Origin of the sequence: Hymenobacter sp. BRD67 (assembly GCF_013256425.1) — a bacterium.
Classification (GTDB): domain Bacteria; phylum Bacteroidota; class Bacteroidia; order Cytophagales; family Hymenobacteraceae; genus Hymenobacter.
In genome coordinates this window covers 2,098,546-2,210,148 of record NZ_CP053904.1, presented here as the reverse complement: position 1 = coordinate 2,210,148, position 111,603 = coordinate 2,098,546, and the positions used below count along the sequence as shown (strand labels likewise).

The 111,603-nt window shown below is 58.6% G+C and carries 112 protein-coding genes, 3 tRNA genes and 4 pseudogenes (2 of these 119 cut by a window edge); 61 read left to right on the top strand and 58 right to left on the bottom strand.

Annotated elements, in window-relative coordinates:
* On the top strand, window positions 1-661 hold the 3' portion of the coding sequence (locus tag GKZ67_RS10355) for an NYN domain-containing protein (RefSeq protein ID WP_173242213.1). The gene continues 437 nt to the left of window position 1, outside the view; 661 of the gene's 1,098 nt are visible here — the last part of the coding sequence; its start codon lies beyond the left edge, outside the window; the stop codon is at window positions 659-661.
* 96 nt (window positions 662-757) lie between these two features.
* Here the strand turns inward: GKZ67_RS10355 and GKZ67_RS10350 are convergent, their stop codons facing one another.
* Together GKZ67_RS10350 and GKZ67_RS10345 are read right to left on the bottom strand one after the other, a co-directional pair.
* Window positions 758-925: a hypothetical protein gene (locus GKZ67_RS10350; RefSeq protein WP_173242212.1), complete on the bottom strand. Its 168-nt coding sequence runs from the start codon at window positions 923-925 to the stop codon at window positions 758-760.
* Window positions 926-1,041: 116 nt separating this feature from the next.
* The gene (locus tag GKZ67_RS10345; protein ID WP_173242211.1) at window positions 1,042-1,641 is read right to left on the bottom strand and encodes a hypothetical protein; all 600 of its coding nucleotides are present in this window, start codon (window positions 1,639-1,641) and stop codon (window positions 1,042-1,044) included.
* Between the two features lie 166 nt (window positions 1,642-1,807).
* Between GKZ67_RS10345 and thiL the strand changes: the two are divergent.
* A pseudogene (gene thiL / locus GKZ67_RS10340) lies at window positions 1,808-2,834 on the top strand (thiamine-phosphate kinase).
* 136 nt (window positions 2,835-2,970) lie between these two features.
* Here the strand turns inward: thiL and GKZ67_RS10335 are convergent.
* The 6 genes from GKZ67_RS10335 to GKZ67_RS10310 all read right to left on the bottom strand — a co-directional run bounded on the left by GKZ67_RS10335 (window position 2,971) and on the right by GKZ67_RS10310 (window position 13,382).
* Window positions 2,971-3,345, bottom strand: a complete 375-nt coding sequence (locus GKZ67_RS10335; protein WP_173242210.1) for a hypothetical protein — start codon at window positions 3,343-3,345, stop codon at window positions 2,971-2,973.
* A 14-nt stretch (window positions 3,346-3,359) separates the two neighbouring features.
* Window positions 3,360-3,833 carry a hypothetical protein gene (locus GKZ67_RS10330; RefSeq protein ID WP_173242209.1) on the bottom strand — a complete coding sequence of 158 codons (474 nt, stop codon included), beginning with the start codon at window positions 3,831-3,833 and terminating at the stop codon, window positions 3,360-3,362.
* 14 nt (window positions 3,834-3,847) lie between these two features.
* Window positions 3,848-5,275: a 23S rRNA (uracil(1939)-C(5))-methyltransferase RlmD gene (gene rlmD / locus GKZ67_RS10325; RefSeq protein ID WP_173242208.1), complete on the bottom strand. Its 1,428-nt coding sequence runs from the start codon at window positions 5,273-5,275 to the stop codon at window positions 3,848-3,850.
* A gap of 234 nt (window positions 5,276-5,509) precedes the next feature.
* The gene (locus GKZ67_RS10320; protein WP_173242207.1) at window positions 5,510-7,282 is read right to left on the bottom strand and encodes a gliding motility-associated C-terminal domain-containing protein; all 1,773 of its coding nucleotides are present in this window, start codon (window positions 7,280-7,282) and stop codon (window positions 5,510-5,512) included.
* Window positions 7,225-9,837, bottom strand: coding sequence for a PKD-like domain-containing protein (locus GKZ67_RS25125; protein WP_173242206.1), 2,613 nt, complete (start codon window positions 9,835-9,837; stop codon window positions 7,225-7,227). Before GKZ67_RS25125 ends, GKZ67_RS10320 begins: the two co-directional genes overlap by 58 nt.
* Window positions 9,838-11,111: 1,274 nt before the next feature.
* A complete protein-coding gene (locus GKZ67_RS10310; protein ID WP_173242205.1) occupies window positions 11,112-13,382 on the bottom strand; it encodes a GEVED domain-containing protein in 2,271 nt (756 codons plus the stop codon).
* 242 nt (window positions 13,383-13,624) lie between these two features.
* Here GKZ67_RS10310 and GKZ67_RS10305 point away from each other — a divergent pair, with 242 nt between their 5' ends.
* Together GKZ67_RS10305 and GKZ67_RS10300 are read left to right on the top strand one after the other, a co-directional pair.
* Window positions 13,625-14,425 (top strand): SDR family oxidoreductase, encoded by an 801-nt coding sequence (locus GKZ67_RS10305; protein ID WP_173242204.1) that lies wholly within the window; start codon window positions 13,625-13,627, stop codon window positions 14,423-14,425.
* A gap of 348 nt (window positions 14,426-14,773) precedes the next feature.
* Entirely contained in the window at window positions 14,774-15,367 is a 594-nt protein-coding gene (locus GKZ67_RS10300; RefSeq protein WP_173242203.1) for a hypothetical protein, read from the top strand.
* 41 nt (window positions 15,368-15,408) lie between these two features.
* Here GKZ67_RS10300 and GKZ67_RS10295 read toward each other — a convergent pair whose 3' ends face one another.
* Window positions 15,409-16,026 carry a hypothetical protein gene (locus tag GKZ67_RS10295; protein ID WP_173242202.1) on the bottom strand — a complete coding sequence of 206 codons (618 nt, stop codon included), beginning with the start codon at window positions 16,024-16,026 and terminating at the stop codon, window positions 15,409-15,411.
* Between the two features lie 235 nt (window positions 16,027-16,261).
* Between GKZ67_RS10295 and GKZ67_RS10290 the strand changes: the two genes are divergently transcribed.
* From GKZ67_RS10290 to GKZ67_RS10260, 7 genes and pseudogenes are all read left to right on the top strand, one after another.
* Window positions 16,262-16,334: transfer RNA gene (locus tag GKZ67_RS10290), tRNA-Lys, on the top strand.
* 64 nt (window positions 16,335-16,398) lie between these two features.
* Window positions 16,399-16,471: transfer RNA gene (locus tag GKZ67_RS10285), tRNA-Lys, on the top strand.
* 639 nt (window positions 16,472-17,110) lie between these two features.
* Window positions 17,111-17,629 carry a hypothetical protein gene (locus GKZ67_RS10280; protein WP_173242201.1) on the top strand — a complete coding sequence of 173 codons (519 nt, stop codon included), beginning with the start codon at window positions 17,111-17,113 and terminating at the stop codon, window positions 17,627-17,629.
* Window positions 17,630-17,668: 39 nt separating this feature from the next.
* Entirely contained in the window at window positions 17,669-17,863 is a 195-nt protein-coding gene (locus tag GKZ67_RS10275; RefSeq protein WP_151088976.1) for a YqaE/Pmp3 family membrane protein, read from the top strand.
* 62 nt (window positions 17,864-17,925) lie between these two features.
* Entirely contained in the window at window positions 17,926-18,957 is a 1,032-nt protein-coding gene (gene hemE, locus GKZ67_RS10270; protein WP_173242200.1) for a uroporphyrinogen decarboxylase, read from the top strand.
* Window positions 18,958-18,961: 4 nt separating this feature from the next.
* Window positions 18,962-19,612 carry a DUF4279 domain-containing protein gene (locus GKZ67_RS10265; protein ID WP_173242199.1) on the top strand — a complete coding sequence of 217 codons (651 nt, stop codon included), beginning with the start codon at window positions 18,962-18,964 and terminating at the stop codon, window positions 19,610-19,612.
* An 84-nt stretch (window positions 19,613-19,696) separates the two neighbouring features.
* Window positions 19,697-19,951, top strand: a pseudogene (locus tag GKZ67_RS10260) (PhnA domain-containing protein); the annotation flags it as partial.
* Here GKZ67_RS10260 and GKZ67_RS10255 read toward each other — a convergent pair.
* The 4 genes from GKZ67_RS10255 to GKZ67_RS10245 form a co-directional block, all read right to left on the bottom strand.
* Window positions 19,857-20,855, bottom strand: a complete 999-nt coding sequence (locus tag GKZ67_RS10255; protein WP_173242198.1) for a bifunctional heptose 7-phosphate kinase/heptose 1-phosphate adenyltransferase — start codon at window positions 20,853-20,855, stop codon at window positions 19,857-19,859. The pseudogene GKZ67_RS10260 and the gene GKZ67_RS10255 overlap by 95 nt on opposite strands.
* Before the next feature lie 117 nt (window positions 20,856-20,972).
* The gene (locus GKZ67_RS24560; RefSeq protein ID WP_317172289.1) at window positions 20,973-21,686 is read right to left on the bottom strand and encodes an ABC transporter permease; all 714 of its coding nucleotides are present in this window, start codon (window positions 21,684-21,686) and stop codon (window positions 20,973-20,975) included.
* Window positions 21,629-23,485: an ABC transporter permease gene (locus GKZ67_RS10250; RefSeq protein WP_317172288.1), complete on the bottom strand. Its 1,857-nt coding sequence runs from the start codon at window positions 23,483-23,485 to the stop codon at window positions 21,629-21,631. The genes GKZ67_RS24560 and GKZ67_RS10250 overlap by 58 nt, the downstream gene beginning before the upstream one ends.
* 89 nt (window positions 23,486-23,574) lie before the next feature.
* Window positions 23,575-24,261: an ABC transporter ATP-binding protein gene (locus GKZ67_RS10245; protein ID WP_173242197.1), complete on the bottom strand. Its 687-nt coding sequence runs from the start codon at window positions 24,259-24,261 to the stop codon at window positions 23,575-23,577.
* A 199-nt stretch (window positions 24,262-24,460) separates the two neighbouring features.
* Here GKZ67_RS10245 and GKZ67_RS10240 point away from each other — a divergent pair, with 199 nt between their 5' ends.
* Both GKZ67_RS10240 and GKZ67_RS10235 read left to right on the top strand, forming a co-directional pair.
* The gene (locus GKZ67_RS10240) at window positions 24,461-25,138 is read left to right on the top strand and encodes an arylesterase (RefSeq protein WP_173242196.1); all 678 of its coding nucleotides are present in this window, start codon (window positions 24,461-24,463) and stop codon (window positions 25,136-25,138) included.
* Window positions 25,139-25,666: a GNAT family N-acetyltransferase gene (locus GKZ67_RS10235; RefSeq protein ID WP_173242195.1), complete on the top strand. Its 528-nt coding sequence runs from the start codon at window positions 25,139-25,141 to the stop codon at window positions 25,664-25,666.
* Window positions 25,667-25,679: 13 nt separating this feature from the next.
* Here the strand turns inward: GKZ67_RS10235 and GKZ67_RS10230 are convergent, their stop codons facing one another.
* A complete protein-coding gene (locus GKZ67_RS10230; protein WP_173242194.1) occupies window positions 25,680-25,913 on the bottom strand; it encodes a hypothetical protein in 234 nt (77 codons plus the stop codon).
* Between the two features lie 121 nt (window positions 25,914-26,034).
* On the opposite strand from GKZ67_RS10230, the gene murI reads away from it, so the two are divergent.
* A complete protein-coding gene (gene murI, locus GKZ67_RS10225; RefSeq protein ID WP_173242193.1) occupies window positions 26,035-26,862 on the top strand; it encodes a glutamate racemase in 828 nt (275 codons plus the stop codon).
* A 7-nt stretch (window positions 26,863-26,869) separates the two neighbouring features.
* On the opposite strand, the gene GKZ67_RS10220 is transcribed toward murI, so the two are convergent.
* From GKZ67_RS10220 to GKZ67_RS10205, 4 genes are all read right to left on the bottom strand, one after another.
* Entirely contained in the window at window positions 26,870-29,848 is a 2,979-nt protein-coding gene (locus GKZ67_RS10220; protein WP_173242192.1) for a PAS domain-containing protein, read from the bottom strand.
* A gap of 218 nt (window positions 29,849-30,066) precedes the next feature.
* Complete coding sequence (locus GKZ67_RS10215; protein ID WP_068335803.1) at window positions 30,067-30,393, bottom strand: HesB/IscA family protein; 327 nt, start codon at window positions 30,391-30,393, stop codon at window positions 30,067-30,069.
* A gap of 158 nt (window positions 30,394-30,551) precedes the next feature.
* Window positions 30,552-30,968 (bottom strand): Fe-S cluster assembly scaffold IscU, encoded by a 417-nt coding sequence (gene iscU, locus GKZ67_RS10210; protein WP_151088968.1) that lies wholly within the window; start codon window positions 30,966-30,968, stop codon window positions 30,552-30,554.
* Window positions 30,969-31,065: 97 nt separating this feature from the next.
* A complete protein-coding gene (locus GKZ67_RS10205; RefSeq protein WP_173242191.1) occupies window positions 31,066-32,280 on the bottom strand; it encodes an IscS subfamily cysteine desulfurase in 1,215 nt (404 codons plus the stop codon).
* Between the two features lie 191 nt (window positions 32,281-32,471).
* Between GKZ67_RS10205 and mce the strand changes: the two genes are divergently transcribed.
* Window positions 32,472-32,879, top strand: a complete 408-nt coding sequence (gene mce / locus GKZ67_RS10200; protein ID WP_173242190.1) for a methylmalonyl-CoA epimerase — start codon at window positions 32,472-32,474, stop codon at window positions 32,877-32,879.
* A gap of 17 nt (window positions 32,880-32,896) precedes the next feature.
* Entirely contained in the window at window positions 32,897-33,475 is a 579-nt protein-coding gene (locus GKZ67_RS10195; protein WP_173242189.1) for an L-threonylcarbamoyladenylate synthase, read from the top strand.
* Window positions 33,476-33,528: 53 nt separating this feature from the next.
* On the opposite strand, the gene GKZ67_RS10190 is transcribed toward GKZ67_RS10195, so the two are convergent.
* A complete protein-coding gene (locus tag GKZ67_RS10190; protein WP_173242188.1) occupies window positions 33,529-34,800 on the bottom strand; it encodes a glycoside hydrolase family 28 protein in 1,272 nt (423 codons plus the stop codon).
* 233 nt (window positions 34,801-35,033) lie between these two features.
* Here GKZ67_RS10190 and GKZ67_RS10185 point away from each other — a divergent pair, with 233 nt between their 5' ends.
* From GKZ67_RS10185 to GKZ67_RS10165, 5 genes are all read left to right on the top strand, one after another.
* The gene (locus GKZ67_RS10185; protein WP_173242187.1) at window positions 35,034-36,455 is read left to right on the top strand and encodes a CCA tRNA nucleotidyltransferase; all 1,422 of its coding nucleotides are present in this window, start codon (window positions 35,034-35,036) and stop codon (window positions 36,453-36,455) included.
* Between the two features lie 85 nt (window positions 36,456-36,540).
* Complete coding sequence (locus tag GKZ67_RS10180) at window positions 36,541-37,062, top strand: HPP family protein (RefSeq protein WP_173242186.1); 522 nt, start codon at window positions 36,541-36,543, stop codon at window positions 37,060-37,062.
* Between the two features lie 20 nt (window positions 37,063-37,082).
* The gene (locus tag GKZ67_RS10175; RefSeq protein WP_173242185.1) at window positions 37,083-37,496 is read left to right on the top strand and encodes a DUF1622 domain-containing protein; all 414 of its coding nucleotides are present in this window, start codon (window positions 37,083-37,085) and stop codon (window positions 37,494-37,496) included.
* 105 nt (window positions 37,497-37,601) lie between these two features.
* Window positions 37,602-38,144 (top strand): carboxypeptidase regulatory-like domain-containing protein, encoded by a 543-nt coding sequence (locus GKZ67_RS10170; protein ID WP_173242184.1) that lies wholly within the window; start codon window positions 37,602-37,604, stop codon window positions 38,142-38,144.
* On the top strand, window positions 38,042-38,299 hold the full coding sequence (locus tag GKZ67_RS10165) for an energy transducer TonB (RefSeq protein ID WP_173242183.1): 258 nt from the start codon (window positions 38,042-38,044) through the stop codon (window positions 38,297-38,299). The genes GKZ67_RS10170 and GKZ67_RS10165 overlap by 103 nt, the downstream gene beginning before the upstream one ends.
* A gap of 18 nt (window positions 38,300-38,317) precedes the next feature.
* Here GKZ67_RS10165 and kdsB read toward each other — a convergent pair whose 3' ends face one another.
* A complete protein-coding gene (kdsB, locus tag GKZ67_RS10160) occupies window positions 38,318-39,073 on the bottom strand; it encodes a 3-deoxy-manno-octulosonate cytidylyltransferase (RefSeq protein ID WP_173242182.1) in 756 nt (251 codons plus the stop codon).
* A 195-nt stretch (window positions 39,074-39,268) separates the two neighbouring features.
* On the opposite strand from kdsB, the gene GKZ67_RS10155 reads away from it, so the two are divergent.
* The 7 genes from GKZ67_RS10155 to GKZ67_RS10125 all read left to right on the top strand — a co-directional run bounded on the left by GKZ67_RS10155 (window position 39,269) and on the right by GKZ67_RS10125 (window position 45,056).
* Window positions 39,269-39,859, top strand: a complete 591-nt coding sequence (locus GKZ67_RS10155) for a LysM peptidoglycan-binding domain-containing protein (protein WP_173242181.1) — start codon at window positions 39,269-39,271, stop codon at window positions 39,857-39,859.
* The gene (locus GKZ67_RS10150) at window positions 39,856-40,200 is read left to right on the top strand and encodes a hypothetical protein (protein WP_173242180.1); all 345 of its coding nucleotides are present in this window, start codon (window positions 39,856-39,858) and stop codon (window positions 40,198-40,200) included. The genes GKZ67_RS10155 and GKZ67_RS10150 overlap by 4 nt, the downstream gene beginning before the upstream one ends.
* A gap of 84 nt (window positions 40,201-40,284) precedes the next feature.
* Entirely contained in the window at window positions 40,285-41,043 is a 759-nt protein-coding gene (locus tag GKZ67_RS10145; RefSeq protein ID WP_173242179.1) for a TIGR02757 family protein, read from the top strand.
* A gap of 148 nt (window positions 41,044-41,191) precedes the next feature.
* Window positions 41,192-41,395, top strand: a complete 204-nt coding sequence (locus tag GKZ67_RS10140; protein WP_173242178.1) for a hypothetical protein — start codon at window positions 41,192-41,194, stop codon at window positions 41,393-41,395.
* Window positions 41,396-41,440: 45 nt separating this feature from the next.
* Window positions 41,441-41,764: a hypothetical protein gene (locus GKZ67_RS10135; RefSeq protein ID WP_173242177.1), complete on the top strand. Its 324-nt coding sequence runs from the start codon at window positions 41,441-41,443 to the stop codon at window positions 41,762-41,764.
* Between the two features lie 190 nt (window positions 41,765-41,954).
* Window positions 41,955-44,393, top strand: a complete 2,439-nt coding sequence (locus GKZ67_RS10130; protein ID WP_173242176.1) for an endonuclease MutS2 — start codon at window positions 41,955-41,957, stop codon at window positions 44,391-44,393.
* Window positions 44,394-44,636: 243 nt separating this feature from the next.
* Complete coding sequence (locus GKZ67_RS10125) at window positions 44,637-45,056, top strand: hypothetical protein (protein ID WP_173242175.1); 420 nt, start codon at window positions 44,637-44,639, stop codon at window positions 45,054-45,056.
* A 104-nt stretch (window positions 45,057-45,160) separates the two neighbouring features.
* On the opposite strand, the gene GKZ67_RS10120 is transcribed toward GKZ67_RS10125, so the two are convergent.
* The 9 genes from GKZ67_RS10120 to GKZ67_RS10080 all read right to left on the bottom strand — a co-directional run bounded on the left by GKZ67_RS10120 (window position 45,161) and on the right by GKZ67_RS10080 (window position 53,868).
* Window positions 45,161-46,303, bottom strand: a complete 1,143-nt coding sequence (locus GKZ67_RS10120; protein ID WP_173242174.1) for a putative sensor domain DACNV-containing protein — start codon at window positions 46,301-46,303, stop codon at window positions 45,161-45,163.
* 36 nt (window positions 46,304-46,339) lie between these two features.
* Complete coding sequence (locus GKZ67_RS10115) at window positions 46,340-47,452, bottom strand: hybrid sensor histidine kinase/response regulator (protein ID WP_254245237.1); 1,113 nt, start codon at window positions 47,450-47,452, stop codon at window positions 46,340-46,342.
* 104 nt (window positions 47,453-47,556) lie between these two features.
* On the bottom strand, window positions 47,557-48,003 hold the full coding sequence (locus GKZ67_RS10110; protein WP_173242172.1) for a response regulator: 447 nt from the start codon (window positions 48,001-48,003) through the stop codon (window positions 47,557-47,559).
* A 12-nt stretch (window positions 48,004-48,015) separates the two neighbouring features.
* Window positions 48,016-48,396 (bottom strand): sensor histidine kinase, encoded by a 381-nt coding sequence (locus tag GKZ67_RS10105; protein ID WP_173242171.1) that lies wholly within the window; start codon window positions 48,394-48,396, stop codon window positions 48,016-48,018.
* Window positions 48,396-50,318, bottom strand: a complete 1,923-nt coding sequence (locus tag GKZ67_RS10100; protein ID WP_173242170.1) for a GAF domain-containing protein — start codon at window positions 50,316-50,318, stop codon at window positions 48,396-48,398. Before GKZ67_RS10100 ends, GKZ67_RS10105 begins: the two co-directional genes overlap by 1 nt.
* Window positions 50,315-50,887 (bottom strand): biliverdin-producing heme oxygenase, encoded by a 573-nt coding sequence (locus GKZ67_RS10095; RefSeq protein WP_173242169.1) that lies wholly within the window; start codon window positions 50,885-50,887, stop codon window positions 50,315-50,317. Before GKZ67_RS10095 ends, GKZ67_RS10100 begins: the two co-directional genes overlap by 4 nt.
* 151 nt (window positions 50,888-51,038) lie before the next feature.
* A complete protein-coding gene (locus tag GKZ67_RS10090) occupies window positions 51,039-52,073 on the bottom strand; it encodes a hypothetical protein (RefSeq protein WP_173242168.1) in 1,035 nt (344 codons plus the stop codon).
* Between the two features lie 122 nt (window positions 52,074-52,195).
* Window positions 52,196-53,239 (bottom strand): UDP-N-acetylmuramate dehydrogenase, encoded by a 1,044-nt coding sequence (gene murB, locus GKZ67_RS10085; protein ID WP_173242167.1) that lies wholly within the window; start codon window positions 53,237-53,239, stop codon window positions 52,196-52,198.
* A gap of 122 nt (window positions 53,240-53,361) precedes the next feature.
* Window positions 53,362-53,868, bottom strand: coding sequence for a hypothetical protein (locus GKZ67_RS10080; protein WP_173242166.1), 507 nt, complete (start codon window positions 53,866-53,868; stop codon window positions 53,362-53,364).
* Window positions 53,869-54,080: 212 nt separating this feature from the next.
* Between GKZ67_RS10080 and treF the strand changes: the two genes are divergently transcribed.
* Window positions 54,081-55,634 (top strand): alpha,alpha-trehalase TreF, encoded by a 1,554-nt coding sequence (gene treF, locus GKZ67_RS10075; RefSeq protein ID WP_173242165.1) that lies wholly within the window; start codon window positions 54,081-54,083, stop codon window positions 55,632-55,634.
* Window positions 55,635-55,798: 164 nt separating this feature from the next.
* Here treF and GKZ67_RS10070 read toward each other — a convergent pair whose 3' ends face one another.
* The 4 genes from GKZ67_RS10070 to GKZ67_RS10055 all read right to left on the bottom strand — a co-directional run bounded on the left by GKZ67_RS10070 (window position 55,799) and on the right by GKZ67_RS10055 (window position 58,923).
* Window positions 55,799-57,196 (bottom strand): sugar MFS transporter, encoded by a 1,398-nt coding sequence (locus tag GKZ67_RS10070; RefSeq protein WP_173242164.1) that lies wholly within the window; start codon window positions 57,194-57,196, stop codon window positions 55,799-55,801.
* A 340-nt stretch (window positions 57,197-57,536) separates the two neighbouring features.
* Window positions 57,537-58,178 (bottom strand): DUF4272 domain-containing protein, encoded by a 642-nt coding sequence (locus GKZ67_RS10065; protein WP_173242163.1) that lies wholly within the window; start codon window positions 58,176-58,178, stop codon window positions 57,537-57,539.
* 32 nt (window positions 58,179-58,210) lie between these two features.
* A complete protein-coding gene (locus GKZ67_RS10060) occupies window positions 58,211-58,351 on the bottom strand; it encodes a hypothetical protein (protein WP_173240512.1) in 141 nt (46 codons plus the stop codon).
* 176 nt (window positions 58,352-58,527) lie between these two features.
* Window positions 58,528-58,923, bottom strand: a complete 396-nt coding sequence (locus GKZ67_RS10055) for an AAA family ATPase (RefSeq protein WP_254245194.1) — start codon at window positions 58,921-58,923, stop codon at window positions 58,528-58,530.
* Between the two features lie 63 nt (window positions 58,924-58,986).
* On the opposite strand from GKZ67_RS10055, the gene GKZ67_RS10050 reads away from it, so the two are divergent.
* The 6 genes from GKZ67_RS10050 (at window position 58,987) to GKZ67_RS10025 (ending at window position 65,582) form a co-directional block, all read left to right on the top strand.
* Complete coding sequence (locus tag GKZ67_RS10050) at window positions 58,987-60,168, top strand: class I SAM-dependent RNA methyltransferase (protein WP_173242162.1); 1,182 nt, start codon at window positions 58,987-58,989, stop codon at window positions 60,166-60,168.
* A 50-nt stretch (window positions 60,169-60,218) separates the two neighbouring features.
* On the top strand, window positions 60,219-62,483 hold the full coding sequence (recQ, locus tag GKZ67_RS10045) for a DNA helicase RecQ (RefSeq protein WP_254245193.1): 2,265 nt from the start codon (window positions 60,219-60,221) through the stop codon (window positions 62,481-62,483).
* A gap of 45 nt (window positions 62,484-62,528) precedes the next feature.
* Complete coding sequence (locus GKZ67_RS10040; protein WP_173242161.1) at window positions 62,529-62,888, top strand: hypothetical protein; 360 nt, start codon at window positions 62,529-62,531, stop codon at window positions 62,886-62,888.
* 151 nt (window positions 62,889-63,039) lie between these two features.
* Window positions 63,040-63,714 (top strand): DUF2306 domain-containing protein, encoded by a 675-nt coding sequence (locus GKZ67_RS10035; protein ID WP_254245192.1) that lies wholly within the window; start codon window positions 63,040-63,042, stop codon window positions 63,712-63,714.
* Window positions 63,711-64,565, top strand: coding sequence for a hypothetical protein (locus GKZ67_RS10030; protein WP_173242160.1), 855 nt, complete (start codon window positions 63,711-63,713; stop codon window positions 64,563-64,565). The genes GKZ67_RS10035 and GKZ67_RS10030 overlap by 4 nt, the downstream gene beginning before the upstream one ends.
* 210 nt (window positions 64,566-64,775) lie before the next feature.
* Entirely contained in the window at window positions 64,776-65,582 is an 807-nt protein-coding gene (locus GKZ67_RS10025) for an XRE family transcriptional regulator (protein ID WP_173242159.1), read from the top strand.
* 73 nt (window positions 65,583-65,655) lie between these two features.
* Here the strand turns inward: GKZ67_RS10025 and GKZ67_RS10020 are convergent, their stop codons facing one another.
* The 3 genes from GKZ67_RS10020 to GKZ67_RS10010 all read right to left on the bottom strand — a co-directional run bounded on the left by GKZ67_RS10020 (window position 65,656) and on the right by GKZ67_RS10010 (window position 68,522).
* Window positions 65,656-67,392 (bottom strand): phospho-sugar mutase, encoded by a 1,737-nt coding sequence (locus tag GKZ67_RS10020; protein WP_173242158.1) that lies wholly within the window; start codon window positions 67,390-67,392, stop codon window positions 65,656-65,658.
* A gap of 106 nt (window positions 67,393-67,498) precedes the next feature.
* Entirely contained in the window at window positions 67,499-67,990 is a 492-nt protein-coding gene (locus GKZ67_RS10015; RefSeq protein WP_173242157.1) for a hypothetical protein, read from the bottom strand.
* Window positions 67,991-68,090: 100 nt separating this feature from the next.
* Window positions 68,091-68,522: an OsmC family protein gene (locus GKZ67_RS10010; protein ID WP_151088937.1), complete on the bottom strand. Its 432-nt coding sequence runs from the start codon at window positions 68,520-68,522 to the stop codon at window positions 68,091-68,093.
* 231 nt (window positions 68,523-68,753) lie between these two features.
* On the opposite strand from GKZ67_RS10010, the pseudogene GKZ67_RS10005 reads away from it, so the two are divergent.
* The 5 genes and pseudogenes from GKZ67_RS10005 to GKZ67_RS09990 all read left to right on the top strand — a co-directional run bounded on the left by GKZ67_RS10005 (window position 68,754) and on the right by GKZ67_RS09990 (window position 73,374).
* A pseudogene (locus GKZ67_RS10005) lies at window positions 68,754-70,246 on the top strand (GH3 auxin-responsive promoter family protein).
* 249 nt (window positions 70,247-70,495) lie between these two features.
* On the top strand, window positions 70,496-70,696 hold the full coding sequence (locus tag GKZ67_RS10000) for a hypothetical protein (protein ID WP_173242156.1): 201 nt from the start codon (window positions 70,496-70,498) through the stop codon (window positions 70,694-70,696).
* A gap of 179 nt (window positions 70,697-70,875) precedes the next feature.
* Complete coding sequence (locus GKZ67_RS23405) at window positions 70,876-71,397, top strand: cytosine permease (protein WP_254245191.1); 522 nt, start codon at window positions 70,876-70,878, stop codon at window positions 71,395-71,397.
* 2 nt (window positions 71,398-71,399) lie between these two features.
* Entirely contained in the window at window positions 71,400-72,368 is a 969-nt protein-coding gene (locus GKZ67_RS23400; RefSeq protein WP_254245190.1) for a cytosine permease, read from the top strand.
* Window positions 72,369-72,891: 523 nt separating this feature from the next.
* Complete coding sequence (locus tag GKZ67_RS09990) at window positions 72,892-73,374, top strand: Uma2 family endonuclease (protein WP_173242155.1); 483 nt, start codon at window positions 72,892-72,894, stop codon at window positions 73,372-73,374.
* A 144-nt stretch (window positions 73,375-73,518) separates the two neighbouring features.
* On the opposite strand, the gene GKZ67_RS09985 is transcribed toward GKZ67_RS09990, so the two are convergent.
* The 5 genes from GKZ67_RS09985 to GKZ67_RS23395 all read right to left on the bottom strand — a co-directional run bounded on the left by GKZ67_RS09985 (window position 73,519) and on the right by GKZ67_RS23395 (window position 78,651).
* A complete protein-coding gene (locus GKZ67_RS09985) occupies window positions 73,519-75,363 on the bottom strand; it encodes an ABC transporter ATP-binding protein (protein WP_254245189.1) in 1,845 nt (614 codons plus the stop codon).
* A 159-nt stretch (window positions 75,364-75,522) separates the two neighbouring features.
* Window positions 75,523-76,032 carry an energy transducer TonB gene (locus GKZ67_RS09980; protein ID WP_173242154.1) on the bottom strand — a complete coding sequence of 170 codons (510 nt, stop codon included), beginning with the start codon at window positions 76,030-76,032 and terminating at the stop codon, window positions 75,523-75,525.
* A gap of 64 nt (window positions 76,033-76,096) precedes the next feature.
* Window positions 76,097-77,599, bottom strand: coding sequence for a sodium:solute symporter (locus GKZ67_RS09975; protein ID WP_173242153.1), 1,503 nt, complete (start codon window positions 77,597-77,599; stop codon window positions 76,097-76,099).
* 39 nt (window positions 77,600-77,638) lie between these two features.
* Complete coding sequence (locus GKZ67_RS09970; protein WP_254245188.1) at window positions 77,639-78,367, bottom strand: MBL fold metallo-hydrolase; 729 nt, start codon at window positions 78,365-78,367, stop codon at window positions 77,639-77,641.
* On the bottom strand, window positions 78,364-78,651 hold the full coding sequence (locus tag GKZ67_RS23395; protein WP_254245187.1) for a hypothetical protein: 288 nt from the start codon (window positions 78,649-78,651) through the stop codon (window positions 78,364-78,366). The genes GKZ67_RS09970 and GKZ67_RS23395 overlap by 4 nt, the downstream gene beginning before the upstream one ends.
* Window positions 78,652-78,771: 120 nt before the next feature.
* Here GKZ67_RS23395 and GKZ67_RS09965 point away from each other — a divergent pair, with 120 nt between their 5' ends.
* Entirely contained in the window at window positions 78,772-79,506 is a 735-nt protein-coding gene (locus GKZ67_RS09965; protein ID WP_173242152.1) for a Bax inhibitor-1/YccA family protein, read from the top strand.
* Window positions 79,507-79,589: 83 nt separating this feature from the next.
* On the opposite strand, the gene GKZ67_RS09960 is transcribed toward GKZ67_RS09965, so the two are convergent.
* The 4 genes from GKZ67_RS09960 to GKZ67_RS09945 form a co-directional block, all read right to left on the bottom strand.
* Entirely contained in the window at window positions 79,590-81,473 is a 1,884-nt protein-coding gene (locus GKZ67_RS09960; protein ID WP_173242151.1) for a M61 family metallopeptidase, read from the bottom strand.
* Window positions 81,474-81,581: 108 nt separating this feature from the next.
* Window positions 81,582-81,728 (bottom strand): hypothetical protein, encoded by a 147-nt coding sequence (locus GKZ67_RS09955; RefSeq protein ID WP_173242150.1) that lies wholly within the window; start codon window positions 81,726-81,728, stop codon window positions 81,582-81,584.
* Complete coding sequence (locus tag GKZ67_RS09950) at window positions 81,725-81,979, bottom strand: hypothetical protein (RefSeq protein WP_173242149.1); 255 nt, start codon at window positions 81,977-81,979, stop codon at window positions 81,725-81,727. The genes GKZ67_RS09955 and GKZ67_RS09950 overlap by 4 nt, the downstream gene beginning before the upstream one ends.
* A complete protein-coding gene (locus GKZ67_RS09945) occupies window positions 81,952-82,299 on the bottom strand; it encodes a class I SAM-dependent methyltransferase (protein ID WP_173242148.1) in 348 nt (115 codons plus the stop codon). The genes GKZ67_RS09950 and GKZ67_RS09945 overlap by 28 nt, the downstream gene beginning before the upstream one ends.
* Before the next feature lie 214 nt (window positions 82,300-82,513).
* Between GKZ67_RS09945 and GKZ67_RS09940 the strand changes: the two genes are divergently transcribed.
* From GKZ67_RS09940 to GKZ67_RS09930, 3 genes are all read left to right on the top strand, one after another.
* A tRNA-Leu gene (locus GKZ67_RS09940) sits at window positions 82,514-82,595 on the top strand.
* Between the two features lie 231 nt (window positions 82,596-82,826).
* The gene (locus tag GKZ67_RS09935; protein ID WP_173242147.1) at window positions 82,827-83,114 is read left to right on the top strand and encodes a hypothetical protein; all 288 of its coding nucleotides are present in this window, start codon (window positions 82,827-82,829) and stop codon (window positions 83,112-83,114) included.
* The gene (locus tag GKZ67_RS09930) at window positions 83,108-83,461 is read left to right on the top strand and encodes a phosphatase PAP2 family protein (RefSeq protein ID WP_173242146.1); all 354 of its coding nucleotides are present in this window, start codon (window positions 83,108-83,110) and stop codon (window positions 83,459-83,461) included. The genes GKZ67_RS09935 and GKZ67_RS09930 overlap by 7 nt, the downstream gene beginning before the upstream one ends.
* A gap of 1,071 nt (window positions 83,462-84,532) precedes the next feature.
* Here GKZ67_RS09930 and GKZ67_RS09925 read toward each other — a convergent pair.
* From GKZ67_RS09925 to GKZ67_RS09915, 3 genes are all read right to left on the bottom strand, one after another.
* On the bottom strand, window positions 84,533-86,704 hold the full coding sequence (locus GKZ67_RS09925) for a heparinase II/III family protein (RefSeq protein ID WP_173242145.1): 2,172 nt from the start codon (window positions 86,702-86,704) through the stop codon (window positions 84,533-84,535).
* 706 nt (window positions 86,705-87,410) lie between these two features.
* The gene (locus GKZ67_RS09920) at window positions 87,411-87,869 is read right to left on the bottom strand and encodes a transposase (RefSeq protein ID WP_254245236.1); all 459 of its coding nucleotides are present in this window, start codon (window positions 87,867-87,869) and stop codon (window positions 87,411-87,413) included.
* A complete protein-coding gene (locus tag GKZ67_RS09915; protein ID WP_173242144.1) occupies window positions 87,866-88,168 on the bottom strand; it encodes a hypothetical protein in 303 nt (100 codons plus the stop codon). The genes GKZ67_RS09920 and GKZ67_RS09915 overlap by 4 nt, the downstream gene beginning before the upstream one ends.
* A 224-nt stretch (window positions 88,169-88,392) precedes the next feature.
* Between GKZ67_RS09915 and GKZ67_RS25120 the strand changes: the two genes are divergently transcribed.
* From GKZ67_RS25120 to GKZ67_RS09900, 4 genes are read left to right on the top strand one after another with little or no spacing between them, the layout of a single operon-like run.
* Window positions 88,393-88,857, top strand: coding sequence for a hypothetical protein (locus GKZ67_RS25120; protein WP_410505067.1), 465 nt, complete (start codon window positions 88,393-88,395; stop codon window positions 88,855-88,857).
* Window positions 88,773-89,423 carry a hypothetical protein gene (locus GKZ67_RS09910; protein ID WP_173242143.1) on the top strand — a complete coding sequence of 217 codons (651 nt, stop codon included), beginning with the start codon at window positions 88,773-88,775 and terminating at the stop codon, window positions 89,421-89,423. The genes GKZ67_RS25120 and GKZ67_RS09910 overlap by 85 nt, the downstream gene beginning before the upstream one ends.
* A 59-nt stretch (window positions 89,424-89,482) precedes the next feature.
* Window positions 89,483-89,941, top strand: a complete 459-nt coding sequence (locus tag GKZ67_RS09905) for a hypothetical protein (protein ID WP_173242142.1) — start codon at window positions 89,483-89,485, stop codon at window positions 89,939-89,941.
* Window positions 89,938-90,324, top strand: a complete 387-nt coding sequence (locus GKZ67_RS09900) for a hypothetical protein (RefSeq protein ID WP_173242141.1) — start codon at window positions 89,938-89,940, stop codon at window positions 90,322-90,324. Before GKZ67_RS09905 ends, GKZ67_RS09900 begins: the two co-directional genes overlap by 4 nt.
* Window positions 90,325-90,568: 244 nt before the next feature.
* Here GKZ67_RS09900 and GKZ67_RS09895 read toward each other — a convergent pair whose 3' ends face one another.
* Entirely contained in the window at window positions 90,569-90,952 is a 384-nt protein-coding gene (locus tag GKZ67_RS09895; RefSeq protein ID WP_173242140.1) for a hypothetical protein, read from the bottom strand.
* 85 nt (window positions 90,953-91,037) lie between these two features.
* Here GKZ67_RS09895 and GKZ67_RS09890 point away from each other — a divergent pair, with 85 nt between their 5' ends.
* From GKZ67_RS09890 to GKZ67_RS09860, 7 genes are all read left to right on the top strand, one after another.
* Window positions 91,038-91,400 carry a hypothetical protein gene (locus tag GKZ67_RS09890; protein WP_173242139.1) on the top strand — a complete coding sequence of 121 codons (363 nt, stop codon included), beginning with the start codon at window positions 91,038-91,040 and terminating at the stop codon, window positions 91,398-91,400.
* Window positions 91,397-91,885 (top strand): RHS repeat-associated core domain-containing protein, encoded by a 489-nt coding sequence (locus tag GKZ67_RS09885; protein WP_173242138.1) that lies wholly within the window; start codon window positions 91,397-91,399, stop codon window positions 91,883-91,885. Before GKZ67_RS09890 ends, GKZ67_RS09885 begins: the two co-directional genes overlap by 4 nt.
* Window positions 91,828-92,466 carry a hypothetical protein gene (locus GKZ67_RS09880; RefSeq protein ID WP_173242137.1) on the top strand — a complete coding sequence of 213 codons (639 nt, stop codon included), beginning with the start codon at window positions 91,828-91,830 and terminating at the stop codon, window positions 92,464-92,466. Before GKZ67_RS09885 ends, GKZ67_RS09880 begins: the two co-directional genes overlap by 58 nt.
* A gap of 2 nt (window positions 92,467-92,468) precedes the next feature.
* Window positions 92,469-92,891 (top strand): hypothetical protein, encoded by a 423-nt coding sequence (locus tag GKZ67_RS09875; protein WP_173242135.1) that lies wholly within the window; start codon window positions 92,469-92,471, stop codon window positions 92,889-92,891.
* 947 nt (window positions 92,892-93,838) lie between these two features.
* On the top strand, window positions 93,839-94,942 hold the full coding sequence (locus GKZ67_RS09870; RefSeq protein WP_173242136.1) for an RHS repeat-associated core domain-containing protein: 1,104 nt from the start codon (window positions 93,839-93,841) through the stop codon (window positions 94,940-94,942).
* Between the two features lie 2 nt (window positions 94,943-94,944).
* Entirely contained in the window at window positions 94,945-95,367 is a 423-nt protein-coding gene (locus GKZ67_RS09865) for a hypothetical protein (protein ID WP_173242135.1), read from the top strand.
* A gap of 947 nt (window positions 95,368-96,314) precedes the next feature.
* Window positions 96,315-97,331, top strand: coding sequence for an RHS repeat-associated core domain-containing protein (locus tag GKZ67_RS09860; RefSeq protein WP_173242134.1), 1,017 nt, complete (start codon window positions 96,315-96,317; stop codon window positions 97,329-97,331).
* A 519-nt stretch (window positions 97,332-97,850) separates the two neighbouring features.
* Here GKZ67_RS09860 and GKZ67_RS25115 read toward each other — a convergent pair.
* Window positions 97,851-98,195, bottom strand: coding sequence for a transposase family protein (locus GKZ67_RS25115; protein ID WP_410505066.1), 345 nt, complete (start codon window positions 98,193-98,195; stop codon window positions 97,851-97,853).
* A 321-nt stretch (window positions 98,196-98,516) separates the two neighbouring features.
* Here GKZ67_RS25115 and GKZ67_RS09850 point away from each other — a divergent pair, with 321 nt between their 5' ends.
* Window positions 98,517-99,089, top strand: a complete 573-nt coding sequence (locus tag GKZ67_RS09850; protein ID WP_173242133.1) for an FG-GAP repeat domain-containing protein — start codon at window positions 98,517-98,519, stop codon at window positions 99,087-99,089.
* Window positions 99,089-99,973 (top strand): T9SS type A sorting domain-containing protein, encoded by an 885-nt coding sequence (locus tag GKZ67_RS09845; protein ID WP_173242132.1) that lies wholly within the window; start codon window positions 99,089-99,091, stop codon window positions 99,971-99,973. Before GKZ67_RS09850 ends, GKZ67_RS09845 begins: the two co-directional genes overlap by 1 nt.
* A 122-nt stretch (window positions 99,974-100,095) precedes the next feature.
* Here GKZ67_RS09845 and GKZ67_RS09840 read toward each other — a convergent pair whose 3' ends face one another.
* From GKZ67_RS09840 to GKZ67_RS09825, 4 genes and pseudogenes are all read right to left on the bottom strand, one after another.
* Window positions 100,096-102,414, bottom strand: a complete 2,319-nt coding sequence (locus GKZ67_RS09840; RefSeq protein ID WP_173242131.1) for a GAF domain-containing protein — start codon at window positions 102,412-102,414, stop codon at window positions 100,096-100,098.
* Window positions 102,415-102,557: 143 nt separating this feature from the next.
* Entirely contained in the window at window positions 102,558-103,157 is a 600-nt protein-coding gene (locus tag GKZ67_RS09835) for a hypothetical protein (protein WP_173242130.1), read from the bottom strand.
* 95 nt (window positions 103,158-103,252) lie between these two features.
* On the bottom strand, window positions 103,253-103,906 hold the full coding sequence (locus GKZ67_RS09830; protein WP_173242129.1) for a hypothetical protein: 654 nt from the start codon (window positions 103,904-103,906) through the stop codon (window positions 103,253-103,255).
* Window positions 103,907-104,117: 211 nt separating this feature from the next.
* A pseudogene (locus tag GKZ67_RS09825) lies at window positions 104,118-105,361 on the bottom strand (dicarboxylate/amino acid:cation symporter).
* Between the two features lie 316 nt (window positions 105,362-105,677).
* Here GKZ67_RS09825 and GKZ67_RS09820 point away from each other — a divergent pair.
* Window positions 105,678-106,685, top strand: coding sequence for an enolase C-terminal domain-like protein (locus tag GKZ67_RS09820; RefSeq protein WP_173242128.1), 1,008 nt, complete (start codon window positions 105,678-105,680; stop codon window positions 106,683-106,685).
* Between the two features lie 118 nt (window positions 106,686-106,803).
* Here the strand turns inward: GKZ67_RS09820 and GKZ67_RS24125 are convergent, their stop codons facing one another.
* Both GKZ67_RS24125 and GKZ67_RS09815 read right to left on the bottom strand, forming a co-directional pair.
* Window positions 106,804-106,932, bottom strand: a complete 129-nt coding sequence (locus GKZ67_RS24125; protein ID WP_262889646.1) for a hypothetical protein — start codon at window positions 106,930-106,932, stop codon at window positions 106,804-106,806.
* Entirely contained in the window at window positions 106,932-107,252 is a 321-nt protein-coding gene (locus GKZ67_RS09815) for a DUF6799 domain-containing protein (RefSeq protein WP_173242127.1), read from the bottom strand. Before GKZ67_RS09815 ends, GKZ67_RS24125 begins: the two co-directional genes overlap by 1 nt.
* Before the next feature lie 268 nt (window positions 107,253-107,520).
* Here GKZ67_RS09815 and GKZ67_RS09810 point away from each other — a divergent pair, with 268 nt between their 5' ends.
* On the top strand, window positions 107,521-107,967 hold the full coding sequence (locus GKZ67_RS09810; RefSeq protein WP_173242126.1) for a MarR family winged helix-turn-helix transcriptional regulator: 447 nt from the start codon (window positions 107,521-107,523) through the stop codon (window positions 107,965-107,967).
* Window positions 107,968-108,051: 84 nt separating this feature from the next.
* Window positions 108,052-108,696, top strand: a complete 645-nt coding sequence (locus GKZ67_RS09805) for a YceI family protein (RefSeq protein ID WP_173242125.1) — start codon at window positions 108,052-108,054, stop codon at window positions 108,694-108,696.
* Between the two features lie 87 nt (window positions 108,697-108,783).
* Here GKZ67_RS09805 and GKZ67_RS09800 read toward each other — a convergent pair whose 3' ends face one another.
* Both GKZ67_RS09800 and lpdA read right to left on the bottom strand, forming a co-directional pair.
* Window positions 108,784-109,479: a hypothetical protein gene (locus GKZ67_RS09800; protein WP_173242124.1), complete on the bottom strand. Its 696-nt coding sequence runs from the start codon at window positions 109,477-109,479 to the stop codon at window positions 108,784-108,786.
* A gap of 83 nt (window positions 109,480-109,562) precedes the next feature.
* Window positions 109,563-110,957, bottom strand: coding sequence for a dihydrolipoyl dehydrogenase (lpdA, locus tag GKZ67_RS09795; protein ID WP_173242123.1), 1,395 nt, complete (start codon window positions 110,955-110,957; stop codon window positions 109,563-109,565).
* Between the two features lie 202 nt (window positions 110,958-111,159).
* Here lpdA and GKZ67_RS09790 point away from each other — a divergent pair, with 202 nt between their 5' ends.
* Window positions 111,160-111,603 carry the 5' portion of a tetratricopeptide repeat protein gene (locus GKZ67_RS09790; protein WP_173242122.1) on the top strand. 411 nt of this gene lie beyond the right edge of the window, so 444 of the gene's 855 nt are visible here — the first part of the coding sequence; it begins with the start codon at window positions 111,160-111,162; the stop codon falls past the right edge of the window.

Genomic DNA, 111,603 nt, shown 5'->3' with positions numbered 1-111,603 from the left:
GCGGCAGGTGAAAGTGGTAGGCTTCCGCGAAAGCGTATCGGGCGACCTGCTGCTGATGCTGGGCCAGGAACATTTTCTGGATGCCCGCGAGTTGCTGCCCGCCGGCCGCCTGCAAGCGCTGGAAGACCACCGGGCCGCCCGCCAGCAGCAGGCCGAAGAAACCCGCCGCCTGCGTGAGCAGGGCACCGTAGGCGTGCAATCGGCGGCGGCCCGGCAGGCCGCCCGGGATGCGGCCAATACGGCGGTTGAGGCTTCGGCCGGGCAGGCTGTGTCGCCGCCGCCCGTGCGCCTTACCACCGCCGCCCGCCCGCTCAACATGATGGAGCAGCTGCTGCAAGAGCCCGCGCCCGCGTTTATGCCCATTCGCCGCGTCACGCGGCCCGACGAGCGTCGCTGCCTGGAGTTTCTACTGGAGCAGGTTCAGAAATTTGGTAATCAGCAGGCTACGCCCGAAATATGGGTCAGCCCCTTCCTGCGCCGCCTCACCGACGTGCTCCCCGAACTGCCCGACTGGGAGCGTCGCCAGCTGCTCACCCAGCTCCGCGAGGCCGGGGCGGTGCGCATTGAAAAGCGCGAGGGCGAGCCGCACCCGTTCTCGGTTATCATCGTCAATTACCAGCACCCCGACGTGTGGGAATTAAACCCAGGTGAGAAAGAGTAGTTAATATAGTGAATTAACTATGTTAAAAAGAGGGTCTTGCCGGTAGGGAACTGTGTTTCCTACCGGCAAGACCCTCTTTTTAGTAGTAAACCGCGCTTAATTGGCCCCGCCGCTGGTGGGCGGAGCGGGGGTGGTTTTGCCGGTGCAGCAGCCGTGAGGCTTGGGGTCGCACTTTTTATCGTGGTCGTCGAAGCAAGAGGTGAGGGCGAAGCTCGTGAGCAGGGCCAGCAGCGGAAGTTTCAGGTGCGTAAAAAAACGGGGCATAAAACTTGGGTTGGGGTGAAAAAAAGAAAAGCTATTCGGAAGAGCCGGCCGCTGCGGGCCGGGTTGCAAAGCTCCGAAAAGATACTGCTTTTTTATCAACATCCAAGAGAGTCAGGTTATTGACCCAGCTCGAAAAGCGGTAGCGGCTTCAGGTCGGCGTATTTGCCGCCCAGCTTATTGAGCTCGTCGTGGTGTACCAGCAGGTAGTTGTTGTAGGCCTTGGCAGCGGCATCATAATGGGCGCGGTAGCTCACTACATTATTGTCGGCCAGCTGAATAGCCTCCACGTAGTCGCGCACGCGGGCCGAAGGCGCATTGCCTTCCGGCGCTGCGATAGGATATACCAGCTTCAGGATAGAGTCCTGCACGGCATCGTAGCGGTCGATGCGCGGCGAGGAAGCCATGGTCTGGCGGTCGTAGCGCTGCGGCTTGAGGCTAGCGGCCGCCTGGCGCAGGCTGGCCAGCTCGGCCTGGTTGGCGCCGGGGGCTTTGCTGAGGTCTTGCAGCAGCTCGCGCAGGTCGGTCAGCTTTTTGTCGTCGCTGGCCATCATGCGGTGCCAGTTCACGTCGGCCGAGTCGCGCAGAATGTCGAACTGTGCCCGCACGGCGGCGGGCGAGGCCGGACTGGCGGCCGTAGTAGTGTTTTTGGTGGCGTCGGGCTTGCACATCGGCAACACGGCCAGCACCAGCAGGCTGGCGAAAAGAACAGCTTTCATGAAAAGAAAAGAAAATTCAGCGGTAAATCTATTCCGCAAGCTCTCAAAATTAAGCTATTTAACGCCAGCCTGCTGTCCGGCGTACTTTTGCGCTTCTGAATTTTTGTAAAGGCCGGCCGCTACTGCCGGCGACAGCTCCTTTTCCCGATACGCTACTTTATTTCTCATGGCTGATTTAACGCCCCTTTCCCAGCTCGGCGAGTTTGGCCTCATCCGCCGCTTGCAGCGCGCTATTATTCATACCCAGGCGTCTACCATTCTTGGTATCGGCGACGATGCAGCTATTCTGGCCCGCCGGCCGGGCAGGAGGTAGTCGTAACCACCGACTTACTGGTCGAAGGTGTGCATTTCGACCTCTCATTTTCGCCTCTCAAGCACCTAGGCTACAAGGCAGTAGCTGTTAATGTTTCCGACGTGGCCGCCATGCTGGCTACGCCCACCCAGCTCGTAGTGGGCCTGAGCCTGCCCAGCCGCTTCACCGTGGAGGCCGTGGAGGAGCTGTACGCCGGCATGCGCCTGGCCTGCGAGGCTTACGGGGTCGATTTGGTGGGCGGCGACACTACCAGCAGCCGAGGCGGACTGGTTATCAGTATCACCGCCTTGGGGCAGGTAGCGGCCGGGCAGGCCGTGCGTCGCTCGGGGGCAAGCCCACCGATATTCTGTGCGTATCGGGCGACCTCGGCGGCGCTTACCTGGGCCTGCAAGTGCTGGAGCGCGAGAAGCAAGCTTTCCTGGCCGACCCCGAGACGCAGCCCGAGCTGGAAAATTACGAATATATAGTAAATAGACAATTAAAACCCGAGGCGCGGCTCGACATCGTGCACGAGCTGCGCGAGCTGGGTGTGCACCCCACCGCCATGCTCGACATTTCGGACGGCCTGGCCTCCGAGGTGCTGCACTTGTGCGCAGCCAGCGGCACCGGGGCGCGGGTGTTCAGCGAGTACTTACCCCTGGCCAACCCTACGCTCGAAGCCGCCGCCGAATTCAACCTCGACCCCATTATGTGCGCGCTCAACGGGGGCGAAGATTATGAGCTGCTGTTTACCATCCCGGTTGCCGACCACGCCAAGATTAAAAACCACCCCGACATTACCGTCATTGGTCACCTTACCGAGAAAAACGACGCGGTGAATCTGATTACTAAATCGGGCCAGGCCGTGCCGTTGCAAGCGCAGGGCTGGGAGCATTTTTAACCGCAGATTTAACGGATTAAACGGATTGCGCAGATACGCCCGCTAAAGCGGGCTGACTGTACTGATTGCCAACTGAACGCATCAAGTAGCCAGCCCGCTTTAGCGGGCGTATCTGCGCAATCCGTTTAATCTGCGGTCAGTCTTCCGGGTAGGGAATGTACACGAAATTCGTGAACTCCTCATCGACCACGAAGAGGCAGCAAAACTCATCCGGGTTTTTCCAGGTGCCAATAAAATCTTCGATTTTCTCGGGGTCCACGATGCCTTGCTGGGCCAGTATTTCGAGGTAGCTGGCGAAGACGTGCCACTGCAAGTCCTGCTCGTCGGCATTGATGAGCAGGCTGCCGAGCTGCACCGCCTGCCGGGCAAAGATGAATACCGGATACTGCGAAATCTCGCGCTTGCGGATTTGGTAGGAGGCTTCCTTTATGGTGTCGGAAGCAGTGGCAAAATCCTTGGTAATCGTGCCCAGGTATTTGCCGTTTAGCTCGGGGTCGTTGAAGTAGTCCATATGCTAATATGCAGCTAGTTATAATTTATAGTTTCCATGGCGATAAAGTATGCTTTATGATTTTTTATTCTAAAAAGATAGGCCTCAGTGTTAGTGAACACTCTGCCGGTTTTCGGATACACCTCACAAAACAAAAAATTATCTAGTGTATTTTTTGAAAACACTACTTCATGATTACATTGACTATAAGACTTATTAAATGCAGTAAAAAACTTTTCATCAGCAGATGCCCGTTCTACTGAATCAAGGTAGGATATGCTGTATTTCTTATCAAAAGAAATTAACTCTTTTTGAAAAGTAATAAATCTTCCATTCGTCTTAAATGAGGAGATACACAAGTCAGCCGGGGTGTGTTTACGGATATAAGCGAGTGCGCTTTTTTCTTCCAGAGAAATAGGAAATGCCTCTTTTTCGACTGTCTCGGATTTGGGAATAAATGATAGCAGGCAGAAGGTGTAGTTGATAATGCCTATCGTTATCATAGTCATAGGATTGAGGTTTGTTATTTCAACTCCAGCAGCACCACATTCTCCACGTGGTGGGTGTGCGGAAACATATCCACCGGCTGCACGCGGGTCACTTTATACACCTCGTCCAGCAGCTCCAGGTCCCGCGCCTGGGTGGCGGGGTTGCAGCTGATGTACACGACGCGGGGCGTGCGCAGCTCCACGAGGCGCTTTACCACGTCTTCGTGCATGCCGGCGCGGGGCGGGTCGGTGATGATGACGTCGGGGTGGCCGTGGTGGCTGGTGAAGGCCTCGGTGAGCATGTCCTTCATGTCGCCGGCGAAAAACTCGGTGTTGGTCACGCCGTTGATGGCAGAGTTGACGCGGGCGTCGAGCACGGCCTGCTCCACGTACTCGACGCCGACCACGCGCCGGGCCTGGCGGGCCACGAAATTGGCAATGGTGCCGGCGCCGGTGTAGAGGTCGTACACGATGTCGGTGGGCTTGATTTCGGCGAAGTCGCGGGCCACTTTGTAGAGGTTGTAGGCGCCGGCCGAGTTGGTCTGGTAAAACGACTTGGGGCCGATGCGGAAGCGCAGGCCTTCCATGTCTTCCTCGATGTACGGCTTGCCTTTATAGCACACCACGTCGAGGTCGTGGAAGGTCTCGTTGCCCTTGTTGTTGAGCACGTAGTTGAGCGAGGTTATCTGCGGAAACCTGGCGTATATCGCGTCGAGCAGGGGCAGCAGCGCCTCATCATCGTGGTAGCACTGCAAAATCACCATCGTTTCGCCGGTACTCTCGGCGGTGCGGATAATGAGGTTGCGCAGCAGGCCGGTCTGCTTCACCATGTCGCCGAAGGGCAGGCGGTGCTGGCGGGCGTAGTCGCGCACAAACAGCCGGATTTCGTTGCTCGGCTCGGCCTGGAGCCAGCAGTGCTCCACGTCCAGAATCTTGTCGAAGCGGCCGGGCGTGTGAAAGCCCAGCACGCGGCGGTCGTAGTGCGCGTTCTCATCCTTAATCTGGGTTTCGGTGAGCCAGCCGTTGCCGCTGAAGGTGTATTCGAGCTTGTTGCGGTAGTAGAGACGCTCGGGCGAGGGCAGTATCCGGCGCACCTCGGGCAGCGCCACCTTGCCGATGCGGGTGAGCTGGTCTTCGACCTGCTGCTGCTTGTATTGCAGCTGGGCATCGTAGCTGAGGTGCTGCCACTTGCAGCCGCCGCAGGTGCCGAAATGCTGGCAAAAGGGCGTAGCGCGCAGCTCGGAATATTGATGAAAATGAACCGGCGCGGCTTCCATAAACCGCTTGTGGGCTTTGGTAATACGCAGGTCTACCACGTCGCCGGGGGCCACCTGGCCCACGAATATTACCAGGTTTTCGATGCGCACCAGGCATTTGCCTTCGGCTACCATGTCCTGGATTTTGACGTTGCGGAGGGCTTCGGGCGGGATGGAGTTGGCGAGCTTGGTGGCTTTGCTGGGCATGGCTTTTAGTCGGACAGAGCACAAAGGTCGGGCCCCGGCCGGGTTGTCTGAACCGCCGTTTCAGCGCATTTTTCAGATTACTCAGATTTGGAGGGCGATTCGCTCTGCCTTTTCTGGGTCGATAAGCAAAAAAGCCGCTCAGTGGAGCGGCTTTTTTATAAGTGTTCATCCGTAAAGTTTCGGTTACAAAATCAGAAGTAATCCGAAAAATCTACTGAATCCGCAGTTCAGACATCACTTTACGACCTCTACCCAGCCTTTGGTAGCGGTGCCATCGGGCAGCTTGAAGAGGTAGTAATATACCCCGGGGCTAATACTTGGGTCGGCGCCCCAGGCATTGCTGGTGTTGTTGTAGTTGGTAGTCGAGAAAACCTCGCGGCCCCAGCGGTTAAAGATGGTCATGGTGTTGCCGGGGTACAGCTGCACGTTGTCAATTTGGAGCACGTCGTTCTTATTGTCCCCATTGGGAGTGATGATATTGTAGAACGCCGTTTTATTGGCAAAATCAACGCAGGCCGTATTTGAGTTCGACTCGCGCGGGGTAGCCTCGCCCGAGAAGGCCACTACCCGGAAGCACTGGTTGAAGCCCTGCCCGGTATTGGGGGCGCTGTATTGCAGCGTGGCCGCCGGCAGGGTCGCAACCAGGTTATAGCCCTTGCCATCATCCTGGCGGTAGAGGCGGTAGCCCGCAACTACGAAGCCCTGGTAGGCCGACCAGCTAAGGTCGGCGGTGCCCTGGCTGCGGCCGGTGCCGGGGCTGGCAGTCGCTTTCAGCAGCACCGTAGTAGCTGAGGCAGGCGCAGGCAGCTCATCGCCGCAGCCGTTGGTGAGCGCCAGGCTGTACTCGTAGGCCGTTTGGGCGGCGTTGCCAGAGGCATCAACAAAGGTGGAAGCCGTGGCGGCGACGGTTCCGACCTGCGTAAAGGCCCCGGTGCTGCCGGCATCGCGGCGTAGCACGCGCACGGTGTTGGGCGTAGTAGCGGGGTTAGCTACCGAGAAAGTGAGCGTTACCCTGGTATTGTCGGTCGACACTACCGAGGCCAGCGTGAGCTGCGGAGCCTGGGCATTGTCGGGCACTATGGTAATAGCCACCGGCGCGCCAGCGCAGCCAAACTGCGAGCTTTCGGTTACGCTCAGCGTCTTGTTGGTAGTGCTGCCGGCCGGGAAGCTCACAGCAATAGTAGCCGTGCCCTGGCCCGATGTGATAGTGCCCCCAGTGGCCGTCCACTGGAACGTAGAGCCGGGGCTGGCATTCGGGACAGTATACGTGAGCGTACTGGCTGCCGGGCATACAAAGCGCGGCCCGTTGATGACGAGCGCGCCGGGAAGCGGGTCAATTATGATGGTTTTGCTATATAATGGCCCGGCGCAGCTGCCGGCGCTGGTTTCGCGGGCCGTGAGGGTGTACGTGCCCACGGCCGTGCCAGCCGGGATGGTCACGGTGCCAGTCGTGTTGGGCAGGATAGTGCCATTAAGCTGAAATACGTAGCTCGACCCGGCCATGCCCGGTAGCGAATAGGTAACGGCCCCGCTGCTCACGCAGAAGCGGCCCGGCCCCTGAATAGCCAACGCAGCCGACGGCGAGGGCTTCACGGTGATGTAGAGCGTATCGCTCACTCCCCGGCAGATGCCGCCGGCGGGATTGCTGGTCTGTGTCACAACGAGCTTGGCGATGCCCGGCTGGCTAAAGCTGATGCTGGTTGTGTTGCCCGTATTGACCAGTGAGCCCTTGGCGCTGCCAAACAGCTGCCAGGCATACGACGAGCCATTGATGGACGGCGTGGCGTAGGCAAAGGGGCCGTCGGCCTGGCACACGCTGCCGGGCCCGCTGGGCTTCACCGTCTGGAGCTGCTGGTTGATAATAACGGGCAGCGTAAACGCATCCGAGGTGCAGCCCAGGGCGCTGGTCGAGGTCACCTTCACCGAGCCGGTCCCCGCCGCGCCCCAGTCTACCGTAATGGAAGTGCCGCCGTTGGGGCTGGTGATTCTACCCCCGTTACTACCCACTGATACGTGGTGCTATGCGGGTTAGCGATGGCATACGTGATACCCGTAATGGTAGGGCACACTGATTTCGGGCCCACAATAGTATCGGCTACCGGGCGGGGGTTGATGGTAATCAACACCGAATCTTTGCTGGAGCAGCCCAGAGCCGTAGTTGCCAGCACCACGTATTTCTGCACAAGGGGCGCATTGGTCGTATTTACGCCCGTAAGTACGGGCTGGGCCACGCTGGCACTGCTGAGGTTGGCGGCCGGCGTCCAGCGGTAGGTATAGCCGGGCAGGGCGGCCGTGCCCAGGGTGATGGTTGATTTGTCGCACACGGCCTGCGCCGGACCAGCCGCCGCCGTAGCGGCCGGGTTGACTGTCACAGCTACTGTGCCGGTATTTACGCAGCCGGTGGCCGTGTTGGTGACGGTGAGGGTGTAGGTCTGGGTAACGGGCGCGCCGGTGGTGTTGGTCAGCGTGACGGTCGGGTTGGCCGCCGTGGGATTACTCAAGCCAGTAGCCGGGCTCCAGTTGTAGGTAAAACCTGTTACAGCCGAGGCTCCGAGCTGGGCCGAGTTGCCCGAGCAGATGGTAGCCGCCGCTCCGGCTGCTACTATGGGCAGCGGGTTGACCGTCACGGCTACGGTAGCAGAGCCCACGCAGCCGGTAGCGGTGTTGGTAACGGTGAGGGTATAAGTAGTGACAATGGGCGCGCCGGTAGTGTTGGTCAGCGTCACGGTCGGGTTGGCGGCGGTGGGACTGCTCAGGCCCGTAGTAGGACTCCAGCTGTAAGTGAAGCCGGCCACGGCCGGGGTGCCGAGCTGGGCCGAGCTGCCCGAGCAGAACGTTACGCCCGCCCCCGGCACTGCTACTACCGCCGGGTTTACCGTAACTACAACTGAGGCCACGCTGACGCAGCTGGTAGCGGCGTTGGTGACGGTGAGGGTGTAGGTCTGGGTAACGGGCGCGCCGGTAGTATTGGTCAGCGTGACGGTCGGGTTGGCGGCGGTAGGGCTGCTCAGTCCGATAGCCGGGCTCCAGGTATACGTTAAGCCAGCTACCGGAGCCCCGCCGATGGTTACCGGCACGCCCGAGCACGTTATAACGCTAGCCCCCGGTACGGCCGTCGGCAGCGGGTTGACCGTCACGGCTACGGTAGCAGAGCCCACGCAGCCGGTAGCGGTGTTGGTAACGGTGAGGGTATAAGTAGTGACAATGGGCGCGCCGGTAGTGTTGGTCAGCGTCACGGTCGGGTTGGCAGCGGTAGGGCTGCTCAGACCGGTAGTAGGACTCCAGCTGTAGGTAAAGCCGGCCACGGCCGGGGCGCCGAGCTGGGCCGAGCTGCCCGAGCAGATGGTAGCCGCCGCTCCGGCTGCTACTATGGGCAGCGGGTTGACCGTCACGGCTACGGTAGCAGAGCCCACGCAGCCGGTAGCGGTGTTGGTAACGGTGAGGGTATAAGTAGTGACAATGGGCGCGCTGGTAGTGTTGGTCAGCGTCACGGTCGGGTTGGCGGCGGTGGGACTGCTCAGACCGGTAGTAGGGCTCCAGCTGTAAGTGAAGCCGGCCACGGCCGGGGCGCCGAGCTGGGCCGAGCTGCCCGAGCAGAACGTTACGCCCGCCCCCGGCACTGCTACTACCGCCGGGTTGACCGTTATGGTTACCGTATTGGTTGCGGTGCAGCCACCGGTAGCGCTGGTTTCTGTCAGCGAGTAGGTAGCGACAATGGGCGAGCCCGTAGTGTTGGTGAGGGTCAGGGTGGGGTTTGCTACGGTGGAGCTGCTTAGGCCAGTCGCCGGGCTCCAGCTGTAGGTGTTACCCGCTACGGGGGTGCTTCCCAGTGCAATAGCTGACCCCGAGCAGGTACTGCGCGCCGCTGCGCCCACATTGGCGGCCGGTAGTGGCACTACCGCTACGGTTACCTGAGCCGTACCCGCGCAGCCGTTGGTAGTAGCAGTACCGGTAATAGTATAAGTAGTCGTCTGGGAAGGAGTTACGGTAAATGGACCGCTGCCGCTCTGGGTTATGCCGCCGCCCGAAAGGGTATAGGGCGCGGTGCCGCCCGTTATGGTAAGCGTAGTGCTGGTACCCTGGCAGATACTAAGCCCCCCGCCCACGCTAAGTGTGCCGGCCGGCGCCACGGCTACGGTCTGAGACAGCGAGTCGGTAGGGCAGCCGTAAGATGAAATTCCTTTCGCCACGACTGTGCCGGAGCCAACCGTGGTCCACTTTACCTGCACCGTGCGGCCGGTATTATTGCCCACAATGGTGCCACCTAGTGCCCGCCAGCGTACCGAAGGCGCAGTGCCGCCGGTAGCCGTATAGGTACTCACGGTATTCAGGCTGCAGACCAGCGCATCGCCGCTGATGGAAGTTGGCCCCGATGGCCGCGTAACGGTGATGCGGATAACATCGACCGCCGTCTTGCCGGCGCAGCCGATGTCTTTGACGCTCAAGGCAATATCGTAGGGCGTAGCGCGGGCCTCGCCACAGGCCGAGTTATACACGAAAGTGCCTGAGGCAGAGCCCGTGCCCGTAGCCGTGGCCGTGCCCGTGGCGGCACCCGACGCCACGCTGCCCGTGCTGCCGTTAAACGTGGTATTGAAGCCCCGGCCCCGTCGAGCAAGACACTGTTGAGCGTAAGCACCAGCGGGTGGTTGTTGGCCTGCGTCACGGTAAGCGGAATGCTGAGGACCTGCCCTTCTTCGATGCTATAGCTGCGGGGCGTGCTGGCCAGGGAAGGCAATAGCGGGGCCACTGTGGGCGGGCAGTTGGCTACTACCAGCTGCAAATCGCGCCGGGTGGTGCCCACAAGTACTTCCCGGCCATTAATAGTGCGGTATTCGTTTACATCAACCGCTACTACATACTTGCCCCCAACGTTTGTCGACCCGTATTTGGCAATACCCGTGCTGGCATTGAGGGTGGCAAAATTGCCGGTGCCGGTGCCGAAGGGAGTGCCTGCGGTATAGCCGGCCTTGTAGGGTACTGGTGGCGGAGGCGGCGTAAAGCTGGTGGTGGGCAGCTCCCCGTTTACGGCCGCTACGTTGCCATAGGGCTGGCCAAAGGAATAAACCAGCCGGTCGCCATCGGCATCCACGGCGTTGTTGAGCAGCATGGTCGTATCGTTGGCGCAGATAATGGCCACCGCCGTATCCGAAAAAACCGGCGACCGGTTGGGCAGCAGCGGCGGCGACAGCGTCGCATAAAGCGTCAGGGCCTGGCTGCCCGGATTGGTCAGGTTGGTAACGTCGTCGTTGCGGGCGCTGCGCGTAAAAACGGCGTAGTAGCCCTTAATCGAGGCTGGCAGGCTCACCACCGCAATAAACTTTTGCAGCTTGAACGGCTGCGACACACCCGTAATCTGGCAGCCCGATGGCGTGTGGGGAGCCAGGCAGCCCGACAGGGAAGTCGAGGGGATTTTCAGCATTCCCGTCTGCCCGGCATCCGTAGGGGAGGAGTTGGTAGCGGCAAACGCCGAGTTGAGAGCCGTTAGCACTACCCGCGTCCCGGTGGCTTGGTCGTAGATGCCCACATTAGCAAACGCATTGGGCGCGGCCGGGGTCTGGCCGTTGGCGGTAGTGCCGCAGTTGTTGTATATCGTAACGGTTATCTCATAGCGCACGGGCGCCGTGGCGGGCCCATTGTTATCGAGGTAGCGATAAGTCATTTCGCCCCCCAGCAGGTGAGTGGCCTGGACCGGGCCGGCCGCCAGCGCTAGCAGGGCCAGTACCAGGGCTGGTAGCAGCCGCAAGCGGCGAAGTAAAAGTGAGCGCATAGAAGCAGCGGTGAGAAGGCAGAAAAAAGATAGAGCCCGGTAAAGGCAGTAGTAAGGGCACGGGCGGCCTTATTGGCGTACCACGCGGCGCAGCGCGGTCTGGCCCTGGGCGTTGGTAAGGCGCAGCAGGTAGAGGCCGGCCGGCAGGGCGCCGAGGTCGAGGCTGGCGGGCGCGGCCGGGCTCAGGCGTAGCGCCTGGGCCAGCAGCCGGGTCCCCAGCACATTGGTTACCTCCAGGTCGTAGCTGCCGGTAGCGCCCGCGTCGCTCACCTGCACCAGCAGGCGGCCATCGGGGCTTGGGTTGGGGCTCACGCTGAGCGCTGGCAGTGCCTGGGCCTCCTGGGTTGCCAGCACTGCCACATTTACCGGATAATCTTCTACTTCCGCATCGCCCATACTCACCGCGCATGGGTTGGCCGTATTAGCATTGCCTACTACTTCGACCCGCATCCGCGTAGTGCCAATAGTGCTCGGCACCACTACCGATACCGTGGCGAGGGCCTGGTTTACCAGGTTATTATACACCATCTCGCCCGTAGCGCCGGTGGTATTCGAAAATATACCATCGTGATTATAGTCAATCCAGATGGTAGTGCGGTGCGCATAGCTCTGGTTGGCAGTCACCAGAATAGTCTGGGTAGCGCCGGCCTGCAGCGGAACGCTCTGGTTGCTGAAGAAGGTGTAGCCCGTAGCCGAGTTGGCCGTGGTGTTGCTAAACGCCGTGCCGCCCGTTGCTGCCGGGCTCACGCTCACGTTGGTAATCCAGAGCGCGCTTGCGGCCGGGGCCCCGCTGTACCCGCCGCTGGAAGCGCAGTAATTCAGGCAAGGTACCTGAATAAGCAGGCTGCTGGGGGCCGAAGTGCTGCTGCCGTTGCTATTGGTAGCCATCAGCGTAACGGCGTAGTAGCCCGTGGCGCTAAACGCTATCTGAGGGTTGGGCGAGGTAGCGCTGGTGCCGTTCACAAACGAGGCCCCGGCGGCCGGGCTCACCGTCCAGCGCCACGCGGTAGGCGTGCCGGTGCTTTGGTCCGTAAACGTATAGGTATTGGCCGCGACGCAGGTGCCGGCCACGTAGTTGGAGGTAAAAGCAGCCACCGGCGGAGCCGTGTTGGGTACTACCGTGATGGTATAATCTTCTACCTGGCCCAGGCTCGGGGCCACGCAGGGCTGCGGGTTGGTGCCCACGCCATCGGCCACAATCCGCAGGCGCAGCGGCTGGTTGAGCGTTGCCGTGCCGGGTACCGTAAACGTCACGCGGGGGCTGGCCGTGTTCAGCGCTTCCAGCACCTTTTCGGAGGCGCTGAACGTGCCGTCGTTATTGAGGTCCAGCCACGCGCGGGTATCGTGCGCGTTGGTGCCGCCGGTCGTGATGCTGATGGTGTAGCGCGTACCCAGCATCAGGGTCGTGCGCTGCGGGCAGGTAAAGTCCTGGTAGCCGGCGCTGCCGTCGGCCGAGGTATTGTCAAGGGTATTAAGCTGCACCCGCGTAATGCCGTAGTTGCAGCAGTTGAGTGTGGCGTTCTGGCCGGCGCAGGTGCTGGCTATTGGCAGCGGCACGCTCGTGTTGTAGGTGATGGCGGTAGTGGCGCTCGTGCTGCTGCCGGCTACGTTGGTGGCCGTTAGCTTTACCTGGTAGGTGCCGGCCGCGGCGTACGTATGCCGGGGGTTCTGCGCGGTGCTGCTGGTGGCGTCGCCAAAATCCCAGGCCCAGCTGGTGGGGCCGTTGGCCGATAAATCGGTAAACTGCACCGTGCCCGAGCAGGTAGTAGTCGCGTCCTGCGTAAAGGCCGCCGTGGGCTTACTCGTGTTGGCCACCAGCGTCACGGTGTAGTCTTCATCCTGCGAAAACTGAGGCGTCGAGCAAGGAGTAGGTATGGTAGTATCTGAATAGTCGGATGCTACCCGCATGCGTAGCCCGGTATTGAGCTTAGCGGTGGCGGGCGGCGTAATAGTGCCGGTATGCAGCATCTTGTTATCAGAGCTGAATGCCAGCTCACCGGTACCAAATGAGCCATCGTTATTGTAGTCAATCCACACCCGCACGTTCTCGCTCACCAGCGTACCGTTGCGGACGCTGATGGCTGTAGGCGTACTCACCGTCAGGGTAGTACCCAGCCCACAGCTGTAATCTTTATAGCCATCGGCATAGCCGCCGGTCGTATTATTGAGGCTACCCAGCGTCACGTTATAAATACCCATGCCGTAGGCCGAAGCCAGCGAGCTGCTGGCCTTGCCGGGGAGGCACGTAGCGGCAGTAGGGCACTGCGCCAGGCTCAGCGCGGGCAGCAGCAGGCCCAGACTTGCGAGAGAGTGAGCCCACAAACGTAGAGGTTGAAACATGCAGTAGTAGAGATAACAGGCAGGGAAAAAGCGTAAAAGCAAGCCAAGCAGCCACTTCCGGATTATAGCGCCTAAAGGTAAAGACAAAGCCGGTGGTTTAAGGGGCTAAAGTGGGAAAAATCGGGCAATAAGCCGCTACCTCTGAAATTTATCCGGCGGCCGCTGCCCGCCCCGCCCGGTGCCGTAGGTTTGTGGCCCGCGAACGCAAATTTGATAGTTATTAAATAAATTATTTACTATATATGAAAAATACTGTTGTTCTCATCACTGGCGGCACCTCGGGCATTGGCCGGGCCTGCGCCCTGGAGTTTGGCCGGGCCGGCAGCAGCGTGGTCATCACGGGCCGCGACGCGGCGCGGTTGGCCGCTACCGCGGCCGAGCTGACGGCGGCCGGCATTGCGCACCGGACCGTGCAGGCCGATGTGGGCGACCTGGCGGCCGCCACCCACGCCGTGGCCGAAACAGTCGCCGCCTTTGGTCGGCTCGACGTGCTCATCAACAACGCTGGCCTCAGCATGCGCGCCAAGTTTGCGGATGTGGAGGTAAAAGTGCTGGAGCAGCTCATGCAAACCAACTTTTTTGGCACCGTTTATACCACCAAGGCTGCGCTGCCGCACTTGCTGGCCAGTAAGGGTACCATCGTGGGTATCAGCAGTATTGCCGGTTTTCGGGGGCTACCGGGCCGCACCGGGTACTCGGCTTCCAAGTTTGCCATGAACGGCTTTCTCGAGGCCCTGCGCACCGAGCTGCTGCCCCAGGGCGTCAACGTGCTCACGGCCGCGCCCGGCTTCACGGCGTCTAATATTCGCCACACGGCCCTGCTTGCCAATGGCCAAACCCAGAACGACACCCCGCGCGACGAAGGCAAGATGATGACCAGCGAGGAAGTGGCCCGCCACCTGCGCCTGGCTGTAGCGCAGCGCCGCCGCACCCTGGTGCTCACTGGCCAGGGCAAGCTCACGGTGTTCTTAAATAAATGGCTCCCCGGCCTTACCGACAAGCTTGTGCTGGCCAATTTTCGTAAAGAGGAGGGTGATTTTTAATCAGGCCGATAAGGTCTCTCCTTCAACTTTTACGGCCCCGGTTGGTTTACTGCCGACTTTTTGTGCCTGAGAGGGTGCAGGAAGTCGGGTTTTTTATTCCTGCCCTTTTCCCTTACTACGCATGAAGCGATTTCTAGCACCAGTCTTTTTTGGCACGGTACTAGCCCTTCCTGGGTTGGCTTTAGCCCAGGCTACTACTATGCAGCAGTCCGCCCAAACGCATGCCAACCAGGCAGTTAACCAGCCGCAGCCCCCGGCGGCGCCCAATTTTTACCTGAAAGATGGCAGCTGCCGCTCAATGCCGACGCCAGTCACTATTTTAAGATAACGCTGCTCAACCAGGTGTGGATGCGCTACAACCAGGGCAACCCCGGTACCCAGGTGGGCGGCTACGACAAGCCCAGCACCTACGACATCGGCATCCGGCGCTTCCGCATTCAGATGTACGGCCAGCTGACTGATCGCGTCTTTATCTATTCGCAGATTGGGATAAATAACTTCACCTACGACTCGGACCGCAAAAGCGGCGGCACACCGGGGCCAAACCACAGCGGCACCGGCGGCTTTTTTCTGCACGATGCCGTGGCCGAATACGCCCTCGTGAAAAACAGGCTCTCGTTTGGCGCCGGCCTCGGGGCCTGGAACGGCCTGACGCGCTTCGCGTCCTCGTCGGCGGGTGCCATCATGGGCCTCGACCTGCCGGGCGTTGAAGAAACTACCAACGATGTAAACGACCAGTTTGGCCGCAAGCTGAGTATGTACCTCAAGGGTAAGCTCGGCAAGCTCGACTACCGCGTGGCCCTGACTGACCCCATGACTTATCAGAAGGCCGTCGGCTACGTGACTACTCCCGGCCCCAACGCCTCGTTTGCGCTTACGCCGCCCAAGCCGCAGTATCAGGTCTACTTCTCTTACCAGCTCAAAGACCAGGTTAGCAGGTAATGGGTAATACTGCTCTAAGCCAGAGCAGTATTACCCATTACCTATTCTATCACCAGCACGTCGGCCGCCCGCAGGTAGGCCACGCGTTCCTGCCAGCGCACGCGCAGCCAGATGTCTTCGTGGCCCAGCACGGGCAGGCGGTCGCCGGGGGCTGCGGTGCTTAGCCAGGCCGTTCCCGCGCTGGGGCCGGCCATCAGGGCCGAGGCCGCATGCGTAACCACCCCCACGGGCTCGGGCCGCAGGAGCACCAGGTAGGCGCCCGTACCGAGCAGATAGGCGCCATAGCTCAGCCAGGCCCCGCGCCGCGTGCGCTGCCCTCGCACTAGCAGGATGATAGCCGCTAGTACTGCCCCGCTCAGCAGTCCTTGCAGGCCAGGGTAGTAGTAGCGCTGGGCCTGCACCCGCAGCTCCTGCTGCCAGGTACCAGGGTAGCCCACCAGGCGTAGCCGCTGCGCTAACGCCACCAGCTGCCGCCAGGTGCCGATACGGGGCTGCCGGGCCTGGGCCAGGTTTAGGTACAGCATCTCCGCTGCGTAGTGACCCGCCTGATGCTGGGCGTAGGCCATTCGCAGCAACAAGCGGGGCGATACCTGCTGCTGCTGCCATATCTGGGCCCGGTAGTGCGGCAAAGCCGCCGTGTACTGGCCGGCTGCAAACAAAGAATCTGCTTTGCGAAGCGCGGGAGAAGGGTTAGTTCCCAGGCCGGCCGAAAAATTTATTTGCCCATGTGCCGCTGCCAATGTCCAGAAAGGCAACTGACTAAGCAGGAGCAGCCGCCTTAGCCAAGGCGCGGAAGTAGTTTCTTTTTGCGCTGGGGTTGTCAGATTCAAAATGTCGCCGTACTTTTGCACCCACAAAAACGGTAATGCACCGCCATTGTAACGCAAAGATATTGGTTCTGTAGCTCAGCTGGTAGAGCAGTACACTTTTAATGTACGGGTCCTGGGTTCGAATCCCAGCGGAGCCACTAGGTCCCTCTCGGTAGTGCTGAGAGGGATTTTTTATCACAAAAGCACTACGTAAAAATAATTGGTTCTGTAGCTCAGCTGGTAGAGCAGTACACTTTTAATGTACGGGTCCTGGGTTCGAATCCCAGCGGAGCCACAATGTGCAGCAGCCCCTTAGCCTCACGCTAAGGGGCTTTTCTTTTGCGAGTCACTGGCGGCAGCTGCCTGTCCGGGGCCGGGCCGGCAAAATGCCGCCCCACGACTAGCCGCCGGGCAGGGTTGATAAGCAAAGAGCCCCACGGTGGTGGGGCTCTTAAGCAAGCTGGTTTGGAAAAGGAACCGGTTGGATGCTCATAGCCGGTTAGAGGTAAGTGTGCGGCAGCAAAGAAAAGGAGGCTGGCGCATTTGTGCAAATGTTGTGACCAGGAAAAATATAAAATGCAAACCTTGTCCGGGAGCTTTTGCTTGTAAAAATTCAATTTGCAACCCATTTTTTCATTATCGAAGCTGTTTAAACGATGATTGAAAGCCTCTTTATTATAAAAATCAGCATAGCAAATAAGTAAGCCGCCAAGAACATAAACTATCGCTCTGCTGCCGCACCTTGTCTGAAATAGCTACTCAGGCACTAATCGACTGGCCGTAGCTACAGCCAGATAAGGCTGCCGGAGCGTATCAAAACCTGCCAGCATAGCGCACGTCACTTGCGCTATGCTGGCAGAGTAGTGACGGATACATACCCCGAAAACTTATTTACTTTAGTTTCAGTACACTTACTCTGCTGCCCGCTGATTTAATGCTGCATAAGCCCCGTACTATGCTGCCCTACGTGTTACTACTATCCTGGCCTTCGCTCATCATCGGCTACGATACGGAAAGGAACTGGCTATATACCGATTGGCGCGGCCCGCAAAACCAGGATACAGTGCAGCAGGGCTGCGAGCAGATGGTCATTTTTTTGCGCGCCGTGGGGAGCTGCAAAATTCTAAATGACAATACCAACGTGACGGTACCCTGGATAGAGCAGGGCAGCGTGTGGGTGATGGACTACCTGCTTCCCCGGCTGCAAGCGGCGGGCCTGCACTATTTGGCCTGGGTATACGGACCCACTCATGAGAGCTGGCGCTCAGTGAATATGACCCTGGCACTGGCCAAGACAGATATGGAGCTGGAGGCCTTTCCTGATGTGGCGTCGGCTTGCACCTGGCTGCTCACCAAGCATTGCCCGCGCGTGACTCCTACGCACGGCCAAAGGCTACCCAGCCGCCCCTTACGTAGCCCGTGGGCGCCAAATCGGCTGAAAATAAGCTTTTGATTGGTAGCTTGGCCTCCTTATCACCTGCTTTGCCGGCTTATGCTGCTCGCCATCCTCTTTCCCAGCCTCTCGATGTTGCTTAATGGGCATATTGTCAAGGCAATAGTTTGCTTTTTGCTGCATTTAACAGTTATCGGCTGGATTCCGGCGGCCATCTGGGGCGTGGCTTCGCTAAACGAGGACCGCGCCCGCCGCCGGCAGCAGGAATTACTGCGGGCCGTGCAGGGCCGCTAGCGCTGTTACCTTTGTGGCCCTGTAAAGCTTCCGGCTGCGTACCGGGGCTTTTTTAGTGCCCTATGCTCCAAAACGACCTCCTCCTGCGCGCCGCCAAGGGCGAAACCACCGAACGCACTCCCGTCTGGCTTATGCGCCAGGCTGGCCGTATTCTGCCCGAGTATCGCGCGCTGCGCGGCCGGCTCTCCGGCTTCAAGGAGCTGGTCGAGACGCCCGCGCTGGCAGCCGAGGTTACCATTCAGCCCGTCGAGGCGCTCGGCGTCGACGCGGCTATTATCTTTTCCGATATCCTGGTAGTGCCCGAGGCGATGGGCCTCACCTACGAAATGATTGAGGCCCGCGGCCCGCTCTTTCCCGAAGTAGTAAAAAGTGCGGCCGACGTGGCCAGGCTGCGTGTGGCCGACCCCGAAGAGCATCTGGGCTACGTGCTCGAAGCCATGCGCATCACCAAGCGCGAGCTGGCCGGCCGGGTGCCGCTCATCGGCTTTGCCGGCGCGCCCTGGACCATTCTGGCCTATATGGTAGAAGGCCACGGCTCCAAAACCTTCAGCAAGGCCCGCCGCCTGCTGTATCAGGAGCCCGCGCTGGCCCACCAGCTGCTGGAAAAAATCACGGTCACGACCATCGCCTACCTGCAGGCGCAGGTGGCGGCCGGGGCCGATATTGTGCAGGTATTCGACTCCTGGGCCGGTATTTTGCCGCCTGCGCACTACGCCGAGTTTTCGACGGCCTACATCAACCGCATCAGCGCGGCGCTCTCACCGCTGGTGCCCGTTACGGTGTTTGCCAAGGGTGCGTGGTGGGCCGTGGAAGACTTCGCCAAGTCGCCCTGCCGCACCATCGGGCTCGACTGGAACCAGTCGCCGGCCCAGGCGCGCCAGCAGGCGCCCGGCAAAACCCTGCAAGGCAACCTCGACCCCTGCGCCCTCTACGGCACGCCCGCCCAGGTGAAAGCCGCTACCGAAGCCATGCTCCGCGAGTTTGCCGGCGGCCCGCATATCGCCAACCTCGGCCACGGTGTGTACCCGGATACTAATCCGGATAACGTGAAGGTTTTCGTGGAAACGGTGAAGGGTTGGCAGGGAGCGAATTAAGCAGGTGGAAAACACTCAAATAATTTCGGCTGCCATTGCCGAAATCAATAGCCCAACTTTCGGCGTAACGAAGCAATTTCTGGAAATCCACTCTGTAGCTTTGGAAGAGGGAAGGCCTAAAATTGCAGGCTTCACAAACTCTTCCAACAACTTAACTGCCATATTCTTCGCCATTGAAGGCGAGAGGTTTTATCTGGTGGTTTCCATTTCGACAGCTTCATCTACCTTAAGCGTAGCTAACGTCTATGTTCAGGAATGGAATCGAATTTCCTTCCATGTCACCTCTGAAACCTTAAACGCTCAGCAGCTTGCGGCCCTAACGACGCTGAAGCCAACGGAAACATATAACAAAGGTGACCGACGAAAATTTGGAACCTTTAACTACAGCTACGTCGAATTTGAGCCTTGTCCCGAACCTGGAGGTTTCAAAGTTCGGCTTAAGTACCTGCTCTCTTTTCTGGAGCAAGAATTCTCAGGGGTACGTGCCCTTGTCGACCAAGCGGAAGGATACCTGCGTGTTATTTCCGTTTTTCACAACGGCAACACCATGCTTGGTGGTTTGAATCTGGATAAAGAATGTATCCAGCGCATGGCCGCGTTGAATCTTGAAATTGATTTTGACCTCTATGCTGAGGGCAATGTTTACAAATCCTAAACCCCTTATTTCTAATAGACGTAAAAAAACAGCAACGGTACCCTACTCACCGAAGGCGAAGCAGTCACCTTCAGCAAAGAACTTAAAGTAAAAGGCTCGTCGCAAACAATCAAGCGCGGTACGCTGGTCAAAAATATCCGTCTTACCAACTCACTCACCGAGATTGAGGGCCGCGCCGGTGGTAACGCTAAAAACCGCTTTTTAAAAAGACGTAGGTTTGTAGCGCGGGCTCGCAGAGTCCGCGCTACAGTCCAGCCGCTTCGGCTTCGGCTAGTAGCAGCCGTTTCTCAATCGGCACCACGCCCACCTGCTCGCAAACCAGCCCACCGCCGAGGTTAGCCAGCGCGGCCGTGAAGGCAGCCGGCTGGCGCAAGGCCACGCAGCAGGCCGCAATGCTAATGACTGTATCGCCCGCGCCCGACACGTCGGAAATAGTGCGTAGATGGGCTGGCAGGTACGTCTTTTTGTCGTTTTGCTGGGTAAAGATGCCGTATTCGGAAAGCGTAACCAGCACGATTTCGGGTTCTAAAACTTCGCGCAGCCGGGCAACGGCGGCTTCGAAGCCAGTGCGGTCGGTATCGGGCGAGCCAAATTCGAGCTTGAGGCCCTCGCGCAATTCTTTCAGGTTTGGCTTGAAGAGGGTGCAGTGGCGATAGGCCAGGAAATTTTTCTTTTTAGGGTCGACTACGGTCGGAATATTGCGCTGACGGGCGCGGGTAATACACTGATTGATAATGTTTTCACTGAGTACGCCCTTGTCGTAGTCCTCAAAAATCACCACGTCGGCCCGGGGCAGCAGGTCGTCGTAGGCGGCCAGTAGTTGCGCTGCTTCCTCGGCATTGAGGTCGGTTTCAACTTCCGAGTCGATGCGCACGAGCTGCTGACCGTGGGCCAGAATGCGCTGCTTAAAAGTGGTAGGCCGGTGCGCGCTGCGGATAATGCCATCGGCGGGCAGGTGGTGAGTGTGCAGCAGCTGGAGCAGCTGGTCGCCACCCTGGTCGTCGCCCACCACGGCGCAGAGCAGCGGCGTGGCCCCGAGCGCCTGCACGTTGAGGGCCACGTTGGCAGCCCCGCCGAGGCGGTTTTCGGTGCGGTCTACATTTACGACGGGCACCGGAGCTTCGGGCGAAAGCCGGCTGGCGCGGCCCCACACGTAGGCATCGACCATCACATCGCCGACGATGAGAACGTGGAGGTTAGTAAAATCAGTAAAAAGCTGGGTGAGGGTGGTAGGGGCAGACATTGCGGCAAAAGTAGTCTGGAAGTACAGTGAACAATGAGCAGTGAGCAGTGAGTAGTGAGCAGTAAAGCAGCGAACAGCTTTACTGCTCACTACTCACTGCTCACTGTCAATTGCTTACTACCCCTCGGCGCGCAGCACGGCCAGCGGGGGCTGGCTCAGCACCGAGCGACTATTGAGCCCGCCGATGAGCGCCGTGAGGCCGGCCACCAAGCCCACCAGCGCAGGCAGCCACAAGAGGCTGCTGCTTACAAAGGGCGTTTCGAACACCCAAACGGCCAGCGCCCAGGCCGCCAGCGTAGCCAGCAGCACGCCGGCCAGCGCCCCCAGCAGCCCCAGCAGCGCATACTCGACCACCGTGATGCGCAGAATCTGACTGCGGCTGGCGCCCAGCGTGCGCAGCAGCACGCTTTCGCGGGTGCGCTGGTAGCGGCTGATAAGCACCGAGCTGGCCAGTACCAGTAGTCCGGTAAGGATGCTGAAGCCCGCCATGAAGCGAATCACGAAGGAAATCTTGCTCAGAATCTCGTCTACGGTTTGCAGAATCAAACCCAGGTCGATGGCCGACACGTTGGGAAACTCGCGCACCAGTGCGCGCTGGGCCAAGGCCAGCTGCTGGTTGTTGTTGACGTGGGTAAGGATGACGTGAAACTGCGGCGCCTGTTCGAGCACGCCGGTGGGGAACACAACCAGAAAATTGGTTTGTACCCGCGCCCAATCGACCTCGCGGGTGCCGCCGACTACCACCGCCAGCGGCGCGCCCTGCACGTTAAAGGTCAGCGTATCACCCAGCTTGAGCTTGACGCGCTGGAAGTAGTTGGCATCGACCGACACGCGGGGCAGGCCGCCGGGGTGGCCGCCGGCCGGGGCGGGGTACCGGCTACCAGCTTCTCGCTGGCGCTCAGCGTGTCGCGGTACGTGACGCGGTACTCGCGGGTGAGGGCGAAGAGCGGCACGCCGCTGGCCGTGTCTTTGCGCAGCTGCCCCACCGTGCGGCGGTTGATGGCCGCCAGCCGCATCGTGACGATGGGCACCCGCTGCATCACCGGAATAGCTTGTTTAGCTAATAATTGCTCGACGCCTTTCTCCTGCTCGGTCTGAATATCAAACAGCACCAGATTAGGCTGCCGGCCGCTGGCTGAAAGCTGCACCCGGCCTAGCAGCAGCCCCTGCGTCAGGAAAAGCGTGGCTAGCAGGAACGTGCCCAGCCCCAACGAGATAATGAGCGTAACTGTCTGGTTCTGGGGCCGGAATAAATTGGCCAGGCCCTGCCGCGCCACGTAGCTCCAGCCCACCGGGAAGTAGCGCCGTAGCTGGTAGCGCAGCCCCAGGCCCAGGCCGGCCAGCGCGCCCAGCGCCAGCAGCAGCCCGGCCCCGAAGCCCAGCGCCTGCTTCCACTCGCGCGTCTGGGCGTAGGCAAAGCCCACGATGAACAGCCCCACCACGGCCAGTACCAGCCCGCGCAGCGGGTCGGGCGTGGCGGTGTCTTCCTCAAAAGATGCGCGCAGCACCCGCAGCGGCGACACCCGCCGGATAGCCAGTAGCGGCAGCAGCGCAAATAGCACGGCCATCGCCAAACCCGTGAGCAGCCCCAGCCCAACGGCCGCCGGCGATACTGCCACGCTCACCGTAACCGGCAAAAAGCTGCCCAGCACCTGCGGCAGCACCAGTTGCACCACCGCCCCCAGCGCCGCCCCGATGATGGCGCCCAGCAGGCCCAGCCCCGAGGTCTGGATTAAATATATCAAAAGTGCTTGCCGCCCGCTGGCCCCCAGGCAGCGTAGCACGGCCACCGAGGCCAGCTTCTCCTGCACATAGAGGTTTACGGCGCTGGCTACGCCCACGCAGCCCAGCAGCAGCGCCACGAAGGCTACCAGGCTCAGAAAACGCGTCAAATCCTGGAAGGCGCGGCCAGTTTGCTGCTGGCGGCTGGCCACGGTATCGGAGTCGATGTTGCTGGCTTCAAGCTTGCTTTCCAACGGCTTAATAGTAGCGGCCACGTCGGTGCCGGGCGCAAACCGGTAGTAGGTGCGGTACTGCACCCGGCTGCCGGGCCGAATGAGGCCGGTTGCGGCCAGTAGGTTTTTTGGAATGAAGACCTTCGGCGCAACGGCGGCGCTGAAGCCGGTTTGCCCCGGTGTTTTCAGCACGCGCCCCACAATGGGCACGGTCAGGCTGCCCACCTTCACCGAGTCGCCCACTCGGGCATCGAACTGCGCCAGCAGCACGTCATCGACCAGCGCGCCCACACTTTGGCCGGCTTTAAACTGCGCGCCGGCGGCGGCTGGCTGGGTTTCCCAGTCCCCGTAATACGGAAAGCCCGGGCCCAACGCCCGCACCTGCGCCAGCCGCACGCCCTGCGTGCGAGGAAATGATACCAGCGAGGCGAAAGATGCTTCGTCGCTGCGGGTTTGTCCCAGCTTTTGCAGGGCAGGCAGCAGCTTGGGGTCGAACGGCTGGGTCGACGACAGCACCAGGTCTGCCCCCAGCAGCTCGCGGGCCTGCTCGCGGATGCTGCGCGCCAGGTTATCGCCAAACGAATTGATGCCCACCAGCGCCGCGATGCCCAGCACAATGCTCGACATAAACAGCGCCAGGCGCGAGCGGCTGCGACGCGAATCGCGCCACGCCATAGTAACTAACCAACTGAAATTCATAGAAAAAGTAGCGCGAACGTTGCAGCCCGCGTATCGAACAACATAAAAACGGCGCCGGCCGCGGACTACCGCGTCCGCGCTGCCTCGGCCTCTACCACCTTGCCGCCGCGCATGCGCATGATGCGCTGGGTTTTGGCCGCCAGCTCCAGGTCGTGGGTCACCAGCACCAGCGTGGTGCCGGCTTCTTTGTTCAAATCGAATAGCAGGTCTACCACGTTGGCGCTCGTGTCGGGGTCGAGGTTGCCGGTAGGCTCGTCGGCAAACAAAATCTGCGGGCGGTTGGCAAAGGCCCGCGCCAGGCTCACGCGCTGCTGCTCGCCGCCCGAGAGCTGGGTAGGATAGTGGTGGCCGCGCTCGCCCAGGCCCACCCGCTCGAGCAGCGCCTGGGCCTGGCGGGCCACGTTGCGCTCGCCGCGCAGCTCCAGCGGCACCTGCACGTTTTCGAGGGCCGTGAGCGTGGGCAGCAGCTGGAAGTTCTGAAAAATAAACCCGACGTGCTGGTTGCGCACCGCCGCCCGCTGGTCTTCGCTCAGCTTATCGAGCTGAATGCCTTGCAGCCACACGCTGCCGCTGGTGGCGCGGTCGAGGCCCGCGCACAAACCCAGCAGCGTCGTTTTGCCGCTGCCCGACGGCCCCACGATGGCAAAGGTGTCGGCCGGCTGAAGGCTGAAGCTGACTTCGTGCAGCACCGTGAGCTGACGGCCGCCGCTGGTGTAGGTTTTGGTGAGGTTTTCGACTTGAAGACTGGTCATGCAGAATAATTTTTGCGAAGGGCGACTACTGCCGGTTATTTATATAGTAAATACAATATGTTTCGGCGGCAGCGCATTCTTTTAGGAGCACTAACAAAGCAGAACGCATTTTGGGAAGAAAAACGTCGCCCGATTGGTTATGGCTACGTACGACGCAGGCCGACGGCTTATACTTTTACCTGTTTTTGATTTTATCCTTATGAAGTACCTGCCTGGAAGCGCACTGCTGCTGGCCCTGCTGGCCGCCGGCTGCCATTCCGACACCACTGCTAGCACAGCGGCGGCCCCCGCAGCGGCAACGGCCGCCAAGCCGGCCGCTAAAGCGCAACAAACTATTTTATTTTTTGGCGACAGCATCACGGCCGGTCTGGGCGTAGACCCCGAAGAAGCGTATCCGGCCCTGATTGAAAACAAGGTCGATTCGCTGCACCTGCCCTACGCCGTGGTAAATGCCGGCCTCAGCGGCGAAACGACCGCGGGCGGGCGCTCGCGCATCAACTGGGTGCTGAGCCGACAGCCGGTGAGCGTGTTTGTGCTGGAGCTGGGCGGCAACGACGGCCTGCGCGGCCTGCCCCTCACTGATACCCGCCGCAACCTACAGGCCATTATCGATACCGTGCGCCAGCAGGCGCCACAGGCTAAAATCGTGCTGGCCGGCATGCAGATTCCGCCCAACATGGGCCCCGCCTACGCCGCCGACTTTAAAAAGCTCTACGCCGAAACGGCCGCCAAAAACCACCTTATCCTGATACCTTTCCTGCTCGAAGGTGTGGGCGGCATCGCCCGCCTCAACCAGCGCGATGGCATTCATCCCACGCCCGAAGGCCACCGCTTGGTAGCCCGTACCGTGTGGCGCACCGTGCAGCCGCTTTTATAAATGACTACTCCCCTTATTCAAACCGAGCGGCTGCTCCTGCGGGGGCATTACGCCACCGACCTGGACCCTTTTCTGGCCATGTGGCAGCAGCCGGCATTTTACCAGTACCTGGGCGGTCAGCCACTTTCTAAAGAGGAAGTATGGTTTCGGATGCTGCGCCACGGCGGCCTCTGGCCGCTGGTAGGCTACGGCTACTGGGCCGTGGAGGAGCGAGCCACCGGGCATTTCATCGGCGCAGTTGGCTTCGGAGAATGGCAGCGCGTCATCACGCCTTCGCTCAAAGGCTATCCGGAAATAGGCTGGGTGCTGGCCCCGCATACCCACGGCCAGGGCTACGCCACCGAGGCCGCACGGGCCGCCCTGGCCTGGGCCGATGCGCACCTGCCGCAGTCGCGCACCGTGTGCCTTATCGCCATCGATAATCTGCCCTCGCTGCAGCTGGCGGCCAAATGCGGCTACCAAGAGTTCAGCCGCGCGCCCTACAAAGGCCAGGCGGCCGTGCTGCTGGAGCGGTTTGCGGCTAAATAGGCGTTGCAATAGATTATATTACCCGTAGCGCATCCACATTCACCTCATCGCGCAGCAGGTCGAGGTTGCGGTAGGAGAGGGGCCGGCCGGCGACAGTACTCAGGCCAGCGGGGGCGCCGAGCTGCGCTACGTCGAGAATGAGCTGGGTAAACTTGCGCTCGCCCAGGTACACGGCCACCGGGCGGACGTGGTGCCGGGCCTGGTAGCCGGCTAGCGCCTGGTCTATTTCGAGTAGTACATGGCTCATAAGATAGTGCGTACGAGGGATTAGCGAGGGCGAAAAATAGGAACAAACCCAGACATGTGCAAACTGACCCGGTGCCAGCAGCGCGCTTAATTGCCGTCCGTCCCGACCTTTACCGCTCCTTATGACCACTCCCCCCGCCCTGGCCGCCCGGCCCATTGGTATTTTCGATTCTGGTATCGGTGGGCTCACCGTGGCCCGTGCCGTGGCCCTGCGCCTGCCCCACGAGCGTCTTATCTACTTTGGCGATACGGCCCATTTGCCCTACGGCGAAAAAAGCACCGCTGCTATTCAGGCCTACGCCGTCAAAATCTGCGATGTGCTGCTGCGCCAGCAGTGCAAGCTCATTCTTATCGCCTGCAACTCGGCCTCGGCAGCCGCCTACGAGCTGGTGCGCGAGTACGTGGGCTCCAAAGCGCTGGTAGTGGGGATGATAGACCCCGTGGTGCAGTACGTGGGCCAGCACTATGCCGGCCGGCCGGTGGGCCTTATCGGCACCAAGCAAACGGTGGGCTCCAATATCTACCGCAAGAAAATCGACCAGCTCGACCTGGCCGTAGACCTGCACGCGCTGGCCACGCCGCTGCTCGTGCCTATGATTGAGGAGGGGTTTTTCAACGGCCGGGTCTCGGAAGAAATCATCAGCGCCTACCTCGACCATCCTACGCTACTGGGCATTGATGCGCTGCTGCTGGCCTGTACGCATTTTCCCCTCATCAAGCCCCAGATGGAAGCCCACTACCAGGGCCGCGTAGCCGTGCTCGACCCGTCCGACGTAGTAGCGGCCACTGTAGCTGAGGCGCTGGCATCCAGGGGCTTGCTCGCTGCGCCGGTTGAGGCGGCGCCAGCGCATCATTTCTACGTGTCCGACTTCACGCGCTCGTTTGAGGAAAGCACCCGGCTGTTTTTCGGGCAGCAGGTGCAGCTGGAGCATTATCCGCTGTGGGAGTAGCCGGGTTTCAGCCAGGCAGCGACACCGTGAAGGTAGAGCCTACGCCAAGCTGACTCCGAACGGCAATGCTGCCGCCGGCGTTTTCAACTATCTTCTTTACCATATATAGCCCAACGCCCGAGCCATCGACGTGGCTGTGCAGCCGCTGAAACATGGTAAAGAGCTGGGTCTGTTGCCCCTCACTCAGGCCCAGGCCGTTATCCTGCACTTCCACGATATTCAGGCCGTTTTCGCAATAAGCCCGCAGCCCGATAACCGGCGGCCGCTCGGGCGCCCGGTATTTGAGCGCATTGCTGAGCAGATTATACACGATGCTGCGCAGATTTTTAGGGGCAAACGAGATGGTGGGGCAGGCCTGGACATCTACGTGCAGCCAGGCGCGGGCTGCGTTCAGCTCGGGGGCCAGGTCCAGGCGCACGTCTTCAACCAGCGACGCCAGGTCGATAGCTTCGGCTGCCTGATTATTAACTTGTTGAAGCCTGGATATGTCGGTGAGGTGGCCAATGGTTTTTTGAAAGCGCTCAATGGCTCCCTCCATCATGGTAAGCAGTGCCTGTACGTCACCGGCCGGGTCTGCTCCGTTGGGCAGCTGTTCCCGCAAGGCTGCCAGCAGGCCCTCGATATTGGTAATGGGGGCCTTCAGGTCGTGCGAGGCCGTGTAGATAAAGTTGTCCAAATCGACATTGGTGCGCGTCAGCTGCTGGTTGGTAGCATCCAATTCGGCATTGGCCTGGCGCAGCTGCTCATTGGCTTGCGCTACCTGCTGGCGGCCAGCTACCTGCTCACTTACCTCCGTTGCCACGGCTGCTACGCTCGTAATATGCCCAAACTCATCGCGCAGCGGCTGATACACAAAGTTTAAATATACTTGTTCTAGTTGGCCGCGTCGTTCGAGCATTGCAGTAACTTCCTGGGCCACAAAGGCTTCTCCTTTCTGCACTACATTATCCAGAATCTCTTTGAAGCCTTGTCCGCGCACCTCGGGCAGCGCCTCAAGCAAGGGTCGACCAATGACCTCGTCGGCCGAGCGGCCCCAGAGGGTGCAGACCAAAGGGTTAGCGACGTCGACAACATAATCGGGCCCTTGCAGGATGGCAATGGCTACCGGAGCCTGCTCGAACATGGCTTGCAGGCGCGCCTGGGTCTGGGCCCGCTGCTGCCGTGCCAGCACCTGCTCGGTTACATCGTAGGCAAACACGGAGACGCCCACAATCTGGCCGTTTTCCCGATAAGCCTGGTAGGTAAAGTTGAAAAAGATTTCCCTGGCCGGCTGGCCATCGGCCTGCGCTATGAAAATAGGTAGCTCATTCCCAAAGAAGGTCTGCCCCGTTCGGTATACTTCATCCAATAGTGCTACAAAGCCCTGGTCTACAGCTTCCGGCTGGGCCTGCGCCACCGTCAGGCCCCGCATCTGGCGGCCGGGAAACAGCTGCTGGTATGCCTGGTTGTGGTAGCTGATGCGATGCTCCGGGCCTTGCAGAATAGATACAACGGCCGGCGTTTGCTCAAACACCTGGAAAAACGACTCGCGCTCTGCGGCCCGCTGCTGGGCCACGGCCAGCATATCGGCCTGAAGCTGAGCGGTCTGGCGCTGCGCGATTACCTGGTTGGTCATATCCAGCGCAAATACCAGCACACCATCTATCTGCCCCTGCTCATTATATCTTGCTTGTTGAATATAATGAAAGTAAAAGTCATGTGGCTGCTCCTGCTCGTGCCGGGCCACCGGAATATGAATCCCGGTCTCCTCGTGGGTTTCGCCCGTTTCGTACACGCGGCGCAGCGTGTGCCACACGGGCTGCCCAGCCAGCTCGGGCAGGGCTTGCAGCAGCGGCCGGCCCAGCAGCCGGCGGCCCGGAAACAGTGCCTGGTACGCCTCATTTACCAGCTCAAATACCATATCGGGGCCATCCAGGATGCAAATGGCCGCCGGGGCCTGACTGAAAAAGCCCTCCAGACGCTGCTGCTGGCGCACGGCCTCACCCTGGGCCAGCAGCAGCTCGTGCGTACGCTCTTCTACCCGCCCTTCCAGCTCCTGATTGAGCTGCTGCAACTGCTGTTGAGCTAGCGCCAGCTCCTCATTTTTAGTTGTAAACTCCTCATTGGCAGCCTGCAGCTCCTTGTTGGCGGCCGCCAGCTCCTCATTGAGTGTTTGTACTTTTTGACGGGCCTCTACCAGTTGCGTTACCTCCGTGGCAATGATAATGACCCCGTTGAGCTGGTTATGAGCATCCCACAGTGGTTGGTAAGCAAAATTGAAATAGGGTGTTTCCAATTTGCCGTATCGCTCAAGCCTAACCGGGCTCTCGTGCGCGACTACCGGGGTTCCGGTTTGCAGCACCTGTTCAAACAGCGCTTCGAAGCCCTGGCCCCTGGCCTCCGGCAGGGCATCGAACAGGGGATGGTGCATCGTCTGCTCCGGGGTCTTCCCCCATAGCTTCATAATAAGGGGGTTAGCTACTTCAATGATAAGCTCCGGGCCCCGCACGATACCAATGGCAACCGGGGCCTGCTCAAATACCCGCTGCAGGGTGCTGCGCTGGGCTTCCGCCTCGGCACGGGCGGCCTGCTCGCGGGCCTGACTTTCACGCAGGGCTACCTCGACCACGCTCCGGTCCTGGTCGGCCGTATCAGTAAAGCTCACTACCAGCAGCTCACCGTTGCGCCGGGCCGAAAGCCGGAAGTAGTTATCCAGGCCATCGGCCTGGTAGTTAAGGTCAAACCGGCCGGGCGCCCCGGTTTCAAATACCTTGCGGTAAAAGGCAAAGACTCCCGAAGTTTCCACCGTCGGGAACTGCGTGTGCATACTCTGCTCCGGCCGCTCGGGCAGCCCCAGCATAAGCTGGCCGGCCGGGTTGAGGTAGACTATGGCAAAATCGCTAATCTCACCGGCTGGGTTGTAGAGTGGCCGCAGCAGATGGAAGCCGGTTAGCGATGCTTCCAGTACGCTTTGCAGCAGGCCGTCGATGAGAAAAGCGTCGGGCACAAAAAAGCTATAAAAAGAAAGTGCCCCGCGATGAAGCAAAGCCAGATGAAACAGCAACAGCCTTCGTGCCGCCAGGTTGTGGCACATAGCTCGTAAGCTGCACGCGAAGATGATAATCTTTACGCTAGTTACAGAGCCTGGGCGGGACTAAAACTAAAAAAGCCTCTGCCCATAGTGGGCAAAGGCTTTAGAAAACTGAAAAAACACGTGTTGTTTTCTTAAACCGAGAAGCTTTCGCCGCAGCCACACGAGCGCGAGGCATTGGGGTTATGAAACTGAAAGCCCTTGCCGTTCAGACCATCCGAAAAGTCCAGCTCGGTGCCCGCCAGGTAGAGAAAGCTCTTCATATCAACTACCACGCGCACGCCCTTGTCTTCAAACTCCTGGTCCATTGGCCGGGTTTCGTTGTCAAAATCAAGCTTATAGCTCAGGCCCGAGCAGCCCCCGCCGGCCACCGAGGCCCGCAGGCGGTAAGTAGCATCGAGCTGCGAGTCGCGCATCAGATGCTCTACTTTTTCCTTGGCTTTATCCGAAACGGTTATCATGGCGGTTCTGATTACTTGGTGCTGGTTCTTTAACAAAGATACTACCCGGAAAGATTCTAAATAACAAGTAAAAGCACGAAAAAAGGAGGCAGCAGGACAGGGAAGCTCTTACGCTTTCAGCCGTCTTGCTGCCTCTGTTTTTAGGGCTTTAACCCAGCTTAGTGGTGGGCTTTTTCCAGCTCCAGGGCCGGCATACCGTTTTTCACGCGGTAGTCGTTGATGGCCATCTTGATGGCATCTTCGGCCAGTACCGAGCAGTGAATTTTAACGGGCGGCAGCGCCAGCTCTTCCACAATCTCCATGTTGTCGATGGCGAGGGCCTCGTCAACCGTCTTGCCTTTCAGCCACTCCGTAGCCAGGCTCGACGAGGCGATGGCCGAGCCGCAGCCGAAGGTCTTGAACTTGGCATCGGTGATGGTGTTGGTGGCTTCGTCTACCTCAATTTGCAGGCGCATTACGTCGCCGCACTCGGGCGCCCCAACCAGACCGGTACCTACCGATTTCTTGCTTTTGTCCAGCGTGCCCACGTTGCGCGGGTTGCTGTAGTGGTCGATTACCTTATCAGAGTAAGCCATGGTTTTTCAGTTAATAGTTATCAGTGAATAGTGAGCAGTTGGTCGGTGAGCTAGCAGAAGAAAACGGTTCATTGCTCACTGTTAACTGTTCACTGAATTAATGTTCTGCCCACTCAATGGTACTGAGGTCAACGCCTTCCTTGTGCATTTCCCAGAGCGGCGACATGTCGCGGAGCTTGGTTACGGCCTCTTTAACGTGGTTGATGGCGTAGTCGATTTGCTCCTGGGTGGTAAAGCGGCTCAGGCCGAAGCGCAGGCTGCTGTGGGCCAGGTCGTCGCTCAGGCCCAGGGCCTTCAGCACGTAGCTGGGCTCCAAGGAGGCGCTGGTGCAGGCCGAGCCCGACGATACCGCCAGGTCTTTTACGCCCATCATCAGGCCTTCGCCTTCCACGTACTTGAAGCTGATGTTGGTGACGTGCGGCAGGCGATGCTCGCGGCTGCCATTTACGTAGCTTTCTTCCAGGGTCAGTAGCTCCTTTTCGAGCTGGTCGCGCAGCTTGCTCAGGCGCTCGGCGTCGGCCGCCATTTCGAGGCGGGCCAGCTCACAGGCTTTGCCAAAGCCCACAATGCCGGGCACGTTGAGCGTGCCCGAGCGCATGCCGCGCTCGTGGCCGCCGCCGTCCATCTGGGCAGTCACTTTCACGCGCGGGTTTTTGCGGCGCACGTACAGCGCGCCCACGCCTTTGGGACCGTACATCTTGTGGGCCGTGAAAGCCATCAGGTCGATGCCGTCGGCCAGCACATCGACCGGAATTTTGCCCACGGCCTGGGTGCCGTCGCTCATAAAGAGCGCGCCGTGCTTGTGGGCGATAGCGGCAATCTCGCGGATGGGCTGCACCGTGCCCGTCTCATTGTTGCCGTACATGATAGTCACCAGGATAGTCTGGGGCGTCATGGCAGCTTCCAACTCTTCGAGGCTAATTAATCCCTGCTCGTTTACGGGCAAGTAAGTAACCTTGCCGCCGAGCTTTTCGATGTGCTTGCAGGTATCGAGCACGGCCTTGTGCTCGGTCGTTGTCGTGATGATGTGATTGCCCCGCTGGGCATACATCTCAAATACGCCCTTAATGCCCAGGTTGTCGCTCTCCGTAGCGCCGCTGGTGAAGATAATCTCCTTGGGGTCGCAGTTGATGAGCTGGCTGATTTGCTCGCGGGCGTAATCCACGCCTTCCTCCGCCGCCCAGCCAAAGGGATGGTTGCGCGAAGCCGCATTGCCGAATACGTCGGTCAGGTAGGGCATCATGGCCTCCAGCACGCGCGGGTCGAGCGGCGTAGTGGCGTTGTTGTCCAGATAGATAGGTAGCTTAAGCATGGCGCTGGGCTGGATGTTGCTAGTAAAGGCTAAAGTTAGGCGTTGACTGCGTTTGAAACAGAATTTTGGCCTAAACAGTTTTTTGAATCCACAAAAATAGCTGGAATCAGTCTAAAAACCGCAGAACTGCTCCGCCTGGCCGCGCCGACCGGGTAGCTTTGTGCGCCGGGCCAGCTGCCCGCCTACCCGTTATGCTTACCAACCTCGAACACCTGGGCCTGGCCGTGCGCGACCTGGCCGCCGCCACCGACCTCTACACCCGCCTGCTGGGCCAGCCGCCTTACAAAACCGAGCACGTTGCCAGCGAGGCCGTAGACACGGTTTTCTTCCAAATCGGCGGCTCCAAGATTGAGCTGCTGGCCGGTACCAGCCCCGACAGCGCCATCACGAAATTCCTGGAAAAGAAGCCTGAAGGCATTCACCACGTGGCCTTCGAGGTCGATGACATTGAGACCGAGATGGCCCGGCTGCGGGCCGAAGGGTTCGTATTATTAAATGAATTGCCTAAGAAGGGAGCCGATAACAAGCTGGTGTGCTTCGTACACCCCAAAAGCGCGGGCGGCGTGCTGGTAGAGCTGTGCCAGGAAAGTAGAAAATAAATATTATTTTTTATATAATGAATACCAATTTCTTTCGCCAGGAAGTAGACACTGCCGTTGATGTACTCCTCACGCAGCAGGTTATCCTGTATCCGACCGATACGGTCTGGGGCCTGGGCTGCGACGCTGAGGTGCCGCGCGCGGTCGAAAAGCTCTACAAGCTCAAAGGCCGCGAAGCCGGCAAGCCCAGCATCGTGCTCGTGGCCGACCTGGCCATGCTGCGCCGCTACGTGAAGGAGGTGCCCGCCGGACTTGAAGCGGCATTGGCCGACCAGACCCGCCCTACTACGTACATCCTGCCCGCCAGCCGCGCCCTGGCTCCGGGGCTGGTAGCGCCCGACGGCACCGTGGGCCTGCGCGTAGTGCAGGACGAGTTTTGCCACAAGGTGGTGCGCCGCCTGGGCCACGGGCTGGTATCGACCTCGGCCAATAAAGCGGGCGAGCCGACACCGGCGGTTTACAGCGAGGTAGACCCGGCCATCGTGCGCGGGGTCGACCACGTGGTGAGCTGGCGGCAAGATGACCAGACCCGGGTAGCGCCCTCGCGGGTGGTGCGCCTGGGCGCCGACGGGCAGCTGGAAGTGGTGCGCGGGTAGTTCGCTGAAAAGCCAAGCCCTTCGAGGCAAAGCGCTTCCGCGTTAGCGGCTACCTAAAAGCCCGTGCCCTGCACGTTCTGCGTGATGATAGACTTGCCACTCGTCACGTTGATAACCCAATTACTCATCACCACCCCGGTAGCATTCTGCATGACCAGGCCGGTCTGGGCCGAAATAGTGAGATTGGATAGCGTCAGGTTCAGAATAGGAAGGGTAGTGAGGCCGACCAGGCTGCCGGCATTTTTGGCGCCGGTTACGGTCAGGTGGTCGATGGTCATGCCGTTTACGCTCGGGATATCAGCAGGGTAGCTGTTGTTCGGGTTTAGCGCGTAAGCCATATTAATCACGAGCGGATTCGTAACGCCCGTCATGGTAATATTGCTATAGTTTACGTTTTGTATCAGGCCGCCCAGGCCGGGCTCCGACTTGATGCGGATGCCGTTGGTGGTGCCCGTAAACGTGCAGTTGGTAACGGTTAGGTTTTTAACCCCCGACGAGGTTTCGCTGCCAATCGAGAGGCCGTGGCCGTGCAGGAAAGTGCAGCCCGTAACCGTCAGGTTCTGACAGGCATCTACCAGTGCCCCGTTTACGCGGCCGCTCTTGATGGCGATGCAGTCGTCGCCGGTGTCGATGGTACAGTTGGTAATACTGACCTGGTTGCAGTTGGCCGGGTCAATACCGTCGGTATTGGGCGAATTCGACGGGGCAATAATTTTCAGCTTGCTGATAACCACGTTCTGGCACTGGCTGGGCACTAGGTGAAAGGAGGGCGAGTTGGTCAGCGTCAGGCCGGAAACGGTCAGGTTCTGGCAGGAAGTAATGTAGATGAGCCGCGGCCGCACCAGCGCGCTGTTGGCCTGAAAAGCCGCCCACCAGGGGGCGCCGTTGCCATCGATAGTGCCGGCGCCGGTAAGCGTCACGTCGTGAATCGCCCCTCCCGGCCCATTGATGAGGTTTACTACCTTGCCATTGACCGTAAAGTCGGGCATGTTGGGGCTGGCCAGCAGGGTAGCCAGCGTATCGAGCCGCAGCGTGACCGAGCTTTTCATGTAAATCGGTCCAATCATATAGGTACCCTTACGCAGTACCAGCGTGCCGCCGCCGGCCGCCGAGCACGAGTCGATGGCCTTTTGCAAAGGCAACGCCTGATTGGTTGTGCCATCGGCCAGCAGCTTGAGATACGTAAGGTGCGGGTCAACCGGCGGCGTTACCGTAGTGACTGGCGGCACCGAAGGCGAAGGCGTCGCGTCCTTTTTGGCGCAGCCCGCCAAGGCAAGCACGAAAACCAGCAGCAGGTAAAGGAAACGGGGAGAATAGGAATGCATAGCTGAAATTAAGTGACACTAAAAGGCTTTTGCATGAAGCTGCCACGGGACGGGCCGCTCCCAAACAGCTTTATTGAGGACGTGGGGTGAAGCACCTGGCTTTTCTGGCGAAAAGCTCGCGCCTGATTCTGAGTATTTTCGGCATCAGCGGGCTGCTGCCAATGGGCGGGTTGCCCCGGCACTAAGCAGCGGCGCCGGGGCACTAACCGCTGCCGCGGCCGAACTTTGCGCCCATGACCACGCCCACGCTGCCCGACCTGCCCATCTTCCGCACCATTGCCGACGCGGCCCACGAGCTGGGCCAGCCCGCCTACGTTATTGGCGGCTACGTGCGCGATTTGGCTTTGCGGCGCACCAGCAAGGATATTGACGTGGTAACGGTGGGCGACGGCATCCGGCTGGCGCAGGCCGTGGGGCGCCGGCTACCGGGCCGGGGGCGCGTCACGGTGTTTAAGAACTTCGGCACGGCCATGCTGCCCACCGAGGAAGCCGGCGAAATCGAGTTTGTGGGTGCCCGCAGGGAAAGCTACCGCGCCGAAAGCCGCAAGCCCGAAGTGGAAGCCGGTACGCTGGAAGACGACCTAGCCCGCCGCGACTTTACCATTAATGCGCTGGGCCTGAGCCTGAACGCCGAGGACTTTGGCGCGCTCGTGGACCGCTACGACGGCCTGAAAGACCTGGCGGCCAAAACCATCCGTACGCCGCTGGGGCCGGATATTACGTTCAGCGACGACCCGCTGCGGATGCTGCGGGCCATTCGCTTCGCCTCGCAGCTCAACTTCGATATTGAGCCCGATACCTACGACGCCATCGGCCGCAATAAGGAGCGCATTAAAATCGTGTCCCAGGAGCGCATCACCATTGAGCTGAATAAAATAGTGGAGTCGCCGGTGCCGAGCTACGGCTTTAAGCTGCTGTTTCAAACCGGGCTTTTGCAGCTCATCTTCCCGAAGATGGCCCTGCTGCACGGCGTGGATAAAGTGGGCCAGCACGCGCACAAGGATAATTTTTACCACACCCTGCAAGTGCTCGACAACGTGGCCGCCGCGGGCGGCGACCTGTGGCTGCGCTGGGCGGCCATTCTGCACGATATCGCCAAGCCCGCCACCAAGCGCTACGACCCTAAGGTTGGCTGGACCTTTCACGGCCATGAGGACAAGGGCGCGCGCTGGGTACCGCAGATTTTTACCGACCTCAAGCTGCCGCTGGGCGAGGAGATGCGCCAGGTGCAGAAGCTGGTGCGCCTGCACCTGCGGCCCATTGTGCTAAGCAAGGCTATCGTAACCGATTCGGCCGTAAGGCGCTTGCTGTTTGAGGCCGGCGACGATATCGACCGCCTCATGCTACTGTGCCGGGCCGATATTACCAGCAAAGACCACCAGCGCAAAGCCCGCTACCTCCAGAACTTCGATACGGTAGAGGAAAAGCTGCGCGAAATAGAGGCCAAAGACCACCTGCGCAATTTCAAGCCCGTCATCACCGGCGAGGTTATCATGGAAACCTTCGGCCTGAAGCCCTCGCGCCAGGTGGGCGAGCTGAAAGAAGCCGTGCTCGAAGCCATTCTGGAAGGCGAGGTGCCCAACGAGTGGGAACCCGCCTACCAGTTGCTGCTGAAGCGCGGCGCGGCGCTGGGTCTGGCTCCGACGCAAGCGTAGGCAGTCGGCCAATAGTTTTAAAAAAGCCTGGGCCCCGGCCACCATCTGCCGTGCCAGGCCGTATGCAGGGTATCGTCTCATGCCTATGCCAGCCGTTGCTACGTCAGTTTCGTCTATCCCCGGTGCGCCGCTGGGCCGCCCGCGCCTGCGCTGGCGGCGCGAAATAGTGCTGGCGCTGCTACCGACCCTCACGGTGCTGGGGCTGCTCTGGCTGGTGAAAGCGCTGAGCAACCAACAGCTATTGTTTGCCTCGCTGGCTTCGAGCTGCTTCCTGATTTACCTCGACCCCAGCCATCCGGCGAACAGCACCCGAACGCTGGTTATCAGCCAGCTGGCGGCGGCGATACTCGGCTACGGGTTTCATGCCTGGCTCGGCGCGGGTTATGTAGGCGCGGCGCTGGCCCTGGTCAGCAGCATCGGGGTAATGCTGGCCACCGATACTATGCACCCGCCGGCTGTATCCACGGCCCTCAGCTTCGCGTTTCGGGCCGGGGCGGGGGAGGGTAGTCTGGCGTTGTTTGGGCTGGCGGTGGGGCTGGTAGTAATACTGCTGGCCGTGCAGCGGGGCTCAGCATACTTGATACGGCGGTTTACAATCGCAACTTAGCTTTCTCTACTTTCACTTCTATGCTGCTCGCTGTCGAAAACCCGGCCACCCTATTTTCCCATACCGAAGAAGGAGTAGTAGCGGGTGTGCAGTGGCTCAAGCTGGGCGTAGAAGTAGTAGGAGCGCTGATAATTGCGCTCGGCATTATCACCTCGGGTAGGTTGCTGGTACGGGCCCTGCTGGCGCGCCGAACGGCCGATTTTACGGCCATTCGCCTGACGCTGGCGCGCTACCTGGCGCTGGCGCTGGAATTTCAGCTCGGAGCCGATATTCTGAGCACGGCCATTGCCCCGAGCTGGGAGCAGATTGGCAAGCTCGGCGCTATTGCCATTATCCGTACGGCGCTCAACTTCTTTCTGTCCAAGGAAATGGAGGACGAGCGTAAGCAAAGCGGCAATGAGCAGGCCGTAGTTGCCAGCTCCACCCAGCCCTAAATCCCGGGCAAGGGAAAATTAAGCCGGAATGTGGGCTAAGTGCTTGGTGAAACGCCTGGTAGGTACTTATACTTGTGCCCGTTTCCCACCACTGCTCTTCTGGTTATGATACAATTTTTACGGTATTCGATAGTGTGGCTTTGGGCCGCGCCGCTGGCGCTGGCTACGCTCCCGGCGCTGTCAGCGCTGCCGGCGACGGTTACTATCACGGGCCGCGTCGTTAATACGAAGGGCGCCCCGCTGGCGGGAGTATTCATTGTGATGCAGAATGCAGCCACTACGGCTACTACCAACGCCTCCGGAAATTTTTTGCTGACCAGCGAGCAGGCCAAGCCGGTACTCACCTTTAAGTGCGCCGGCTACCAGACCCAAACTTTTCTGCTGAAAGCGCTCGGCCCGGTTACCGTCACCATGAACGAGGTAGGCACCGTGCTGGCGGCTTCTTCGGCCGGCCTCGAAGTGGTGAGCAAACCGCTGGTTGTTGCCGATGACCAGCCCACCTTTCCGGGGGCGCGGCCGCCTACCGTGCTTATCTACAGCAGAATGTGCACTACCCCGAGGCCGCCAGAGCCAATAATATTTCCGGCGATGTGTTTGTTAGCTTCATGGTTGACGAGGCCGGCCGCCTGCTCGATGCCGAGGTCGTGAAAGGCGTCGGCTACGGCCTCGACGAAGAAGCCCTGCGCCTGGTGCGCCTCATGCCCTGGTGGACGCCCGGCCTAGTGGCCGGCAAGCCTGTGAAGGTGCCGGCCACGCTGCGTATTCGCTTCGGCGGCATAGTGCCAGACCCAGCGGGCAAATAAGCCCTTCCCATGGGAGAGCTACGCTACTCCCAGCCGCTGGCGGGCCCGCACTACGTCTTCCGGCGTATCAATCCCGAAGGCGTCCAGCTCCGTGACGGCGGTTTGAATCTGAAAGCCGGCTTCGAGCCAGCGCAGCTGCTCCAGGCTTTCGGCCAGCTCCAGGGGCGAGGGCGGTAGCTGCGTCAGCTGGCGCAGCACGTCGGGCCGGTAGGCGTAGAGGCCCAGATGGCGGTAGTAGCGGTGGTGATGCAGCCAGGCGGCAGTAGGCTGCTGGCGCTGGTAGGGTAGCGGATGACGGCTGAAATACAAGGCGTTGCCGCGCTGGTCGGTTACTACTTTGGGAAGATGGGGGCTGAATAATTCTTCCTCCGTCAGCACGGGCTTGATGAGCGTAGCGATGGCCGGCGGTGGGTTGTGCGCAAACAGCTCGACCAGCGCATTCAGCTGCGCCGGATGAATAAACGGCTCATCACCTTGAATATTCAAAATACAAGATATATTGACCGGACTACCCAGCTGCTCAAAAGCCTCCCACACGCGGTCGGTACCGCTCGGATGGTCGGAGCGCGTGAGCACGGCCTCGCCCCCAAAGCTCAGCACATGGTCCCGGATTCGGGTATCGTCGGTGGCTACCACTACCCGCGCCAGTCCGGCCAGCCGCGCCTGTGCCACTACCCGCTGAATCATGGTTTGGCCGCCCAGGTCGACCAGGGGCTTGCCAGGCAGGCGCGTAGAAGCGTAGCGGGCAGGAATAATAGCGAGGACGTCGGACATGAAGTGAGGCGAGATGAAGGGGAGAAAGAAACTGCCAGCCGAAGCGAGCCCGCCTGCCCGGCAAGCGGCCGCGGGGCATTTCGTGCCCGAAACTAGTGCTGCCCGGCCGCTAGGTGTTTACTTTGCCTACCGCCGGCCTTGGGCCGGGGCTGGCCCCGGGTCGGTTTTGGTATACATTTAGCTTTGCTCCCGCGCATGAGTCTGCTTGCTTCATTCCTGATACTTAATTCGCTGCACGGCCCGCTGGCCACTCTGCCGCCGGGCCACGCGCTGCCGGCCGACTCTATTGGCCAGGAAGTGCGCGGTGGCCAGCGCTTCGTGCGCCACCGCATTGCCCAGGGCGAAACCATGTTTGCCCTAAGCCGCCGCTACCACGTAACGGTCGACCAGATTACGGCCGCCAATCCCCAGCTCAAGGCGGGCCTGGGTATTGGGGAGGTAGTGCTTATTCCGCGGCCGGGCGGGGCCGCTGCTAAAACGGCTGCCCTTCCGGCTAAGCCAGCGGCTGCCCCGGCCGTGGTGCCGGCCCGCTATACCGTAGCCAAGGGCGAAACGCTGTTTGGCATTGCCCGCCGCTTTGGCCTGTCGCCCACCGAGCTGATGCAGCTCAACCACCTGCCCGCCGGCTCCCCGGTGCGTGTGGGGCAAGAACTGCAGCTGCGCGCTGCCGAAGATGGCGCGGTGGCCCCAGCTGCCCCGCCGGTAGCGGCCCGTCCCGCCGCGCCCGAGGCCGCCGCTCCTGCCCCAAGATTAACCCTGCTAAGGAGGCGCAGATTGCCACCGTGACGCCCGCCACGCCCGCCGACAAAAAGGAGGAAGCTGCTGAAACCAAAGGTCCTACGCACGCCAGCGAGCTGGTGGCCCGCAAAACTGACGTCGGCATTGCCGCCGTCATCGGCAACAGTGGCACCGACAAATACCTGGCCCTGCACAAAACGGCTCCTGTGGGCACCATTATGCAGGTAAAAAACCAGATGAACGGCCAGTCGGTGTACGTGCGCGTTATTGGCCCGCTGCCCGATACCGGCGAAAACGAGAATATCCTGGTGCGCCTCTCGCCCCGCGCTGTGCAAAAGCTCGGCACCACCGATGCGAAGTTTCGGGTCGAAACCAGCTACGTGCCATAGGGCTGAATCTCCTTTTATGTAGAACGTCCTGCGGAGCTTTTGCAAGTTTCGCAGGACGTTTTATTTCATTCTTCCGCACGAAAAATGCCTACGCTAAACCTGGAAGAGCTGCGCGCCTTGCTCGACGAGCGGGCCGACCGCTACAACCAGCCCGCCTTTCTGCTGAAAGACCCTATTAGCATTCCGCATCGCTTCACGCGCTTGCAGGACGTGGAAATCAGCGGCCTCTTCGCCGCGCTGCTGGCCTGGGGCCAACGCCCGACTATTCTCAAAAAAACGGCCGAGCTGTTACAGCGCATGGACAATGCGCCCTATCAGTTCATTACCCAGCACCACGACGAAGACCTGAAAAAGCTGCTCGGCTTCTGCCACCGTACCTTCTGCGATACCGACCTGCTCTACTTCGTGCACTGGCTGCGCTGGTTTTACGAAAGCCATACTTCGCTGGAAGATGCCTTTTTGCACGGCACTACCATGCGCGAGCGGCTGATAAACTTCCACGACCTGTTTTTTAGCCTGCCCGATGCGCCGGCCCGCACCCGCAAGCACGTGGCCACGCCCGCCCGCAACTCGGCCTGCAAGCGCCTCAATATGTACCTGCGCTGGCTGGTGCGCCACGACGAGAAGGGCGTCGATTTCGGCCGCTGGAGGCGCATCTCGCCCAGCGAGCTAATCTGCCCCATCGACGTGCACGTCGAGCGCCAGGCGCGAATGCTGGGCTTGCTGAAGCGCGATAAAGTAGACTGGCAAGCCGCCGAGGAGCTGACCGCTAACCTGCGCCTGCTCGACCCCAACGACCCGGTGAAGTACGATTTTGCGCTGTTTGGGGAGGGAGTAGGGTAGGAGTAGTGCGCTACACAGCCCGGCAGTGACTCCATAGCACTTCGTGCTCAAAAACAGGAAAGGACTTGAATTATCCGCCTGGGTATGCCAGTGTTGCGCCTGGACTCGCTGTAATGAATGAAAGGCAACAGGCAATGAAGTAGTTTATATGAACGAGCAATTTGATATCACCCTCTGGAATCGTTGGCTGTTCGGCTGGCTGGTAGTTCCGATGATGCTAGCTGTGTTAGCTGGCATTATGGCTGGCTGGGACCTGCTGTTGCATCAGGCTGGTGGTGAGTGGGGAGCTATGTTGCTGGGAGCGCCTGTGTTGTTCGGTTGCGTATACGGTCTTGAGCGTTTAACTTGTTGAGCGGCACAGGTATTCCTAACTGAGGGCGGTATAAGAGTGCAATATGTGGCTGCCAACAAAAGCTTCTCAGTAGAGTGGGCCGAAGTGGTTTCGTATAAAGATGCCATGTTGAATGGCGGACGCGAATTGCGGTTATGGCTTTATTCAGGGCGAAAAATAGTGCTGGCTGTCAACACGACGCAGGGAAGCATTGAAGAATATTTTAAGCTGGTGCGTGCTGTTGCACAGGCTGTTACTACTTATAATGAATCACACCCAACCCCCATTATCCAGCGTAGTAATTCTTTAGAAATAGTTATCGTCAAAGTAGGTTTAGTAGGAATCGCCGTTCTACTGCTACTGTTAGCGCTGAGGAGTTGCAACGGGTAGAGCTGGGCCAGAACGCTGGGATAGCTGTTTTAATGTAAATTTATTATATATTAATATATTTATTTGCTCATTTTTGTTTTTTAAACAATGTCAAAAGTAACGTAACAAGGAAAATTCTAGCGAATCTTCCCGCCCTCATTACTGTTTTACCTTTGCGGCCAGTTAGTCAGATTCCCCGCCCGTAGTCGATTTGTTAGTACCCCAGAACTTTGAAGCCAAAATCGGCTTCGCCACCCTGCGCGAGCTGCTGGAGCAGCTCTGCCTCTCGGCCCTGGGCCGGCAGTACGTGGCCAAGATGCAGTTTATTACCAATCACGAGCAGCTGAGCAAGCTGCTGGCCCAGACCGACGAGTTTCGGCAGCTGCTGGCGGGCGGCTCAGAGTTTCCGGGGGCGCACTACCACGACGTGACGGTGCACCTCAAGAGGGCCTCGCTGCCGGGCGCTTACCTCGACGTAGCGGCGTTTTTTGAGGTGAAGATGAGCTTGCGCACCATTCGGGCCGCGCTCACTTTCTTCACCCACGCCCCCGAAAACCTGTACCCCAACCTGCGCCTGCTGGGCATCGGCATTCAGGCCGACCGCAACCTGCTGGCCGCCATGGATAAAGTAGTAGACGACGAGGGCCAGGTGCGCGACGATGCCTCGCCGCTGCTGCGTCAGGTGCGCCAGGAGCTGATTCAGCGCCAAGGCCAGCTGCGCAAGCAGATTGCCAGCGTGCTGCGCCACGCCAAAAGCGAAGGCTGGATTCCGGGCGATGCGGAGCCTACCATTCGGGGTGGGCGGCTGGTGCTGCCTGTGATAGCCGAGCACAAGCGCCGGGTGCGCGGCCTGATTCACGACGAGTCGGCCTCGGGGCAGACCGTGTTTATTGAGCCTTCCGAAGTATTTGAGCTGAACAACGATATCAAGGACCTGGAAAATGCCTATCAGCGCGAGCTGATTCGCATTCTCACCAGCCTCACCGACCAGCTGCGGCCCCACCTGCCCGACCTGCGCAAGGCCTATGGCTACCTCGGGCTGCTCGATTTTATTCGGGCCAAAGCCCGGCTGGCCCGCGAGCTGGACGCCCAGCTGCCCGAGCTGAGCAGCCGGCCGCTGCTGCGCTGGCGCGGCGTGCGCCACCCGGTGCTGGCCCTCACCTTTAAAGAGCAAAACAAAGCGGCCGGCAAAGACGCCGAGCAGCGCGAAGTGGTGCCGCTCGACATTGAGCTGACGCCCGAAAAGCGGATTCTCGTTATCTCGGGCCCCAATGCGGGCGGCAAGTCGGTGTCGCTCAAAACGGTGGGGCTGGTGCAGTACATGCTGCAGTGCGGGTTGCTTATTCCGTGCGATGACTATTCCGAAGCCGGCATGTTTGAGGATATTCTGCTGGATATCGGCGATGAGCAAAGCCTCGAAAATGACCTTTCGACTTACTCGTCGCACCTGCTGGCCATGAAGCAGTTCGTGACTGTGGCTAACAAAAAAAGTCTGGTGCTGATTGACGAGTTTGGTACCGGCACCGAGCCCAGCCTGGGCGGCGCCATTGCCGAAGCCGTGCTGGAGCAGCTCAACCAGGCCCGCGCTTTTGGGGTAATCACGACGCACTACACTAACCTCAAGAACTTCGCCGAGCGCACGCCAGGCCTAGTAAACGGGGCCATGCGCTACGACCCCGAGCGCCTGCAACCGCTCTATCGCCTCGAAATCGGCAAGCCGGGCTCATCGTTTGCCATCGAGATTGCCCGTAAGATTGGCCTGCCCAGGCAGCTCGTCGAGCGCGCCTCGCAGCTGGTGGGGAAAGACAAAATCCGCTACGACCGCCTGCTCGAAGGCCTCGAAAAAGATAAAACCGAGCTCGAAACCAAGCTGCGCGATACCGAAAAGCAGCAAGGCCGCCTCAAGCGCGCCGCCCAGGAATACCAGGAGCTCAAGCAGCACCTCGAAGAAACCCGTAACGAAACCCTGCGCGACGCCAAGCAGCAGGCCAAGAAGCTGCTCAAGGATACCAATCAGCAGATTGAGGCTACTATTGGCGAAATCCGTCGCTCGCAGGCCGACAAGGAAACCACCAAGCAGGCCCGCGAGAAGCTCGACACCTTCGTGCGCAAGGAGCTGCAAATAGAGCCGCCCAAAGCCCGGCCCACCCGCGAGCTGGCCGAGGCTAGCGGGCTGCAAGCCGGCGACCGCGTGGCCATTCTGGGGCAGGACGGCCACGGCGAGGTCGTAAGCGTGAAGGGAAAAACCGCCGAAGTGCTCTTCGGTGGCCTGAAAACGCTGGTGAAAGTAGCGCAGCTCGAAAAGCTGAGCCGTACTGAAGTGCGGGAGCGCGAAGCAGCCGCCCGCAAGACGGCGGCCGCCAACTACAGCGGCCAAAGCCTCGACCTCACCGGCCGCATGGCCGGCTTCAGCCCCACGCTCGACCTGCGCGGCGAGCGGGCCGAAGACGCGCTCACCAAGCTCATGTCGTTTGTGGATGATGCGGTGATGTTTGGCATTCCGGAAATAAAAATTCTGCACGGGCGTGGCAACGGCGTCCTGCGCCAGGTGGCCCGCGACTACCTGCGCCAGACCCGCGCCGTGGCCAGCGTGGGCGATGAGCACGCCGACCGTGGCGGCGACGGCGTAACGCTGGCCGTGCTCAAGTAGTAGCTCCTGCTGGAAAGGAGGCAGAGCTGGGGTTTGAGTTCATTGCAAGGTAATTATATAGTAAAAAATATATTTTTTAACTTGCTATCGGTACAGCTAATCAAGAAGTAAAGCTGAGGTAGGTTTCCGGCAGGTCGTCCTCATTTGCCGGCCTGCTAAAAAGATTCTTTATAAAGCAACAGCTTTTACTTGTATTCTTTGCTAACAGATTGATTATTTTGTTCTGGCATATTACTGTCTTGCGTGTCAACTCCTACTTCAGCGCTGCTGCTTCATAATATGGCCGGGCAGGTTATTGCCGACCCGGCTGGCTTTTTGCGTCTTAACTGGAGCACGCATGCCCGGACGTTTGGCGAAACCTGCGCAATGTTTACAACCGCCGCCGCCGCTTTGCAGCGTTACGGCTGGGAGCGGATATTAGTAAATCAGTTGTCTATGCGGCCTTTCACGCCTCAGGAGCAGCAGTGGATAAGCACAGTGTGGCTACCCTATGCCGTGAAGGAGAGTCACTATCGCTTTGGCGCAGTGGTAGTGGCCAGCAACCTGCTGACCCGACTGGCTACATCCTATATTACGACCAGTACGCCGGAGCTGCCCCTGCGCTACCGCTCGTTCGACAGGGAGGAAACGGCCATCAGCTGGCTGCTGATGCAGTCGAGCTAGCGTAGCTGCGTAGTAAGTAAGCTGGTTGTTAGCCGCTTATAAAAAGCTGACGGGTGGCGACGCAGGGCGAATGAGCCATTCGCGCTTGAGTAAAAATGCAGGAATCAGAGTAGGAGCACGTCGATGCGGTGCGCATGGACCAGCTGCATGTTTTCTGACCACGAAAAAACGGTAAAATTGCCATCCTGCGAGGCTACCAGCGCTACGGCTTCGTGTTGGTCGTGCACAAACTGGGCGGCGGCCAGGTGACGGGTGCCCCCGTTTTTGGCCGGGTGCACAAGCGCTGCGCTACGACCTATTACGGGCTCGGTTACTACCAACTGCTCAACGGGCGTGCTTTCGGCGCGGCGCGTTACTTTAGCGCCGAAAGCCAGCAGCTCGTAGTGTCGGGTGAGTACGGTGGCCCCGTCCACGGCCGTAAAGCCGCCCACTATCTCAATGGCATCTAGCAGGTTTTGCTGCCAGTCGCGGTGGGTGCGGTCGGGGCTGGCCAGCAGAGCCGCGATAGAATTATAGGCTGGTGCTAGCGGGTAGCCCAGCGGGGCCACGATGGAGGTGCGCCAGGCAGCGGAGCCAGGCGGCACGAGAAGCAGCAGGCCGCCCCGTCCGTGCGCCCGCATGGCGCGGGCCAGCTCCAGTAGCACGTCTACTGTAACGCTGCCGGGCTCGCTGGCCCGGCATGGTATGGCCGGCAGCGAGGCCTGCAGCGTCGGATAATCGGCAAGCCCCTGGGTTTCTTCGTCAACTATCCGTATCTGGTCGCCGCGCAACACGGCCACATTGCTAAACTTGCCGAAGCCGTCGGCCCGGCGATGCTTTACCACCAGCAGCCCAGGCTCAACTACCTCCAGCACAAAGCACACCGGCGGCACCTGGCTGGCCGTGCCCCAGATATACAGCCCCTCCTCGTCGTAGCCGACTCCCAGGTGAATGCCGGGGTGCTCTACTGCCGGCGCCAGCTTGCTAAGTACCTGAGGGGTAAGGCGCAGCCGGTGGCTGAACAGTAGCGGCTGGCTGGCGGCAGTAGGGTCGAGCAGCGCCAGCGAAATGCGCGGCGGGCGCCCTTCCTCGCGCCGGAGGCTGGCCCAAAATGCCACGTCGATAAGGGCTTCGAGCAGGGTTGCCGTTGGCGGAGCCGGCTGAATGCCGGAACCCAGGCGGGCAACCTCGGCCCAGTGCTGGGCAAAATGCACTGCCAGGGCCGGAGCAACTATGCGGGCCGCTAAATAAGTAGGTTCAGAAAGCATGAGGATGCGCGTGGCTGCCGCAACCCGGCAGCTTGACTATAAAAACACGCTGAATGTAGTGCCGCAACCGGGCTCGCTGGCTACTTCGATGTGGCCACCGTGGATGACAACCAGGCGGTTTACCAGAAACAGCCCTACGCCGGTGCCCGCTGCTGCCTCGGGGTGAAAGCGCCGGAAAAGCTGAAACAGCTCCGCGCCATGCTTGTCAAGGTCGATGCCCAGGCCATTGTCCTGCACTTCCAGCACCGGGCAGCCAGCCAGCGAGCGGGTGCGTATCTGCACCAGTGGCACGCGCGCGGGGTGGCGGTACTTTAACGCATTGCCAACCAGGTTGAGCAGTATCGTGCGCAGGTTGCTGTGCACGTACTCCACTAGCGGTAGCTCAGCAAAATCGGTTTGGATAACAGCGTGAGTGTTCAGGAGTTGAATGTGCAGCGTTTGCTGCACTTCGGCCGCTACGTCGGCCAGTGCCACGGGCTCCTTGGGCAGCTCGGCCGGCTGGCGCTCTACCTGCACCACGGTAGCCAGGTCGGTAATAGTAGTAGCCAGCACGCTGAGCGAATCGTCGACCAGCTGCCACATCTTGGCGGCGGCCGGGTCGTGAAAATCGGCTGAGCGCCGCAGCTCCTCAAACAAGCCGTACAGGTTGTTAACTGGTTGCTTGAGGTCGTGGGAGGCCGCGTACACAAAGTTGTCGAGGTCGGCGTTGGTGCGGGCCAGCTGCTGATTGGCAGCCGTAAGCAGCGCATTTTTTGCGCTGATTTCGCGGCGCGTTTCTTCCAGCGCATCTAGCGACTCGCGCAGCTGCTGATTGACTCCCTGTAGCTCGTGGTGGTAGCGACTCTGGTACTGCCGCCACTCATTTTTTTCGATGGCGTGGCGCACGGTTTTACCCAGCAGCTCGGCGTCAAACTGCTGCTTCACCAGGTAGTCGAGCGCCCCGGCCATGAGGGCGCTTACGGCCAGCTGCTCGTTGCCGCCGCCCGTTATCATCACCACGCACAGTGTATTAGCAGCCGCTAGCTTTTGCAGCTCCCGCAATAAGTCGAGGCCGTCGGTGTCGGGCAGGTTATAGTCCAGCAGCACGCAGTCCGGATTCAGCTGCTTAAACACTGCCACCGCTTCCTCCCCGGAAGCTGCTTCGCCGATTTCTACCCGCTCGTGCCCAGCTGCTTGCCCAGATACCGCCTGTACAGCAGGCGGTCGTGCTCGTTGTCATCAATTAAGAGAATCTTCTTCACCGAACCGCATGCCTAATTTAAGCGGGGCAATTCGGAAGTACCCAGCCAGTAGTTAATCATCAACCGAATTTTCTCTTCCAGCGCCGTATACTCAATGGGCTTGGTCAGGTAGCTGTTGGCCCCGAGCAGGTAGCAATCCTCAATATCACGCGTGCTGGACGACGTGCTAAGGATGATAACCGGAATCGACTGCAGGCGCGAATCGCGCTTCAGCGCCGCCAGCACGGCCCGGCCATCGGTGCCCGGCAGGTTCAGGTCGAGCAGCACAATGGCCGGCAGGGTGGCGGGCCAGCCCGTAGCGCTGCCATAGCCCAGCAGGTACTGCAGCGCCTGGTCGCCGTCTTCGCAGCGTAGCACCGGGTTTCGCAGCGAGCTTTTACGAAATGCGCGGCCGAGGGCCGTAAAATCTTCGGCGCTGTCTTCTACTACAAGAACGGGCTTTAGGAGGGTAGTTTTCACGGCTGGTTGCAGTTAAGACATGAGCTTGGGAAGCGAGAAGTAGAAGGTAGACCCCTGGCCGGGCGCGGATTCAAGCCAAAGGCTGCCCCCATGCTTCTCAACCATCTTTTTGGCGATGGCCAGGCCCGCCCCGGTGCCCCCGCCATACTTGTCCTGCGCATGCAGGCGTTTGAATAGCTTAAATATTTTGTCGTGGTGCCGGGGGTCAATTCCAATGCCAAAGTCTTGTACGTAGAAGACATGAAAGCTGGCTGAATCAACCTGCCGCTCAGGCCCGATAGCAGTAGCCGCCGCCACCCCGATGATGATGGGCTTTATAGGCTGTTCGCTATACTTCATCGCATTGGTGAGTAAGTTGTTGAGCAGCTCCTGTAAGCGCACCCAATCGCCCATTACCGGGGTAAGGGACCCTCTACCGTTACGTGGGTATGGGTCTGCTCGAAGCGAATCTGCAGCAGGTCGAGTACCTCGGCCACCAGCTCGTTCATGTTCACCTCCGTCATAACCAGCTCCTGGCGGCCCGCCCGCGAAAGCTGCAGCAAGCCCTCAATCAGGCCTTCCATGCGCTGGCTAAGCCGCACGAGCGTCTGCAGCTTATCTGTGCCCTCGGCGTCGAGCTTATCGGCATAGTCTTCGAGCAAGAACAGCGAGTAGTTATGAATGCCGCGCAGGGGCTCCTTCAGGTCGTGGGAAGCCACATAGGCAAACGAATCGAGCTCGTCGTTGCTGCGTTCGAGCTCGGTATTGAGCTGGCTCAGGGCCAGGGCGCGGTCGTGCAGCTCGTTGAAAACCTTCAGGCGCACGTCGGAGATATGCAGCCGGATTTCCTGGGCCGCCTGAATTTCGATGGGCTGCCAGGGAGCAGCCGTGTTTTCGACCAACTGCTTCCAGGCTTCGAACGACTGGCGCGGCGACAAAAAAATCTGGCCATCGGCCAGGGTCTGGGGCTTTTCGTGCTGGCCGGCCCAGTTTACCGTCTGCACTACTTCGGGCCGAAACCAGAGCAGGTAGTTGCCGGGCGCCTCGGCCAGCGAGGCCGCAATGAAGCCGCTGGCCGTTGCCCGAAACGCCCGCCCGTCCGGGTTAAGCGCCGGGTACGAGCTGGTCTGAAACACATCGTCCGTCACGTTGGCTTGCAGCCAGGCCAGTAATCCCTGAATCTGCGGCCGGGTAGGGGTAGTGCCAACGGTAACTATTTCGCCATCGAAGCACACGGCAGCCCCGCCGCAGTCAAACACATCCAGCAGCGTAGTGGCTTGCCGATAAAGGCCTTCCACGAAATTGGACGTGTTCGACACGTGCTCAAACAAGCGTACCTGCCGCTCCCGAATGCGTAGCTGGTAGGCGTAGTCGTCTTGCTGCTGCTTGGCACTGAGCAAAGCCGAAAACGTTTTGGCAATAAACTCACACAGGTCGCGCAGCTCGTAGCTCACCAGCCAGGGGGTGCGGTGGTGGCAGGTTATCATGCCCCAGAGGTGCCCGTTCTGGATGAGCGAAATCGTCATGGTGGCCGCCGAGCCCAGGTTGTGAAGGTACTGGAGGTGAATCGGCGACACGCTCCGCAGCACGGCGTAGGTCATGTCGGGCGGGCGGCTGGTGCGGGGCGGGCGCAGCGGTACCAGCCGCGCGGGCACATACGCGGCATCCGGAATAAAGCGCAGCCAGTTTTTGAGGTACATGGCCCGCGCCTGCTGCGGAATGTCGGAAGCCGGGTAGTGTAGCCCCAGCCACGGGGCGAGGTCGGGGTGCCGGTCTTCGGCAATTATCTGGCCGCTCTCATCGGGCTCAAAGCGGTAGATGGCAACCCGGTCGAAGCCCGTAAGGGCGCGCACCTGCGTCACGGTATGCTGGCAAAACTCCGCTACCGAGCCTGCCGCCAGCATCTGGCTCATGGCAGTATTCAAAAATGCCAGGTCGAGCGGAACAGAAGACGTTTCCACCACGGGCTCAAATTCCAGCCACAGCAGGTGGTCGTAGCGGTGCAGAATGAGCTTAAAAAACGGCTGGCCGGCCACCTCCTCAAGACGAATGCCAACCAGCTGCCTAGTTTCGGTCAGCGTGCCGAAGCGCTGGGTGAGCCCGGCGAGCGGCTCGGGGGCCAGCAGCCTGGTCAGGCCCGCGCCCAGCAGCTCTTCGGGCGCAATACCCAACAGGACTTGCGTGTTTTCGCTGGCGTAGGCCACGCGGTGCGTCACCTCATCGAGGCACAGCATAAAGCCGTAGGGCTGAATGGCCCCCGGAATATGAATAGGCTCGCGGTCGCAGTTGGTCAGCGTAATCGCACTGTCGAGCAGGCTTTCGTCGGGTAGGCTCACGGGCGGGCTAGCCAGCTGGCTAGAGATTGAAAGGTAGCACTGGCTGACTGCACGATGGCCGCCTCCGTGGCCGGCGTGGCGGCGGCCTCCAGCAGCTGGCAAAACGCTTTCCAGCGCGGGCCGGTTTGCGCGCCGTAACCGGTAAAATATTCGGTATAATCTATATTTGACTTGGTCAGCTGCCGGGCCAGCATCTGGCCGCCCAGCGTCGAGCCTTCCACCACGTACATAACTCCCAGCAATTGAGGCAGCGTGGCCAGCGGCGGCATGGCCGGGCACAGCGGCAGCTCAGCAGCGGCTACGCGCAGGTCAGCCAGAATAAGCTGGGCCCGCTGCCGCGCGGGTATCTCCCAGGCGGGGCCCAGCTCGGCGGCATACTGCCGCAGCCGGGCTTCGTAGGGCACCAGAAAGCCATACATGCGGGCCAGAAACCGGGCAGTGGCCGCTACGCTGGGCGAGCCGGCCGCCAGCGCCCGGTTGAACTCATTCTGCTCAATCGCGTCGTGGTAGGGGCGGGTTTCGGCGCGCAGGCGGGCCAGAATTGTTGGGGGAGCTAACGGAATAACCAATACAAAAAAGGTAGGCCAGAAGCTGCAAATTAGTTAAGAAACGGCAGAGTAGGAATAGCCCGGCCGGAGTGCTGGCTAGTCGAAAAAGTAAAAGCCCTGCTCATCGGCCGATGAGCAGGGGCAACCGGGTGGGCGGGTGGCGGCACCTGGGCTAGCGCTTTTTACGGCCCCCCGTGATGATGGGTACGGGCGCCGCCGTGGCCGTGCCCGAGGCATTGCGCGAGCTTACCTGCACGTAGTAGGTAGTGCCCGGCTGCAGGCCATCGACGGTAATGCGATGCTGGGTGCTGAAGCCTTCCTCCACGAGCTGCTCGGTAAGCTCCGTGGCGGATGGGCCGTACTTCACGCGGGTATCGCCGGGGTAAAGTGTAGTGTATTCGAGCGTAAAGCCCTGGTTGGTAGTGCCTATCGGCACCGGTTCGGCCGTGATGCGCGGCAGGTTGCCGCCCCGCACGAAGTCGCTCGCCAGGCGCGGCAGCAGCTGGTAGCCGCCCGTACCGGAGGGCGAGTACTGGCTCAGCACGCCGCGCACGTCGAAGGTTTCGCCCTTGGGCACGGCTGCGTCGATAACGCCGGTGGGGCCGGTGCTGGAGTTGGTGACGCGCAACGGCGCGCTCTTGTCGCCATCGAGCAAAAAGTTGGAGTTGGCCGCCAGGGTTTCAACCGGCGCGCCACCGGCAGTAGTTATTTTGGTCACGCCCGTTATCTCCAGCAGGCGACCTTCGTTGGCTTCCACAAACGCGCTGCTGGCCTGCTTCACCGGCACCTTGAGCGGGTGCAGCGGCCGGCCGCTGCTGATTTTGCGCACCGTCGTGATGGGGTCCATCTCCAGCAGCCCATTGTAGTTTTTAAGCTGCCCGGTTACTTGCAGGCTGTCACCGGTCTTCAGCTCGTCGTAGCCCGGCACGCGGGTCGGCAGGGCGTACAGCGCCAGGCCGGTTTCCCCGTCTTGCACAAAGCGCAGCGCGCCCAGCTCGGGGCCGTTGCTCACCACGCCGCGCACCGTCACGGTGGCGCCCGCGCCCAGCGCCTTCGCGGCCTTCACCGACTGCACGCCCGGAGTTGGGGCCGCCGGGCCGGGCGCGGCCGTTGGGGCCGTTGCGGGCTTGGACTTCGTTTTCGGGCCGGGGCCGGTCTGGAGGGGGCCCACCAGGCTGGCGGCCAGCAGAGTAGTATAAAGGAGCATAGGCAGGAACGGCAGTGAGCGGGGCGGTAGCCGCCCCAAAATAACTACCAAAACCAGTCGGCTTGCCTCAACGTTGGGTTAAGCCTGCATAAAGGTCGGCAAAAAATAATTAACACATTGGCTCACAATATATTAACTTCGGGGTGTAATTCGATGCCGAACTGCGTGCGCACGGCCCGGATAACCTCTTCGGCCAGCTCACGCAGCTCCTGGCCGGTAGCCCCGCCGTGGTTGACGAGCACCAGCGCCTGGCGGTCGTGCACGCCGTGGGTGCCCGCGCCCGGCCCGCGCCGCAGGCCCTTGAAGCCGGCCTGCTCAATCAGCCAGCCGGCGGGCACTTTTACGCCGCCCGGCACCGGGTAGCCGGGCAGGGTGGGGTAGCGCGCCCGCAGCTCGTCGAACCGGGCCTGCGATACTTCGGGGTTTTTGAAGAAGGAGCCCGCGTTGCCGATTTCGGCGGGGTCGGGCAGCTTGGCGCGGCGAATGTGCACCACGGCCTCGCTCACGTCGCGCGGGGTGGGCTCGGCCTCGATACCCAGCTCGGCCAGGGTTTCGCGGATGGCGCCGTAGTTGACGTTGGCCGGCCGCCGGGCGCTGGCGCGGTGCAGCCGCAGCACCACCGCCGTAACCACAAACTGGCCTTTCAGCGGCCCTTTAAACACGCTTTCGCGGTAGCCGAAGCCGCATTCTTCTTTGCCAAACACGCGCAGCTGCCCGGTGCCGATGGCCACGGCTTCGAGCCGCTCGAAGGTGTCTTGCAGCTCCACGCCGTAGGCACCGATATTCTGGAGCGGGGCCGCGCCTACCGTGCCCGGAATCAGCGACAGGTTTTCGATGCCGCTCAGCTCCTGGTCGAGCGCGTAGCTTACCAGCCCGTGCCAGTTTTCGCCGGCGCCGGCGCGCAGCAGCGCGGTATGTGTATCGGCCTCTTCGCCAAGTATTTCGAGGCCCTTAATCTCGTTTTTCAGTACTACGCCGCCAAAATTCTGCGTCAGCAGCAGGTTGGAGCCGCCGCCCAGAATCAGCAGCGGGCCGGCCTGCACCTCGGGCCGGGCCAGCAGCTGGCGCAGCTCGTCTACCGACGAGAAGCGGGCGAAGTAGCGGGCCTGCACGTCGAGGCCGAAAGTATTATATGGGCGAAGCGAAACGTTTTCTTCAAGCTGCATAGCGGCAAAGGTCGGAACTCCGCGCAGACTCTGCGCACCCGCGGGGCCAAACGCCCCGCTGCGGACGCACAAAAAAGCCGGCGTGGCGCCGGCTTTATACATAGTAAAACCATTATGTTATGCTACTTCACGTTGGCCTGCACGTTGAACTGCGAGTCGGCGCGCACCTTGGTATCCTGGGGGAGGGCCTTGGCCAGCACAGCGCTGGTAAAGAGGGTGTAGTTGCCAGTGCTCAGGTACTTATCCAGCTTGTTGCCGCCGGGCGTGAGGTTGATAGTTGTCTGGCCCGTGGGCACGGGGTCGAGCGAAGCCAGCAGCACTTTGTCGCTGCCCGAAGCGTCGGAGGCAATATAGAGGCTGATGCTCTTCAGGAAGTCGAAGTTCTGGCTGGCCGGGTCTACGGTAGTCAGTGAGAGCTTGTTGAGGGTCACGTTCTGCACCAGGCTGGCGGTGGTATTATTGCCCGCGTAGGTACTCGACGAATTGGAGCTGACCGGAATACCGGGCAGATTGAGCGCCGTGCCGATAAGGATACCGGTAGCCGGAATAGTGAAGTTGGTCGAGTCGCTGATAGTGAAATTGAGCAGGTCGGCAATTTTCTGGCAACTCCCGCCAGCGATGAGCAGCACGGCTAAAAGAGCTAAAAGCCAGCTTTTTTTGAGCGCTAAATTTTTCATAAGAAAGATTGATTAGCAGCTAAGTATTGGCAAAAGGTGAGGAGGAAAGTAGTGGTGGTGCGAGGCTAACGCCCTGCAGGGGCCAAAACGTACGCCCACTACACAAAGTTAGTTCTGGCGTCGGTCGCTACGGCCCGGTACTTTTCGTACGTAGGAGCCAGCCTATGAAAAACGTGTTTTTGAGCGGCTGCCTGCTGCTGGCGCTTGCCGGCAAGGCCCAGCCCACGCCGCGCCAGCTTTACCCTGGTTTGTTTGAGGCCGTGCAGCTAAGCGGCGTGTACGCCGATAGCAAGACGTTCGTCGATGCGCTGCCCACGGTGCCGCCCGCCGAGGTGCTGGCAGCCTACGCACAGCAGCGCCACCAGCCGGGATTCGACCTGAGTATATTCATAAAACACTATTTTCTGCCACCTGCCGAGCCAGTTGTGGCGTATCGCAGCAACGTAAGCGCCGGCCTGCGGGCTCACCTCGATACGCTGTGGTCGGTGCTGCGCCGCCCGGCCCAGCCTACGGCCGTGCCCTACTCGTCGCTGCTGCCGCTGCCACGCCCCTACGTCGTGCCGGGCGGTCGCTTCCGCGAGATGTATTACTGGGACTCGTACTTCACCATGCTGGGCCTGCGGGAAGCCGGCCGCACCACGCTGTTGCGCGACATGGTCGCCAACTTTGCCTACCTGCTCGACCATTACGGCCACATTCCGAATGGGACCCGCACGTACTACCTCACGCGCTCGCAGCCGCCGTTTTTTGCCCTGATGGTGCAGCTATTGGCCCAGGCCGAAGGCCCCCGCAGCCACGCCTACCCCGAGTTCCGGCCCCAACTGCTCAAAGAGTACGCCTACTGGACGGCCGGGGCCACCACCCTAAAGCCCGGCGCAGCGGCCGGCCGGGTGGTGCGCCTGCCCGGCGGCGAAACCCTGAGCCGCTACTGGGACGACAGCGACCAGCCCCGCGAAGAGTCGTACCGCGAAGACGTGGAGGCCGCTAAACTCAGCAAGCAGTCTGCCCCGGAGTTTTACCGCAACGTGCGCGCCGCCGCTGCTTCGGGCTGGGATTTCAGCACCCGCTGGTTTGAGCCGGGCCAGGGGCTAGCCAGTATTCGCACTACCAGCCTCGTGCCCGTCGATTTGAACTGCCTGTTGCTGACCCTGGAGCAGACCCTGGCCAAAAGCTATGCCCAGGCCGGCGATTCGGCCGAAGCGCCGAAGCTGCGCCGCGCCGCGCTGGCCCGCGCGGCGGCCATCCGGCGCTACTGCTGGGATGCGACGGCCGGCTTTTACGTCGATTACGACCTGACGGCGCGCCGCCCGGCGGCCCCGCGCACGCTGGCCGGCGTTTTCCCGCTGGCCTTTGGCGTGGCCACTGCCCCGCAGGCCCGGCAGGCGGCCCAGCGCCTGCAAAGCGAGTTTCTGCGCCCCGGCGGCCTGCTCACTACCACCGTGCACAGCGGCCAGCAGTGGGATGCCCCCAACGCCTGGGCTCCGCTGGAATACCTGGCTATTATAGGGTTGCGGCGCTATCAGCAAACGGCCCTGGCCGATACCGTGGCCCACCGCTGGGTGCGCCTCAACGCGCGCGTCTTCACCCAAACCGGCAAGCTGCTGGAAAAATACAACGTGGAAAACCCGCAGGCGCTGGCCGGCGGCGGCGAATACCCACTCCAGGACGGCTTTGGCTGGACTAACGGCGTATTACTCACGTTGATGAATGAGAGGTAAGAATGTGGGAAATGCGGGAAATGTGAAAATGTGAAAAATGTGAAAATGTGGGAAATATGAAGATGTGAGAATTATTCCGAGACTAAATTCTTAACTCCCCATTCCCACATTTTCACATTTTTCACATTTTCACATTTCCCGCATTTCCCACATTCCTAATCAAGCTACCTTACCCGGTAGCCGCTCAGGGCGTAGTAGAGTAAATAGGCGTAGCAAAGCGCGGGGATGGCAAAGGCTACCCGCAGGCCACCGCCGTGCGTCGAGATAAAGCCCATGAGCGGCGGAATGAGCGCCCCGCCCACGATGGCCATTATCAGGTACGACGAGCCTTGCTTGGTGAATGGCCCCAGTCCGGTGATAGCTAGCGGGAAGATAACCGGCCACATAATCGAGTTCATCAGCCCGCAGAGCACGATGAGCCACAGCGCTGTTTCGCCCTGGCTCATGACGGAGGCGCCCACCAGCGCTACGCCGGCTGCGCACACCGCCACCAGCAGCACCCGGTTGTGGAAGCGCAGCAGCAGCGGAATACCCACCACACGCCCCACCAGCGAGCCAAACCAGTACGAGGCCACCAGCACCGCACCCACGGCCTTGGTAAAGCCGGCCGTAGTGTCGATAGGCGAGGGGCTTTGCCCGAATAATTCGCCCGCGAAGTTGGTCACCACGTTCAGGCCCTGCACCAGGTGTTGGGTGAACGGCGACAGCGCCCGAATGCCCTGGCTCTCGCCGTAGCGAATGAGAAACGAGCCTAGCCCCACTTCCACGCCTACGTATACGAAAATGGCCCCGATGCCTAGCACCAGGTGGCGGTAGTCGAGCGCCGAGCGGCGGCCGGCGGCTACCGATTGGTGCTCCAGTAGCTCTTCTTCGGGCAGGGCATCGATGTCGGGCAGGCGCAGCAGAAAGAATATGCCCGCCAGCACCGCCAGAAAGCCTGCCAGGCCTAGGTAGGGCGCCTTTACCAGCTGCGCTTCCTGGCTGAGGCGCTGCGCCGTGGGCAGCGCCGCCAGCTGCGCCTTCAGCGCCACCGAGCCGCCAAAGAGCAGCAGCCCACCCACCAGCGGCGAGATGGCCCCGCCAAAATTATTGGCTACGCCCACAATGCTCACCCGCGAGGCCGCCCGCCGCGCCGGCCCCAGCACGCTCACGTAGGGGTTAGCCGCTACCTGCAGTAGCGTAATGCCCGCCCCCAGCACCGCCAGCGCCGTCAGAAACAGCGGAAATGCCCGCGTATTGGCCGCTGGTACAAACAGCAGCGCCCCGCCCGCCATCACGAGCAGCCCCACCACGATGCCGCGCTGGTAGCCCAGCTTTTCGAGCAGCTTGCCCGCGGGCAACGACATCAGAAAGTACGCCCCAAAAAACGCCGACTGCACCGCCGATGACTGCAAATCCGTGAGCTGGCACACGTCCTTGAGGTAGGGCATGAGCACGTCGTTGAAATTGGTCACGGCCCCAAACAGCAGAAACAACAGGGTCATGAGCACCATCGGCCCGGCGTAAGAGCGGGTAATGGTGTCGGTAGCAGCGCCGCGCGCAGTAGTAACAGGAGTAGCCATACGGGCCGGAAGGTACAAAAAAGCCGGCCACCAGGGCCGGCCGAAGAAGCGTCAACACTGGCGCGAGTTTAGGCGAAGCCGTACCTCGTGCCTTTTATAACGATGAAGTTGTACCTCCACTGCCGCGCCAGCGGCAAGGCGGGACCGCGCCGCCAGGGTCGTTCCAGCAGCTCGTTCTATGGGAGGCACAGCCTCCCCCGAAAAATTGGCACGAGTTACGCTGCGCTAAACTCGCGCCAGGTGGGGCCCACAATCGTCCGGTCAACGAGCGGGCTGCCGGCTTTTTGGCCGGAAGCCCGCTCGTTGACCGGACTTCCGAAACAGCTTCGTTATCAAAAAATCAGGTGCCCATTTCTACTTCATCCCAATCAGCAGTTGGGTCGCAAGCCCATTCTAATGACTTGCGTCTCTGATATACTACACCCTCGTTCAGCTTTGCTTCCCCTCCTTTTAGTCTTTCGTCCACGCAAAACCAATGCAATCGGTAGTAATAGTCAAGCATTTTGTAAGCGGTACTAACGGGGCGAGCAGCTTCTAAACGCTCAAGCTTTTCGTTGCTCTCACCATTTTTTAAGCTGGGTAGTAGAGATGCCATATTATCACCCACGTATTCCGTTGGGTTGAGGCTTTCAATCACCCCGGTCAGCCACATGAAGCTCCAAAGGGCTTCTAAATACCATTCGAGCGAATTGACTTCCGAATCAGTTAGTTCGCTATTCTTTTTACTCAGTAGCGCGCTCTCACTGTTCGATAAATGGCTTCCCAATCCATTGGCGTCTATCCATTTTCTGATGATGTGAGTAGGTGCTCCAAATGCAATATTTAATAGGGCAGTCATAACACCCATTCGTCCTTTTATTTCCTGAATTTTTCTTTGTGCTGACCCGTTGGGAATTGGGAGCCAGTCGTTAATCCGATATCCTTGCTGTTTAATCAGCGCCTCATTATCTGCTTTGACCTGTAGTTTCTGTACCGTTGTCATATATCTTAATTGCTAATGCTATGTACGCGATTTTATGGTTTTATCCGCACGATTTTCCCGTCGTGCATTATTACGACTTCACTATTTTTCTGCCGCTTAAATTTCAGCATTCGCTCGTAGGCGATTTTCAAACCTGCGGCAATTTTTTCTTGACGTTCAATTTGTTCTGCCATGTTCATAGTAATTTCTTAGCTGGTTGTATAAAGTTTCATTTATCACGTGAAAACCATCGTCCAGTTTTTGAGCCAGTAAAATAGGCTCGCCACCTGAATTATCGTAGATTAACGCCTCATCTGCGAGCGGCAGGTAAATAGCAAAAAGTCGCTGAATACCCAGCCAATACCGACGGTCAATTACCTCGTTCAATGGAATGCCCACCTTCCAATACTCGCGTTTTTACCCGTTCCTGCGCCAATTCTGGGCTGTTCAGCCAAAAATACAGCAAAATGACGGTGTAGCCTTGTTGCTGAGCGGCGCGGATTTTCTGCTGATATATCTTCGTGGCTAAGGTAGTTTCGAGGGCGAAGGTTTCGCCACGGGCTAGTAGCTCTTCCACGCGGTGCAGCATGATGCGGCCCGCTTCTAACGCTGCTTTTTCGGGCTGAAAAGGAGAGAGGCCGCGCGCTATCTCGTCGGCATTGACAAATTCGCGGCAGTCCAGCACTTCGGGCAGGATGGTGAAGGAGGCCGTGGTTTTGCCCGCCCCGTTGCAGCCCGCAATGATGTACAGGTTCTTGTCCGGCATGGTCGCAAGGTAAGACTGGGATGACCAGGAGCGGCTTCGCCCGCCAGGCCCGACCTTTGCCCCATGTACCTTACCGCCACCACCCAGTTTGGCCTCGAAGAAGTCTTGGCTGAAGAATTAAGCCAGCTCGGCGCTACCATCGACCACGTCGGCAGCCGCGCCGTCGAGTTCACGGGCGACAAAAAGCTGCTCTACAACACCATTCTCTGGAGCCGCACCGCCATGCGCCTGCTGCGCCCCTTTGCCGACTTCTACGCCCGCGACGAGCGCGCCCTTTACGACGAGGTGTATCGAATAGACTGGAGCCGCTATATAGCTGCCGGGCAAACGTTTGCCATCACGGCCGTGGTCAACAAGTCAAGCTTCGAGCACTCGCTGTACGTGGCCCAGCTCACCAAAGACGCCATCGTGGACCAGTTTCGGGAGCGTACCGGCGAGCGGCCCAGCATCGACACCAAAAATCCCGACATCCGCATTCACCTGCGCATGCTCGAAAACGACGTTATCCTGAGCCTCGACGCGGCCGGCGACTCGCTGCACCGCCGTGGCTACCGCCGGGGCACCAACGAGGCCCCGCTCAACGAGGTGCTGGCGGCCGGCCTGGTGCTGCTCAGCGGCTGGGACCGGAAAAGCCCGCTTCTCGACCCGTTGTGCGGCTCGGCTACCATTCTCACCGAGGCGGGCCTGCTGGCCCAGCGCATCGCGCCGGGGCTGTTTCACCAGGGCAAGTTCGGCTTCGAGAACTGGCCTGATTTCGACGCGGCCCTCTGGCAGCAGGTGCGCGAAGAAGCCGCGGCCCAGCGCCTGGAGGAGCCGCAGGCCTACCTGGCCGGCTCCGACCTCGACCCGAAGGTTATCCGCGATGCAGCGGCTAATATCGAAGCGGCGGGCCTCGACGAGTGCATCCGCCTGTCGGTGCGCGATGTGCGCGACGCCCAGCCGCCCCAGGGGCAGGCTTCCGGGCTGATTATCACCAACCCGCCCTACGGCGAGCGGATAGGGGAGGAGGCACAGATGTCTGCCCTCTACAAAACTATCGGCGACGCGCTGAAAACGAATTTTCAGGGCTACGAGGCGTTCGTTTTTACGGGAAATCTGGAGGCGGCCAAGAGTATCGGGCTGAAGGTGTCGCGGCGCATCCCGCTGTTTAATGGGCCAATTGACTGCCGGCTGCTGAAGTATGAGCTGTACCGGGGGTCGCGGCGGCCACCAGTGGCTGGCTGGCGTGCCGACCGGCTTGGCTAAAAATTTTGGAACTTCGCTTAGCCAATTGTTATTTTATTCTTTCGACCGCAGTGTTCTATGTCCGCCGTTATTGCCCCGCTCCCTCGCTCACCGCCGCCCGTCAGGCCCTCAAGCGCTACTACGGCTACGATAATTTTCGCCCCATGCAGGGCGATATTATCCAGAGCATCCTCGCGGGCCAGGATACCGTGGTGCTAATGCCCACTGGCGGCGGCAAGTCAGTCTGCTTCCAGATTCCGGCCGTGGTGTCGGAAGGCGTATGCGTGGTGGTGTCGCCGCTTATCGCGCTGATGAAAGACCAGGTCGAAGCCCTGAAAGCCAACGGCATCGTGGCGGCCTTCATCAACAGCAGCGTGGGCCAGAGCGAGGCCAACGACATTGCCCGCGCCGCCGTGAGCGGCCACCTCAAGCTGCTCTACGTGAGCCCCGAGAAGCTGCTGAGCGACGGCTTCATGCAGTTTCTCACGCGGGTCAACATCAGTATTTTTGCTATCGACGAGGCCCACTGCATCTCGAGCTGGGGCCACGATTTCCGGCCCGAATACACCCAGCTCGGAACGCTGCGCCGGCATTTTCCAAGCACGCCCATTATCGCCCTCACGGCCACGGCCGACCGCCTTACCAAGCGCGACATTATCACCCAGCTCAGCATGCACGAGCCGCGGGTGTTTTTGTCGAGCTTCGACCGGCCCAATATTAACCTCGTGGTGCGGCCCGGCCAGGACCGCATCGGGCAGATACTCGACTTCATTGGCCGCCATCCCCAGGACGCAGGTATCATCTACTGTCTCTCGCGCAAAAGCTGCGAAACCATTGCCCAGAAGCTTCAGCAAAAAGGCATTAAAGCGGGCTTCTACCACGCCGGCATGACGCCCAACCAGCGCGGCAGCGTGCAGGAGGCTTTTTTGCAGGACGACCTACAGGTTATCGTGGCTACCATTGCCTTCGGCATGGGCATCGATAAAAGCAACGTGCGCTGGGTAATGCACTACAACCTGCCCAAAAACATCGAGGGCTACTACCAGGAAATCGGTCGCGCCGGCCGCGACGGCTCGCCCGCCACGGCCATCCTGTTTTACAGCTTCGCCGACGTGCTGTCGATGCGCGAGATGGTGACCAAGGACGTGCCCGCCCGCCAGGCCCAGCTCAATACCGCCAAGCTCGAGCGCATGCAGCAGTTTGCCGAAGCGGCCAGCTGCCGCCGCCGCATCCTGCTGCACTATTTCTCCGAAGACCTAGGCCGCGACTGCGGCAACTGCGATATCTGCCGCAACCCGCCCACCACTTTCGACGGCACGCTATTGGCCCAGAAGGCCCTCTCGGCCAGCGCCCGCGCCCAGCAGCGGGTTGCCATTAACCTGTTGATTGATATATTGCGCGGAATGCGTAATCAGGCAGTGCTGCAGGGAGGCTACGACCAGCTCAAAACCTACGGCGCGGGCCAGGACTTGCCTTATCTCGACTGGTACAGCTACATCCACCAGATGCTGAACGATGGCCTGTTTTACATCGCCTACGAGGAAGGCTACGCGCTCAAGATTACCGAGCGCGGCCAGCAGGTGCTGAAAGGCCAGCTGCCGGTTTCGCTCAAGAAATTCCAGGTGGCCGAGAAGGCCGAAAAGCAAACCCGCGCCACCAAAAAAGCTGCGGCCGAAGCTGCCGCCACCGGGGCTGGCTCGCCCGAGGCGCGCTTGTTTGAGCGCCTGCGCCAGCTGCGAAAGCGCATTGCCGACGAGCAGGGCGTGCCGCCCTACGTGGTATTTACCGATACTACCTTGCAGGAGATGGCCCGCGAGCAGCCTACCAGCCGCATCGCCATGCTCTCGGTATCGGGCGTGGGCATGAAGAAGTTTGAAACCTACGGCGAGGTATTTATCGAAGCCATCTTGCAGCATAGTCCGCCCCGCCCCGTGCCCGATGCCACTGATACGTCGCTGAACGTGCCGCCCTTCAGCGAGGATGACTACGCGCCCGCCCCCCGCTCAGCTGCTGCCAAAGCCGCCGACCGCGATGTGAACGGCACCGAGGAAACAACCTTCCAGCTCCATCGCCAGGGCCTCAGCCCCGAGCAGATTGCCGAGCAGCGCGGCCTGGCCGTGAGCACTATTAAAAGCCACCTGGAACGCGCCTACATCAAAGGACTCGACCTGCGAATGCAGGATTTCCTCTCCGATTCGCAGCTCGCCGAAATTGCCACCGCCCGCGCCCAGCTCGGCGGCGCGCCCGCCCTGCGCGACTTGTTCGACCACCTGCGCGAGAAGTACGATTACTTTCAGCTGCGGCTGGCGGGGATAAAGCAGCAGCGGGGGCGATAGGCATTATATTGGCGAGCCCTTATCTACTTTAACAAGACCTGCTTTATGTCAATTACTCCTGAACAAATTCGCCAATCTTATTTAGCAGCGAGAAGAGCATATAATGGAGAGCTATCGCCTGCAGAAGCTGTGCAACATCTGAGTTCACGTCATGGGCTTAATAGGTCTACTGCTAACACTTTCGTCCGTGTTCTGCCTAAAATGCTGACAGGGCAATTATATACCCGTGGTCTTAGCGTAGCAGCAACTCGCCATTATCTTGAAAGCATCAGAGTTGATAACACTACTGAGCTTTCCAACGCTTTGACTGCCTTGATGCTGCACATTCCATACTACGAGGATAGTCACAATGCTAACATGCACAGTCTGCGAGCACTTCATAAAGAGTTTTTCAATCATAGATGATGGATGTAATGTGACCGAAGGCGCGGCGACTGCTTATTTGCCGCAGATATATACACACAACTAGAAATGGCTGACATTGAGGCACCTTTGCGATAGGCAGCAGCTAATACAACCGAGTAGCTTAGAAAAACCCAGGCAACTATTCAGCCAGTTGTTGCGGCGCTTAATTTTCGCCTTCGCCGCCCTGCTCATCGCCGCCTTCGCCGCGCTGATGCTCACCAAAACGCTGCCCTACTATACCTTTGAGAAGGGTATCCATTTTCTCACGACTAAAAGCGACGAAACCAACAACAACCCATGCTTTCGGCTAGCCTTCTACGTACACATCACCACGAGTCTCATCGTGCTAGTGCTGGGTTTGCTGCAATGGCTGCCTGCCGTGGCTGGCCGGGGCGGGCGCCTGCACCGCTGGTTGGGCTACGGCTACGTAGGGGGCATTCTAGGGCTGGCCGCGCCGTCGGGCCTCGTGCTGGCGCACTTCGCTAATGGCGGCCTGGCGGCGCAGGTGGGCTTCACGCTGCAATGCGTGGTGTGGTGGCTCACAACCTGGGTAGCCTACCGGGCAGCCCGCCGCCGGCAGTGGCCCCGGCACGTTGAGTGGCTGGTGCGCTCCTACGCCGTCACGCTGGCGGCTTTAGCGTTGCGCGGTGAGAGCTATCTTATGTTTTACGCCTTCCATACTAAGCCCATCGAAACCTATCTTACCGTGACCTGGCTCTCGTGGGTAGGTAATTTATTCGTGGCCGAAGTGCTACTGGAGCTGGGTCTGGGTCGTTATTTTTTGCGGGAGATGATGAGCCGGCTGCGCCGTACTTTGGTGCTATGAAAAAGCTATATTCTTTATTGGCATTGGTTCTGGCAGGTACTGCTTGCCAGCAGCAGGCGACGCCAACTCATGCTGTAGCATTGTTGCCAACTGAGGTGGCAGCCACTGTTGCCCCGCAAAAACTGAATTTACCTTCTCAACTTTTGGCGGCGGACACTCTAACGCCCCCCATGCTCGCCTTACTACAGGCGTATGATTTGTCGCCACTATGGCGTGGCCATGAACTCGGGGCACTAGATAGTGTTACAGTGCTAGACGGCTTTTTTGGACTTGACCATTACCGCATATCTTTCGTTTTCACGCAAGTGCGTCAGGACACTGTTGACAAAGCTGTCTTTCATATAGCAGGGAAGAGTCGCTACAAAAGCCAGATTTTACCATTTGCCGGCTTATTGAGAGTGCAAAGGCTAGCTGACTTAGACCACCACTACTTAGACCTAGCACCAGAAGATTCTTCCGCACAAGGCTATACAGCTAATGCAAGCTTTACTTTTGAGGAAAATGCTGCTGGTCCAAATGCAGGGAATTTTGAGGGCGTAGCAATTCTCGACTTCTACATATCCTCTAAAGGCGAAGTGAACTACGCCCAGATTATGGGTGGCGAAGGCGCACCTGCTCGTGGACAGGGCTTATTGATAAAAGGTAGCTGGATTAGTAATAAGAATGGCCAAAAGAAGGACTTGCTACTTGCGCGTAGTGTTTTCAGCATCGCTCCAGATGTATTGAAAAACTTTTCAATAGGTGACCGTGATGCGACCATCAACCCCAAGTACGCCAAACTTGGTTGGAATAACTACTGGAAAAATGACGAATGGTGGGCCGAAACGCCCAAGCCTAGCCTGAATCTATAAGCCCTGGGTAACGCACAAACCGTAGCAGCTGCCCCGCCGGAGCAGCTGTTTTTGTGTCAGGTTAGTCAAAAAAATATTTCGGCCAACAATTCCTATCTCATTAGCGTTGGCAAGTCTAATGGAATTAGTAACTTGCAGCCGGTGTTGCCGGTTTTGTGCGTCGCGTGCCCTCCGCGTTGGGTTTTTCCTCCCTCGTCTTTCCTATCCGTTATGATTAATACCAACCTCAAGTTCTGGCGCCGCGAGCTGGGGCTTACGCAAGCACAACTAGCTGATAAACTGAGCATCAAGCGCTCGCTGGTGGGCGCCTACGAAGAGGGGCGCGCCGAGCCGCGCCTGGCTACACTCGTCAACATGGCCCGGCTCTTCAATATCCCGCTCGACTCGCTGGCTACTACCGACTTTACCAAGCGCAAAAACGCCAAAACGGCCGCTGCCCTGCGCGAAGCTGGCCCGCTGGTCGATACCCTGCCCGAAGAAAAACCGCTGCGGGTACTGGCCTTCACCGTTGGTCCCGACGACAAGGAAAATATCGAGTTGGTACCCCTGAAAGCTGCCGCCGGCTACCTCAACGGCTACGCCGACCGCGAGTTTATCGAGGAGTTGCCGCGCTTCCGGCTGCCCATGCTGGCCAGCACCGGCACCTACCGCGCCTTTGAGATTGCCGGCGACTCAATGCTGCCGCTGGCCAGCGGCACCACTATCGTGGGCCGCTACGTCGACGACTGGACCAACATCAAGGACGGTACGCCCTGCATTGTGGTGAGCCAGAAGGATGGTATCGTGTTTAAGCGGGTCTACAACAAGCTGAAGCAGAATGCGATGTTTGCTCTGCAATCAGATAACCCACTGTACTCGCCCTACGACGTAAAAGCCGAGGACGTGCTCGAAATCTGGGAAGCCAAGAGCTACATCAGCAGCGCCTTCCCCATCGGCGGCGTGTCGCTGGAGCACTTGGCCAGCATGGTCATGGACCTTACGCAGCAGGTGAAGCAGCTGCAACTGCAACGGGCGTAATAGTTAAATCTATATCAAAACGCCTGTCATGCTGAGTTTGCGAAGCACGACAGGCGTTTTGATATAGATTTAACTATTTTAACTGCATTTCCTGGATAATGCGCTGGATTTTATCCTCCGCCTTTTTGTGCGTCTGCTCATAGTCTACTACTGAGGCCAGCGGCTCCTTCACGCTGAAGTAGAACTTGATTTTCGGCTCGGTGCCGCTGGGGCGGGCCGAGATTTTATCACCGGCCTCGGTGATGAATTGCAGCACATTGGAGCTTTCCACGCCGGTGCTTTCCTGCTGACCCGATTGCAGGTGGTGAATCTGGCCGGTCTGATAATCGCGAATCTCTACTACCGGCGAGCCGGCCAGGGTAGTAGGAGGCGTTTTGCGAAGCGTAGCCATCATCTCCTGAATTTCCTCCGCTCCGCGCTGGCCCTTTTTGGTCAGTGAAATCAGGTCTTCGACATAGAGACCGTATTCGGCGTACATCTTCTGCATCTCCTGGTAAAGCGTACGACCCTGGCTTTTGGCCACGGCCGCCATCTCGGCTACCAGAGCGCAGGCCGTTACGGCATCTTTGTCGCGCACGAAGTCACCGATGAGAAAGCCATAGCTTTCCTCGCCGCCGCAGATATAGTTTTCCTGGCCTGCCAGCTCGCGGATAAGGCCGGCGATGTACTTGAAGCCGGTGAGCGTGCGGTATGATTTTACCTGGTAGTGCCGGGCAATGTCGCCCAGGATTTCGCTCGTTACGATGGTGTACACGATGAAATCGTTGGGCTGGGCCTTGCCGGCCTGCTGGCGCGCCGATAGTATATAGTGCGTAAGCAAGGCCGCCGTTTGGTTGCCATTGAGGAGCACCCACTCGCCCTTGTCATTTTTCACGCCTACTCCCACGCGGTCGGCGTCGGGGTCGGTGGCTAGTACGATATCGGCGTTTTGCGCCTTAGCCTGGTCAAGGGCCATCTGCATGGCCGCTTTTTCCTCGGGGTTGGGCGACTGCACGGTGGGGAAGTTGCCGTCGGGCGTGGCCTGGGCCTGCACAATGCTTACGTTGGTAAAGCCAAACTCGGCCAGGGCCGGCGGCACCAGCTTAATGCCCGAGCCGTGCAGCGGCGTGTACACAATGCCCAAATCGTGCTGCTGCTGAATGGCAGCGGGGTTGATGCTCAGCTTCTTGACTTCAGCCAGATAGGCCGCATCCACTTCCGGACCGATGAGGTGAATCCGGCTCGGGTCGGCCGTAAACTTCACTTCCTCGGGGCTGGTAATTTTATTTACCTCGATGATAATGTTCTTGTCGTGCGGCGAAACTACCTGAGAACCGTCATTCCAATATACTTTATAGCCATTATATTCCTTGGGGTTGTGCGAGGCCGTGATGACGCAGCCGCTTTGGCAGCCCAGGTGCCGGATGGCAAACGACAGCTCGGGCGTGGGCCGCAGGCTGTCAAACAGATAAGCCGTAATGCCATTGCCTGAGAAAATGCCAGCTACCGTCTCGGCAAATAGCCGGGAGTTGTTGCGCGAATCGTGGGCAATAGCTACTTTAATTTCCTGGTTGGGAAAGCTTTGCTTCAAATAATTGCACAGACCCTGGGTCGCCATGCCCAGCGTATAGCGGTTCATGCGGTTCGAGCCCGCGCCCATAATGCCGCGTAGGCCGCCGGTGCCAAACTCCAAGGTGCGGTAAAAGGCATCGTTGAGCTGGTCGTCCTGGTGCGTATCAACGAGGTGTTTGATTTCGGCCTGAGTAGCCGCATCGTAAGCGGGCGTAAGCCAAATAGTAATGCGCTGTTGAACGTCGGAGGAAAGGGGCATGGGAAAGAAAGTTGAAGAAGCGGGGACGCACAAAAGTAAAGACGCCATTGGGCGTCCTTACAAGGGGTTGTTTTAGGTACGAGGCCGGGGCAGCGAAGTTCAGCGCTTACGCAGCCGCTGGGTTTTCCTCGCGCAAGGCCACGCCGTAGCGTTTGGCGAAGCTTTCGAGCTGGCCCCGGAGCACGGCGCGGCGGCGGGTGCCTTTCACCTCGCGCATGTTCAGCACATGGATATCACCGTCTTTGAGGCGCACCCGCAGCTGGCGGGGCATGAGTTCAAGCAAGCTCATATTCTCGGCGGCAAATACCTGCTTGGGGCGAAACAGGCCCGCCTTGTGCACCAGGTAGCCGGGCGCAAACTCGAAGTAGCTCTGCGTACCGAACACCGGGGCATTATGTACCAGAATAAAACCCAGATACAGCACGCACCCCGCCAGAAAAACATAGTTCAGCCAGTAAAAATCCTGGCTGCTGGGCGAGTTGCGCAGCATCAGTACGGCATAGAGTATGGCAAAAAGGGCCAGTGAAACCTGCACTCCAAACGAGAGGCGGGAGGAGTTGGCCGGGCGTAAGCGAATGCGGGTAGTACCAGTGGGCATGGAGCAAAAGTAGGTAAGAGTTAAAAGGTATAAGTTAAGAGCTGGCAAACAGTCTGGCTAAGTGCCAACCTCTCAACTCTTAACTCATAGCTTTTAACTCTTAGCTCAATTTAGCTGCCAGGGTCATTTCGGGCACCGCGCTCAATACTTTTGATACCGGGCAGTTGGCCTTGGCAAACTCGGCGTGCTTCTGAAAGTCTTCAGGCGTGATGTTACCGCCGGTTACTTTTCCCTCGGTGCTCACGTGAATCTTGGTGATAACCGGCGGGTTCTGGGAAGGGTCCAGGGTCACGGTCGAGGTGGTAGTAAGGTCTTCTACCGTGTGGCCGTGCTGCGCCAGCACAATCGACAGAAACATGGTGTAGCAGCCCGCGTGCGCCGCCCCGATAAGCTCTTCCGGGTTGGTGCCTTTCTGGCCTTCGAAGCGCGAGCCTACCGAATAAGGGGCTTCGACTACGCCACTTTTGGTGCTGATAGTGCCGTGGCCTTTGCCATCGCCCTGCCATTGCGCTTTGCCAAATTGATTAATCATGAGGAGAGTAAGAAAATGAGGAAAAAAATAACTGCCGGCACTCAAGCTGGCAGCAGTGATACGGGCGCAAGGCTACAAAGATTTGTGCAGCTTTTGCAAGTGTAAAGCTAGACAAAATAACCAAGCCGACCCACAGCTTATCCAGCTGGTGCCGCTAAAGCTTACCCCGCAGCCTCTTGCCTTGGCGCAAAAACCACCTTGCCGCGGGTGGCCAACCTATTTTTGCCTTTGATGGGACTAAAAGCCGCCTTGAGCCGCCCGCTGGCGGCCTACACTGTGCACCGCTACCGGCAGTGGCAGCGCCACCCGGCCGCCACGCAACTGCACCTGCTGCGCGAGCTGACGCGCACCGCCGCCGGTACGGCCTTCGGCCGGGCGCACGATTTTGGGGCAATCCAAACGCCCGCCGACTTTGCTGCCCGCGTGCCCGTTCGCGACTACGAGGCTCTTAAGCCGTATTTCGACCGGGTAAAAGCCGGGGAGCCCAACGCGCTTTGGCCCGGCCGGCCGCTGTACCTGGCCAAAACCAGCGGTACTACCAGCGGCGCCAAGTATATCCCGATTACCAGGGCCAGCATCGGCAACCATATCAATGGGGCAAAAGATGCGCTGCTGCACTACGTAGCCGCCACCGGCAAAGCGCGCTTTCTCGATGGCCGGCTCATTTTTCTTTCCGGCTCGCCCGAGCTGGAAAGGGTAGGCAGTATTCCGACCGGCCGGCTTTCGGGTATCGTCAATCACCATGTTCCGGCGTACTTGCGCCGCAATCAGCTGCCCAGTTATGCTACCAACTGCCTCCAGGATTGGGAAACCAAGCTCGACGCGATTGTGGGCGAAACGCTGGGGCAAAAAATGACGCTTATATCTGGTATTCCGCCCTGGGTACAGATGTATTTCGACCGCCTCACTGCCCGCACCGGGCGGCTGGTGGGCGAGATTTTTCCGGCGTTCGACCTCTTTGTCTCGGGCGGCGTGAGCATGGAGCCCTACCGCGCCCGCCTGCTCGAAAGCATCGGTCGGCCGGTCGATGGCATCGAGCTGTTTCCGGCCTCTGAGGGCTTTCTGGCGTTTCAGGACCAGCCCGGCAACCCCGGCCTGCTGCTGCGCCTGGACAGCGGCATTTTCTTCGAGTTTGTGCCCGCTGGGCGCTTTTTTGAAGAAAACCCGCCCCGACTTACCATTGCCGAGGTCGAGTTGGATAAGCAGTACGCCGTTGTGCTTACTTCTAATGCCGGGCTATGGGCCTACTCGCTCGGCGATACGGTGCGCTTCGTTGACCTGCACCCGCACCGCGTAGTAGTGACGGGCCGCATCAAGCATTTTCTTTCGGCTTTCGGCGAGCATGTCATCGGTGAGGAAGTTGAAGCGGCCTTGCGGGAAGCAGTGCGTCAGCATCCCGAAACGGAGGTAACCGAGTTTACTGTGGCCCCGCTCGTGAGCGAGGACAAGACTCAGCCCTCGCGCCACGAGTGGCTTATCGAGTTTGCGCAGGCCCCGTACGACCTGGCCAGCTTTGGGCGGCCCTGGATGCCAATCTGCGTCAGCGCAATGCCTACTACGACGACCTGCGCCAGGGTAGTATCCTGGTGCCGCTGGTGCTGCGCGCGCTGCCGGCCGGGGCATTTCAGCGCTATATGAAAAGCGTGGGTAAGCTGGGTGGCCAGAATAAGGTGCCCCGGCTGGGCAACGACCGGGCCCTGGCCGAAGGCCTGCTGCGGATGTAATATATTATAATTAATATATTTAAAATATAATGAAAATCAAAATATTTTTGCAGGGCAACACCACCGGCTAACGAACCGTATAGCGTGTTGATAGTGTGCAACTGCCGCACTTTCTTTTCCACGTCAAACATTCCATTTAGTATGAAAGCTGCCCAAACTCTGCTACTTGCTGCCTGCGCCATTTGCCTGAGCATCGTTGCGTTTGCCCAAACTACGCCTAGAACCGGAACATCCTCTACCGGCTCCGTGATGGAAAACGGAACCGTAACCATCCCCCGGCCGCTGAATCAGTCGGGCTCCAACGTTAACAATCCCGAAAGCATCGCCGTGGATGGCACTATGGGCAACAGCGCCAATCTGAGCGGTCAAAAAAGCGCCCATAGCCGTAAAATGCACAAAGACAAAGGCTCTATGTCGGACGGCAAAACGAAAGTGAAAACCAAAATGTAGCCCGTGCGTTGCCCTTGAGGCCAGGCGCCCCCGAAAAGGCGATTACCAGCAGTGGTAATCGCCTTTTTTATGCAGTGTTTGCTCCCTGGCAGAGCCAGCCACTTTTTTGGTAAGTGTTGCTTGGCGAGTAGCTTGCGGTGGCGGCCAGGTCCAAGTAATTTCCGGCGGCTGCCTAGCGCATGGAAATTTCGTACTCCGCCGTCACTGAAACTGCGGCGCCAGCCGCCAGCCTCACCAGCAAAGACCTGGCCCCGGTGCCTGCCGCCGCCCGCACCTGGGGCACCTGGAACTACGCCGCGCTCTGGATTAGCATGAGTCTGTGCATCCCCACCTACATGCTGGCCAGCTCGCTCATTCAGGGCGGCATGAACTGGTGGCAGGCGCTGCTGACTATCTTTCTGGGCAATGCCATCGTGCTCGTGCCCATGCTATTGAATGGCCGGGCGGGTACGCGCTACGGTATTCCGTTTCCGGTGTTTGCGAGGGCCAGCTTCGGCGTGCTGGGGGCTAATGTGCCGGCCTTGCTGCGGGCGGTTATCGCCTGCGGGTGGTTTGGCATTCAGACTTGGATTGGCGGCTACGCCTGCTACCAGGCTGCCGTGCGCTGGTGGCCGGGGCTGGGCACGCTGCCGGCCGTTTTCCCAGCCAGCTGGGGCTGGCCACGGGGCCAGCTAGTACGTTCTTTCTATTCTGGCTGCTGAATATGGGTGTGGTGTACCTGGGCGTCGATAGCATTCGCAAACTCTTGGTATTTAAGGCATTTTTCCTGCCGGCCGCCGCGCTGGCGCTGCTGCTGTGGGCCATCTCGGCCGGCCACGGCCTGGGGCCGATTCTGGCGCAACCCTCGCACTTCACCACGCCAGGCGGCTTCTGGAAGTTCTTCTTTCCCTCGCTTACTGGTATGGTCGGCTTCTGGGCCACGCTCTCGCTCAATATCCCTGATTTTACGCGCTACGCCACCAGCCAGCGGGCGCAGCAGGTGGGCCAGGCGCTGGGCCTACCCCTGCCGATGACGCTGTTTTCGTTTGTGGGCGTGGCCGTTACCTCGGCCACGCTGCTCATCTACGGCACCACCATCTGGGACCCGGTAGTGCTGGCCGGCCGCTTCGAAGGCCGCTGGCTCGTGACAGGCGCTATGCTGGCTGTGGCGCTCTCCACCCTGGCCACCAACATCGCCGCTAACATCGTGAGCCCCGCCAACGACTTTGCCAACCTCGCGCCGCAGCGCATCAGCTTCCGGATGGGCGGCTATTTCACCGGCATCGTGGGCCTGCTCATCTTTCCCTGGAAGCTCATCGCCGACCCAAGCGGCTTCATCTTTACCTGGCTGGTCGGCTACTCGGCGCTACTAGGCCCCATTGGCGGCATCCTCATTACCGATTATTATTTGCTGCGCCACCAGGAATTATCAGTGTCCGACTTATACCAACAGGAGGGTCGCTACACCTATAAGCGCGGCTTCAATCCAGTGGCCCTCGTGGCGCTGGTACTTGGTATTCTGCCTTGTGTACCCGGCTTCCTGGCTGCCATTAGCGTGTTCGACAAAGCGGCCGTGTGGCCCTGGCTGCTGGAAGTATATAATTACGCCTGGTTCGTGGGCTTCTTCGTGGCCGGTGGGGTGTACTGGGGACTGATGCGTGCACAAGGACTTAACTCACTGGCGCGAGTTTAGGCGAAATAAGCATCAGCACTAACTTAGGCGCAGTGCGTCAATAAATACAGTCGCTTAATCTTTCGTTGTTGAAAAAGCCTAACCAGGCGCATGGCCACTGATGCCTTAGTTTCAGCAGCAATGGATACATAAATGAGAGTTGACTGACTGATTAGCTTCAGCGAAAGTGCCATAGCACTTTCAACGCAGTCCAGTAACTGCGCTTTCGTCAACTCCCTCCCATAGAACCACTCGTTTGCGCGATGCATGTGGTGTTTCCGCCTTGCCGCTAGAGCGGCATTGGAGATACAACCTCCACCAGTAAAAAAGGCACGAGCTACGCTGCGCTAAACTCGCGCCAGCTTACAGGCCCGGTGCCCGAGGCTGTAGCCTGACGGCTAAGACAGACGTATATTTCAGCATCATGCCTCCCATTACTGACCTTTCGTAACTCGACCTTACGCAGTCCTACACCTACGCCGACTACCTGAGCTGGCGATTCACGGAGTATGTCGAACTCATAAAGGGTAAGATACTCCGCAAAATGTCTGCTCCCACATCGGAGCATCAACAAATCGCGTCTAATCTTCACGGAGAATTATATGGATTTTTGAAACACCGGCCCTGCCAGGTATTTTCCGCGCCCTTCGATGTGCGGCTGCTGCGCAGCACTGGTAACGGCGATGCCCAGATTCAAACGGTGGTGCAACCGGATATCAGCGTCATCTGCGACCGCACTAAAATCGATAAGCGCGGCTGTCTATGTGCTCCCGACTGGATAATCGAAATCGTGTCGCCCAACTCGCTGGTACTCGATACGCGCACCAAATTTGACATCTACGCCGAAAATGGGGTGGGCGAATATTGGATTGCCTTTCCCGGTGAGCAAACCATTGTGGCGTATGCGCTCTCCGCCGAAGGCCAATATGAGCCTCTTGGTACCTACGCTGAGCCGGGGCTTATGCAATCACATACGCTACCAGAGCTAGCGGTTGACTGGAAGGATATTTTTGAGGAAGCGAGATAGAGCGGTTGCACCTTAAGCGCTGGGGTAATAGCGTGGCACAAGTTCCGCTATACTCGCGCCAGGTTAAAGGTTATTTTTCGTGCTATAGCAGCTTAAGGTAGCACACGAGTTGCGGGTAGTTTAAGCAGTACGCTAAAGGTTTACTTACGCCAGCTCAAACTGCAACCGCAGCAAATTCGCATAGAGCCCGCCCTCACGGTCGCTCAACTCTTCGTGGGTGCCGGCTTCCACGATGCGGCCGCCGTCGATAACCAGGATTTTATCGACTTTCCGAATCGTAGACAACCGGTGGGCGATGATGAGGCTGGTGCGGTTCTGCATCAGCTCATCGAGGGCACCCTGCACCAGCTTCTCGCTCTCGCTGTCGAGCGACGAGGTAGCTTCGTCCAGAATGAGGACCGCCGGGTTTTTGAGGATGGCGCGGGCGATGGCCACGCGCTGGCGCTGCCCGCCAGAGAGCTTGATGCCCCGGTCGCCGACCACCGTATCGAGGGTCTCGGGAAAAGCGCTGATAAACTGCCAGGCGTTGGCCCGGCGGGCGGCTTCGATAATCTCCTCGTCGCTGGCGTTGGGCTTGCCGTAGGCAATATTCTCGCGGATGGAGCCGCCGAAAAGCAGCGTTTCCTGCGGCACAATGCCGATGTGGCGGCGCAGGCTGGTGAGGTCATAGGCCGCCACGTCGTGGCCATCGACCAGGATACGGCCGCCGCTGAGCGGGTAAAACTGCATCAGCAGGCCGGCAATGGTGCTTTTGCCTGCGCCGCTGGGCCCGACGAGCGCGATTTTCTCGCCTGCCGCAATGTGAAAGTCGATATCCTGCAGCACCGCAATGTCGGGCCGGGTAGGGTAGCGGAAAACTACGTGCTCGTAGCGGATGTCGCCCTGAATCTGGGTCGGCACGAGGCCGGTGGCCGGCTCGTGCAGCGTTGGCTCGGGCGTTTCGTCGAGAATTTCGAGGATGCGCTCGCTCGCGCCCAGCGTGCTCTGCACTTTGCCATACAGCTCGCCCAGGCCCGCCACCGACGCACCGATGAAGGCCGTGTAAATGATAAACGACACGAGCTGGCCAATTTCGAGGTGGCCGGGGCCGGCCGTATAGACCAGCGTAGCGCCGCGCCACAGCACCAGAATGATACCGCCAAACAGGCCGATAATAACGAAGGATACGAAACCGCCGCGGTACAGATTGCTTTGCAGGGCGGCCCGCACCACCTTGTTCAGCGACACCTGGTAGCGGGCAGTCTCAAACCGCTCGTTGGTAAACGCCTTTACCGAATTGATGGCCTGCAAGGTCTCTTCTACAATGGTGTTGGTGTGGGCCAGCTCCTGCTGAGTCGTCTTGGCTAAGGTCCGGATTTTTCGCCCGAATAGCCCGGCCGCCAGCACAATGGGCGGAAACGTAACCAGCATAAACAGCGATAGCTTTACCGACACCAGCATAATGAAGGTAATACCGCCCAGCAGCGTAAATACTTGCCGGAACAGTTCCGCCAGCGTCAGCGAAAACGTATCCTGAATCTGGGCCACGTCTGAGGTAATCCGCGACGTAATGGCTCCCACGCGGTTTTGCTCGAAAAAGGGGATGGGCAGCTGCACAAACTTGGCGTAGAGCGCCTGCCGGATGTCGCGCACCGTAAACTCGCTTACCTGCGTGAAAAACCAGATGCGCCCGAACGAGAAAAAGCCCTGGCACACAATAACCAGAAATAGCAGCAGCGCAATACGGTTGATATCCAGCGTGAAGCCGCCTGGCAGCGATACGGCCTTGTGGTTGGCCGCATCTACCAGCTTACCCGCTACCCACGGAAACGCCATAAACGTGCTGCTGCTGAGCACCAGCATCAGCAGTCCCACCATAAACTTGGCCCGGTAGGGCAGCACGAACTTGAAAATCCGCAGGCTGCGCTTAAGCGACTCTTTATTTACTTTCGGTTTGGGCAGGTCGGCGGTGACGTCGCTGCCGCTGGTATTCATTCCACTACGGGCCATAATTCAATCGGGCCGGCGGGAGCCGGCTTGCGTATTTACTCAGACGCAAACAAGTCAAAATTGCTTTGAGTTACTCGCTTAAACTTTCACTAAAAGAACGTCATGCTGAACGCAGTGAAGCATGACGTTCTTTTTTTATCGGTTAACGGGGTCAGTGTGTTAATTCAGGCCCGGCGCGTCCTTGGCCGAGTGGGGCACTTTGCGGTTATTCTCAAACTTCACCACGCCCGAATTGTCGAACGGCACGGGCACCTGCACTAGCACCGGCACCGGCACGCCTCGGCGGGTAGCGGGCTGCCAGGCGGGTAGCGTTTGCACCACGCGCAGAGCTTCGGCGTTGCACTCAGGCGTTAGGCCCTTGGCAATCTTGGGGTTGCTGAGCTTGCCGTCGGTACCCACGGTGGCCGTTACAAGCACGTCGCCCGTGACGTGGGCCGCTTTGGCCTTATTCGGAATCTGCACATTCTGAGTGAAGAACTCGCCCATCGCCTCCTCGCCGCCGGGGAAAGTAGGCGGGTGGTCGGGGCGATTTTCTGCCCCGCCACCGGCTTGCAGCTGCATGTTGCCCGGCGAGAGCACAATAGGAGCCTTGGCTGGCGCGGGCTTGGTTTGGGCCAGTGCGGCCAGCGGTGCGGCAAGTACTAAAAAAGCGGGAAGAGAAAGACGCATAGATTTTTTAAGTGCAACTACTGCCGGCGGCTGACAATGACAGGACAATATGGCGCCGACCAACTCAGGACAAACTAGCTGCCGCTTCGGTTCGGTCGGCGGGCCGCGAAATCAGGAGTAAACCCAGGTAAATAAGCGCCCCGTTGAGCAGCAGGATTTCAAAGCCGAACTTGTAGCCATTCAGCCACTCTACCGAGTGCGTGACGATGAGCAGCGTGAGGCCCACGCCGGCCACGCAGGTAGGCAGCACCAGGCCGTCGCGCAGCCGCCGGCTGGTGAAGATGCCAAACGCAAACAGCCCCAGCAGCGGCCCGTAGGTGAAGCCAGCGGCCTTGTACACCGCATCAATCAGGCTTTGCTCGTTGAGGGCGCGAAAGATGAGGATGATGACAATCAGCACCCCCGACCAGCCCAGGTGGGTGAGCTGCCGCAGCCGCGTCTGCCGCGCCTCGGGGTACTTTTTAATATCCAGAAAATCGACGCAGAACGAGGTCGTCAGGGCCGTCAGGGCCGAGTCGGCCGAGGCGTAGGTAACCGCGATGATGCCCAGAATAAAGATGATGCCCGCCGCCAGCGAAAACTGCGTGGTGGCCAGAAACGGGAAGACCTTGTCGGTATCGAGCGTGCCTTTGGCATTGAGCAGCTGCGGCAGGTGGGCCAGGTCGAGGCCGCGCGCGGCGGCGTATTGGTAGAGCAGCACCCCCAGCGTGAGAAACAGTACGTTGACGCTGACGATGACCGGCGTAAACCAGAACAGATTCTTCTGGGCCTCGCCGAGGCTGCGGCAGCTCAGGTTTTTCTGCATCAGGTCCTGGTCGAGGCCGGTCATCACGATGGTGATAAACATGCCCGAGGCAAACTGTTTCCAGAAAAATTTGTCGTCCCGAAAATCGGAAAAATAGACCTGCGACATCGGGCTTTCGCGCACCGAGTGGATGAGCTGCTTGAAGGAGTAATTCAGCGCATCCGACATAAAGTAGATGCTCAGCCCCACGCAGCTCAGCATGGCCATCGTCTGGAAGGTGTCGGTCCAGAGAATGGTTTTTAACCCACCTTTAAAAGTATATAAATAGATAAATAATATACTTACTACCACCGTAATGCTGAACGGGACGCCCATTGAATCGAACACGGCCAGCTGCAGCACGCCCGCCACTAGGTAGAGCCGCAGCGCCGAGCCCAGCGAGCGCGAAATCAGGAAAAACAGCGCGCCGGTTTTGTAGCTCCAGTAGCCAAAGCGCTGCTCCAGGTACGAGTAGATGCTCACCAGCTGCAAGCGGTAGTAGAGCGGCAGCAGCACAGTGCCAATGACCACGTAGCCCGCCACAAACCCCAGCGCCACGGCCAGGTAGCTCCAGCTTTTGCCATACACATTGCCCGGCACCGAGATAAACGTGACGCCCGAGAGCGAGGTGCCAATCATGGCGAAGGCCACCATGTACCAGGGCGCGTTGCGATTAGCGATAAAAAAGCTTTCGCTGGTAGCCTTGCGTGACGTGAGTACCGCGATGATAATCAGCACGGCGAAATAGCCGGCAATCAGGCTTAAAATAAGGGTAGGCGACATACCCCGCAAAGGTACTTCACCTGCTCACCTGCACACGCTTTATTCCCACTCGCGCCAGCGCAGCACCTCGCCCACGGCGGGCGCGTGCAGCGCGGCGCGCAGCATACCACCGGCCGCCACTTCCGAGAGCAGGCGCAGGGGCTCGGAGGCCGGCTCGTCGCTCAGGTCGAAGGTGCCGTAGTGCATGGGCACGACGTGGCCGGCGCGCAGCACGTTGGTGGCCTTGGCCGCCTCGTGCGGGTTTACGTGGCTCTGGTGCATCATAAAAGGCGGCTTGTAGGCGCCGATGGGCATGAGCACAATATCGAGCGGCCCGAATATTCTCTCAATCTCTTCGAAGTGGTCGGCATAGCTCGTGTCGCCCGCAAAGTAGATGAGCTGGTCTTCTGTTTTAATCAGGAAGCTGCCCCACAGCACCTGGTTCAAATCGAACAGACCCCGCCGGTGCCAGTGGCTGGCGGGCAGGTAATAAATTTCGAAAGGCGCGTCGGGGCCGAGGTCGTATTGCTGCCACCAGCCGGCTTCCTGCACCGGCAGCGCAGGGGCCATGCTATGCACCAGCTTCGCCATGCCCAGCGAGGAGAGCACGCTCAGCTGCGGGTTTTGCCTGGCCACCAGCCGAACGGATTGCTCGTCGAGGTGGTCGCGGTGCCCGTGCGAAAGTAGTAAATAATCTATATTGCGTACGTCCTCGGGCCGGCAGGGCAGCGCGTGGCGATGGCGCAGGCCCAGCGACGAAAACAGCACCGGGTCGAAGAGCAGGCTCACGCCCCGATGCGCAGCAGAAAGCAGGCGTGCCCCAGCCACACCAGCATATCCTCGGTCGAGAAAAATGCCTCGGCGCAGGGCACGACGCTGGGAGCCCAGGTGTCGCGCATTTTCTCCTCCTTCTGCGGGTTGGCCGTTAGCTGCCAGCGTAGCACGGTGCTGAGCTTAGGCTCAAACAAGGCCTCGCCATTGCAAAACTCCCGGCCGATGAGCTTATTGCCGGCGTAGCCGGGGCGAATGGTACGCAGCGCCTCGTTGCGGCGGTACTGGATGGGAGCAGACATAAAGGCAGAGAAAGCGGGCGGCACGAATCGGCCGCAAAGTTGTTAGTGTACTGTCAGTATCGGCCAAAGTTCGTAAGTTGGCCGCTGCAATGTTCTTTCAGTTGCCTAATACCTTTTTTCATGAGCGACAATCAGTTTTTGCCGGACCGTAACCGGTCATCCTCTTACCAGCTCTCGGCCGAAGAGGCGGCCCGCATTCAGGCGCAGTTTTTTGCCCAGGTGTATGGCTGGATGGCTGCCGGCCTGGCCCTCACGGGCGGGGTGGCGCTGTTTGCCGCGGGCTCGCCCGCGCTGCTGAACATCATCTTTGGTACCCGCTTCGTGTTCTTTGGCCTCATCATCGCCGAGCTGGTGCTGGTAGGCTTCCTGTCGGCCCGCATCTTCCAGTGGAGCCGCAGCCAGGCGCAAGCCGCCTTTATCGGTTACGCGCTACTCAATGGCCTCACGCTGAGCGTCATATTTTTGGCTTATACGGCCGACTCTATTGCTTCTACGTTCTTTACCACCGCCCTTATGTTTGGGGTGATGAGTGCCTTCGGCTACTTCACCAAGGCTGATTTGTCGGGCTGGGGCAAGCTGCTGAGTATGGCTGTTATCGGGTTGGTTATTGCGCTGGTAGTGAATATGTTTCTGCATAACTCGGCCCTTAATCTGCTTACCTCTTTCATTGGCGTTATCCTCTTCACGGCCCTGGCCGCCTACGATACCCAAAAGCTGAAGCAGCTGGCCTTCCTGGGCGTAACCGAAGGCGAGGAAGTGCATGATAAAGCGTCCATCCTGGGTGCGCTCACGCTGTACCTCGACTTTGTGAACCTGTTTCTGTTCCTGCTACGCTTTTTCGGTCGTCGTCGCTAAGCTCTTACGAGGCGAGTTAACAAAAAAGTCCTGGCTGTATATTCAGCCAGGACTTTTTTATGCGTCCATAAGCTGCCCGCCGGCTACTTGGCGGCGCTGGCCAGCCAGGCGGCCCGGCTCTCTTTTTGGGTCGGAGTAGCCGTCATTTTATCGACGCTTTCCATGGGCTGCACCTGCACGTTGGTGTCCTCGGTAAGCACTACCTGCACATTGCGCTCCACGCCGGCGCGGTTGCGCACCCGCACTGGCACCAGGTCGGCGGGTGTATGGCGGCGCATAATGCCTTCGAGGGTCGCCATATCGGAGATTTTCTCGTTGTCGAGCATTACAATCTGGTCGCCACGGTCAATGCCTGCTTTGTAGAGGCCCGAGCCGATAGTGGTATTGCGGCTCAGAATGCAGCGGCCTTCCTCATCAAACTCGACCTGGCGGGGTAGGGCGGCGGCCAGCGCCTTCACCGGCACCACGGCCAGGCCCATCGTAGCCAGGTTCTCGCCAAAGCGCGGGGCCTCGCGGCCGTAGATGTAGCGCCGGAAGAACGAGCCCGCGAAGGCCGTATCCTTGGCCACAGTGCCCAGCACGCGCTGCAAATCGGCTACCGTATAGGCATTCACCGGCGCCAGAGCGGGCGTTTGGGGCTTGCCAAACTCCTGCCACATGGCCTGCATGTACTTGTCGAGCGAAGTATGGTAGCGCTGGCGCAGCTGCAAGTCGAGGCACAGGGCCAGGCCCGCACCCTGCACGTAGTACGAGAGGTAAGTATTGTTGCGGTTGGTGGGGTCGAGCGACACGGCCGCATCGGTAAAAGCCGCCTGCCGGCTCATTTCCACGGCCGAGGCGTAGCGCGCGCCAGGCGAGTTGAGGCGGGCATTTACCCAGGAGCTGACTTTGTCAAAAAATTGCTCGTCGTCGTAGAAACCAGCCCGGCGCAGTACCAGCTCGCCGTAGTATTGGGTAAAGCCCTCGCCAAACCACAGCGCGTCGCTCATGTTTACGCGCTGAAAGTCAAAAGGCTCCAGGCCCTGCGAGCGGATACGCTCGGTATTGTACGAGTGAAAAAACTCGTGCGATAAGGTACCCAGATTATGCAGCGCCCCTTCTTCGCGCAGCGGCAGCGGCGAGGTGAGCGAGGTGGAATTGCGGTGCTCCATGCCGTCGCTGCTGGCCTGCGGCAGGTAGTCGGCCAGGAAGGTGTAGCGGCCGAAGTCGAACTGCGGATACTCGCCGCCATAGACGCCGGCGGCCTCACGCACCACCTTCTGCGCTTTTTTTACGAAGGCATCCACTTCAGTGGCGGTGCCGTTGTAGTAGGTTGCCATCTCAAAGTTGCGCCCGCCATCCTGCCAGGCGTGCAGAAACTGCGGCGAGCCCAACACCGTGGGGCTGTCCATAAAATACTGGAGGTTAGGCGCGGTAAAGGTTGCCTTGTCCTCGCCGCCGGGCCGCAGCTGGGTCGCCACTTTCCAGTTGGCAGGCAGCTCAAACTTCACTTCGGCCGGCCGGTTTTCGAACCCTTGCGCATAGCAGAAAACCGCGGGCATATTCAGGTGCGCGTGCTGCTGGTCGATGCCCGCAAACGTGCCATCGGTGCGGTCACCGTAGAGCGTGTAGTTGAACTGTACCGTGCCGTCGGCTCCGGCTTTCACTTCCCAGGAGTAAGGGTCGGGGCGGTTGATGGCTAATAGCTTGCCCGCGCCGTCGGTAGCCACGGTATAATAAACGTTCTTCACAAAGTCGTGCAGCGCGTAGCGGCCCGGCGAGGAGCGGGCCATGCGCACCAGCAGCTTTTGGCCGGGCGTGAGGCCTGCAAACGTAGCGGCCACCCGTGCCTCGTGGTGCACCGCATTTGGAAAAGATACGGCATAACGCACCGCCGGGCCGGTAGCCGCCCCTTGCGCCAGAGCCAGCCCAGGCAGTAAGGCCAATGCCAAACCGGGTAATACCTCCCCGCGAAGAAGTTTTTTCATAAAAACCAGTTGAATAATGCTAATGTGTATTCCTAATGCCTCAAACACAGTTTAAGGCAATGCAAAGTAAGTAGGAAACAAGCTCTAGCAATCGGTTTCGGGGTTAGCCTATTGGGCTGGTCCAGGGCTAGCCTGTAGAACGAGGCTGGCTATTGCGCCCCCGTAAAAGCGCTCTTCCCAGGTCGGGCGCAGGCCCAGCGCAGCCAGGGCCGCGGGCCAGGGCGGCATGCGCCGGGCCTGCAGGCCGATAGTCAATCTGAAAAACCAGTACATGGCTTGAATAAGCCAATGATGCCAGCCGCGCCGGGCGGGCGGGAAATCAGTAACCAGCCAGGGGCTTTTGGCCGGCGGGCCGCTTGCAGGCGAGCCAGCGCGGCGGGGAGTGCGTCCTCGGTAAAGCAGTCGAGCACAAAAAAAGTCAGAATACCATCAAACTGCTCGCCGGGAAGCAAAGCTGCCTCCGTACCCTGGCGCAGCTCTACGGTTGCGCCGGAGGGGGCGGCCACCGCCGCAGGCGAGCCTCGGTGCGGGCCAGCATGGCCGCCGACACTTCCAGATACAGCACCTGCGCCTGCGGGCGGAGCTGCCATATTTCGCCCAGTACCCAGCCCGAGCCGCCCCCAATACCAGTAGGCGCGGGGCGGGCCCCGGCGGCAGGCCCGCTACCAGCGCTGCCCGCTGCGCCCGGCGCTGCGCGCCGCCAAATACCAGGCCCGCCAGCCAGTCGTAGAAGCCCGCTACCGGCCCGAAGTCGGGGTCGGGGTGGTCGGCCGGTAAGGGAGAGGAAGGCAAGTCGGGCATCGGAGCGCGGGTTAAAAGTGAGCAAAGTGGGTACGAATCTCTGCAGTTGCCGGCCAAAAGCAGTTTCGCAGAAAAAAAATAGGCGCGCAAGTAGCTGAGAAACAATTTTTGGACTGGCTCCCAAGCTGGCCCAGCACTAAAAAAATAGGGCTAGGCTTGCACCAAACCAGCCGAGCAGGCTATCTTTGCACCATCAAAAGCCCCGCTGCTAGAGCGAGCCAGCTTTTGAGCTTCGAAATGCGCTTGTGGCGAAATTGGTAGACGCGCTGTCTTCAGGCGGCAGTTCCGCAAGGTGTGAGAGTTCGAGTCTCTCCGAGCGCACGATTTTTTCGGCGAAAAGCCAGCCCCCGCAATGGGCTGGCTTTTTTGTTTCCTGGTAGTGCTGCCCCTTATCGCCGGACCGTCAGCCAGCTCAGACTGTATTTCGTTCAAAACAGTTTTCTGTTAATTGCCCGCCATGCCTGCTCCTGGTGCCCACCCAATGTTTCTGCCGCTGCTGCAACGCCTGCCCGGCGGGCCGGGCTGCTCACCGCCGAGGCCGTTTTTGGCGCGGTGTTGTTTGTGCTGGCCTTTGGGTTGTTTTTTTACCTGACGCGGGTAGTATTTCGTGAGCATTCGCAGGTATTCGACAACTGGGGGTTTGCCCAAATGGATGCGCTGCGGGCCGCTGCGCCGGGGCTGACGTGGTGGGTGTTTAAGCTGACGTTTTTTGGCTCGGTGCTGTTTTTTGTGCCGGCCAGCCTGCTGGTACCACTGGTGCTGTACCGGCGCGGCTACGGCCGCTACGCCGTCGAGCTGCTGCTGTCGATGGGGGAGGGCTGGCGCTTAATGAATTGCTGAAGGCCTGGTTTCACCGCGACCGGCCTACTACGGCCCTCATCTACCAGTATGGCCTCAGCTTTCCGAGCGGCCATGCCATGATGAGCATGGCCTACTACGGCTGCCTGGCCTGGCTGGCGGTGCAGCACGGCGGGCGCTGGGGCTGGGCTACTCTGCTGATTGGCTGGAGCGTGCTTATCGGCCTCACCCGCGTGTACTTACACGTGCATTACCCCACCGACGTAGTGGCCGGCTTCGCCGGAGGCGTAGCCTGGCTGGTGCTGCTGCGAACGGGTATCCGGCTTTTTTGGAAAGAAAATAAGAAGCTGTCGAGCAAGCAGGCAGGTGAGGCGGCGGTTAATATATAATAAATTTTAATATATTATAAATTTATTATATTATGGCGGCATATAACAGTAAATGGTAGTGCGGACTTAGTATTCTGCATTTGGAATATTGACCTGGCTGGTGCCGAAACGCGAACTATAAAGTCCGCGCTACCAGCATCTCATTTCGCTACTAACCTTATATTCAAATTGTTGTGCTAGTAGCCTGACCCAAACGACATTTTAGAGCGGTTCGCGGGCTGGTGCACAGCTTGGCTGGGGCGGGCTGCCCGCCCGGTACACCTACTTGGGTACTGCGCTAGAGGCTTACCACTACTTTTTGGCTTGCTGCCAGTGCCTGGCCATTCACATCCTGCGCCTGGAGGAAGTACAGGCCCGGCGCCAGGCTGCCGATATCAAGCTGCGTGTACTGCCGGAAGCGAAGCTGCCGAACCGGCCGCCCCGTAGCATCGAGCAGGCGCAGATATACCTCTACCTGCGGGTCAGAAAACTGGACGTGCAGCGTGTGCTGCGCTGGCAGCGGCCAGGCGCTGAGGGCAGCGGTAGCCAGTCTGCCGGCTACGGCTATAACGGGCGAATAGGTAACAGCTCCGTCGATAGCTAACTGCTGCAGGCGATAATAAACGCTAGTGCCCGGCGCCGTAGCATCCACGTAGGCATAGCTGCCCGGCTGCGTAGCGTTGGCGTGGCTGGGCACAAAAGCTATCGTCTCGAACGCCTGTGCTGGTAGGAGCTGGCGCTGCACTGCAAAGCCCTGGTTGCTGGTTTCAGTAGCCGTCTGCCAACTCAGGCGCACGCTGATAAGGCCCTGGCGTTGGGCCGTCAGGCTGCGTAGCACTACCGGCAGCGGCGCAGCATTAGTTACCTGCTGAGGAAAAAGCTGCACGGCAAAGTCGGAGGCCTGCGCGAACGTGAGCTGGAGCTGTTGGCGGGCGCCGTCGTAGCTCCAACTGGCCAGGCCAGAGCCCGTTACGCTGAGGGGAGGGCTAGTGAGCGGCAGTGTAAGCGTCGTAGCGCGGCTCACGCTGCCATCGTAGCGAGTGCCGGTCGTCTTTTGCCAGCTCAGCGTAGCCCGATTGGCGGCCTGCACCACTAGTAAATTACCGACGTACAGTGCCGTGCCTTGTTGCAGGAAGAGCTGGGCGAAATCGCCGGCGCGAGTAGCCGAATAAAAAGTAAACTGCCCGTCGGCCCGCACGGCCTGGGGCAGCAGGCCACTGTTGTCGGCTTGCAGCACAGTATCGGCCTGGGCAAAGGCAATATCAGTAAACGCCGCGCCGGTGCCAGCCAGGGCGGCCGTAGCCCCGCCACTCGTAGTAGTGAAGCGAAGCTCGCGGCTGGTGTAGGGGTAGAGCGCCGCCAGAAACTGGGTTTGGGCACTGCCGCTCTTCTGCACCAGTAGCGTAGTGTGGTTTTCGGTGGTGTTGTACGTGGTTTCGTGGATGTTAGTGGCCGTGGTGTACGTACTGGCGCCCCGGTAGCGGTAACATGAGCCAGCAGACTTACGCCGTTTTTTTGCCACGTGCCCTCGTGGGTAGCCAGGCTGTCGGCAAACGTGCCGGTGGCGGCCGAACCCCCAGCCAGGCCGGCGCCATGCAGCTGCCAGGTGTAGGTATGCGGGGCGGTGGCGCTCACGGCATCGGCCAGCAGATAGTACGAATTGCGCACAAACAGCGCCTTGCGCACGATACTTGCTCCCTGGTAGGTAGTTTGCACTTCGCCATAGGCCAGCTGCGCGGTCTGTAGCGGATGCTGCACCGTGCTCATGGTAGGACTACCGGCCCCGGCCGTGCCAATGGCCGGCCCGGCCCCATCTACGAGCACCAGGTTGTGATTACCAGCCTGGCCAACCTCAGCCCGGCGGTCGTAGCTCAGATAGCCGGGGTCGAGGGCCAACTCCTGGCCGTAGGCATACAGCAGAAAGCTGCTGGCATCGCCCTGGCTATGGCCACCGCTGTTGGCCTGGGCCAGGCCACCGCGCCCGTACAGGTGCAGGTAGGAAGCCAGCGAGTCGTTGCCCGAGCGGAACAGCAGGTTGCCGCTGGCCGGCATGGCGGTCAGGGTAGAATGCGCAGGTAGCATCGGCACCAGCGCCGCGGCCAGGTAAGCAGCTCGCATATCTACCGTTATATCGCGCAGCTGAGCGGTAAGCGAGTTCATCGGGCTGCCTGTGAGCTTGCTAAGTGCCAGGGGCTGCACGTATCGGGCCTGGCCGGTAAGGGCCAGCTCGGGCATAGCCATATCTACGTATGAGTCTTCGAGGGCCGGCAGGCGGCCGTCGGGGAGCGTAATGGCCGTTAGCCAGTCGTAGAGCAGGGCATATTTGGGGTCAAAATAGGGGTTGCGGATGGCGTGCGTGCTCGTGCCGAACGTGTACGGCTGCCGCCCATCGGGCAGAAAGTGCCCCATTGCCCGGAATAGAGGCAGGCAGTTGAGCAGCGCATACTTGCAGTAATAAGGCCCCTCGGCGTAGCCGGCTACCTGCGTCGAGTCGGACTGCCGCTGCGCATCGCGCCACAATACATTGTCAATGTTATATAGTCCGGCTCCTGCCCAATTGGCGGGTTGCTGGGTAGGGTCGGAGCTGCTGGCCTGGTTCAGCACGATGGCCGCCATGCCCAGGGCCGCGGCAGTCATGAGCGTATGGTTGTTTTTTACCTGCCCATAAAAGCTGTAGGGCCCGAGCGGGGTGGTCGACTGCTTGTACAGATTGCCGGCAAATGCCTGAAGCTGCGCTTGGCTTGCCGACAGCGTTTGGGCAGCTATGCCGGCCCCGCGCAGCAGGTCATAAGCTATCAGGTAGTCAATCAGCTCCTTGGAGCGCCACTGCCATTCCGTATAAGGGGTGGTGCCCGACCAGGTAGCGAATACCTCCACGTTGGTATTGATACTTTCGAGCAGGCTCTGCGTGGCGGCAACCAGGGCGGTGCGCTGGGCCGGGGCCAGGGTATCGCCGGTGGGCTGGCGGCCCATCAGCACCACAAAGGCGGCATTTTTGGCAAAGGTGGCCCGGCTGCGCCGCCCGCTCGTCGAGGTGTTGTCGCTCGTGGGGCTGCCCTGCACATCGCCGTACAGGCCCGTGTATAGCGCCTGGGCACTGCCGGCAGCCAGGCTGGCCCGCACCGATGCTAGCTCGCTGGCTTTAAGCAACGTGCGGGGGTACGAGAGGTCGGCCCCGGCTGGCAACCAGCTGCCGGCCTGGGCACAGGAGTTGCCGGCTGCCATCCAGCAGCCCAACAGCAACAACAAGCGGAGCCACTGCATCAGGCGGCCGCGTAGGGAGTAAAATAAAAATCTGCCAGCGGCCCGATAGCAGGCCACTGGCAGAGAACTAGCACATAGATAGTGGAAAGGGTATATTGCTCAGGCATCGAGTAGCGCGTACAGTACTCACAGCTGCCTTACATAAAAGCCACACTAATTGCAGCGTTAGAAGGATAAGCTGACTCTACTGTAAATAGTAAAAAAATAATTGTACTTACAAAGGTAAAGTCTACTTGGCTTAGCGCTGTTATTTTAGATTAAATACTGAGAAAGTCACAAAATTATCTTCCTCAACTCTAATTCAAGGGTTTCTGCAATAGTTGTGCCCTATTGGGGATATCCTTGCATAAATTGGATTTATACCATATGACTTGCGTAGTAGTTCGTGCACGGTCTGACTGCGGGCATAAACATGAACGAGGCCATTGCCAGGACGAATCTCTACGCTGTTTCCGTATCTATCAACTTGGCAAAACGGGTAGCCAACTGCCCGAAGTGGCGAATACTTCAAACTCAGCCTGCTTCTCGCCGAACAGACCTTTTTATGTTGTCTCTACCACAACTTGAGCTTGCTACTCGCTATGGGTCCGCAGTATTGTTAAAGCTCCTTTTTTAGGTTGATTATGGGTCCTCTATGTCACAATTTACTTATAATTCAGGATAAATGAAAGCTAATTTATAAGCTATTTAAAACTCAAGTTGCGGACTATAAGCCGACTTGGTCGAGCGTGTGGGCAAAGATGAAGAGCGCGATTTTTAAGGCAAAGCCAGCGGCCGTCACGGCGTGAATCTGCTTGGGAAAGCGGGCGGTGAGCTGACTAAAACAGGTTTCGATGCTCTTGCGAAAATACTGTATCAGCAAGCGTTGCGCCGGATGATGGGGCCGTTTGCTATCCTTACGACGGGCGGTTTGCTGCTGGCTCCCGCTGGCCTCGTTGAACAGGTCTTCGGCCAGGTAATCCGTGTAGCCGGCATCGGTGTAGAGCACGCTGCCGGCGGGCAGGTCCAGCAGCAGGCCGCGCCGGCCGGTTTGCTCCGACTCGGCCCCGGCGTGAATATAGAACTCGACGGGCAGGCCGTCGCTGGTAGCCACGACCTGCACCTTGAGGCCGTAAAACCAGCGGCGCTTGCTGGCACAACGGCCGTGATAGGCCTTGCCCGTCAGTAGCTTACAACGTGGAATGCGCGACCCAAATGCTTAACACGCATTTTGTGGCACACGGCCACCGGAAAGGAGTCCAGCACGTAACGGGCTTCGGGGTGTAGGTGTTTGAGCACCTCGCCCACCAGGGCGAAAAGGGCGAGCAGCGTATCGGTGAGCGCATGCAGGCGGCGGGTGAAGCCGCTCTTATCCAACCGATTCTGACCCCAGTGCTGCGCCATGTAGTGCTTGGCTACGACCAGATTGCCGCCGAAAAAACGGGCGGCCACCAGGGCCGTGGTCAGCACCTGGGCATCGGTCAAGCGCCGGCCCGATGCCGGGGGAGCGTGCCAGCAGGGCGGGTAAAATGAAGTAAATCATCGAGTACGCACTACATTGCAACGGTCTGTTCGCGCATGGTCAGTAGGGATTTGGGAGGTCAGAGACCCAAACCTAGCCTGTTCACGCCGAACAGACTTTTTTATGACCTCAATAGCCCGCAACTTGGGTTTGCTATGAAGGCAGCCCCACGGCAGCTCAATCCTTCCTGCCTTTTTCGGTTCCCTCAGCCACCAAGACACCCGGTTATTATGAGCCCGCGGCTTCTGCTAAACAAACGGCCTATTATGCTCCGAAGGACAGCCAGCCATTCAGTACGACCACGACCGAGGCTTCGCCGCTGGGCCGGCCGCTGGAGCAAACCCAAAGCGGCCAGGCCTGGACGGGACACACTACTCGCCTGAGCTATGCCAGTAATACGGCTACCGAGGTGCGCCACTGGCAGGGCTTCGACGGCACCCAGTTCTACCCGGAAGGGCAGCTAACAAAAGAGATTTCGCTCGACCCCGACAACCGCCGCACGGAAGTCTTCAAGGACCAGCTGGGCCGGGTAGTGCTCCAGCGCAAAGTTGTGGCCAGCGGGGCGGGGTGGGTACTTACGATACCTATACTGTCTACGCCGATGCCGGCTACGTGCAGCTGGTCATCCCGCCCGCGGCCGTCCAGGTACTAACCAGCTCGGGGCAGTGGAACATCCAGGATGCTGGCTTTAAAGACCGCTGGCTCTACCAGTATACCTACGATGACCGGGGCAGGGTCGTGGAGCGCAAGTTTCCGGGCGCGGCGGCCGTGTACCTGGTGTATGATTCCTTCGACCGGCCTGTTCTCGTGCAAGATGGCACGCATCGGGCCAGCAATCAGTGGCTGTTTACCAAGTTCGATGCCCAGAACCGGGCCGTGGTGGAAGGCCTCTGGTCCGACAGCCGCCAGCGCTCGGATGTGCAGACCGCGGCCGACCAGTTTGCGCCGACCCTGGACTATGAGACCCGCAGTGGCGGCAGCTACACTACCAGCAACACGTTTCCGGTGGTGCAGGACGGCACGTCGGGTACGCTGCTCGCGCTCTCCTTCTTCGACGACTACGACCTGAACGCGGACGGGCAGCCGGACTATACCTTTCGCCCGGCCCCGGAGCTGAGCACGGCCGAGCAGCCTACGGCTACTACCCAGACGCGCGGCCTGGCTACCGTGACGCGCCGCCGGCTCGTGGCCCCGATGGCCAGTACGGCGACTGGCTAACCACCGCCCTGTTTTACGACCAGTACGGTAACCTCATTCAGAAGCAGGGCAATAACCTGTTGCAGCCCAGTGCCAGCCTGCTCGACGTCACCACCCTGGTTTACCGCGAGCAGGGCTTCGTACCGCAGGTGCTGAAAACGATTAAAAAGCAGGAGTATGGCGGCGCTACGCCCGTCGTCATCCGCAACCGCTTTACCTATGACGCGGCCGGCCACTTGCTGCAAACCTGGCAGCAAAACCAGGCGCAGGGCAATCCGGAGCCCGAAGTACTGGTCAGCAGCAGCACGTATACCGGCCTGGGAGAACTGACTCAGAAGAGGCTGCACAGTACGAACGCGGGAGCGACGTTTCTGCAAACCGAGGATTTTGCCTACAACCTGCATGGGCAGCTGAGTAGCATCAATCACAGCGACCTGACGACCAATCCCGAAAATGACCTGTTCGGCCTGGAGCTGGTGCGCGAGCAGGCCAACGCCACGGGCAATGCGCCCCGCTACGACGGGGCATCTCGGCCGTGAGCTGGACGGCTCACAATGCCGCTCAGCAAAACCAGCCCGAGCGCGAGCGCCGCTACCGCTTCGGCTACGATGGGCTGGGCCGCCTCACCGATGCCACCTACGCGGCCCGCAGCCGGCCCCAGGATGCGTACGCGCTGGAAACGGGCGCCTACGACGAGAAGAACATGACCTACGATGCCAACGGCAACCTGCTGACCGTGCAGCGCTTTACGCAGGCTTCGGCGACCGCGGCAGTGGAGCAGATTGATAACCTGGCGCTCAACTACGGTTCAGCGGCCACACAGGGCAACCAATTACTGAGCGCTTACGACAACCAGCAGGACCCCCGGGCTTTGGCAACGGCAGCTCCAGCGCCTATGCGTATGATGCCAATGGCAGCGTGACGCAGGATGGCCACAAAAACGCCAGCTTCCAGTACAATACCCTCAACAAGGTAAGTAAGCAGACGGTAGGCGGCGGCACCATTGCCTACACCTACGACGCGGCCGGTACCGTGGTGCGTAAGGTTACCACTACCACAACGGTCAAGACGGAGTATTTCGTGGATGGCTTCGTATATGAGTCCTCTACCGCCTGGAATGGCTTTGGACTGCGCTCGGTGCCCACCCCGAAGGCCGGGCCGTGGCCTTACAGCTTACCCCCACCCATTTGGTGTATGAGTACCACCTGCGCGACCACCTGGGTAACCTGCGCGTCGCCTTCCGGGCGCGGCAGGATGAGGTGCTGCACCTGGCCATGGAAGACCCCAGCCGGGAGGAAGGCGACTACCCACTCTTTCAGCACGTGGCGTCTTCGCAGGGCCCCGCTGGCATCTCGTATCACGGCCCCGGCCAGGATGCGGGCGCCTATGCCGCCGCCGTGTCGGCAGGGCAGCCGGGGCCTTCGACGCGCATTCCGATGGTGCAGGGCGATAAGCTGCAGGTGAGCCTGTACTACAATACCGCTGTCCAGGCGGCCCCCAGCCCCGACCCGACCCCGGGGCCTGAGCCGCCCCTGCCGACGGGCCTGCAAACCAAACCCGTCTGGCTGCTGGCCCCTTCCCTCACGACAGGGCCCTCTTTTAGGGCCACGAGGCCGGGCCGGGCCTTCCCGGCCCGTGGTAGGCGTGCAGCTGAGTGTGACGGGCCTGCTGGCTCGCCTGGTTGGCAAAGCGGCTTCGCCACCGCTGGCGCCGCCTGCCACGACGTCAGCCCTGGCCTTTCATCCGGTCATGGAAAATGTCGCGGCCTATGTGGCCGTGCGGGTATACAATGCGCAGAACCAACTCCTTACCCAATGGCAACAACCAGCCCCAACGGGAAGCCTGGGCTGGGCCAAGCTGCGCTTTGAAGTCCAGCCCGACCTGTCGGGGGTGGCCGAAAAGGCGGGCTACGTAGAGGTGCAGCTACTTAACGATGGGAGCCAGGCGGTGTACTTTGACTCCGTGACGATACGCCAGCCCAGCAGGGGCTGCTGGTGACGCAGGAGCAGCACTACTACCCGTTTGGCCTGCCCCTGAGTGGGGTAGCGGTTAATACCCTGGCCCAGCCCCAGGTCAGCAAGGACCAGTTCAATGGCGGCTCGACGTTAGAGGATGCCCTGCTGGGCAGTGAAGGCGGCGTTTACAGCACGTTCTACCGCAACTATGACCCCACTACGGGGCGCTTCCAGGGCGTGGACCCCCTGGCCGATTCGTACGCCGATAGCAGTCCCTATGCTTTCAGTTCTAATGACCCTGTTAATTTCAACGACCCGGCTGGCGATGAGCCTATCTATGTTGATGGACGATTGATGAATCCGCGCGATATTGCAACAGGAAAAGAAACCTGGTCAGGTTCAGACTTGGACTATTCTGCCTACCAGTTGGGTGGACCAGATGTTAGGGCGGGGACGGGAGTGGTGGATATTTGGGAAGCTATCGTGAATATGATTCCAACAATGGCACGTATGAAAATATTCAAGTAAATGGCAATTGGGTTAGCCCCTATTATTACAGCACAGTTAAGGTTTATAATAATACAAAGGCTGAGTTCACAGGTGCATATAGCCCAGCTTATTTATCACCTATTGTCGTACCCGCGGTTGGCGAGTTCGAAACTGTACCTGGTGTTAACGTTTTAGTATCAGCTGCAATTATTGCAGTAGCCGCTTATGATACTTATCAAGCGACAAAATATTATGGCCCTAAACTTGCTCGCAAGATGAATCGGGAGATTGACAGGATTAATGCTAAAGCGGCTGCATTAGGACAGCCAGGACAAGTTTATAGGTTAGAAGCCACAAACCCTATACCAGGAACCTACATTGATGTTCGCGGTAAACCTGTTACGTTGCAAGATGGAAGCTTGTGGAAGTATGGCCAAACAACTACAAACTCTAGGTATAGCGACCCAGATTTGTATAGGGAAGCTCCCGGTGCCGGTTTGCAGCAAGTCCCTATATTTTATGGTACGCAAGCGCAGTGTCTAATTTTAGAGAAATTTGCTATCTACGGCTACTATTTTAAGAATGGTGAGCTGCCTCCAGGGAATAGAATCTTTCGTTAAGTATGATATTCTTCTTTACTTCACATATTACCGAGAAGACAAGAGCATTTAGTAGCATTGTCTGGGAAATTGGACAGCTGGCACAGTCTGTAGCCGCTAGTAAGCAGTATTTTTCGATTAATCTTGATATTTATGTTGGACTGATATGTGAAGGGCCGCCATTTGAGGGCTTTTATAAATATCGCCGTCCACGTCTCAGCCGGATTAAAGATGCAAGTGGTAACGTTGTAAGTTATCAATTTACTTATGAGTTCATAATTCCTTACGCTAGTATTGGTGAGCAGGATATTGTGCAGTTAACTAAACGATATTTTTTGGATAATTTGCTCTTTCTTGATAAAATAAAGGCTTTTAATACTAAAACGCTTAAAGATGATTTAACTGCTGCTGTATCATCTTATAATCGCCCTTCTATTTACATTTAAAAAAATAAAAATTGATGTTTTAGCTGGATCCCTCTCCGACTGAGAATTCGTTTATCTCAACTGGCGCGAGTTTAGCGCAACGTAACTCGTCCTGATTTTTCGGGGAGGCTGTGCCTCCCATAGAACGAGCTGCCGGAATACCCTGGCGGCGCGGTCCCGCCTTGCCGCTGGCGCAGCAGTGGAGGTAAAACCTCCACGTTATAAAAGGCACAAGTTAGGGCTTCGCCTAAACTCGTGCCAGCATTGGGATAGTTGAAGGAGGCTTCTCTACTGCAAGTGCTGCATACGATACCTATAATTCAACAAAAAATCTTTCTGGAAAATAGAAAACATGGAAAATTTCCATTGCAATACCTTTCAAAAGGTATATATAGAAACACGAAAACGCTCTCCCAAGAGACTTATGTTTCGCATAGGGCCACTGGGCTTAATCCTTGTATTTTACTGGCTATACCATATGATTGGCTTTCGACCTTATTTTTCACTTTACCTAACGGCCTTTTATTCTGGTATTTTTGTCTATCTATATTATTTCCCTTTATTTATTAGTGGCAACTATATAAATAAAGTCGTTAGTGCCTGTAGTGTCGATAAAAATTCATGGACATTTATCACTACACGCTGGTTTTTTAAGAAGGAGTTAATTATAAATGCCTCTAAGATTATAGAGTTTAATAGACTAGAAAGTAGTTCTTTTAAAGGCGCTGGTAATATATGGGAGGCCAGTGTTTTCTCTAATGGTATTATAACAAACATTTATTTCCTATCCAACGGGTTCGATAATTTTGAGGAATTGAAAAATACCCTTAAATATTAAATTATTATATAATTAAAGTACAAATCATATGACTTTTCGGCACGCCCGACCTGTCGGGCGTGCCGAAAAGGCGGGCTACGTAGAGGTGCAGCTACTTAACGATGGGAGCCAGGCGGTGTACTTTGACTCCGTGACGATACGCCAGCCCCAGCAGGGGCTGCTGGTGACGCAGGAGCAGCACTACTACCCGTTTGGCCTGCCCCTGAGTGGGGTAGCGGTTAATACCCTGGCCCAGCCCCAGGTCAGCAAGGACCAGTTCAATGGCGGCTCGACGTTAGAGGATGCCCTGCTGGGCAGTGAAGGCGGCGTTTACAGCACGTTCTACCGCAACTATGACCCCACTACGGGGCGCTTCCAGGGCGTGGACCCCCTGGCCGATTCGTACGCCGATAGCAGTCCCTATGCTTTCAGTTCTAATGACCCTGTTAATTTCAACGACCCGGCTGGCGATGAGCCTATCTATGTTGATGGACGATTGATGAATCCGCGCGATATTGCAACAGGAAAAGAAACCTGGTCAGGTTCAGACTTGGACTATTCTGCCTACCAGTTGGGTGGACCAGATGTTAGGGCGGGGGACGGGAGTGGTGGATATTTGGGAAGCTATCGTGAATATGATTCCAACAATGGCACGTATGAAAATATTCAAGTAAATGGCAATTGGGTTAGCCCCTATTATTACAGCACAGTTAAGGTTTATAATAATACAAAGGCTGAGTTCACAGGTGCATATAGCCCAGCTTATTTATCACCTATTGTCGTACCCGCGGTTGGCGAGTTCGAAACTGTACCTGGTGTTAACGTTTTAGTATCAGCTGCAATTATTGCAGTAGCCGCTTATGATACTTATCAAGCGACAAAATATTATGGCCCTAAACTTGCTCGCAAGATGAATCGGGAGATTGACAGGATTAATGCTAAAGCGGCTGCATTAGGACAGCCAGGACAAGTTTATAGGTTAGAAGCCACAAACCCTATACCAGGAACCTACATTGATGTTCGCGGTAAACCTGTTACGTTGCAAGATGGAAGCTTGTGGAAGTATGGCCAAACAACTACAAACTCTAGGTATAGCGACCCAGATTTGTATAGGGAAGCTCCCGGTGCCGGTTTGCAGCAAGTCCCTATATTTTATGGTACGCAAGCGCAGTGTCTAATTTTAGAGAAATTTGCTATCTACGGCTACTATTTTAAGAATGGTGAGCTGCCTCCAGGGAATAGAATCTTTCGTTAAGTATGATATTCTTCTTTACTTCACATATTACCGAGAAGACAAGAGCATTTAGTAGCATTGTCTGGGAAATTGGACAGCTGGCACAGTCTGTAGCCGCTAGTAAGCAGTATTTTTCGATTAATCTTGATATTTATGTTGGACTGATATGTGAAGGGCCGCCATTTGAGGGCTTTTATAAATATCGCCGTCCACGTCTCAGCCGGATTAAAGATGCAAGTGGTAACGTTGTAAGTTATCAATTTACTTATGAGTTCATAATTCCTTACGCTAGTATTGGTGAGCAGGATATTGTGCAGTTAACTAAACGATATTTTTTGGATAATTTGCTCTTTCTTGATAAAATAAAGGCTTTTAATACTAAAACGCTTAAAGATGATTTAACTGCTGCTGTATCATCTTATAATCGCCCTTCTATTTACATTTAAAAAAATAAAAATTGATGTTTTAGCTGGATCCCTCTCCGACTGAGAATTCGTTTATCTCAACTGGCGCGAGTTTAGCGCAACGTAACTCGTCCTGATTTTTCGGGGAGGCTGTGCCTCCCATAGAACGAGCTGCCGGAATACCCTGGCGGCGCGGTCCCGCCTTGCCGCTGGCGCAGCAGTGGAGGTAAAACCTCCACGTTATAAAAGGCACAAGTTAGGGCTTCGCCTAAACTCGTGCCAGCATTGGGATAGTTGAAGGAGGCTTCTCTACTGCAAGTGCTGCATACGATACCTATAATTCAACAAAAAATCTTTCTGGAAAATAGAAAACATGGAAAATTTCCATTGCAATACCTTTCAAAAGGTATATATAGAAACACGAAAACGCTCTCCCAAGAGACTTATGTTTCGCATAGGGCCACTGGGCTTAATCCTTGTATTTTACTGGCTATACCATATGATTGGCTTTCGACCTTATTTTTCACTTTACCTAACGGCCTTTTATTCTGGTATTTTTGTCTATCTATATTATTTCCCTTTATTTATTAGTGGCAACTATATAAATAAAGTCGTTAGTGCCTGTAGTGTCGATAAAAATTCATGGACATTTATCACTACACGCTGGTTTTTTAAGAAGGAGTTAATTATAAATGCCTCTAAGATTATAGAGTTTAATAGACTAGAAAGTAGTTCTTTTAAAGGCGCTGGTAATATATGGGAGGCCAGTGTTTTCTCTAATGGTATTATAACAAACATTTATTTCCTATCCAACGGGTTCGATAATTTTGAGGAATTGAAAAATACCCTTAAATATTAAATTATTATATAATTAAAGTACAAATCATATGACTTTTCGGCACGCCCGACCTGTCGGGCGTGCCGAAAAGGCGGGCTACGTAGAGGTGCAGCTACTTAACGATGGGAGCCAGGCGGTGTACTTTGACTCCGTGACGATACGCCAGCCCCAGCAGGGGCTGCTGGTGACCCAGGAGCAGCACTACTACCCGTTTGGCCTGCCCCTGAGTGGGGTAGCGGTTAATACCCTGGCCCAGCCCCAGGTCAGCAAGGACCAGTTCAATGGCGGCTCGACGTTAGAGGATGCCCTGCTGGGCAGTGAAGGCGGCGTTTATAGCACATTCTACCGCAACTATGACCCCACCACGGGGCGCTTCCAAGGCGTGGACCCGCTGGCCGATACGTACGCGGATAGTAGTCCCTACGCATTCGGCAATAATGACCCGGTCAATTTTAATGACCCAAATGGCGACGAACCAATCATCATGGATGGGCGATTGATGAATCCGCGCGATATTGCTACAGGGCAAGAAACCTGGTCAGGTTCAGCCCTAGACTACGCGGCTTACCAATTGGGTGGTCCAGATGTTAGGACGGGGGACGGGAGTGGCGGCTACCTGGGTAGCTATCGTGAATACGACCCGAGGAATGGCACCTATGCTAATATCCAGGTCAATGGGAAGTGGGTTAGTCCGTATTACTATACGACAGTTAAAGTTTACACGAATCCAATGAATGCCAATGACTTTAATGATATTGCTAGCCTATTTCCGAGATTCGCCTTAAACTTAGGGAACGGACTCAAAGATATTAGTGATGAGAAACAATATCCAGGCATAAAAATATATGAATCATCTGCCGTCGTTAAGGAGAATACAGCCGTTACGATTCCTGGCATAGGAATATTCATTCATCCATCCATTAAAAAACTTGCTCGAGTCCAAGTATTACAACATGAGTATGGTCATTTTTTAGATTTCAGCTTTGCTCCCGATATTAACAGTCCTACCCAAATTCCTTTTGTGCAATACATGTTTATTATTGGCATACCAAGTGTTTTTGACTTAGTAAGAGGTTCTAACTCTACAGAACATCATGACTTTTATACCGAACAGCGTGCAGATCAATGGGCAGCAATCTACTTTGGCACTAACTACGCTGGCAAATAATTTTAAAAACACTACAATGACAAAAATAATTTCGTGCATCGTGATATCTGTACTTCCATTCTTTTTGGTCACGTGTGTAATAGATACTTTTGACATGAGATTGAATATAGTGAATAAAACGCCAGAAACAGTATTTATCAATCTTTCAAATAAAAATCGGTTTACCTCCCCTATTGTTATTAAAAGTATAAGTGGGGACACCTTATGGGATAGAATGCGATGGTCTTCACCAAGAGATAGTTCGGCCCACATACCGCCATCTTTAGGCGGCTGGGAAGACTACATTAACAATAAATGTGAAGACAGTACACTGACCATTTTTCTTTTTGACAAGAAACTTCTAAAAAGCATGTCATTTGACAGCCTCGTCAAGAAACAGCTTTACACCAGGAAGTTTGCTTACAAGGTCAAAGACTTGGATAGGTTAAATTGGCGAGTGGAGTATAAATAACTATTATCGTGTAATAGGCTTACTAAAATTTGATAGTCAGCATTTCGCTAATTTTGACTTGAAATTAACTAGTTCAACACAGATGGATACGGCATCATCCAATTTATTTTTCTGAAGCATCCTGTTTTCAATCCGCAACTAAAGAAAGCCTTCGTCTTTGCAATAGAATGCCCGGCCCATACCCGAAAGCGTGCCAAGCAGGCATTTACAGCTCGTTGAAAGTCCGTTAAAGGATTGTTTTTAGCCGCTTTATAAGGTCTAAATATAAAAGCTGACATCACGTGTTTTTCTAATCCAATAAAAACTGAATCCACGTGAACGCTAAAGGCAGAAAAGTCAAAATCAGCAAAAATTTCTTTAAATATAGTGAAATCATGCGTATGACCACCATACGCCTTGCTTACAAATAAAATACGCCGGAATTGGTATCTGCAAACTTGCGCAAGCTTGTAGCTCGTGTATTGTCCTCCACCGGGCAGTGGCTAACTACGGAGGTCAATCTACGGATATGTGTCTGAAGGCCTGGCCCTTTAGACTCGTAAGCTGCCCCAGGCTACATAGAGGCGCAGCTGCTCAACGATGGCAGCCAGCCCGAGCATGTTGATTTGTTACCATCCTAACATAAGTACGCACCCATAGAAGAGTCAGTCCCATTCTTCCGCTTGTCCATTCGTATATTTCGCCGCTAGTAGTCATCATTCTTATACCCGTACTTGGGCCCATTACTTAATCCTATGAAAAAACTCTTACCCTTGCTCTCCCTGCTAGCCCCCACCCACATGGTGCTGGCTCAGTTTGCCCCCGCCGTTAATCTGCAGCCGGGCGCCGTTATTACCCTGCCGGCCGGCGCCTATCCCAACGTGCTGGCCCTGGGCGACTTCACCCAGGACTTCCGTGCCGACATTGCCGTGTGCCAGCGTGGGTTAGGCACGGTGGGCATCTATAAGCAGGGCCTGGGTGGCTCCTTCACCTCCACACCGGTGGGCACGTACCCCATCGGGGTGGGGCCTACGGGGCTGGTTGCCGTACCACTGAGCAACTCGTACCAAACGGCGCCCCTGGACCTGGTGGCCATTAGTCCGCTTGATTCTAAGTTCACGCTGCTCACGAATAAAAATGATGGCAGCGGCACCTTCACTCCAGTTGTAAACAGGCCCAATGACAACTACTTCGGCCGAGGAACAGGGGCGATGAGTACGAACCCTATGCTACTTACTGCGGACATTGACCTCGATGGCTTGCCGGATTTTGTCTATTCCTATGATGCGACTACTTTCCAGCAAGGAGGGTTTACCGGCAGCAACTGATGACCTCCACTCAAATAAACCCGAACATAATTGATTCTTTCCATTATGGCTATGGGCCCTCAAGTGTAGCCATAGATGACTTTGACCGCGATGGCACAACGGACATTGTGCTTACCAATCCGGGCGGCAATGAAGTAGACGTTTGTTTTGCCCGAAAATACAATCCTTACCAACTCTGGGATAAAAGTAGTACCGTTCGCTTAGCAACTAGTTCGCGCCCCATTCAGGTGGCCACCGGCGACGTGAACAGTGACTACCTGCCCGACCTGGCCGTGGCCCAGGAGGGTAGTTCCGATATTATAGTCTTTCTGAATCTCAAGGCGCAGCAATTTGGCGCTCAAGTGTCTTATGCCCTCTCGGCTGCACCACGCCAAGTATTGCTCACCGACCTTAACGGGGATAATCAGCCGGAGATGCTGGTGCTCACGGCCGATAATAAGCTGCAGGTTTTTCAGCATACCGGGGCCCGCGACGTCACGCGCTACGGCACACCGATGCAACTGGCCACGGGCGATAACCCCACCACAATGCAGGTACGGGACATGAACGGCGACCAGCGCCCCGACGTGGTAGTAGCCTGCGCGGGCGACAACACGGTGCGCATCTATCTCAATCAGAGTGTGCTGGCTACGCGCCCGCAGCAGCTGGCCGGTATCGAGGTGTACCCCAACCCCGCCACCGACCAGCTAACGATAACGCGCCTGGCCACGCCGGGCGGCCCGCTCACCGCCGTATTGCTCGATGCGCTGGGTCGCGAGGTACGCCGCCGCGAGCTGTCGGCGCCTCAGGTGGCGCTATCCGTGGCCGACCTGCCGCGCGGCGTGTACGTGCTGCGCCTGACGGCCGCCGAGGGCGTATTCAGCCAGCGCATCGTTGTGCAGTGATGCCGGGCTGGAACTAAGAAGCCCGCCAAACAGGTCTTGCAGGCCTTGGTAGCCGTTAGGTTTCTAGGGCTAGTGTGACATAAAAGGGCTTATGACTGCGGTCATAAGCCCCTTGCTTTTCGCTACAGCTTCACGGTCACGCGCAGGGCCAGCAGGCCTTTCACCCCCTGAAGCTCATCGAGCTCCAGCTCTTCCATGCCGGGCTCCAGGAGCTTACGGTCTTGTAGATAATCAATATACTCTATGTATTCGGCGGCATCGCGGGGCTGCGTGTACACCAGAGCCAGCTTGCCGGGCTGAGTAAGGCGCTCGCCGGTAGCCAGCACCACAGCCTTGTCAATTCGCTTCTTAATTATCTCATAGCGAATATTATAGGCACCGTCCACGTCAAACTGCCGCTCGTCTTGCCGGAAGCGGATACTCAGCGGCTGCGAGTGGATGAGAATAAGCTGGGTTGTGTCGAGCGGCATGGGCAGCTCGGCTTTGAGCGCGTTAGTGCGGCGGGTTATCTCCACCATTACCAGCAGCTGCCACAGCCGCAGGTTTTTGAGGAAAACCAGGTCGAAGGGCTTGTCCTGCACCAGGCTGCCGCCCACGTAGATATTGTGCTCTACGCCATCGGTTTTCATGCGCTGGAAATAGTGCGGAAACATCTGCTGCGCCTTCACTTCTTCCTCGTCGAGGTAAGCGCTGATGGTATCGTTGAGGCGCGTAACGCTTTCCTCAAACTCGCGGCGGCGGTGATACAGGATACCCAGGCGCGGGTCAATCTGCTGCCAGTAGGCGGCGATGGTAGCGCGCAGCTCGGGCGTGTTCTGGGCCAGGTACTCAAAAAGCGGCTCTACTTCGGTGCGCAGCGAGTCGTAGATACTCACTTCATCGCCGCTGATGATGCCCTGGCGCAGGCGGCGCAGGTTTTTGGTAACGTAGAACTTGAGCTCGTCGAGGATGGGCAGCTGCTGAAAATCGGAAGCCTTTTTGAGCACCCGGTTGGCCAGGGTAAGGTGTTCGATAAGGTCGCCCTGCACGGCCTCGTTGCGGGCCATGCTGCTGCCCCGGATGTCGCAGGAGCCGTGCAGCGGGTATACATCCTCAAACACGATAGGCTCCATCTCGGCGGTGCGGTCGCCGTCGTCCTGCCGGGCCAGCAGGCGGCGGGCCGCATCGTTGAAGCGCCACTCCATAGTGGGATGAATAGCGGTAAATTTTTCCTTGATAACTGCCTGAATGCGGGTTTCCAGGTCTTCGGCATTGCGCTTCACGGCCACCGCAAACAGCGGCACAAACTGGTTAACCAGCTCTAAGTCAAACTCGTCCAGCGTATCAGGATTGGGCGAGCCCAGCTCCAGCAGGCCCACCGTGTCGGGCCCGTAGGGCAGCAGCGCCAGAATAGCCGAGTGAATTCCCATGCCCAGTATCTGCTGGCGCAGGCCTTCGGGCAGGTTGGGCGCGGTGGCCACGTTTTCGAGCACCAGCGGGCGGCGCTCAATCAGCAGGCGCTCGTAGAGCAGGCGAAACTCGCCTTCCAACTGCTGGCTCTGGAGCTGCTTAATCAGAAAGCTGTGGTTGATTTTGCGGCCAAAATCTACAAAGGCCTTTTTGCGCTCGTCGTAGGCCGCAATACCTACTTGCAGCGCCGGCCGCGAAAAAAGCACCCGCAGCTTTTCCTGAATCTGCTCCAGGCGGTCAGAAGCCTGTAGTACGTCGCGCTCCAGCAGGTCGTATTTCAGCTCCGACAAAATTTCCTGGGTTGTTACATCTACCAGCTGCAACAGGTTAAACCCTTCGAGCGCAAAGTGTTCGGGCGGCAGTAGCTCGTGCCACAGGTCGAGCCGGTGGCGGTTGTGGAGCAGCAACTGCACCTGCTCGGGCGTCAGCACCGGTTTTTGGCCCACCAGGCGCACCTGCACAAAGGTCGAGTCGAGGCTGAGGCCGTAGTGCCGGTAAAGGCCAATCTGATAATCGGGCACCGTAAAAATGAAAGAGCCCGTTTCAGGCGCCTCGGCGCCGTACTCGCGCACCAGAATAAGCAGGTAGGCCATGCGCGTGAGCTGCGCTTCGAGCGTCGCCAGGTCTACATTAAGGGGCTGCTTGATGGTGCGGTCCTTGCCCAGCAGCACCTCCGCAAAGCGCGCCGTATGGTAAAAGCTCTGCCGCTGAAACGGCGCGATGGCCCCGCTGATAGTCGTAGCCGTGGTGGCCGGCGGAAACACGGCCGTCATCAGCGTGTCAACCACATCGGGGCACTCATCGAGGGCCTGAACGCCGCCGAGGTTGCCCCGGCAGCCGGCCGTATCGGCTACCTGCGCGAGCACACCCTGAGCCAGCCGCGCAATGCCGGGGTTGGCGGCCTGGGCGCGCGCCTGCCAGTAGGCAATGAGCGGCTCCAGGCTCAGGCGCGAAGCAAAGGGGAACCGCGCCTGCCCTTCGGCTGCTGACATAGGTTCTGGTTGGCTGGGGAGAGATAGCTCTTCGGCTGCGGGGACGGTCGGGGCAGAGATAGCAGTCATAGATAGCGCTGGCAAAGGCTCCGGCTCGTGTACGGGTCGGATAGTGTACGTAAAGCAGCCCGCCGAGGCCGCTCCTAGGGCTTGCGCAACGTAATGGGCCGGGGAATGCCGCCGCTTTCGGTAACAACGGCCGTGCTGTCTTTAGCGCCATTATTAAGGTTGAACTGCTTGTTGGTATTCTGGTAATATGTGCAGCAGCCGTCGGCATTGTAGCGCCCCTGCACTATAATGCTATTGATAAAAAACCGATAGCGCGGCTGGCGATAGGGCGCAACCAGAATGGCATAGGCAAAATTGCTAAGCTTGCCAGTGGTGCCACTGGCACTAAAAGGCGCGCCATTATTAATAACCACGTAACTGGTATCGGTGGGGCTGACCTGATTGAGCTTGGCTACCAGCTGCCGCCGCTGAGCAGTTTGGCGCTGAGGCTGTATCATTAAAACGGCAATCGAATCCTGGGCCCGGCTTGCTGTTTGGTTGGTCAGGCTGTAGCGCAGCAGATAAACCGTATCAATATCGGTGGCACTAAAGCTATGCGCGCCTCCTCGCTGGTCAAAGCGGAAATACAAGGCATCCTCCAGCGCATCGCGTGAGTCGCAAGGGTTATTAGCGCAGCAGCCGGCCAGCAGCGCCAGTAACGGAGAAAGTAGAAAAAAACGCAACGGGTATTTCATAGCCGGGATAACGCAAAAACCGGCCTCGGCAGTACCCGCGAGTGGCACCTAACCGAAGCCGGGATGACAGGGGGCGCTGGGACCGCCCAATTAAGTTACTGCTTGCTACTGCCGGGCAGGGTAGGGTTGTTTACCTGACCGCCGGCCATCAATAGCGGGCGCAGGCGGGTGGCCGCCGTATCGAGCTGCGGCCGAATCTGGGCCAGGGCCTCGCGCAGGGCCAGCACATCGGCCAGGCGCGGGGCGTCGGTCTGCGAGTAGCCGTGGTACATGGCCACCTTCACGTTAGAGGTGCCTCTGCCCGTGTAAGTGCCCAGCAGCTCGCCGTTGGCATTCATCATCTGCACCTCGGCCTGAATATCGGTCTTATACCATTCGAGCGGCGCGCCAAACAGACTGGGTATTAAAAAAGTAACTACCTGAGCTGCTTGCAGGCTGCGGCCCGTGCGGGTGGTTTTTACTTTCGTTACCACCAGGCGGGCGTAGCCGTAGGTGGCGGTGTCGGTAGGCTCTACTACATTTCGCTGCAGCTCAGCTTTAAACATCCGGAGCGGGTCTTCGGGCAGGGCCCCGTCGTTCATGGCGAGCGGGCCGGGGTCGGCTGTAATTTCCAGCGGGGGCAGGCGCTTGGTGATGGTAGCCGTTGGGGTAGCGGTAAAAGTGCCTTTTACGGATTTGCAGGCCCCGAGGCCAGCCAGCCCGCACACGCTCAGCGCCAGAATGCGGCTAGTGCCAGATAGTAGCTTCATAGTAGAGATAAATGGAAGCGCAATTGAATTATGCGGGGAACGCGTTAGCTGTTAGGCAGGCAACTACTTAGATATGAGTGAAATCTGCTCTAAAGTTAGGGAAGAATCTGTAATGCCTCCGCAACTATTCCCTTCTCCTTTACTAAAACAACTACTATCGTTTTGTTTAGCAGCACTTAAAAAAACTCGGCTTGCCGGCTCCGGTCGGGGTTTACCGGGCCGTAACAGCGGCCGGTGCTTCGGCCGTAAACAGGTCGGCCGGCGCTACGTAGTTGTCGATAAACTCGCCCTCCCAGCGGGCCACCACGGCCGAGGCCAGGCAGTTGCCGAGCACGTTTACGGCCGTGCGGGCCATGTCCATCAGCGCGTCGATGCCCAGAATAATAAACACCGGCCAGGCCGGCAGGTTGAACGAAGCCACCGTAGCCAGCAGAATCACGAGGGAGGCACGGGGCACGCCGGCCACGCCTTTGCTGGTAAGCATCAGCGTGAATACCATAAGCAATTGCTGCCCGAAAGTGAGGGGCACGCCGGCCGCCTGCGCCACGAACACCGCCGACAGCGATAGGTAAAGGGTAGTGCCATCGAGGTTAAACGAGTAGCCCGTGGGCATTACGAAGGCCACAATGCGGCGCGGCACGCCAATGCCTTCCATCGCTTCCATGGCGCGGGGCAGCGCAGCCTCGCTACTCGTGGTAGCGAAGGCGATGCTCACCGGCTCGGCCACGGCCCGGGCGAAGCGCTTGATGGGCAGGCGCATTAACACTGCCACCGGCAGCAGCACCAGCAGCACAAAGGCAATGAGCGCGCCGTATAGGGTAAGCAACAGCTGCAGCGCATTGAGCAGGGGTCCAAAACCCATTTTGCCTACTGTATAGGCCAGCGCCCCCCCACGCCCAGCGGGGCAAAGTACATCACCACGTTGGTAAACTTAAACATGACTTCCGACAGACTCTCGCAGAAGTCGAGCATGGGGCGGCGCGTGCGCTCGGGCGTGAGGGCCAGGCCGATAGCAAATATGATGGCAAAAATAACTACTTGCAGCACCTGCCCTTCAGCCACCGACTTGGCTATATTTTCGGGAAAGATGTGCAGAATAATATCGGCGGCCGTCTGGGGCGCGGCAGTGGCCAGGGTAGCTGCTTCCGAAGCCGTATTGGCCCGCTGGGCGGCTGCCAATACCGCCGGGGCCAACTTTCCGGCCTTGGTCAGGTTGATAGCAGCAAGCCCGATAAAGAGCGCAAACGTGGTGACGACCTCAAAGTAAATCAGGGCCTTCAGCCCCATGCGGCCCACCTGTTTGAGGTTGGCATGGCCGGCAATACCCACCACCAGCGTGGCAAAAACCAGCGGGGCAATAATCGTTTTGACGAGCCGCAGAAAGGCATCGCTCAGTACCTTCAGATGAATAGCGGCCGCCGGGGCGTCGTGGCCCAGCTCAATACCAACCAGCATGCTCAGCACAATCCAGAGGGTGAGCGAGCGGCGTGGCGCCAGCGCAGCGGCCAGCGCGGCCAGGGCCAGCCAACGGGCCGCTACGGGCACGGCCGGTGGCAGGGAAAGAAGGCCGTAAGCAGCCAATAGGGTTAAAACAACCGCCAGGGCCGCCACCAGTACGGCCAGCCCGAAGACACGCGAAAACTTCATGTAGGTAAGGTGAAAAAGCAAATCGGGTATAAAGAACGGCAGGGAGCGCCGAAACCGGGGCGATACCAGCCGCCCGATACCCCTGCGCTCCCCACCTTTGCACCGCCCATTTTGCCGCTGCCCCATGACTACCTGGACCCTGACTGCCTACGAGCTGCCCCTGCGCTTTCTCTGGAAAATATCGCGGAATGCCTCGGCCAGTAAAACTAATCTGGTGCTGCAAGCCACCCAGGCCGGCACCAGCGGCCGGGGCGAAGCCGCGCCCAACGTGCGCTACGACGAAAACCCCGCGCTGCTCCGGGCGCAGTTCGACGACCTGCTGGCCCACGGGCTGGCCCAGACCGATACCCTGGCCGACCTCACGGCCCTGCTGGCGGCCCGACCAGTGGCGCACGCCCTACGCTTTGCCCTGGAGTCGGCCCTTACGCACTGCCTGGCCGCCCGCGCCGGGCAGCCGGTGTGGCGGTGGCTGGGTGTGCCGCCGCCCGGCCCGCGCGTAGCCACCGCCTTTACCCTGCCGATTATGGAGCCGGGCGAGGTGGCCGCCTTTATTGCTGCGCAGCAGGCAGCCCGCTTCAGCCTGCTGAAGGTGAAAGTAAACCAGGAGGGGGCGCTCGACCTGCTGCGGGCCGTGGCGGCTGCGCTGCCTGGCCGGCCGCTACTCGTAGATGGCAACGAAGCCTGGGCCGATGCCGACAGCCTGCTGCGCTTTCTGGAAAGTGCTGCCGCAGTGCCCGGCCTGCACCTGCGCTTACTGGAGCAGCCCCTGCCGGCCGCCCTGGCCGCCGACTACCGCTACCTGCGCCCCCGCGTGGTGGTGCCGCTGCTGGCCGACGAGTCGGTAACCGACGAGGCAGATTTTGAGGAGATTGCCCGGCAGTTTCACGGCGTCAACGTGAAGCTGATGAAGGCCGGCGGCTACCAGCGCGGTATTGAGCTCCTGCGCCAGACCCGCGCCCACGGCCTGCTGCCCATGCTGGGCTGCATGGTCGAAACCTCACTCGGCATCTGGTCGGCGCTGCAAATCAGCGCCCTGGCCGACGTCCACGACCTCGACGGCATCCTGGTTGTGCGCGACGAGCCATTCGGGCTGGTGCAGGAACAAAACGGTCTGCTCGTGCCAGTCGCGTAACCCGGGATGGCTTTAAAGATTGAGGAGAAACATCCGGGCGGGCTTAATATATGTTTTATACTATATTAAGCCCGCCCGGATGGTAGGATAAGCAGCCGCAAGCAGCTACATCTGAAGCTTACTTTACCGTTTTTAGCTGCGTGTCAATTTCCTGTAGCTGCTTATCTACAACATCTGTATTCGGCGCGTTGGGATGGGTTTGCTGGAGCAGCGCCACCTTGCGGTTGAGCAGCTCAATCTTGTGCATCAGCAGCTGTTCGCGCTCGTTGGGGCATCGCCCAGAATGGTAGTAGGAGCGGTGCCCACCTGCACATATTTGTCGAATTTGGCATCAGCGGCTACCGAGTTGTCGCCACGGGCAGCGGCGGCGCTGGCCGGCGAGCCAAATACAATGCCGCCTTCCGCATTAATATAGTCGTTTTCGTGCAGGCTGGTAATTTTGCCGCCTGGAAACTCCACAATACCACTCTTTACGTTGATTTTTGTGCCGTTGGGCAGCCGGATATTCTGCTCCAGCGGCGTAATCTGGGTGCCCAGGCGCTGAACTACCTCGCCATTGCGAAACACAAATTGCGCGTTGCGATTGGGCCGGATGGGCGTGCCGCCCGATTGGGCCTGGCTCGTGTAGGAAGTGAGCGATAAGGCCGCCCCAGCAGGGCCGCGGCGAAAAACGGAGTACTACGCATGGTGTGAAAGAGCGCGACGAAAAGAGGAAAAGACCAGCCGGGAAGGCCAGCCCTTTTACGTGTGAAAAAAAAATTAGTGAAAAATCCTGAACGGTGTCGCTACATTTAATGTATGTACACTAAATTTGCATCTGTAATTCCGCTTAGCCGTGCGCCTCGAAGACGAAATCAAGCAGCCAACCTTCCAGAATGAAGGCCAGAAAGCTTATTTAAATATCCTGTTTACCGCCGGCTGGCTGTCGTTGCGGCAAGCAGCGGCATTTCGGCCGTATGGGGTTACGCTGCCGCAATTTAACGTGCTGCGCATCTTGCGCGGGCAATATCCCAAACCGGCCACCGTGGCGCTGCTCATCGAGCGCATGCTCGACAAAACCAGCAATGCCTCGCGCATCGTCGATAAGCTCGAAGAAAAGAAGCTCGTGACCCGCACCGTTTGCCCTGCCAATCGCCGGGCCGTGGATATCTGCATTACGGAGGCAGGCCTGCGCCTGCTGCGGCAGATTGACGACAGCGGCCTTACCACCTTCGAAGACAGCGGCCTCACAGAAAGTGAATTGATGCAGCTGAATTACCTGCTCGATAAAATCCGGGCATAAAAATTGGCTGCGGTGCTCAGCCGTTGCTTGCGCTTACTGCACTCATTCTCATTTTATTTTAATCACCTTTTTTTGCTTTTGTACATGAAAAAGATTTTAATGCCCGTCTTGCTTGGCGCTGCCTTGCTCGCCGCTCCGAGCGCTTTCGCGCAGAAAGCTGTGAAAACCAAAGTAGCGGCTGCCAGCGCCGTAGCTACCTACAAGCTCCAGCCGCAGCTCAGCACCCTGGGCTGGGAAGGCAAGGCCGTAACGCACGGCCACACCGGTACCATTCAGTTTACCGGCGGCGATTTGCAGGTGCGGGGCAACCAGATAGTAGGCGGCTCGGCCGTGGTCGATATGAAGACCATCAAGGCGACCGATATTACGGATGCCGCCAACCACGCCAAGTTTGTGGGGCACATGAGCAGCGATGATTTCTTCAATGCGGAGAAATTTCCGACCTCGACCTTTAAAATTACCAGCATTACGCCCATCAAGGGCGCGGCGGCTGATGCCGACAACGTCACCATCACCGGCGACATGACCATTAAGGGCACGACCCAGAAAGTGAGCTTCCCGGCCAAAGCCGGCGTGAAGAACGACATTGCCGCCGTAACTGGTAAGGCGACCATCGACCGCACCAAGTTTGGCCTGAAGTACGGCTCGAAGACCTTCTTCGACAGCATTGGCGACAAAGCCATCTACGATACGTTCGACCTGACGTTCAACGTGGTAGCTAAGCAGTAGTTGCCGCGCATTCGCGTAAGAAAAAGGCCGCTTCCCAAGCCGGGAAGCGGCCTTTTGCATGCCTGGGCTTTTACTGCTTAATCAGATTCAGCCCATAGAGAAAAGGCTGGTTGGCCCGTAGTCGGGGTTGATGACTGCCAGCAGAATCCTGTCCTTTTGCGGCGGGTGAGGCACTGATAGGTAGAGGCGTACCAGCGGCTGTTTGCTGGTCAGGGGGGAGCTGATAAAGCTGAAGCCATGCAGGTGGTAGGTGGTGAATGGCAGCAGCGGGTTGGCGATGCGATGAATAATAGCGGGCAGGCTATCGCGACGTACCTGCCCGAGGGCTGCCACGTTGAAGTTATTGGCCGCCGCCAGGTAGTCGCTGCCTTGGATATTGAAGATGAGGGTGCGCAGGTTGGTAACGGCCTGCAAAGCCTGCTGAAGCTGCGGCCGCCTGTAGGTATAGGAATGCGTACTGCCGGAGTCCTCAAGCGTTACCTTGAGGTAATCGTAGCTTTCACGCTCAGCGGGGGTTAAATTACTGAATGCCAGGTAAGCGCAGCCAGAAGCTGGAAGCTCCAGGTTGTCGTAGTAGCGGCGCAGGCCGGGGCGGTCCAGCCTGACGGCCAGGTAGTGCCCCTGCGGCTCGCGGGTACTGGTAGAAGCATTGCTGCCTTTGGTAAGGCGCACGCTGCCGCCGTAGAACTCCTGTATCTCGTACAGGGCCTGCTTTTCGCTTGCCGAGGTGCAGCCGCCGAGAAAAAGCAGGCCCAGTAGTAAAAAGGTATATTGTAGTTTCATAAGGGTGGTTTTGGCGCAAAATAAAACCCCGGCAGAGCTACTGCCGGGGTTTTATTTTTGCCGAAGGCGAATGCCCTGGCTGGCTACAGGTGAATTACCTCATCGTAGGCGGCTGCCGTGGCCTCCATAATTGCCTCGCTCATAGTAGGGTGGGGGTGCACCGCCTTGATGATTTCGTGGCCGGTAGTTTCGAGCTTGCGCGCCACTACTACCTCGGCAATCATCTCGGTTACGTTGGCCCCAATCATGTGGGCGCCCAGCCACTCGCCGTATTTCTTGTCGAAAATCACTTTCACGAAGCCGTCTTTTACGCCGGCGGCGGCCGCTTTGCCCGAGGCCGAGAACGGGAATTTCCCCACCCGGATGTCGTAGCCCTTGGCCTTGGCTTCGGCCTCGGTGAGGCCTACCGAGGCAATCTCGGGCTGGGCGTAGGTACAGCCGGGAATGTTCTGGTAATTGAGCGGCTCGGGGCTGTGACCCGTGATTTTCTCAACGCAGATAATGCCTTCGGCCGAGGCAACATGCGCCAGCGCGGGGCCGGGTATAATATCACCAATTGCGTATATACCGGGCACGTTGGTCTGATAGAAGTTATCTACCAGAACACGGCCGCGCTCGGTTTTGATGCCCAGCTCTTCGAGGCCGATGTTTTCGAGGTTGGTTTGCACGCCCACGGCGCTCAGCACCACGTCGCAGGCAATCTGCTGCTCGCCCTTGGCCGTTTTGATAAACACCTGGCAGCCCGCGCCGCTGGTGTCTACTTTGGTTACTTCGGCATTGGTCAGGATGTTGATGCCCAGCTTTTTGTAGGATTTCTCCATCTGGCGCGATACTTCCTCGTCTTCTACCGGCACAATGCGCGGCAGGTACTCAACAATGGTAACCTCGGTGCCGAGCGAGCGGTAGAAGTACGCAAACTCGACGCCGATAGCGCCCGAGCCCACCACCACCATGCTTTTGGGCAGGCTGTCGGGGGTCATGGCCTTGCGGTAGCCGATTATCTTTTTGTCATCAATCGGCAGGTTGGGCAGCTGGCGGGCACGGGCGCCGGTAGCCAGAATAATGCTCTTGGCCTCCACCGTTTCCTTGGTGCCGTCGGCGCGGGTTACTTCCACCTTGCCAGGGGCCAGCAGCTTGCCGGTACCCATGACGGTTTCGATTTTGTTTTTCTTAAACAGAAAGTTGATGCCCTTGCTCATGCCGTCGGCCACGCCCCGGCTGCGCTTGATAACGGCCTCAAAGTCGAAGCCAGCTTCCTTCACCGTCAGGCCGTAGTCCTGGGCGTGCTGGAGGTATTCGTACACCTGGGCGGTTTTGAGCAGGGCTTTCGTAGGAATGCAGCCCCAGTTGAGACAGATGCCGCCCAGCGACTCGCGCTCGACCACGCCTACCTTCAGCCCAAGCTGCGCGGCGCGGATGGCGGCCACGTACCCACCGGGCCCCGAGCCAATTACTACCAGGTCAAATTGCAATGCCATAAGGTTATGTTGTGCGGAATGAAATAGGAAACAGCTGACCGGCCGGGCCGGGGCCGGCAAAGATAACCCCGCCGCCGGCCTGGCGGTTCGGTAAAGTTTTTGCGGTCCGGCTTATCCCTGGGCATTACTATTGTAAAACTTTTCCGTAGAAGTCACTCAGCTTCGGCATCCCGACCGGTCAGCTTATCCAAATTTCCGTCTAATGAAGTCGTTTTCTACTGCTTACCTGCCCGCTACGCTGGCTTTACTTACTCTGGCTACCAGCTGCGCAACCTCTACGGAGGCCGACCGCCCTAACTCGGGCTCGGCCGTGGTGACGCGCAGCGCGCCCACTACGGCCGCCACAACCCCGCCCGCTACCGACCCTACCAAGCTGCCTATGCCCGACCCGGCCGCCGCGGCAGCTACGACCCCGGCAGTGCCGGTTGAAACCCTTGATGCGCCTTCGGCCGAAGCGGCTACGGCTACCGCCGACCCCAATGCGCTGTCGGCCGCGGCGGCCTCGGCCGAGCGCGCCGCCGAGCGTAAGCTGAGTGTGGCCGACTACCGCTACCAGCTGGCCAGGGCCAACCTCGTACTCAAAACCAAGCCTAAGGATAGCCGTGCTCTGCTGGAGCGGGCCAAGGCCTATTCTAACCTCAAAAAC

What these genes read in the sequence shown, in the direction of transcription:
- GKZ67_RS10350 (WP_173242212.1), bottom strand. Translation starts at nt 925, where the DNA reads ATGCCCCGTTTTTTTACGCACCTGAAACTTCCGCTGCTGGCCCTGCTC.
- GKZ67_RS10345 (WP_173242211.1), bottom strand. Translation starts at nt 1,641, where the DNA reads ATGAAAGCTGTTCTTTTCGCCAGCCTGCTGGTGCTGGCCGTGTTGCCG.
- GKZ67_RS10335 (WP_173242210.1), bottom strand. Translation starts at nt 3,345, where the DNA reads ATGGACTACTTCAACGACCCCGAGCTAAACGGCAAATACCTGGGCACG.
- GKZ67_RS10330 (WP_173242209.1), bottom strand. Translation starts at nt 3,833, where the DNA reads ATGACTATGATAACGATAGGCATTATCAACTACACCTTCTGCCTGCTA.
- rlmD (WP_173242208.1), bottom strand. Translation starts at nt 5,275, where the DNA reads ATGCCCAGCAAAGCCACCAAGCTCGCCAACTCCATCCCGCCCGAAGCC.
- GKZ67_RS10310 (WP_173242205.1), bottom strand. Translation starts at nt 13,382, where the DNA reads ATGTTTCAACCTCTACGTTTGTGGGCTCACTCTCTCGCAAGTCTGGGC.
- GKZ67_RS10305 (WP_173242204.1), top strand. Translation starts at nt 13,625, where the DNA reads ATGAAAAATACTGTTGTTCTCATCACTGGCGGCACCTCGGGCATTGGC.
- GKZ67_RS10300 (WP_173242203.1), top strand. Translation starts at nt 14,774, where the DNA reads ATGCGCTACAACCAGGGCAACCCCGGTACCCAGGTGGGCGGCTACGAC.
- GKZ67_RS10280 (WP_173242201.1), top strand. Translation starts at nt 17,111, where the DNA reads ATGCTGCATAAGCCCCGTACTATGCTGCCCTACGTGTTACTACTATCC.
- GKZ67_RS10275 (WP_151088976.1), top strand. Translation starts at nt 17,669, where the DNA reads ATGCTGCTCGCCATCCTCTTTCCCAGCCTCTCGATGTTGCTTAATGGG.
- hemE (WP_173242200.1), top strand. Translation starts at nt 17,926, where the DNA reads ATGCTCCAAAACGACCTCCTCCTGCGCGCCGCCAAGGGCGAAACCACC.
- GKZ67_RS10255 (WP_173242198.1), bottom strand. Translation starts at nt 20,855, where the DNA reads ATGTCTGCCCCTACCACCCTCACCCAGCTTTTTACTGATTTTACTAAC.
- GKZ67_RS10250 (WP_317172288.1), bottom strand. Translation starts at nt 23,485, where the DNA reads ATGGCGTGGCGCGATTCGCGTCGCAGCCGCTCGCGCCTGGCGCTGTTT.
- GKZ67_RS10245 (WP_173242197.1), bottom strand. Translation starts at nt 24,261, where the DNA reads ATGACCAGTCTTCAAGTCGAAAACCTCACCAAAACCTACACCAGCGGC.
- GKZ67_RS10240 (WP_173242196.1), top strand. Translation starts at nt 24,461, where the DNA reads ATGAAGTACCTGCCTGGAAGCGCACTGCTGCTGGCCCTGCTGGCCGCC.
- GKZ67_RS10235 (WP_173242195.1), top strand. Translation starts at nt 25,139, where the DNA reads ATGACTACTCCCCTTATTCAAACCGAGCGGCTGCTCCTGCGGGGGCAT.
- GKZ67_RS10230 (WP_173242194.1), bottom strand. Translation starts at nt 25,913, where the DNA reads ATGAGCCATGTACTACTCGAAATAGACCAGGCGCTAGCCGGCTACCAG.
- murI (WP_173242193.1), top strand. Translation starts at nt 26,035, where the DNA reads ATGACCACTCCCCCCGCCCTGGCCGCCCGGCCCATTGGTATTTTCGAT.
- GKZ67_RS10215 (WP_068335803.1), bottom strand. Translation starts at nt 30,393, where the DNA reads ATGATAACCGTTTCGGATAAAGCCAAGGAAAAAGTAGAGCATCTGATG.
- iscU (WP_151088968.1), bottom strand. Translation starts at nt 30,968, where the DNA reads ATGGCTTACTCTGATAAGGTAATCGACCACTACAGCAACCCGCGCAAC.
- GKZ67_RS10205 (WP_173242191.1), bottom strand. Translation starts at nt 32,280, where the DNA reads ATGCTTAAGCTACCTATCTATCTGGACAACAACGCCACTACGCCGCTC.
- mce (WP_173242190.1), top strand. Translation starts at nt 32,472, where the DNA reads ATGCTTACCAACCTCGAACACCTGGGCCTGGCCGTGCGCGACCTGGCC.
- GKZ67_RS10195 (WP_173242189.1), top strand. Translation starts at nt 32,897, where the DNA reads ATGAATACCAATTTCTTTCGCCAGGAAGTAGACACTGCCGTTGATGTA.
- GKZ67_RS10190 (WP_173242188.1), bottom strand. Translation starts at nt 34,800, where the DNA reads ATGCATTCCTATTCTCCCCGTTTCCTTTACCTGCTGCTGGTTTTCGTG.
- GKZ67_RS10185 (WP_173242187.1), top strand. Translation starts at nt 35,034, where the DNA reads ATGACCACGCCCACGCTGCCCGACCTGCCCATCTTCCGCACCATTGCC.
- GKZ67_RS10180 (WP_173242186.1), top strand. Translation starts at nt 36,541, where the DNA reads ATGCCAGCCGTTGCTACGTCAGTTTCGTCTATCCCCGGTGCGCCGCTG.
- GKZ67_RS10175 (WP_173242185.1), top strand. Translation starts at nt 37,083, where the DNA reads ATGCTGCTCGCTGTCGAAAACCCGGCCACCCTATTTTCCCATACCGAA.
- GKZ67_RS10170 (WP_173242184.1), top strand. Translation starts at nt 37,602, where the DNA reads ATGATACAATTTTTACGGTATTCGATAGTGTGGCTTTGGGCCGCGCCG.
- kdsB (WP_173242182.1), bottom strand. Translation starts at nt 39,073, where the DNA reads ATGTCCGACGTCCTCGCTATTATTCCTGCCCGCTACGCTTCTACGCGC.
- GKZ67_RS10155 (WP_173242181.1), top strand. Translation starts at nt 39,269, where the DNA reads ATGAGTCTGCTTGCTTCATTCCTGATACTTAATTCGCTGCACGGCCCG.
- GKZ67_RS10145 (WP_173242179.1), top strand. Translation starts at nt 40,285, where the DNA reads ATGCCTACGCTAAACCTGGAAGAGCTGCGCGCCTTGCTCGACGAGCGG.
- GKZ67_RS10140 (WP_173242178.1), top strand. Translation starts at nt 41,192, where the DNA reads ATGAACGAGCAATTTGATATCACCCTCTGGAATCGTTGGCTGTTCGGC.
- GKZ67_RS10120 (WP_173242174.1), bottom strand. Translation starts at nt 46,303, where the DNA reads ATGCTTTCTGAACCTACTTATTTAGCGGCCCGCATAGTTGCTCCGGCC.
- GKZ67_RS10105 (WP_173242171.1), bottom strand. Translation starts at nt 48,396, where the DNA reads ATGGGCGATTGGGTGCGCTTACAGGAGCTGCTCAACAACTTACTCACC.
- GKZ67_RS10090 (WP_173242168.1), bottom strand. Translation starts at nt 52,073, where the DNA reads ATGCTCCTTTATACTACTCTGCTGGCCGCCAGCCTGGTGGGCCCCCTC.
- murB (WP_173242167.1), bottom strand. Translation starts at nt 53,239, where the DNA reads ATGCAGCTTGAAGAAAACGTTTCGCTTCGCCCATATAATACTTTCGGC.
- treF (WP_173242165.1), top strand. Translation starts at nt 54,081, where the DNA reads ATGAAAAACGTGTTTTTGAGCGGCTGCCTGCTGCTGGCGCTTGCCGGC.
- GKZ67_RS10070 (WP_173242164.1), bottom strand. Translation starts at nt 57,196, where the DNA reads ATGGCTACTCCTGTTACTACTGCGCGCGGCGCTGCTACCGACACCATT.
- GKZ67_RS10065 (WP_173242163.1), bottom strand. Translation starts at nt 58,178, where the DNA reads ATGACAACGGTACAGAAACTACAGGTCAAAGCAGATAATGAGGCGCTG.
- GKZ67_RS10060 (WP_173240512.1), bottom strand. Translation starts at nt 58,351, where the DNA reads ATGGCAGAACAAATTGAACGTCAAGAAAAAATTGCCGCAGGTTTGAAA.
- GKZ67_RS10055 (WP_254245194.1), bottom strand. Translation starts at nt 58,923, where the DNA reads ATGCCGGACAAGAACCTGTACATCATTGCGGGCTGCAACGGGGCGGGC.
- GKZ67_RS10050 (WP_173242162.1), top strand. Translation starts at nt 58,987, where the DNA reads ATGTACCTTACCGCCACCACCCAGTTTGGCCTCGAAGAAGTCTTGGCT.
- GKZ67_RS10040 (WP_173242161.1), top strand. Translation starts at nt 62,529, where the DNA reads ATGTCAATTACTCCTGAACAAATTCGCCAATCTTATTTAGCAGCGAGA.
- GKZ67_RS10030 (WP_173242160.1), top strand. Translation starts at nt 63,711, where the DNA reads ATGAAAAAGCTATATTCTTTATTGGCATTGGTTCTGGCAGGTACTGCT.
- GKZ67_RS10025 (WP_173242159.1), top strand. Translation starts at nt 64,776, where the DNA reads ATGATTAATACCAACCTCAAGTTCTGGCGCCGCGAGCTGGGGCTTACG.
- GKZ67_RS10020 (WP_173242158.1), bottom strand. Translation starts at nt 67,392, where the DNA reads ATGCCCCTTTCCTCCGACGTTCAACAGCGCATTACTATTTGGCTTACG.
- GKZ67_RS10015 (WP_173242157.1), bottom strand. Translation starts at nt 67,990, where the DNA reads ATGCCCACTGGTACTACCCGCATTCGCTTACGCCCGGCCAACTCCTCC.
- GKZ67_RS10010 (WP_151088937.1), bottom strand. Translation starts at nt 68,522, where the DNA reads ATGATTAATCAATTTGGCAAAGCGCAATGGCAGGGCGATGGCAAAGGC.
- GKZ67_RS10000 (WP_173242156.1), top strand. Translation starts at nt 70,496, where the DNA reads ATGGAAAACGGAACCGTAACCATCCCCCGGCCGCTGAATCAGTCGGGC.
- GKZ67_RS23405 (WP_254245191.1), top strand. Translation starts at nt 70,876, where the DNA reads ATGGAAATTTCGTACTCCGCCGTCACTGAAACTGCGGCGCCAGCCGCC.
- GKZ67_RS23400 (WP_254245190.1), top strand. Translation starts at nt 71,400, where the DNA reads ATGGGTGTGGTGTACCTGGGCGTCGATAGCATTCGCAAACTCTTGGTA.
- GKZ67_RS09990 (WP_173242155.1), top strand. Translation starts at nt 72,892, where the DNA reads ATGTCTGCTCCCACATCGGAGCATCAACAAATCGCGTCTAATCTTCAC.
- GKZ67_RS09985 (WP_254245189.1), bottom strand. Translation starts at nt 75,363, where the DNA reads ATGGCCCGTAGTGGAATGAATACCAGCGGCAGCGACGTCACCGCCGAC.
- GKZ67_RS09980 (WP_173242154.1), bottom strand. Translation starts at nt 76,032, where the DNA reads ATGCGTCTTTCTCTTCCCGCTTTTTTAGTACTTGCCGCACCGCTGGCC.
- GKZ67_RS09975 (WP_173242153.1), bottom strand. Translation starts at nt 77,599, where the DNA reads ATGTCGCCTACCCTTATTTTAAGCCTGATTGCCGGCTATTTCGCCGTG.
- GKZ67_RS23395 (WP_254245187.1), bottom strand. Translation starts at nt 78,651, where the DNA reads ATGTCTGCTCCCATCCAGTACCGCCGCAACGAGGCGCTGCGTACCATT.
- GKZ67_RS09965 (WP_173242152.1), top strand. Translation starts at nt 78,772, where the DNA reads ATGAGCGACAATCAGTTTTTGCCGGACCGTAACCGGTCATCCTCTTAC.
- GKZ67_RS09960 (WP_173242151.1), bottom strand. Translation starts at nt 81,473, where the DNA reads ATGAAAAAACTTCTTCGCGGGGAGGTATTACCCGGTTTGGCATTGGCC.
- GKZ67_RS09925 (WP_173242145.1), bottom strand. Translation starts at nt 86,704, where the DNA reads ATGCAGTGGCTCCGCTTGTTGTTGCTGTTGGGCTGCTGGATGGCAGCC.
- GKZ67_RS09875 (WP_173242135.1), top strand. Translation starts at nt 92,469, where the DNA reads ATGATATTCTTCTTTACTTCACATATTACCGAGAAGACAAGAGCATTT.
- GKZ67_RS09865 (WP_173242135.1), top strand. Translation starts at nt 94,945, where the DNA reads ATGATATTCTTCTTTACTTCACATATTACCGAGAAGACAAGAGCATTT.
- GKZ67_RS09850 (WP_173242133.1), top strand. Translation starts at nt 98,517, where the DNA reads ATGAAAAAACTCTTACCCTTGCTCTCCCTGCTAGCCCCCACCCACATG.
- GKZ67_RS09845 (WP_173242132.1), top strand. Translation starts at nt 99,089, where the DNA reads ATGACCTCCACTCAAATAAACCCGAACATAATTGATTCTTTCCATTAT.
- GKZ67_RS09840 (WP_173242131.1), bottom strand. Translation starts at nt 102,414, where the DNA reads ATGTCAGCAGCCGAAGGGCAGGCGCGGTTCCCCTTTGCTTCGCGCCTG.
- GKZ67_RS09835 (WP_173242130.1), bottom strand. Translation starts at nt 103,157, where the DNA reads ATGAAATACCCGTTGCGTTTTTTTCTACTTTCTCCGTTACTGGCGCTG.
- GKZ67_RS09830 (WP_173242129.1), bottom strand. Translation starts at nt 103,906, where the DNA reads ATGAAGCTACTATCTGGCACTAGCCGCATTCTGGCGCTGAGCGTGTGC.
- GKZ67_RS09820 (WP_173242128.1), top strand. Translation starts at nt 105,678, where the DNA reads ATGACTACCTGGACCCTGACTGCCTACGAGCTGCCCCTGCGCTTTCTC.
- GKZ67_RS24125 (WP_262889646.1), bottom strand. Translation starts at nt 106,932, where the DNA reads ATGCACAAGATTGAGCTGCTCAACCGCAAGGTGGCGCTGCTCCAGCAA.
- GKZ67_RS09805 (WP_173242125.1), top strand. Translation starts at nt 108,052, where the DNA reads ATGAAAAAGATTTTAATGCCCGTCTTGCTTGGCGCTGCCTTGCTCGCC.
- GKZ67_RS09800 (WP_173242124.1), bottom strand. Translation starts at nt 109,479, where the DNA reads ATGAAACTACAATATACCTTTTTACTACTGGGCCTGCTTTTTCTCGGC.
- lpdA (WP_173242123.1), bottom strand. Translation starts at nt 110,957, where the DNA reads ATGGCATTGCAATTTGACCTGGTAGTAATTGGCTCGGGGCCCGGTGGG.